111 protein-coding genes and 1 other RNA gene (1 of these 112 only partly in view) are annotated in these 110688 nt (G+C 69.6%); 55 read left to right on the top strand and 57 right to left on the bottom strand.

All coding sequences use genetic code 11. The features are described 5' to 3' along the window. A protein-coding gene (locus tag HNR01_RS13305) for an RBBP9/YdeN family alpha/beta hydrolase (RefSeq protein WP_153874649.1) crosses the window boundary here: on the top strand, positions 1–281 show its 3' portion. The gene continues 271 nt to the left of window position 1, outside the view; only the last 281 of its 552 coding nucleotides appear in the window; its start codon lies beyond the left edge, outside the window; its stop codon occupies positions 279–281. A 199-nt stretch (positions 282–480) separates the two neighbouring features. Further along, positions 481–867: a hypothetical protein gene (locus HNR01_RS13300; RefSeq protein WP_017485188.1), complete on the top strand. Its 387-nt coding sequence runs from the start codon at positions 481–483 to the stop codon at positions 865–867. A gap of 108 nt (positions 868–975) precedes the next feature. Here HNR01_RS13300 and HNR01_RS13295 read toward each other — a convergent pair whose 3' ends face one another. From HNR01_RS13295 to HNR01_RS13270, 6 genes are all read right to left on the bottom strand, one after another. Further along, positions 976–2004, bottom strand: a complete 1029-nt coding sequence (locus HNR01_RS13295) for a YcjF family protein (protein WP_183668032.1) — start codon at positions 2002–2004, stop codon at positions 976–978. Further along, a complete protein-coding gene (locus HNR01_RS13290) occupies positions 2001–3449 on the bottom strand; it encodes a YcjX family GTP-binding protein (protein ID WP_017485190.1) in 1449 nt (482 codons plus the stop codon). Before HNR01_RS13290 ends, HNR01_RS13295 begins: the two co-directional genes overlap by 4 nt. A 104-nt stretch (positions 3450–3553) precedes the next feature. Then, a complete protein-coding gene (parT, locus tag HNR01_RS13285) occupies positions 3554–4051 on the bottom strand; it encodes a type II toxin-antitoxin system Prs ADP-ribosylating toxin ParT (protein WP_183668031.1) in 498 nt (165 codons plus the stop codon). Then, on the bottom strand, positions 4048–4551 hold the full coding sequence (parS, locus tag HNR01_RS13280) for a type II toxin-antitoxin system Prs ADP-ribosylating antitoxin ParS (RefSeq protein ID WP_183668030.1): 504 nt from the start codon (positions 4549–4551) through the stop codon (positions 4048–4050). Before parS ends, parT begins: the two co-directional genes overlap by 4 nt. Positions 4552–4612: 61 nt before the next feature. Continuing rightward, complete coding sequence (locus tag HNR01_RS13275; protein ID WP_183668029.1) at positions 4613–7981, bottom strand: PAS domain-containing protein; 3369 nt, start codon at positions 7979–7981, stop codon at positions 4613–4615. Beyond that, a complete protein-coding gene (locus HNR01_RS13270; RefSeq protein ID WP_183668028.1) occupies positions 7978–9363 on the bottom strand; it encodes an O-antigen ligase family protein in 1386 nt (461 codons plus the stop codon). Before HNR01_RS13270 ends, HNR01_RS13275 begins: the two co-directional genes overlap by 4 nt. 182 nt (positions 9364–9545) lie before the next feature. Between HNR01_RS13270 and HNR01_RS13265 the strand changes: the two genes are divergently transcribed. Further along, positions 9546–9812: a hypothetical protein gene (locus HNR01_RS13265; RefSeq protein ID WP_183668027.1), complete on the top strand. Its 267-nt coding sequence runs from the start codon at positions 9546–9548 to the stop codon at positions 9810–9812. Between the two features lie 20 nt (positions 9813–9832). Then, positions 9833–10084 (top strand): hypothetical protein, encoded by a 252-nt coding sequence (locus HNR01_RS13260; RefSeq protein ID WP_183668026.1) that lies wholly within the window; start codon positions 9833–9835, stop codon positions 10082–10084. Between the two features lie 310 nt (positions 10085–10394). Here the strand turns inward: HNR01_RS13260 and HNR01_RS13255 are convergent, their stop codons facing one another. Genes HNR01_RS13255 through HNR01_RS13240 form a run of 4 tightly spaced genes read right to left on the bottom strand, consistent with a single transcriptional unit; the run spans position 10395 to position 12699 of the window. Further along, positions 10395–11384: a CobW family GTP-binding protein gene (locus HNR01_RS13255; protein WP_183668025.1), complete on the bottom strand. Its 990-nt coding sequence runs from the start codon at positions 11382–11384 to the stop codon at positions 10395–10397. A 7-nt stretch (positions 11385–11391) separates the two neighbouring features. Next, positions 11392–11802, bottom strand: coding sequence for a HepT-like ribonuclease domain-containing protein (locus tag HNR01_RS13250; protein WP_246417501.1), 411 nt, complete (start codon positions 11800–11802; stop codon positions 11392–11394). Next, a complete protein-coding gene (locus tag HNR01_RS13245; RefSeq protein WP_183668024.1) occupies positions 11802–12098 on the bottom strand; it encodes a nucleotidyltransferase family protein in 297 nt (98 codons plus the stop codon). Before HNR01_RS13245 ends, HNR01_RS13250 begins: the two co-directional genes overlap by 1 nt. A gap of 25 nt (positions 12099–12123) precedes the next feature. Continuing rightward, on the bottom strand, positions 12124–12699 hold the full coding sequence (locus tag HNR01_RS13240) for a TetR/AcrR family transcriptional regulator (protein WP_183668023.1): 576 nt from the start codon (positions 12697–12699) through the stop codon (positions 12124–12126). Between the two features lie 234 nt (positions 12700–12933). On the opposite strand from HNR01_RS13240, the gene HNR01_RS13235 reads away from it, so the two are divergent. From HNR01_RS13235 to HNR01_RS13205, 7 genes are all read left to right on the top strand, one after another. Further along, positions 12934–13866 carry a quinoprotein relay system zinc metallohydrolase 2 gene (locus HNR01_RS13235; RefSeq protein ID WP_183668146.1) on the top strand — a complete coding sequence of 311 codons (933 nt, stop codon included), beginning with the start codon at positions 12934–12936 and terminating at the stop codon, positions 13864–13866. Positions 13867–13906: 40 nt separating this feature from the next. After that, on the top strand, positions 13907–14722 hold the full coding sequence (locus HNR01_RS13230) for a quinoprotein dehydrogenase-associated SoxYZ-like carrier (RefSeq protein ID WP_026105628.1): 816 nt from the start codon (positions 13907–13909) through the stop codon (positions 14720–14722). 17 nt (positions 14723–14739) lie between these two features. After that, positions 14740–15327, top strand: a complete 588-nt coding sequence (locus HNR01_RS13225) for a rhodanese-like domain-containing protein (protein ID WP_183668144.1) — start codon at positions 14740–14742, stop codon at positions 15325–15327. 51 nt (positions 15328–15378) lie between these two features. Then, on the top strand, positions 15379–15786 hold the full coding sequence (locus HNR01_RS13220) for a thioredoxin family protein (RefSeq protein WP_017485202.1): 408 nt from the start codon (positions 15379–15381) through the stop codon (positions 15784–15786). Between the two features lie 409 nt (positions 15787–16195). Next, a complete protein-coding gene (gene panB, locus HNR01_RS13215) occupies positions 16196–17020 on the top strand; it encodes a 3-methyl-2-oxobutanoate hydroxymethyltransferase (protein ID WP_096484787.1) in 825 nt (274 codons plus the stop codon). Positions 17021–17172: 152 nt separating this feature from the next. After that, positions 17173–17340 (top strand): 50S ribosomal protein L33, encoded by a 168-nt coding sequence (rpmG, locus tag HNR01_RS13210; RefSeq protein ID WP_003602581.1) that lies wholly within the window; start codon positions 17173–17175, stop codon positions 17338–17340. A gap of 175 nt (positions 17341–17515) precedes the next feature. Beyond that, entirely contained in the window at positions 17516–17698 is a 183-nt protein-coding gene (locus HNR01_RS13205) for a hypothetical protein (RefSeq protein WP_183668022.1), read from the top strand. Positions 17699–17728: 30 nt separating this feature from the next. Here HNR01_RS13205 and HNR01_RS13200 read toward each other — a convergent pair whose 3' ends face one another. Continuing rightward, the gene (locus tag HNR01_RS13200) at positions 17729–18250 is read right to left on the bottom strand and encodes a hypothetical protein (RefSeq protein ID WP_183668021.1); all 522 of its coding nucleotides are present in this window, start codon (positions 18248–18250) and stop codon (positions 17729–17731) included. Between the two features lie 142 nt (positions 18251–18392). On the opposite strand from HNR01_RS13200, the gene HNR01_RS13195 reads away from it, so the two are divergent. Further along, positions 18393–19559 carry a PA0069 family radical SAM protein gene (locus HNR01_RS13195; protein WP_210313235.1) on the top strand — a complete coding sequence of 389 codons (1167 nt, stop codon included), beginning with the start codon at positions 18393–18395 and terminating at the stop codon, positions 19557–19559. Positions 19560–19604: 45 nt separating this feature from the next. Here HNR01_RS13195 and rnhB read toward each other — a convergent pair whose 3' ends face one another. The 3 genes from rnhB to HNR01_RS13180 form a co-directional block, all read right to left on the bottom strand. After that, entirely contained in the window at positions 19605–20255 is a 651-nt protein-coding gene (rnhB, locus tag HNR01_RS13190; RefSeq protein ID WP_153874642.1) for a ribonuclease HII, read from the bottom strand. Positions 20256–20342: 87 nt separating this feature from the next. Next, positions 20343–21419, bottom strand: coding sequence for a glycosyltransferase family 4 protein (locus tag HNR01_RS13185; RefSeq protein WP_183668020.1), 1077 nt, complete (start codon positions 21417–21419; stop codon positions 20343–20345). 55 nt (positions 21420–21474) lie between these two features. Further along, positions 21475–22287 carry a UDP-2,3-diacylglucosamine diphosphatase gene (locus HNR01_RS13180; RefSeq protein WP_183668019.1) on the bottom strand — a complete coding sequence of 271 codons (813 nt, stop codon included), beginning with the start codon at positions 22285–22287 and terminating at the stop codon, positions 21475–21477. A gap of 651 nt (positions 22288–22938) precedes the next feature. Here HNR01_RS13180 and HNR01_RS13175 point away from each other — a divergent pair. From HNR01_RS13175 to HNR01_RS13140, 8 genes are all read left to right on the top strand, one after another. Continuing rightward, a complete protein-coding gene (locus tag HNR01_RS13175) occupies positions 22939–24147 on the top strand; it encodes an aminotransferase class V-fold PLP-dependent enzyme (RefSeq protein ID WP_017485211.1) in 1209 nt (402 codons plus the stop codon). A 160-nt stretch (positions 24148–24307) separates the two neighbouring features. Continuing rightward, positions 24308–25252, top strand: a complete 945-nt coding sequence (locus tag HNR01_RS13170) for a D-2-hydroxyacid dehydrogenase (RefSeq protein ID WP_183668018.1) — start codon at positions 24308–24310, stop codon at positions 25250–25252. A 147-nt stretch (positions 25253–25399) separates the two neighbouring features. Further along, entirely contained in the window at positions 25400–26266 is an 867-nt protein-coding gene (locus tag HNR01_RS13165; protein WP_017485213.1) for an NADP-dependent methylenetetrahydromethanopterin/methylenetetrahydrofolate dehydrogenase, read from the top strand. 134 nt (positions 26267–26400) lie between these two features. Next, positions 26401–27027 carry a methenyltetrahydrofolate cyclohydrolase gene (fchA, locus tag HNR01_RS13160; RefSeq protein WP_183668017.1) on the top strand — a complete coding sequence of 209 codons (627 nt, stop codon included), beginning with the start codon at positions 26401–26403 and terminating at the stop codon, positions 27025–27027. 442 nt (positions 27028–27469) lie between these two features. Next, positions 27470–28642 carry a malate--CoA ligase subunit beta gene (locus tag HNR01_RS13155; protein ID WP_017485215.1) on the top strand — a complete coding sequence of 391 codons (1173 nt, stop codon included), beginning with the start codon at positions 27470–27472 and terminating at the stop codon, positions 28640–28642. A gap of 22 nt (positions 28643–28664) precedes the next feature. Continuing rightward, positions 28665–29555 (top strand): succinate--CoA ligase subunit alpha, encoded by an 891-nt coding sequence (gene sucD / locus HNR01_RS13150; protein WP_183668016.1) that lies wholly within the window; start codon positions 28665–28667, stop codon positions 29553–29555. A gap of 200 nt (positions 29556–29755) precedes the next feature. Then, a complete protein-coding gene (locus HNR01_RS13145; RefSeq protein WP_183668015.1) occupies positions 29756–32524 on the top strand; it encodes a phosphoenolpyruvate carboxylase in 2769 nt (922 codons plus the stop codon). Between the two features lie 135 nt (positions 32525–32659). Continuing rightward, positions 32660–33634 (top strand): HpcH/HpaI aldolase/citrate lyase family protein, encoded by a 975-nt coding sequence (locus HNR01_RS13140; RefSeq protein WP_017485218.1) that lies wholly within the window; start codon positions 32660–32662, stop codon positions 33632–33634. 66 nt (positions 33635–33700) lie between these two features. Here HNR01_RS13140 and HNR01_RS13135 read toward each other — a convergent pair whose 3' ends face one another. Then, complete coding sequence (locus HNR01_RS13135) at positions 33701–34264, bottom strand: DUF1003 domain-containing protein (protein WP_183668142.1); 564 nt, start codon at positions 34262–34264, stop codon at positions 33701–33703. A gap of 216 nt (positions 34265–34480) precedes the next feature. Here HNR01_RS13135 and HNR01_RS13130 point away from each other — a divergent pair, with 216 nt between their 5' ends. Then, the gene (locus tag HNR01_RS13130) at positions 34481–35356 is read left to right on the top strand and encodes a dienelactone hydrolase family protein (protein ID WP_153874634.1); all 876 of its coding nucleotides are present in this window, start codon (positions 34481–34483) and stop codon (positions 35354–35356) included. A 38-nt stretch (positions 35357–35394) separates the two neighbouring features. On the opposite strand, the gene HNR01_RS13125 is transcribed toward HNR01_RS13130, so the two are convergent. Beyond that, entirely contained in the window at positions 35395–35772 is a 378-nt protein-coding gene (locus tag HNR01_RS13125) for a 4a-hydroxytetrahydrobiopterin dehydratase (RefSeq protein ID WP_017485221.1), read from the bottom strand. A 223-nt stretch (positions 35773–35995) separates the two neighbouring features. Here HNR01_RS13125 and HNR01_RS13120 point away from each other — a divergent pair, with 223 nt between their 5' ends. The 6 genes from HNR01_RS13120 (at position 35996) to xoxJ (ending at position 42632) form a co-directional block, all read left to right on the top strand. Further along, positions 35996–36991 carry an ABC transporter substrate-binding protein gene (locus HNR01_RS13120; RefSeq protein ID WP_026105634.1) on the top strand — a complete coding sequence of 332 codons (996 nt, stop codon included), beginning with the start codon at positions 35996–35998 and terminating at the stop codon, positions 36989–36991. 39 nt (positions 36992–37030) lie between these two features. Continuing rightward, positions 37031–37765, top strand: coding sequence for an ABC transporter permease (locus HNR01_RS13115; RefSeq protein WP_017485223.1), 735 nt, complete (start codon positions 37031–37033; stop codon positions 37763–37765). Continuing rightward, a complete protein-coding gene (locus HNR01_RS13110; RefSeq protein ID WP_183668014.1) occupies positions 37746–38534 on the top strand; it encodes an ABC transporter ATP-binding protein in 789 nt (262 codons plus the stop codon). The genes HNR01_RS13115 and HNR01_RS13110 overlap by 20 nt, the downstream gene beginning before the upstream one ends. Before the next feature lie 692 nt (positions 38535–39226). Beyond that, positions 39227–41032 (top strand): lanthanide-dependent methanol dehydrogenase XoxF1, encoded by a 1806-nt coding sequence (xoxF1, locus tag HNR01_RS13105; protein ID WP_026105635.1) that lies wholly within the window; start codon positions 39227–39229, stop codon positions 41030–41032. A gap of 194 nt (positions 41033–41226) precedes the next feature. Beyond that, complete coding sequence (gene xoxG, locus HNR01_RS13100) at positions 41227–41778, top strand: methanol metabolism c-type cytochrome XoxG (RefSeq protein WP_198580284.1); 552 nt, start codon at positions 41227–41229, stop codon at positions 41776–41778. Next, positions 41778–42632: a rare earth element methanol dehydrogenase accessory protein XoxJ gene (xoxJ, locus tag HNR01_RS13095; RefSeq protein WP_183668012.1), complete on the top strand. Its 855-nt coding sequence runs from the start codon at positions 41778–41780 to the stop codon at positions 42630–42632. The genes xoxG and xoxJ overlap by 1 nt, the downstream gene beginning before the upstream one ends. Positions 42633–42692: 60 nt before the next feature. On the opposite strand, the gene folK is transcribed toward xoxJ, so the two are convergent. The 16 genes from folK to HNR01_RS13015 all read right to left on the bottom strand — a co-directional run bounded on the left by folK (position 42693) and on the right by HNR01_RS13015 (position 56556). Continuing rightward, on the bottom strand, positions 42693–43169 hold the full coding sequence (gene folK / locus HNR01_RS13090; RefSeq protein ID WP_183668011.1) for a 2-amino-4-hydroxy-6-hydroxymethyldihydropteridine diphosphokinase: 477 nt from the start codon (positions 43167–43169) through the stop codon (positions 42693–42695). Beyond that, positions 43166–43558 carry a dihydroneopterin aldolase gene (gene folB / locus HNR01_RS13085; RefSeq protein WP_183668010.1) on the bottom strand — a complete coding sequence of 131 codons (393 nt, stop codon included), beginning with the start codon at positions 43556–43558 and terminating at the stop codon, positions 43166–43168. The genes folK and folB overlap by 4 nt, the downstream gene beginning before the upstream one ends. After that, complete coding sequence (folP, locus tag HNR01_RS13080) at positions 43551–44417, bottom strand: dihydropteroate synthase (RefSeq protein WP_153874630.1); 867 nt, start codon at positions 44415–44417, stop codon at positions 43551–43553. Before folP ends, folB begins: the two co-directional genes overlap by 8 nt. Positions 44418–44514: 97 nt before the next feature. Then, a complete protein-coding gene (locus tag HNR01_RS13075) occupies positions 44515–44880 on the bottom strand; it encodes a hypothetical protein (RefSeq protein ID WP_183668009.1) in 366 nt (121 codons plus the stop codon). After that, entirely contained in the window at positions 44861–45583 is a 723-nt protein-coding gene (locus tag HNR01_RS13070; protein WP_183668008.1) for a hypothetical protein, read from the bottom strand. Before HNR01_RS13070 ends, HNR01_RS13075 begins: the two co-directional genes overlap by 20 nt. Continuing rightward, on the bottom strand, positions 45580–46734 hold the full coding sequence (gene pqqE, locus HNR01_RS13065) for a pyrroloquinoline quinone biosynthesis protein PqqE (protein ID WP_183668007.1): 1155 nt from the start codon (positions 46732–46734) through the stop codon (positions 45580–45582). Before pqqE ends, HNR01_RS13070 begins: the two co-directional genes overlap by 4 nt. Further along, on the bottom strand, positions 46731–47834 hold the full coding sequence (pqqC, locus tag HNR01_RS13060; RefSeq protein WP_017485233.1) for a pyrroloquinoline-quinone synthase PqqC: 1104 nt from the start codon (positions 47832–47834) through the stop codon (positions 46731–46733). The genes pqqE and pqqC overlap by 4 nt, the downstream gene beginning before the upstream one ends. A 177-nt stretch (positions 47835–48011) precedes the next feature. After that, entirely contained in the window at positions 48012–48911 is a 900-nt protein-coding gene (pqqB, locus tag HNR01_RS13055; protein ID WP_183668006.1) for a pyrroloquinoline quinone biosynthesis protein PqqB, read from the bottom strand. 47 nt (positions 48912–48958) lie between these two features. Next, positions 48959–49048 (bottom strand): pyrroloquinoline quinone precursor peptide PqqA, encoded by a 90-nt coding sequence (pqqA, locus tag HNR01_RS13050; protein WP_012317526.1) that lies wholly within the window; start codon positions 49046–49048, stop codon positions 48959–48961. A 235-nt stretch (positions 49049–49283) separates the two neighbouring features. Beyond that, positions 49284–49991 carry a response regulator transcription factor gene (locus HNR01_RS13045; RefSeq protein ID WP_017485235.1) on the bottom strand — a complete coding sequence of 236 codons (708 nt, stop codon included), beginning with the start codon at positions 49989–49991 and terminating at the stop codon, positions 49284–49286. Beyond that, positions 49988–51622 (bottom strand): sensor histidine kinase, encoded by a 1635-nt coding sequence (locus HNR01_RS13040; protein WP_183668005.1) that lies wholly within the window; start codon positions 51620–51622, stop codon positions 49988–49990. The genes HNR01_RS13045 and HNR01_RS13040 overlap by 4 nt, the downstream gene beginning before the upstream one ends. A 106-nt stretch (positions 51623–51728) precedes the next feature. Further along, a complete protein-coding gene (locus HNR01_RS13035) occupies positions 51729–51935 on the bottom strand; it encodes a hypothetical protein (protein ID WP_017485237.1) in 207 nt (68 codons plus the stop codon). Positions 51936–52083: 148 nt separating this feature from the next. Next, positions 52084–52881 carry a formylmethanofuran dehydrogenase subunit C gene (locus HNR01_RS13030; protein ID WP_183668004.1) on the bottom strand — a complete coding sequence of 266 codons (798 nt, stop codon included), beginning with the start codon at positions 52879–52881 and terminating at the stop codon, positions 52084–52086. Next, on the bottom strand, positions 52878–53813 hold the full coding sequence (gene fhcD / locus HNR01_RS13025; protein ID WP_017485239.1) for a formylmethanofuran--tetrahydromethanopterin N-formyltransferase: 936 nt from the start codon (positions 53811–53813) through the stop codon (positions 52878–52880). Before fhcD ends, HNR01_RS13030 begins: the two co-directional genes overlap by 4 nt. 26 nt (positions 53814–53839) lie before the next feature. Next, positions 53840–55486, bottom strand: coding sequence for a formylmethanofuran dehydrogenase subunit A (locus HNR01_RS13020; protein WP_183668003.1), 1647 nt, complete (start codon positions 55484–55486; stop codon positions 53840–53842). Beyond that, entirely contained in the window at positions 55480–56556 is a 1077-nt protein-coding gene (locus tag HNR01_RS13015) for a molybdopterin-binding domain-containing protein (protein WP_183668002.1), read from the bottom strand. The genes HNR01_RS13020 and HNR01_RS13015 overlap by 7 nt, the downstream gene beginning before the upstream one ends. Before the next feature lie 483 nt (positions 56557–57039). On the opposite strand from HNR01_RS13015, the gene HNR01_RS13010 reads away from it, so the two are divergent. The 7 genes from HNR01_RS13010 to fae all read left to right on the top strand — a co-directional run bounded on the left by HNR01_RS13010 (position 57040) and on the right by fae (position 63897). Further along, positions 57040–58041, top strand: coding sequence for a beta-ribofuranosylaminobenzene 5'-phosphate synthase family protein (locus tag HNR01_RS13010; RefSeq protein WP_183668001.1), 1002 nt, complete (start codon positions 57040–57042; stop codon positions 58039–58041). Positions 58042–58152: 111 nt separating this feature from the next. Further along, positions 58153–59046, top strand: a complete 894-nt coding sequence (gene mtdB / locus HNR01_RS13005; protein WP_153874622.1) for an NAD(P)-dependent methylenetetrahydromethanopterin dehydrogenase — start codon at positions 58153–58155, stop codon at positions 59044–59046. A gap of 125 nt (positions 59047–59171) precedes the next feature. Next, a complete protein-coding gene (locus HNR01_RS13000; protein ID WP_183668141.1) occupies positions 59172–60296 on the top strand; it encodes an ATP-grasp domain-containing protein in 1125 nt (374 codons plus the stop codon). Next, complete coding sequence (mch, locus tag HNR01_RS12995) at positions 60226–61197, top strand: methenyltetrahydromethanopterin cyclohydrolase (protein ID WP_017485245.1); 972 nt, start codon at positions 60226–60228, stop codon at positions 61195–61197. The genes HNR01_RS13000 and mch overlap by 71 nt, the downstream gene beginning before the upstream one ends. A gap of 177 nt (positions 61198–61374) precedes the next feature. Beyond that, the gene (locus tag HNR01_RS12990; RefSeq protein ID WP_183668000.1) at positions 61375–62289 is read left to right on the top strand and encodes an ATP-grasp domain-containing protein; all 915 of its coding nucleotides are present in this window, start codon (positions 61375–61377) and stop codon (positions 62287–62289) included. Then, on the top strand, positions 62286–63149 hold the full coding sequence (locus tag HNR01_RS12985; RefSeq protein ID WP_153874620.1) for a triphosphoribosyl-dephospho-CoA synthase: 864 nt from the start codon (positions 62286–62288) through the stop codon (positions 63147–63149). The genes HNR01_RS12990 and HNR01_RS12985 overlap by 4 nt, the downstream gene beginning before the upstream one ends. 235 nt (positions 63150–63384) lie before the next feature. Beyond that, a complete protein-coding gene (gene fae / locus HNR01_RS12980; protein ID WP_017485248.1) occupies positions 63385–63897 on the top strand; it encodes a 5,6,7,8-tetrahydromethanopterin hydro-lyase in 513 nt (170 codons plus the stop codon). A gap of 183 nt (positions 63898–64080) precedes the next feature. On the opposite strand, the gene HNR01_RS12975 is transcribed toward fae, so the two are convergent. Continuing rightward, a complete protein-coding gene (locus tag HNR01_RS12975; protein ID WP_183667999.1) occupies positions 64081–64800 on the bottom strand; it encodes a HisA/HisF-related TIM barrel protein in 720 nt (239 codons plus the stop codon). 3 nt (positions 64801–64803) lie between these two features. On the opposite strand from HNR01_RS12975, the gene HNR01_RS12970 reads away from it, so the two are divergent. Beyond that, positions 64804–65838: a hydantoinase/oxoprolinase family protein gene (locus tag HNR01_RS12970; RefSeq protein ID WP_183667998.1), complete on the top strand. Its 1035-nt coding sequence runs from the start codon at positions 64804–64806 to the stop codon at positions 65836–65838. Between the two features lie 52 nt (positions 65839–65890). Next, a complete protein-coding gene (locus HNR01_RS12965; RefSeq protein ID WP_183667997.1) occupies positions 65891–66091 on the top strand; it encodes a hypothetical protein in 201 nt (66 codons plus the stop codon). 5 nt (positions 66092–66096) lie between these two features. On the opposite strand, the gene HNR01_RS12960 is transcribed toward HNR01_RS12965, so the two are convergent. The 8 genes from HNR01_RS12960 to HNR01_RS12925 all read right to left on the bottom strand — a co-directional run bounded on the left by HNR01_RS12960 (position 66097) and on the right by HNR01_RS12925 (position 72448). Further along, a complete protein-coding gene (locus HNR01_RS12960; protein ID WP_210313229.1) occupies positions 66097–67209 on the bottom strand; it encodes a YncE family protein in 1113 nt (370 codons plus the stop codon). Between the two features lie 6 nt (positions 67210–67215). Then, the gene (locus HNR01_RS12955; RefSeq protein WP_183667996.1) at positions 67216–67746 is read right to left on the bottom strand and encodes an SRPBCC family protein; all 531 of its coding nucleotides are present in this window, start codon (positions 67744–67746) and stop codon (positions 67216–67218) included. 65 nt (positions 67747–67811) lie between these two features. Then, positions 67812–68345 (bottom strand): SRPBCC family protein, encoded by a 534-nt coding sequence (locus tag HNR01_RS12950; protein ID WP_183668139.1) that lies wholly within the window; start codon positions 68343–68345, stop codon positions 67812–67814. Between the two features lie 41 nt (positions 68346–68386). After that, positions 68387–68983, bottom strand: coding sequence for a DUF447 domain-containing protein (locus HNR01_RS12945; protein WP_183667995.1), 597 nt, complete (start codon positions 68981–68983; stop codon positions 68387–68389). Between the two features lie 2 nt (positions 68984–68985). After that, positions 68986–70560, bottom strand: a complete 1575-nt coding sequence (locus HNR01_RS12940; RefSeq protein ID WP_183667994.1) for a DUF6513 domain-containing protein — start codon at positions 70558–70560, stop codon at positions 68986–68988. Further along, entirely contained in the window at positions 70557–71162 is a 606-nt protein-coding gene (locus HNR01_RS12935) for an amino acid kinase family protein (protein ID WP_153874614.1), read from the bottom strand. The genes HNR01_RS12940 and HNR01_RS12935 overlap by 4 nt, the downstream gene beginning before the upstream one ends. 5 nt (positions 71163–71167) lie before the next feature. Further along, complete coding sequence (locus tag HNR01_RS12930; protein ID WP_183667993.1) at positions 71168–71881, bottom strand: (5-formylfuran-3-yl)methyl phosphate synthase; 714 nt, start codon at positions 71879–71881, stop codon at positions 71168–71170. Between the two features lie 45 nt (positions 71882–71926). Further along, positions 71927–72448, bottom strand: a complete 522-nt coding sequence (locus HNR01_RS12925) for a DUF3280 domain-containing protein (protein ID WP_017485259.1) — start codon at positions 72446–72448, stop codon at positions 71927–71929. 243 nt (positions 72449–72691) lie between these two features. On the opposite strand from HNR01_RS12925, the gene pedA1 reads away from it, so the two are divergent. The 10 genes from pedA1 (at position 72692) to HNR01_RS12875 (ending at position 82510) form a co-directional block, all read left to right on the top strand. Continuing rightward, positions 72692–73954 (top strand): lanthanide ABC transporter ABC transporter substrate-binding protein PedA1, encoded by a 1263-nt coding sequence (gene pedA1 / locus HNR01_RS12920; protein WP_183667992.1) that lies wholly within the window; start codon positions 72692–72694, stop codon positions 73952–73954. Positions 73955–74132: 178 nt separating this feature from the next. After that, positions 74133–75119: a YVTN family beta-propeller repeat protein gene (locus HNR01_RS12915; protein ID WP_183667991.1), complete on the top strand. Its 987-nt coding sequence runs from the start codon at positions 74133–74135 to the stop codon at positions 75117–75119. An 80-nt stretch (positions 75120–75199) separates the two neighbouring features. Further along, a complete protein-coding gene (locus HNR01_RS12910) occupies positions 75200–75634 on the top strand; it encodes a cupredoxin domain-containing protein (protein ID WP_153874611.1) in 435 nt (144 codons plus the stop codon). An 8-nt stretch (positions 75635–75642) separates the two neighbouring features. Then, positions 75643–75900, top strand: coding sequence for a hypothetical protein (locus HNR01_RS12905; RefSeq protein ID WP_246417500.1), 258 nt, complete (start codon positions 75643–75645; stop codon positions 75898–75900). Further along, positions 75897–76646: a lanthanide ABC transporter ATP-binding protein PedB/LutE gene (gene pedB / locus HNR01_RS12900; protein WP_153874609.1), complete on the top strand. Its 750-nt coding sequence runs from the start codon at positions 75897–75899 to the stop codon at positions 76644–76646. Before HNR01_RS12905 ends, pedB begins: the two co-directional genes overlap by 4 nt. A 10-nt stretch (positions 76647–76656) precedes the next feature. Next, complete coding sequence (gene pedC / locus HNR01_RS12895) at positions 76657–77538, top strand: lanthanide ABC transporter permease protein PedC (RefSeq protein WP_183667990.1); 882 nt, start codon at positions 76657–76659, stop codon at positions 77536–77538. Between the two features lie 10 nt (positions 77539–77548). Beyond that, positions 77549–78193 (top strand): hypothetical protein, encoded by a 645-nt coding sequence (locus HNR01_RS12890; RefSeq protein WP_183667989.1) that lies wholly within the window; start codon positions 77549–77551, stop codon positions 78191–78193. Positions 78194–78718: 525 nt separating this feature from the next. Continuing rightward, positions 78719–81232, top strand: a complete 2514-nt coding sequence (locus HNR01_RS12885; protein ID WP_017485267.1) for a TonB-dependent receptor — start codon at positions 78719–78721, stop codon at positions 81230–81232. Between the two features lie 319 nt (positions 81233–81551). Further along, positions 81552–81953 carry a lanmodulin LanM gene (gene lanM / locus HNR01_RS12880; protein WP_017485268.1) on the top strand — a complete coding sequence of 134 codons (402 nt, stop codon included), beginning with the start codon at positions 81552–81554 and terminating at the stop codon, positions 81951–81953. A 197-nt stretch (positions 81954–82150) separates the two neighbouring features. Continuing rightward, complete coding sequence (locus tag HNR01_RS12875; RefSeq protein ID WP_153874606.1) at positions 82151–82510, top strand: hypothetical protein; 360 nt, start codon at positions 82151–82153, stop codon at positions 82508–82510. A 90-nt stretch (positions 82511–82600) separates the two neighbouring features. On the opposite strand, the gene HNR01_RS12870 is transcribed toward HNR01_RS12875, so the two are convergent. From HNR01_RS12870 to HNR01_RS12860, 3 genes are all read right to left on the bottom strand, one after another. Next, complete coding sequence (locus tag HNR01_RS12870; protein WP_183667988.1) at positions 82601–84154, bottom strand: undecaprenyl-phosphate glucose phosphotransferase; 1554 nt, start codon at positions 84152–84154, stop codon at positions 82601–82603. Between the two features lie 130 nt (positions 84155–84284). After that, a complete protein-coding gene (locus HNR01_RS12865) occupies positions 84285–85535 on the bottom strand; it encodes a glycosyltransferase family 4 protein (protein ID WP_375373193.1) in 1251 nt (416 codons plus the stop codon). A 182-nt stretch (positions 85536–85717) separates the two neighbouring features. Beyond that, positions 85718–86296, bottom strand: coding sequence for a polysaccharide biosynthesis/export family protein (locus tag HNR01_RS12860; protein WP_183667987.1), 579 nt, complete (start codon positions 86294–86296; stop codon positions 85718–85720). A gap of 223 nt (positions 86297–86519) precedes the next feature. On the opposite strand from HNR01_RS12860, the gene HNR01_RS12855 reads away from it, so the two are divergent. Continuing rightward, positions 86520–88910, top strand: coding sequence for an exopolysaccharide transport family protein (locus HNR01_RS12855; protein WP_183667986.1), 2391 nt, complete (start codon positions 86520–86522; stop codon positions 88908–88910). 136 nt (positions 88911–89046) lie between these two features. Here the strand turns inward: HNR01_RS12855 and HNR01_RS27365 are convergent, their stop codons facing one another. The 4 genes from HNR01_RS27365 to ffs form a co-directional block, all read right to left on the bottom strand. After that, positions 89047–89184 (bottom strand): hypothetical protein, encoded by a 138-nt coding sequence (locus HNR01_RS27365; protein WP_210313227.1) that lies wholly within the window; start codon positions 89182–89184, stop codon positions 89047–89049. A gap of 493 nt (positions 89185–89677) precedes the next feature. Beyond that, positions 89678–90001: a YbaB/EbfC family nucleoid-associated protein gene (locus HNR01_RS12850; RefSeq protein ID WP_183667985.1), complete on the bottom strand. Its 324-nt coding sequence runs from the start codon at positions 89999–90001 to the stop codon at positions 89678–89680. Between the two features lie 103 nt (positions 90002–90104). Then, positions 90105–91979: a DNA polymerase III subunit gamma/tau gene (locus tag HNR01_RS12845; protein ID WP_183667984.1), complete on the bottom strand. Its 1875-nt coding sequence runs from the start codon at positions 91977–91979 to the stop codon at positions 90105–90107. 54 nt (positions 91980–92033) lie between these two features. Beyond that, an RNA gene (gene ffs / locus HNR01_RS12840) (signal recognition particle sRNA small type) lies at positions 92034–92130 on the bottom strand. Positions 92131–92234: 104 nt separating this feature from the next. Here ffs and HNR01_RS12835 point away from each other — a divergent pair. Further along, the gene (locus HNR01_RS12835; RefSeq protein WP_183667983.1) at positions 92235–92705 is read left to right on the top strand and encodes a DUF5991 domain-containing protein; all 471 of its coding nucleotides are present in this window, start codon (positions 92235–92237) and stop codon (positions 92703–92705) included. 33 nt (positions 92706–92738) lie between these two features. On the opposite strand, the gene HNR01_RS12830 is transcribed toward HNR01_RS12835, so the two are convergent. Continuing rightward, positions 92739–92999, bottom strand: coding sequence for a PepSY domain-containing protein (locus tag HNR01_RS12830; RefSeq protein ID WP_017485277.1), 261 nt, complete (start codon positions 92997–92999; stop codon positions 92739–92741). 178 nt (positions 93000–93177) lie between these two features. Here HNR01_RS12830 and HNR01_RS12825 point away from each other — a divergent pair, with 178 nt between their 5' ends. From HNR01_RS12825 to HNR01_RS12815, 3 genes are all read left to right on the top strand, one after another. Further along, positions 93178–94716 carry a YifB family Mg chelatase-like AAA ATPase gene (locus HNR01_RS12825; protein WP_183667982.1) on the top strand — a complete coding sequence of 513 codons (1539 nt, stop codon included), beginning with the start codon at positions 93178–93180 and terminating at the stop codon, positions 94714–94716. 116 nt (positions 94717–94832) lie between these two features. Continuing rightward, positions 94833–96026, top strand: a complete 1194-nt coding sequence (locus HNR01_RS12820; RefSeq protein WP_017485279.1) for an FIST N-terminal domain-containing protein — start codon at positions 94833–94835, stop codon at positions 96024–96026. Beyond that, on the top strand, positions 96023–97387 hold the full coding sequence (locus HNR01_RS12815) for an ATP-binding response regulator (protein WP_153874599.1): 1365 nt from the start codon (positions 96023–96025) through the stop codon (positions 97385–97387). Before HNR01_RS12820 ends, HNR01_RS12815 begins: the two co-directional genes overlap by 4 nt. A gap of 21 nt (positions 97388–97408) precedes the next feature. On the opposite strand, the gene HNR01_RS12810 is transcribed toward HNR01_RS12815, so the two are convergent. Continuing rightward, positions 97409–97735: a hypothetical protein gene (locus HNR01_RS12810; RefSeq protein WP_183667981.1), complete on the bottom strand. Its 327-nt coding sequence runs from the start codon at positions 97733–97735 to the stop codon at positions 97409–97411. A 177-nt stretch (positions 97736–97912) separates the two neighbouring features. After that, a complete protein-coding gene (locus HNR01_RS12805) occupies positions 97913–98587 on the bottom strand; it encodes a transglutaminase-like cysteine peptidase (RefSeq protein ID WP_183667980.1) in 675 nt (224 codons plus the stop codon). A gap of 254 nt (positions 98588–98841) precedes the next feature. Between HNR01_RS12805 and HNR01_RS12800 the strand changes: the two genes are divergently transcribed. Beyond that, positions 98842–99261, top strand: coding sequence for an acyl-CoA thioesterase (locus HNR01_RS12800; RefSeq protein WP_017485283.1), 420 nt, complete (start codon positions 98842–98844; stop codon positions 99259–99261). A 93-nt stretch (positions 99262–99354) separates the two neighbouring features. On the opposite strand, the gene HNR01_RS12795 is transcribed toward HNR01_RS12800, so the two are convergent. Next, a complete protein-coding gene (locus HNR01_RS12795) occupies positions 99355–100260 on the bottom strand; it encodes an alpha/beta hydrolase (protein WP_183667979.1) in 906 nt (301 codons plus the stop codon). 78 nt (positions 100261–100338) lie between these two features. After that, the gene (locus HNR01_RS12790) at positions 100339–101247 is read right to left on the bottom strand and encodes a lytic transglycosylase domain-containing protein (RefSeq protein WP_183667978.1); all 909 of its coding nucleotides are present in this window, start codon (positions 101245–101247) and stop codon (positions 100339–100341) included. Between the two features lie 235 nt (positions 101248–101482). Between HNR01_RS12790 and HNR01_RS12785 the strand changes: the two genes are divergently transcribed. The 3 genes from HNR01_RS12785 (at position 101483) to HNR01_RS12775 (ending at position 106786) form a co-directional block, all read left to right on the top strand. Then, positions 101483–103663: a molybdopterin-containing oxidoreductase family protein gene (locus HNR01_RS12785; RefSeq protein ID WP_183667977.1), complete on the top strand. Its 2181-nt coding sequence runs from the start codon at positions 101483–101485 to the stop codon at positions 103661–103663. 270 nt (positions 103664–103933) lie between these two features. Then, entirely contained in the window at positions 103934–105562 is a 1629-nt protein-coding gene (locus HNR01_RS12780; protein WP_153874596.1) for an ABC transporter ATP-binding protein, read from the top strand. Between the two features lie 3 nt (positions 105563–105565). After that, positions 105566–106786, top strand: coding sequence for a phosphopentomutase (locus HNR01_RS12775; RefSeq protein WP_183667976.1), 1221 nt, complete (start codon positions 105566–105568; stop codon positions 106784–106786). Between the two features lie 140 nt (positions 106787–106926). On the opposite strand, the gene ettA is transcribed toward HNR01_RS12775, so the two are convergent. From ettA to HNR01_RS12755, 4 genes are all read right to left on the bottom strand, one after another. Next, a complete protein-coding gene (gene ettA / locus HNR01_RS12770; protein WP_017485289.1) occupies positions 106927–108579 on the bottom strand; it encodes an energy-dependent translational throttle protein EttA in 1653 nt (550 codons plus the stop codon). A 221-nt stretch (positions 108580–108800) separates the two neighbouring features. Further along, entirely contained in the window at positions 108801–109076 is a 276-nt protein-coding gene (locus HNR01_RS12765; RefSeq protein WP_183667975.1) for a hypothetical protein, read from the bottom strand. A gap of 23 nt (positions 109077–109099) precedes the next feature. Beyond that, positions 109100–109969 carry a DNA/RNA non-specific endonuclease gene (locus HNR01_RS12760; protein WP_183667974.1) on the bottom strand — a complete coding sequence of 290 codons (870 nt, stop codon included), beginning with the start codon at positions 109967–109969 and terminating at the stop codon, positions 109100–109102. A 6-nt stretch (positions 109970–109975) separates the two neighbouring features. Beyond that, on the bottom strand, positions 109976–110230 hold the full coding sequence (locus HNR01_RS12755; protein ID WP_017485292.1) for a hypothetical protein: 255 nt from the start codon (positions 110228–110230) through the stop codon (positions 109976–109978). Between the last annotated feature and the right edge of the window lie 458 nt (positions 110231–110688).

Raw genomic sequence — 110688 nt, 5'->3', positions numbered from 1 at the left:
CCCTGCTTGTCGCCTTCCCCGACATCGAGGCGGGCGCCGACCTGCCCGAGAGCGTGCGCGCTTTCGCGCCGGTGCCGCGTGACCCGCTGCCCTTCCCCTCGTTGCTGGTGGCGAGCCGCACCGACCCGCATTGCCGCTACGAGCGGGCGGAGGATTACGCCTATGCCTGGGGCTCGGCGCTGGTGGATGCGGGCGAGGCCGGCCACATCAACGTCGCGAGCGGGCACGGGCCGTGGCCGGAGGGGCTGATGCGGCTGGCTGGATTCCTCGCGCCGCTGTGACCGGCGGACGCGATCGGGCGGCGGTGGAAGAGTGTATTTTATATCAGGAGCTTGGGCCGATTTCTATCGAATGTAGGAAAGTGCAGTCCTAAAAAGATTCTTTGATGCAGGATAAATCGGGAACTTAATTTTCCTTAATTGCTTTCCTCGGGCAGACCGGCCGGCACAGCCGATCGGACAAATTCGGAGGGACGCACACGTGACGCTCACGAAGACCATCGCCACCGCTACCGCTTTCGCCTTCATCGCCGGCTCCGCGCTCGCCGCTCCGTGCAACACCGGCAGCACCAACGCCAAGGCCCCGAGCGATTCGACCGCCGCGAACAGCAGCACCGGCAGCGGCGCCGACGCGGGTTCGAAGAACCTTGCCGGCGGCCAGCAGCCGGCCTCCCCGGGCACCGTGGGCGCGATGAACAATGTCGGCGCCGGCCAGGGCGTCGGCAACAAGCCGGGTTCGGACCAGACCTCTTCGGCCAAGAACACCGCCGGTGGCGACCAGCCGGCGGCTCCGGGCACGGTCGGCGCGATGAACGCCGCCGGTCACGACCAGAAGCTCGGCGACAAGAAGGGCGGCGACGACTGCTGATCGCTGCCCCCGAGCTGTCGAAGAACGAGAAGGCTCCCGCACCGACCGGTGCGGGAGCCTTCTTTTTCGGGCGCTGCGCCGGAAGCCGCGCGGCCTCGCGATGACGGGCTATTCCTTGTCGTCGCCGCTTCGAAAAAGCTGGCCGGCCACGTCGTTGACCGTGGGTGGCATGGCCCGGACGAAGGGAAGGGGCCGGCAGACGGCGAGCGCCGCGAGGCCGAAGCGCGCGGTCATCAGGCCGTTGAGCACACCCTCGCCGAGCTTGGCCGAAACGCGGGCCGCGAGCCCGAGGCCGAGTACCTGATGCAGCATGCCCTCGCCCACCGCCATGCCGCCGGTGACGGTGAGATGGGCGAGCGCCGCGCGGGCGAGCCGGAGGAAGCCGAGCAGGCCGGGCCGTCCGCCGTAGATCGCCGCGATCCGGCGCAGCAGCCGGGCGGCGGAAAACACCACGAAGGCAACATCGACGATCGCCCGCGGACTCAAGGCCGTCACCGCCGAGACCTGGCTCGCGGCCTGGGCGATCGCCGCCTTGGCCTGCCGGTCGAGGGGCGCCAGCAGCTCGCCCTCGGCCAGCGCCAGCCGGTCATCCACGTCGAGGATCGCGTCGCCCACCGCGTCGAGCCGGCGGAGGCCGCCGGCCAGTGCCGGCCGGTCGGCATAGAAGCCCCGCAACTCCTGCACCACGCCCTGCGCTGCGGTGTGGTCGCGGGTCGAGAGCGCCGTCAGCGCCCGCTCGCGCAAAGCCTCGATCTTGCGCTCGCGCCAGACCCCCAGCGCCTCGCGGGCGACGATGGCCGCGAGCGCGATCACGGCGATGAGCAGCAGCGCCAGCGCGACCCAGCCGAGCCAAGGCGCGGTGGCGAACAGGTCGGTGATCAGCCGCTCCACCGAGAGGCCGACTGCGATGGTGACGAGACCGCCGAGCGCGCTGAACAGGATCGACAGCCACGGCGCCCGGCGCTTGGGCGCCACGGGCACCGCCACGCCGTCGGCGGCGTCCACGATCTCGTAGGGTTCATCGACGAAGCGCACCTCCGGCCGCGGCGGGGGCGGAGCCTCGGCGGTGGCGGCCTCCGGCGCGGGGGCGTCGGCGGAGGGGATGCGGAAGGCGCGCGGGCGCTGCGGGTTGGTCACGTCAGCCGATCCCCGATCAGGAACTGCATGGCCCGGTCGAGCCGGATCTGCGGCAGGTGGCCCGGCCGCCCGAGCGCGTCGGGCTTGACCGGCGGCGGGCGGAAGCGCGGGAAGCGGAAGGAGCCGGGCGGGATCGCCCCGTCGAGCACCGCCTGCGGGTCGGCGGGCAGCTCTCCGGGAAACACCGCGGCCTCGGATACGCCGTCAAAGGTCTCGTCGCCGACATGCTCGCCCGCCTCCGGCGTGCCGGAGACGGCGCGCAGAACCTCGCCGCCATCATGCACCGTGGTCTCGCGAGTGGCGCGCACGGAGGCGAGCGCCACGGTGCCGACCCGCGCGCCCGCGGCCTCGGTCCGGCGCATCGCCCGCGACACGAGCAGGCGCAGCAGCGCGTCGAGCCGGTCGTGGCTCGACTGGTGGAGATGGTCGGCCTTGGTCGCGGCGAACATGATCCGGTCGGCCCGCGGTGCGAAGAAGCGTGAGAGCAGGCTGTTGCGCCCGATCCGGAAGGCGAGCAGCACCGCGTCGAGCGCTTCCTCCAGCTCGGCGAGCGCCGCCGGTCCGGAATCGACCGCCGAGAGCACGTCCACCAGCACGATCTGCCGATCGACTCGCTGGAAGTGCTCGCGGAAGAACGGCTCCACCACCTTGCTCTTGTAGGCCTCGAACCGCCGTTCCATCAGCGCGCCGAGGCTGCCGGGAACCTGACTCTCCTCCAGCCGGTCGAGGGGGGCGAAGGTCAGCATCGGCGAGCCGGCCAGATCCCCGGGCATCAGGAAGCGCCCCGGCGGCGTCGTGGCTACCGATTCCGCACCGGCGCGGAGCGCGGCGAGGTAGGCCTTGAAGGCGTTGGCGGCGCGCTCGGCCAGCACCTCGTCGAGGGGGGCAGCCGGGTCGAGGTCCCGCATCAGCGCGAGCCACGGCGCGGCGATCTCGGCGCGGCCGGTCCGGCGGGTGCCGGCGATGGTCGCGCGCGACCACGCCACGTAGCTCTGATCGACGAGCGCCAGATCGAGCAGCCACTCGCCGGGATAGTCCACCACGTCGAGCATCAGCGTCGCCGGGCCCGAGCGCCAGCCGCCCGAGCGCTCGTACTCGATCTCCAGGCGGAACTGGCTGATCCGGTCGGTCGAGCCCGGCCAGCGCCGGGCCTCGGTGAGCGCGGAAAAGTTCTCCTCGAAGGGAAAGCGCGGCACGTCGTCGTCGGGCTGGGGGACGAGCCGGGCCCGGCGCAGGCGCCCGGCCTGGGCCGGCTCGAAGGCGGGCAGGGCGTGGCCCTCGACGAGATGGTGGATCAGCGCGGTGGTGAACACCGTCTTGCCCGAGCGGGCCAGTCCGGTGACGCCGAGGCGCAGAGTCGGCTGGATCAGCAGATCGCTGGAGGCTTCCGCGAAGGCCTTGATCGCGGAACCCGCTTGCGCGGCGTAGTCGAAGAGGGGCGGCAAGGCGGGCTCTGGCGGCGGGCTTCTCGGGGAAGCGGGACGGCTGTCAGGTGGCGCGGCGGGGCGGGGATCTCAAGACGCGTCCGGTGCGGGCGGAGCGATGCCCCTCACGCGAAGGGAAGCCGGTCGCGGTCGAGGCGCGGGTCGTACAACCACTTGCGGACCTTTCGGGCCGTGATCCTGGCAGCATCGGGATGAGTGGGATTGATGAGGGCGTTGTGCTCCTCCGGCACGATGACGGAGGGGACCAGCAGGAGAGCCGACCGGTTGCCGTTCGCCCAGTCCGTGCCGAAGGTCAGGCTAACGAGGCCCGCCGGCTCGGCATCCCATCCCACGGGCAGCCTGTCCGGCGTCGCGACCTCGGCCGCCGCCCAGACGTCATCCGGCACCGCGATCTCGACGAGATATCGATTCAATGGCAGGCCGCCGGCATTGAGGTGGACGAAGGTTTCGAGGCAGGCGAGGGCGCGGTTGCCTGCCGCGTAGACCACGGCGACCCCGACGGCATTCCACCGGCCACCGGAGAGCTTGGCCCCAGTCCCCGACAGGTCGTCGGCGGTGTAGGTCCTGGCATCGGTGCCGATCCGCCAGAGGGATTGGCTCACGCATAGGCTCCGCTCTGGATCTGCGCCAGCGCGCGCGAAACCAGAGCCTGTCCTTCCATGGTGTCGAGGAGGTCGAGCGGTTTGCCGCCGCCCAGGGCCGGCAGGGGCTCGCGCAGCCAGCGCGACAGCCATGCCGGCGCATCGAAATCCTTTCCCTCTCCGGCTTCCTCGATCATCGCTTCGAGCTGTCCGACGAGCTTCGCCAGCCCGACGACCCGCTCACTGTCCTCGGCCGAAAGGACCTCGTTTCGTGCCGCCTTCTTATTGACCGTGGCCGTTTTCAGATTGAGGGCATCGAACATCACCTGCTGGTCGAGGCGCAGCGCGGTGATGAAGCCCTTGACCGACTTGGCCGGAACGCCGGCCTTGATGACCTCGATGCGGTCGAAGGGCGAGGCGCGGTAGAGGTCGAGATAGGCAAAGGGACGGGAAGCGGAACGGAGGCCAGCGGCCTGCGGCTTCCTGCGCTTGAACGGGAGATCTGCTCTCGTATCCGACATTGCTGCTCCTTCGAGCAACAACATAGCTCGTTCGAGCAAAGCCGCAAGGAGCCGGCCGGCCTTACGCAGCCCTCAGCGCCCGGATCGTCCCGAGCGTGTCCAGGCGCAGCGTCACGAGGCGCTGGATCAGGGCCGGAAGGTCGCCGCCGTCGCGGCAGGCCGCCTCGATCTCGCGGCACAGGTCGGACAGGGCAACGAAGCCGAGAGCGCCGGCCGCGGCGACCATGGCATGAGCGTCGTAGGCGAGTTGCTCCCGGTCGAAATCGGTCCGGTTCGGCTCGGCGCCCTCGGGAAGGAAGCGCAGTTCGAGATCCAGTTCGAGCAGGGAGAGGAGCGACAGCACGCGCTCGCGGCCCATCGTGTCCTGCACGGCGGCGAAGGCGGCGCGGTCGAGCACCGGCCCGCCGCGAGTCTCGGCCCGAACGACGGGCTCGGGACGAAACCCGCGCTTCCCGTCATCGTGCCGAGGAGGCTCGGCCGGCGCGGCGCCCGCGCGTTCCCGCTCCGCGCCGACGGCCCGCCAGCGCTCGATCACGGCGCTGAGCTGGGCGCGCTTGAAGGGTTTGCCGACATGGTCGTCCATGCCCGCCGCGATCAGCTCCTGCACCTGCCCGTCGAGGACGTTGGCCGTCATCGCCACGATCGGCAGGCGGGCGGCGGGGCCCGCCATGGCGCGGATCCGCCGCGTGGCCGTGAGGCCGTCCATCCCCGGCATCTGCACGTCCATCAGCACGACGGCGTAAGGGTCGGCGCCGGCCTGCGGGCCGTAGGCGGCCTCGACGGCCGCGAGCGCCGCGTGCCCGTCGCCCGCCACATCGACGCGGTAGCCCTGCGCTTCCAGCACGGCGCGGGCCAGCGTCTGGTTGATCGCCACGTCCTCCACGAGCAGGAGGCGGGCCGCCGGCGCGGCCTCCGGGCGGCGCGGGGCGGCGGCGGCCTCGGCGGCGGGCGGGGTGGCGGCGCGGGGGAGGGCGAGGCTGAACCAGAAGGTCGAGCCGATGCCCTCCCGGCTCTCGACCCCGATATCGCCCCCCATCATGGTGACGAGGCGGTGGCAGATCGCGAGGCCGAGGCCCGATCCGCCGAAGCGCCGGCTGATCGATCCGTCGACCTGACTGAACGGCTTGAACAGCCGGTGCCGCTGCGAGGGCGCGATGCCGATGCCGGTGTCGCGGATCTCGAAGCGCAGGGCTTCCGCGGGGCCGCCGTCGGGGCCGGAGACGGAACCTTCGTAGCGGACGGTGAGGGTGACGGAGCCGGCCGGCGTGAACTTGACCGCGTTGTTGAGCAGGTTGAACAGCACCTGCCGCAGGCGGTTCGCGTCGCCGATCACGCTCGCGGGCAGGTCGGGATCGATCCGCGCCCCGACGGTGAGCGCGCTCTTCAGGGCGCTGCCGCGCACGATCGCGACGGTGTCCTCGATCAGCTTGCCGAGGGCGAAGGGAATCGGGTCGAGTTCGAGTTGGCCGGCCTCGATCTTGGAGACGTCGAGGACGTCGTTGACGACGGTGAGAAGCGCCTCGCCCGAGACGCGGATCAGTTCCAGGCGGCGCCGATCCTCCGGCTCGCGGTCGGGCCGATCGAGCAGCAGGTCGGCATAACCGAGGATGCCGTTGAGCGGCGTGCGGATCTCGTGGCTCATGGCCGCGAGGAACTCGCTCTTGGCCGCGCTCGCCCGCTCGGCCTCCACGGTGGCGGCACGGGCCTCGGCAGTGGCCGCCCGCAGGGCCGCCTCGGCCGCCTTGCGCTCGGTGATGTCGAGATGCAGCCCGAGCATCCGGTAGGGGCGCCCGTCTCCGTCGTAGAGGGTGCGGCCTGAAGTATAGAGCCAGCGCCCGCCGACCCGGTACTCCGCCGTGAAGCGGGTCCGGGTATCGACGGCGTGATGGATCCGGTTCCAGGCCTCGACGACGTCGTCGGGATGGATGGTCGCGGTCCATTCCGTCGGCGACAGGGCGCGTGACTCGCCGGTTTCCGGCAGGCCGTAGAGGCGCACGCTCTCCGGCGACAGCACGGTGATGCCGGTGCGCAGGTTCCAGTCGAAGGTCCCGGCCTCCGCTCCCTCCAGGGCGATGCCGAGCAGGCGGCTCGTATCCTCCACGGCGAGCCGCGCGGAAACGATCTCGTCGATGTCGAGCGCGGTGCCGATCCACTCCGTTACCTCGGCCGGGTCGGCGGCGTTGCGGATCGGGGTGAGCGACAGCTTGTGCCAGCGGTAGGATCCGTCGCGTGCCTTGAGGCGCCACTGGCCGTCGTAACCCTCGCCGCTGGCCTGCGCCGCCTGCCACGCCGCCTCCATGGCCGCAGCGTCGTCGGGATGGTTGCGGGCGAGCCGCTGCAGCCGCGAGGCGCCGATCGGTCCGTAGTAATCCTCGAAGCGCGTGTTGACGTAGGTCGCTTCGCCGCTGGCCGGATCGATGGTCCAGACCAGCAGCGGAAGGGCATCCGCGAGGCCGCGGTAGCGCATCTCGCTGCGGCGCATCTCCGCCTGGATCCGCAGCCGGTCGGTCACGTCCATGAGGATGCCGAACAGCCCGATCGTCCGGCCCGCCTCGTCGGTCTTGCAGGTGCCCCGCACCATCACGTCGCGGACCGTTCCGTCCGGCCGCGCGAACCGCGCCTCGAACTCGAAATCGCGGCTGCCCGCGATCGCGGCGGCGATCACGGCCTCGACGCGGGCGCGATCGGCGGGATGGCACAATTGGGCGAGGCTGGGATGGTGGGTCACCGCCACCGCCGGGTCGAGGCCGGCGATGCGCAGGAGGCTCTCGGAGTAGATCGGGTGGCCGTTGATGAAATCGACGCGCCAATGGCCGACCTGGGCGATCTGCTCGGCCATGGTCAGGAGCGAGTTGGCGCTCGCCCGCCGCTCGATCTCCACGCCTTGGGCACGGATGGTGCTCTCGTGGATCTGGCGCAGCGCCCGCTCGCTGGCGAAGGCGAGGTTGTCGCGCCGCAGCCGCATCTGCGCCGCCACGATCTCGGCGAGGTCGTGCAGGGCCGCCTCGTCCTCCGGCGTGAAGTCGCGCGGCTGCGGATCGATCAGGCAGAGGGAACCGAGCCGCACGCCCGGCCGCAGGGTCAGCGGCGCGCCGGCATAGAACACGACGTGGGGCGGACCGGTGACGATCCCGAGGCCGGAAAACCGCGGGTCGCGGCGGGCGTCGGGCACGACGAGCATCGCATCCCGCTCGATCGTCCGGTTGCAGAAGGAGTCCTTGCGCGGCGTCTGCGCCGGCATGGTGCCCGCGCAGGCCTTCAGCCATTGCCGCTCGGCATCGACCAGGGAAATGTAGGCCGCGGCAACACCGAACAGGCGTTGCGCCGTCCGGCACACGGCGTCAAACTGCGCCTCCGGATCGCTGTCCAGGATGCGCAGCGCGTGCAGGGCTGCGAGACGCTCGGCCTCACTCGCCGATCCCGTGGTCACGACCCGACCTTCCCGAAAGACTCGTGTCCGCCACCGAGCATACCCTCACGCGGGCCGCCCGTCCCGGCCCGCGATGCGGCGCCCGGATGTCCTGCGATGCGCCGCGGGAAGGGGAGGGTCAAGCTCGGGTGCAGGGTGCGCAGACGGGCTGCCTCCAATGCCCAGACCATGCCGAGCATCATGTAGACGTGGCGCCACTTCTCGACGTCGATCTGCAGCGCCTGGAGGAAGAACATCAGCAGCGCGGGGAACACGATCTGCGCGTAGGCCCGATAGGGTGAGGGGCGCAGCATCAGCCGGAAGCCGACGAAGGCGGTGGCCGCCACCAGGGCGATGAAGGTGGCCCCGGCGAGCCAGCCGCCGTTGGCGAAGCTGCCGATGTAGGAATTGTGCGGCTCGAGGTTGAAGATCTGGCGCCAGCGCAGGGGGCCCAGGCCGAGCGGCTCCTCCAGCATCATCCCCATGCCGCGGATCTGGTTGCCGAAGCGGCCGGTCTCGCCCTCGTCGTAATCCTGCGTGACCGCGGCGCGGGTCCGGAAGGTTTCGGCGACGCTGTCGATCGAGAGGAGCCCCGCGAGCGCGACCGCGCCGAATCCGACGGTGACGAGGCCGAGGGTGACGATCCGCCGCCGCAGGGCGTGCGAGCGGCTCGTCGCGTAGAGCGCCCCGATCATCACCGCGACGGCGATCACGGTCCCGCCCCAGGATCCGCGGGAGAAGGACAGGAAGATGCCCGCCATCACGACGACGAGGCTGGTCAGGGACAGGAGCGGCCATCGGGTCGAGCCCGAGAGGAGGCCGTGGATCAGGTAGAGCGCACCGAGCGTCAGGAAGGAGCCGAACACGTTCGGATCCTGGAAGGTGCCCGAGGCCCGGCCGTACTTGTAGAACAGGTCCTCGATGCCGAGGAGCTGCAGGTAGCCGACGATGCCGAGGGCCGCCGAGAGCACGCAGCTCGCCGTATAGGCCTTGAGCGCGACCTCGATGCGCGCCCGCGTGTCGTCGGCATAGAGCATCGCGAAGAAGATGCAGGTCACCGTGAGGTAGGCGAGCTGCACCGTCCACGTCACCGAGAGCGGCTCGTTGAGGTAGGGCACCAGCGCGATGCCGATCGCCGCGAGGTAGACGAGGAGCAGGAGCACGAGGGGCACCGCCCCCCGGTGCAGGCGGATGCCGAGCGCCAGCCACAGCACGATCGTCGGGATCGCCACGAGGTCGTAGGGCGAGGCGTCCGAGAAGGCGAAGCAGGCAAAGAAGATGAACGCCGCGTGGAGGCCGGTCGCCAGCGCCTGGACCGCACGCAGGGCGGGGACGCGGCCCCAGGCGCCCGCGGCCCACCGCGAGGGCGCGGCGCCCGTCAGCGCGGCTGTCGTGAAGGACATCGGCGAACTCGAACTCTCGCGGGGCGCCGCGCACGCCACCTGCCCGAGCCGCTCGAGGCGGCATCGGGCCGGATTGCGGGCCCCTCAACCGGGCCCGATCGAACCACTGAAAGGTTGCGTTTTAACCAACGGCCCCGGGGTGGCGGACTCTGTTCGCTTCAGGAAGCGGAATGGGCCGGACGATGAGCTCGAAGTCGTTCGGTCGGGATCGGACGGAGTTCGACGTTCCGCTGCGATGGCTGGCGGATGCCGCCTCCGTTGCATCGTCCTGGTTTTCCGGCGCGATACTGATCGAACGGGATTGCCCGGACGCTGCGGCACGAGATCGAACATGCGGCTGTGGATTTAATCCGTTCTCGCGGGTGCGCCACGGCACGTCGCTCGGGGCAATGGCTTCCCATATTCAATTCATCGAAGACGAGCCAAGTTCGGTCAGCCGGACTTTCTAAGAAAAGAATTGGAGAAATGCATGAAGACTCGTATTGCCGCCGCCGTTGCCGCTGTTCTCCTTGGCGCCGCTCCCGTCACGTCCGCGCTGGCCTATAGCGAATTCTCCGCGCGCCCGGTTCCGATGGCGTCCGGCTGGAACGCGCCCCTCGGCGTCCACGACAGCCCGTTCTACGCGGCCTGCCCGATGAGCTCGGCCGCGGAAGGCAACGCCAACCAGCAGAACTTCCCGGTCAAGCAGTACGGCCAGACCACCGGCGGCTACCGCTGCTGAGGCTCCGCGCCCGATTCCGTCGGATCGGGCCCCGGTTCTCGGCGCTGAGATCGATGCGCCGCGGCTCGCCGAGAGGGTATCGGCGAGGAGGGCCATGATCGTCGGGCGCAGAGGGTGAGGGCGTTGGCTTGCGGGATGATCGGAACGCTCGGGCCGGCGACCGCCGCGGGCGGCACCGCGAGCCTTCTTCTCGACCCCTGACGCCGGGCTCCATCCGCCTGCAATCCAGCCCGGACATCGACGACGAGACAGGGCCGCCCGCGAGGGCGGCCCGTTTTCGTGTGCGCGCTCGCCCCGGGGCGCCGCTTTTTCAGACCTTGCAGGCGTAAAAACCTTCGCGGATCGCGTCGGGATCGAGGTTGCGGCCGATGAACACGACCCGGGAGACGCGCGGCTCGTCGGCGCCCCACTCCCCCTGGACGTCGCCGTCGAGGATCATGTGCACGCCCTGAAAGACGAAGCGCTTCGGCTCGTCGGGGAAGGCGACGATGCCCTTGCAGCGCAGGATGTCCGGTCCCTGAACCTGGGTCAGGTTCGAGATCCAGGGCATGAACTTCTCAGGGTCGACCGGGCCGTCGATCCGGGCCGAGACCGACTGCATCTGCTCGTCGTGGTGATGGTGGTGGCCTTCCTCCAGGAAGTCGGGCTCGACGTCGAGGATGCGCGAGAGGTCGAAGGCGTTGCGGTCGAGCACCTGATCGAGCGGGATCGCGCAGCGCTCGGTGCGGTGGACCTTGGCGTAGGGATTGATCGCGCGGATCTGGCCCTCGACCCGGTCGAGGTCTCCGGCGGAGACGAGGTCGGCCTTGTTGAGCAGGATCACGTCGGCGAACGCGATCTGGTTCTTGGCCTCCGGCGCATCGGCGAGCCGGTCGGTGAGCCACTTGGCGTCCGCCACGGTCACCACCGCGTCGAGGCGGGCGGCCTCACCGACATCCTGATCGACGAAGAAGGTCTGGGCGACCGGAGCGGGGTCGGCGAGCCCGGTGGTCTCGACGATGATCGCGTCGAACTTGCCGCGGCGCTTCACCAGCCCGTCCATGATGCGGATCAGGTCGCCGCGCACGGTGCAGCAGACGCAGCCGTTGTTCATCTCGAACACTTCCTCGTCCGCGCCGACCACGAGGTCGTTGTCGATGCCGATCTCGCCGAACTCGTTGACGATCACGGCGTAGCGCTTGCCGTGCTGTTCGGTGAGGATGCGGTTGAGCAGCGTCGTCTTGCCGGCCCCGAGATAGCCGGTGAGCACGGTGACCGGGATCTTCTGGGACGAGGCGGCGAGGGGGGAGGCGTCGGACATGGAGGGCCTAAGGCAGCGTGTTGCGGTGATCGAATGTCAGGCTGTCATATTGTATCATCCGGGTCGGATGGAAGGTCGCCGGCCTGCGCCCGAAGCACTTCGACGGCGATGCGTCGGCGCGGCAACGCGTCGACGATGACGTTCCAGAGGATCGGATTGGACAGACCGTGATACTCGTGCCGTAGGATTTTCCGATGGCGCGCACTTGGTGCCAGGGAATTTCAGGCCGTAACGCCTTGACGGCATCCGGGACGGCGCGGCTCGCTTCCGAGATGATTTCGATGCCCCGTTCCACGCCGTGTTTCAGGAGCCAATCGCTGCAGAAGGCCTCGAAGCTTCGTCCGGCGGTTGCCTGAGCAATCCCATCGACCGCGCCCAGCATGTCGTCCAGCGCGTGGCGGTAGTCGCGCCGGTTCATCAGAACACGCGGAGCGCCGAGGCTTCGATTCGGTTCCGCAACCGGGGGTGCAGGCCATCGCGAGTGGTAATATCGATCGCGGTCCCGAGCCGGTCTTCCAGCAGAAGCTTGATGCCGATGAGGTCGAAGGCGTTGAAGCGGCTGGCGGGTTCGTAATCGATGAAGAGATCGAGGTCGCTGTCGTGGCGTGCCTCGGCCCGCACTGTGGAGCCGAACAGGTAGAGCGATGTGGCACCCAAGGTGCGCACGGCCTCGGCGCTGTCTCGAAGGCGGTTGATGGCGTCCAATCTGTCCATGGGGCGCTCCCTGCGCCGCAGCTTATCAGGACTTCCGCGCCGGCCGCAGCCCCTCGCTCAAAGCTGTCAATGTCTGGCCGAACCCTTCCGGTCCGGCGAGGAAACGTTCCAACAGAAGCGCGCCCTCCAGCGCCGCCAGGATCATCCGGGCATGGGCCTGCGGGTCGAGGCCGGCGCGGACGCTGCCGTCGATCTGCCCCTCCTCGATCACTCCGGCGAGCCAGCCGATGTGCTTCTCGAAGAAGGCGGTGATGGCGCGGCGCAGAGCCTCGGGCAGGGTCTCCAGTTCGACGGCGAGCGCCGCGCACAGGCAGCCGAGCCCCTGCTCGACCCCACCGAGATAGAGCCGGCCATAGGCCTCGATCCGGGCGACGCCGTCACGGCTCGCGCCCGAGATCTCGTCGAGCGCCGCGTCGTAGCGCGCGTCGTAGGCCTCGATCAGCGCCTGGGCGAGCGCTTCCTTGGTGCGGAAGTGATGGTGGATGCTTGCCTTGCGGATGCCGACCGCCTCGGCGAGGTCGGCGTAGCTGAAGCCGGAATAGCCCCGGCCGCGTACCAGGATCTCGGCCTCGCTGAGGAGCGATGCGCGCGTGTCTCTCATTGTCCGTCCACCGTCCGTCCCGTGTGGCCCGTTTCGTCCTGGTCCGTCCCTTTCCGGCCGATCACGTGATCGCGACGGCACCGGCCGTTCGGTGAGGGTGGCACTTGACGGCCGAAAAATCTACCTACTAGATGGTTTGCACTATATCGATAAATACGGCGGAAGGAAGCGGTCGATGGCGGCACGGTCGTGCCAGGGTCTCGAACCGGGCGGAGGCGCAGCTTGAGTCGCTCCGTGAACGCCTCGGTCACGCGCCGCGCGGCCCTGTTCGGGGGCTTGTGCCTGTGCTGCCTGCCGCGTCCCGGCTTCGCAGCCGACGCGCTGTCGATGGACGAGGTCGCGCCGGGCGTCTTCATCCGGCGTGGCCCGGATGCCGAGGCGACCCCGGAGAACGCAGACGGCATCGCCAATATCGGCTTCATCGTTGGGCGTGACGGGGTGCTCGTCACCGAATCCGGCGGCAGCCTCGCCGACGGGCAGTGGCTCCGCCGCGAGATCACCCATCGCACCGACAAGCCGATCCGTTACGTGATGCTCACTCACGTGCATCCCGACCACGTCTTCGGCGCCGCCGCCTTCCGCGGCGACAACCCGACCTTCGTCGGCCATGCGGGTCTGCGCGGTGCGCTCGATGCGCGGGGCGCGTTCTACCGCCAGCGCCTCGCCGAGATCCTCGGCGCGGACAAGGCGGGCGAGGTCGTCTACCCGACGATGGAAGTGAAGGACGGCGCGGAGATCGACCTCGGCGATCGCACCCTGCGGCTCACCGCCCACGGCAGCGCACACACGACGTGCGACCTGTCGATGCTCGACACCGGCAGCGGGCTGCTGTTTCCCGCCGACCTTCTGTTCGTCGGCCGCATCCCCTCGCTCGACGGCAGCCTGCTCGGCTGGTTCAAGGAGATCGAGCGGCTGAAGGCGGTCGGCGCCACCGACGCCGTGCCCGGCCACGGCCCGACGCGGGTGGCCCTCGCGCCGACGATGGCCGACCTCGCGCGTTATCTCTCGGCGCTGCGCGACGAGACCCGCAAGGCGGTGGCCGGCGGCGTGCCGATCGATACCGCGGTGCGGACGGTGGCGCAGGGCGAGAAGGACAACTGGGCCCTGTTCGACACCTATAACGGCCGCAACGTCACCCAGGCCTACCAAGAACTCGAGTGGGAATGACCGCCGCACGCTTCGGGGGACTTCCGGGAAGGAGACGACCATGAAACGCCTGATGCTCGCCCTCAGTCTGACGCTCTCGGCCCTCGCGCTCGCGCCCGCTCCGGTCCGGGCCGGCGCCACCGATACCGACGAGGAGCGTGCCGCCCGCTGGTCCGAGATCAAGACTTCGATCTTCGGCGACCGGAAGGTCGAGGCCAGCGAGAGCGCCGTGACCATCGACGCCCCCGCCCGTGCCCTCGACGCCGCCCTGGTGCCGATCGGCCTGACGCTCGCCGACAAGGGCAGCGTGAAGGGCCTCTACTTCGTCATCGACGATAATCCCTCGCCCTACGCGGCGCACTTCACCTTCGGCCCGGCCGCCGACCCGGGCGAGATCAAGCTGCGGGTGCGGGTGAACAACTACACCAACGTTCACGCCGTGGTGGAGACCAAGGACGGGCGGCTTCTCGAATCCGCCAAGTTCGTGAAGGCCTCGGGCGGCTGCTCGGCGCCGATGGGCATGAGCGACGAGGAGGCGATGAAGGGCATGGGCGAGATGCGCCTGAAGTTCGCCGGCGAGCCTCAGGCCGGCAAGCCGGTCGAGGCGACGCTGATGATCCGGCACCCGAATTTCTCGGGCATGCAGATGAACCAGATCACCCGCGACTATACCCCCGCCCGCTACATCGAGAAGCTCGACGTGACCTCGGGCGACCAGCTGGTGTTCCACCTCGACGGCGACATCTCGATCGCCTCGAACCCGGTGATCAACTTCGCGATGCGGCCCGACATCCAGGGCCCGATCAAGGTCGTGGCCTCCGACAATCAGGGCGGACGCTGGGAGCACAGCTTCCCGCTTCCCTCCGCGAGCAACTGATGCCAAGGGACCAGACCATGCGGGTGATCGCCAGGGCCACCGCCCTCACGGCACTGGGTCTGCTGCTCGGCGCGGCCGGGCCGGCCGATTCGCCGGTCAACGTTCCCGAGCCGGACGGCCTCTATACCGGGCCGCCGCGGGGCTACACGCCGGCGACCCTGAAGGGTGCGACGGTCATCGACCGGGAGGGGCTCGAAAAGCTGCTGCCGGACAAGCCCGTCCTCATCGACGTGGTGCTCGCCGACCACCGGCCGGCGGGACTGCCGGCCGACCGGCCGTGGCTGCCGACGCACCGCTCGATTCCCGGCGCGGTCTGGATGCCGGGTGCGGGCGCTGCGCCCCTCGCCCCCGAGAAGGAGGAGGCCTTCCTCCGGCGGGTTGCCGAGCTGACCGGCGGCGACAGGGCCAAGCCGATCGTGACCTTCTGCCGGCCGGAATGCTGGGGGAGCTGGAATGCCGGCAAGCGGCTGGTCGCGGCCGGCTACAGCCGCGTCCACTGGTTCCCCCTCGGCGTCGAGGGCTGGCAGGACGACCACGACACCGCCGTCGTCAAACCCGACCGGGCCTGGGCCGAATCGGGCGAAGGCCGCGCGGCCGAGCGCTGAAGGGACCTGCGGCGTGCCGCGAGGGGACCAGGAGAGGGCGAGGATGAAGCGATGACGACCCGCCGCCACGGTCTCTTCCTCGCGGTCGCGCTCCTGTCCGCGCTCTTGTCCGGCGGCCTGCCGAAGGCCGGGTCCGCGGCCGAGCCCGTCGCCTTCGACGCCAAGGCATTCGAGGCGGCGCAGGACGAGGGGCGGCCGATCCTCGTGCAGATCTCGGCGCCCTGGTGTCCGATCTGCCGGACACAGAAGCCGATCGTGGCAGCCCTCTCGGCCGAGCCGCGCTTCAAGGCGCTCGCCGTCTTCACGCTCGACTTCGACACGCAGCGCGACCTCGTCCGCCGGTTCGGCGCGCAGATGCAGAGCACGCTCATCCTCTACAAGGGCCGGACCGAGATCGCCCGCTCGGTCGGCGAGACCCAGCCCGAATGGATCGAGCAACTCCTCGAAAAAGCGCTCTGACACATTGTTGCCATCATGCGGCCGAGCCGCCCCGCGCGTCTAAAATTCGAGCAATCTCAAGCCTCTGAACATCAGGCTGTGCCATTGACACCGGCCGAGATGTGGCGGAAAAACGGCAGGCCCGGAGGCGGCCCGAAGTCTAGGGAGGAAATGCCCGGAAATGGGCAGACAGGGCGACCGAAGTACCCTTCACCTCGATCGCCGGTTATTGCTTCCGGTGACCGCTGCGTGAGGGGCCGGAACGCCGGCGCAGGAGAAGGCAGGCCCCTCCGGGTAACACTTCTCTTCCGATCCCCTGGAACCGGCCCATATGCCCCCTGCGGGGCGGCGCGAACGGGCTTATAGAGGCGTTCCGCACGCCGTGCCCGGCCGGGCGCCGCGGGAAAGCCAGCCTTCCGGATCACGAGATATGTCGCAGGTCGTTCAAACCCGTCGTCTCCAGGCGGTCGATCTGATCAAGCGCAAGGCCGAGGGGCGCAAGATCATCGCGCTGACCGCCTACCACGCCCACACCGCCCGCATCGTCGACGCCTATTGCGACTTCGTGCTGGTGGGTGATTCCCTCGGCATGGTCATGCACGGGATGGAATCGACCCTGCCGGTGACCCTGGAGATGATGATTCTCCAGGCCCAGGCGGTGATGCGCGGAACCTCGCGCGCGCTCGTGGTGGTCGACATGCCGTTCGGCTCCTACGAGGCGAGCCGCGAACAGGCCTTCCTCAACGCCGCCCGCGTCCTGAAGGAGACGGGGGCCGGGGCGGTCAAGCTGGAGGGCGGCGCGCGCTTCGCCGAGACGGTCGCCTTCCTGACCGAGCGGGGCGTGCCGGTGATGGGCCATATCGGCCTCACCCCCCAATCGGTGAACACGATGGGCGGCTTCAAGGTGCAGGGGCACGGCGCCGGCGACGAGGATCGCCTCCGGGCCGATGCCCGCGCGATCAGCGATGCGGGCGCCTTCTCCATCGTCATGGAGGGCATCGTCGAGCCGGTGGCGCGGGCCATCGCCACCGATCCCGCGATCCGCGCGGCGACCATCGGCATCGGCGCCACGGCCGCCTGCGACGGGCAGATCCTCGTGCTCGAGGACATGCTGGGCCTGAGCGACCGGGTGCCGAGATTCGTCAAGAGCTTCGGCTCGCTGCGTGCCCATATCGAGGAGGCCGTGCGCGCCTACGCCGACGAGGTGCAGGCGGGTCGCTTCCCGGCCGACGGGCACACCTACCCGCCGCGGTGAGGGCTCCGATATGCCTGCGGCTTGACGAAGCGCGCCCCATCGGGCATTGACCGCGCCGGAATTCGGCCGGGGCTTCCCGGCCTTTTGCGTTTCGCCCGCGCTGGCGCGCCACCAGCGAATCGCCCCTCGACCCGCTTTAGGAGCGCCCAGCCATGGCCAAGGCCGTTACCGTCAAGATCCGCCTCGTCTCGACCGCCGATACGGGCTACTTCTACGTCACCAAGAAGAACTCCCGCACGCAGACCGAGAAGATGGTCATGAAGAAGTATGACCCGGTTGCGCGTAAGCACGTCGAGTTCAAGGAAGCCAAGATCAAGTAAGTCTTCCGCGTCCATCCCTGCACGGATGTGTCGAGGCCGCTCCGGGAACGGGGCGGCCTTTTGCGTTTGGGGCCCGGCGCGTCTGGAGCACACGGCACGCCCTTGCGGGATTTTGTCGCCCCGTCGAGGGGCCGGATTCATCCCCGAGCAAGCAAGATCGTGTAGAGCGAAAGATATGAACGCCTCTGCCTCGAATCTTGTTCCCGCCGGCATCGCGCTGACGATCGCTTCCGCAGCCATGGCCCTCGAGCGCGCGGGATACGCGCATTCGGCCGAGATGACCGTGGGGTCGGCGCTCGCCGCCGCCGCGGTGATGGTGCTGATGCGCTCCGCGCCCGCGTGGTTCCGGGTCGGCTGATTTCCCGCCCCGGGCTCGGGATTGCCGCTGTCAGCTGCGGTCGAGCCGGGCCGACAGCATCCGCACCTTGAGCCGGGGGGAGAACGGCAGGCCGGCCAGCAGCCGCTCCCGTCGCACCACGTCGCCCGGCCGAGGGCTGCGCGCGCCCACGACCCTCTCGCCCCGTGCGGCGATCCGGGCCGGCAAATCGGTATGCGGGCGACGCATCCGGCCGAGGAGCAGGTCCGGATGGGCCGTCCCGACGAAACGGTCGAGGCTTCGGATCCAACCTTCCGCCGGGATGTCGCCCGGCTCCAGGCACAGCAGCCACTCGCGCCGCGCGGCCCGCGCACCCGCGCTCCACGGATTGGCGCCCATCGGTCGCACCACCAGCGTGGCGCCGCTGCCCTCGGCCATCGTCTCCAGGGCGGAGCAGGAATCCGCCGTCACGATCACCGCATCGCCGACGAGTCCGGCCGCCACGCCGGCGACGAGTGCGCTCAGCGTGTCGGCGAGGCACTCGATCGCGACCGGGTCGGAGGATCGTGCCACGTGGATGAGGCCGGAGATCATGCCGCGCGAATAACCGATTTTACGCCCCCGCAAAGCCTTCGTTGCGCGGCCGTTCCCGTAGACGGCCCGGATTGCGTGTGAAAGCCGGTCCCTGCATGAAACTTGTGCATTCCAATCGGCTATGTTCCTGATATGTTCTGCAATGTGCGATCGGCAGAGCGGCTGGAACACGGTGGGCGTCGGGGTGGGTGACGGACGAAAGCCGCTGAGAGGCAGGCCGGACGGATTTCGACACGACGCGTCCCGGATCGCGCCCGAGGCACGGCGCGGGCGGGGGGCGACCGCCAACCCGGACGGGCGCTTCGAGGCGACCCAGCGCGAGACCTTCGACGACGGCTGGCCGGAGGAGGCGGAGCGCGCACGGCGCACCGAGGTGACGCCGGAGCGCGCCCGCCACATCATCACCCGCAACGCCTCGCCGGATATCTCGTTCGATCGCTCGATCAACCCGTACCGGGGCTGCGAGCACGGCTGCGTCTACTGCTTCGCCCGGCCGAACCACGGCTATGTCGGCCTCTCGCCGGGCCTCGATTTCGAGACGCGGTTGTTCTCCAAGCCCGATGCGGCCGCCTTACTCGAGCGCGAATTGTCGGCCCCTGGCTATCAGCCGCGGACCATCGCGCTGGGCACCGCGACCGATCCCTACCAGCCGATCGAGCGCAGCCACGGCATCACCCGCGCCGTGCTGGAGGTGCTGGCCCGCTTCCGTCACCCGGTCGGCATCGTCACCAAGTCGAACCTGATCCTGCGCGACTGCGGCCTCCTCTCGGACATGGCGGCGCAGGGTCTCGTGAAGGTGGCGATCTCGGTCACCACCCTCGATCCGGATCTGGCCCGGCGGATGGAGCCGCGCGCCCCGCATCCGCGCAAGCGCCTGGAGGCGGTCCGCACCCTGAGCGAGGCGGGCGTGCCGGTGATGGTGCTGACCGCCCCCGTCATCCCCTCGCTCAACGACCACGAGATCGAGGCGATCCTCGAAGCGGCCCGTGCGGCGGGCGCGCGGGAGGCCGGCTACGTGCTGCTGCGCCTGCCGCACGAACTCGACGAACTCGTCGGCGACTGGTTCAGCGAGCATTATCCGGGCCGCAAGGAGCACGTCTTCTCCCTGCTGAGCGGGGCGCGCGGCGGCAAGACCTACGACGCCGCCTTCGGCACCCGCATGATCGGCCAGGGTCCCTATGCCGACCTGATCCGCCGCCGCTTCGCCCTGGCCAAGCGGCGGCTCAGCTTTCCGGAGGAGCCGGTCCGCCAGACGACGGAGCTTTTCCGCGTGCCGCCGCGCGCAGGGGATCAACTGGCGCTGTTTTGAGGGCGGGGCTCGAGGGCTCCCGCGGCCACAGAGTCGGCGCCCGCGTCACGAGCCCGAAACGACACCCACGGTCTCGAATCGCCCCGTGAAGCTCACCCGGTGATGCGGGCTGCGCCCGCGCGCCGTCAGTCCGGCCAGGTGGGCGGCGGTGCCGTAGCCGGCGTTGCGCTCCCAGGCATAGGCCGGATGGCGCCGGGCGAGGCGCCGCATGATCTCGTCGCGAAGGGTCTTGGCGACGATCGAGGCGGCGGCGATCTGCGGCACGAGGCGGTCCCCCCCGATCACCGCGCGGCAGGACTGGCTCAGGCCGGGGATCGCGTCGCGCCCGTCCACCAGCACGGTCGCGTCGAGCCCGAGACCCGCGACCGCCCGGCGCATGGCGTCGAGGGTCGCGGCCCGCACGTTCACCCGATCCACCAGGGCCCGCGAGCCCGCCGCGAGCGAGACCCGCGCATGGGCCCGGATCAGCGGCGTCAGGGCCTCCCGCGCCGCCCGGTCGAGGCGCTTGCTGTCGTCGAGCCGGGCCAGGATCTCGGGCGGAAAGGCGAGGGGGTCGAACCAGACCGCCGCCACCATCACCGGACCGCACAGGGCGCCGCGCCCGACTTCGTCGCAGCCGATCACCGCCGGGTAGCGCGCGGCGAGGGCGGGATCGAACGGGCGCGGGGCTTTTTCGGATTTCGAGCGGGCGGGCATGGCGCCGACCCTCGCATCCCCGCGGCCGTCGGTCATCCCGGCGGGGGCGAAAATGGCGGGGACGCGCCCGGGCGTGGCGGAAAAGGATCAGCCGGGGCGGGGCAGCGCGGCGCCGCTCGCGCGGCGCGGGGAGCGTGGGGCCGGCCCCAGCGCGTGCGCGGTCGCGATGTTGTCGTAGAACTGGCGCGCGCTCTCGGCCCAGGTATAGCGCAGGGCCTCCGCCCGGCAGCGCTCCCGCGGGATCGTGAGCGCCGCGAGGGCGGCCCGGCGCAGGTCGGTGTCGAGGGCGCCCGCGCCGGTGCCGCCGATGACGTCGAGGGGGCCGGTGACGGGGAATGCCGCCACCGGCAGCCCGGAGGCCAGGGCTTCGAGCAGCACGATGCCGAAGGTGTCGGTCAGGCTCGGGAAGACGAAGGCGTCGGCGCTCGCATAGACCCGCGCCAGCGCCTCGCCGGTCAGCGCCCCGAGGAAATGCGCTCCGGGTGCCAGTGCCTGGAGCCGGGCCCGGTCCGGCCCGTCGCCGACCACCACCTTGGAGCCCGGCAGGTCGAGGGCGAGGAAGGCGGCGAGGTTCTTCTCCACCGCGAGCCGCCCGACCGAGAGGAAGATCGGGCGCGGCAGGCCGGGAAAGGGGTCCGCCGCGGCATCCGGGTCGCGGGGGCGGAACAGCTCGGTATCGACGCCCCGCGTCCAGCGCATCAGGCGGGTGAAGCCGCGGCCCGCCAGCTCGCGTTCGAGGGAGGGCGTGCTCACCATGGTGCCGCTCGCCGCCGCGTGGAAGCGGCGCAGCCAAGCATAGCTCCAGGCCTCGGGCACGGGCGCGCGGGCGGCGAGATATTCGGGGAAACGGGTGTGGTAGCTCGTGGTGAAGGGCTGGTTCAGCGACAGGCAGGCGGCGCGCACCGCGTGGCCGATCGGCCCCTCGGTCGCGATGTGGACGTGGCTCGGGGCGAGCCGCTTCCAGCGCGCGAGCACGCGCCCGCGGGTGACGAGGGAGAGCCGGATCTCGGAATAGCCCGGCATCGGCAGGGAGGCGAAGTCGGACGGCGTCAGCATCAGCGGCTCGACGCCGAGACCGGCGGCGGCCTCGGCCATGCGCTCGACGGAGCGGACCACGCCGTTGACCTGCGGGTGCCAGGCATCGGTGGCGAGCAGCAGCCTCATGCCGGCCTCAAGCTCCAATCCTCTTCCAACCCACACGGGGATCCGGTCGCTCGGCTCAGGCGACGGCGCGGCGGATCTCGGGTTCGAAGGCTTCCGCGGCGCGGCGCTCGCGCAGCATGGTCGGGTAGTGCAGCACCTCCATGCGGCCGTCGTAGTGCTCGACGATGCCGGTGCAGGATTCGACCCAGTCGCCGGTGTTGAGGTAGGTCAGCCCCTCGACCTCGCGGTGGGCCGCGTGGTGGATATGGCCGCAGATCACCCCGTCCGCCCCCTGGCGCCGAGCCTCGCTCGCCAGGAAGATCTCGAACTGGCCGATGAAGTTCACCGCGTTCTTCACCTTGAGCTTGGCCCAGGCCGAGAGCGACCAGTAGGCGAGCCCGAGGCGGCGGCGCACGCGGTTGACCACGGTGTTGACGGTGAGCGCCGTGGTGTAGGCCCAGTCGCCGAGATGCGCGAGCCATTTGGAGTGGCGCACCACCATGTCGAACTGGTCGCCGTGGATGACGAGGTAGCGCTTGCCGTCGGCGGCGACGTGGACCCGGCTGTCGGCGATTTCGATGCCGCCGAAGGTCGTGCCGATATAGTCGCGCAGGAACTCGTCGTGGTTGCCGGGCACGTAGACGACGTGGGCGCCTTTCCGCACCTTGCGCAGCAGCTTCTGCACCACGTCGTTGTGGGCCTGCGGCCAGTACCAGCCCGAGCGGAGCTGCCAGCCGTCGACGATGTCGCCGACGAGGTAGATCGTGTCGGCATCGACGTCGCGCAGGAAGTCGAGCAGCAGGGCCGCCTGGCAGCCCTTGGTGCCGAGATGCAGATCGGACAGAAACAGCGTCCGAACGCGGATGGTCGATTCCGGATCTTGGGACACGGGCGCCTCCGGCTTCTCACAACCGCATCGCGACGGAAGAGAGCCAAATCGCATTCCGATCTCAGTTTGATGACGGCTGCGTGCCGCGTCATGCCGCCCTGCGGCCGTTCGGATAGCCTTCCGCCGCCGCGTGCCCGGCTCGGTGCCGGGCCGATCGCAGACCCTGCCCGCAGCCTGTGCATGCGAAAATCTTTTTGTTTTTCAGTTCAGTTTTTTCCGTTTTCCATTCCCAGACAGGGCGGGCATAACGGCGGCCAAGGTCATCCGCCGCGCGTGCTTCGACGCGTGCGGGAAGCGCCCCTGAGCGGTGTGGGAATGGCCGGGACGGATGGGAGCGCTGGACAATCAGCAGGAGCGCGCTTGAATGCGGCGCTGGGCTGACGCATCGAGGGTTCGGTCCTCTGGAGGCGACCGGCGTGGCTGCACGCGCCGCGACGCGGGCGGCACGACGGCCGCTTTGCCGCTCCGGGACGATCAACGATCCGATATGGCAGTGAGAGCGCCCCGGCCCGCAGGCGGCTTTTTCGCGCGCGGCGGTGTGAGGGGGCGGAACGACGTTTCGCGGCGGGCTTGCGCCCGCCATCAGGATCGGGCGGGATCGCGGCCGTAACGGCCGGCCCGTCCAGAACGATGAAAATGGAGGAAACTTTCATGGCGGCAACGAGACGTCCGGGACGCAACCACCTGTTCGTTCCCGGCCCGACCAACATCCCGGACCGGGTGATGCGCGCCATGATGGTGCAGTCCGAGGATCACCGTTCGGTCGACTTCCCCTCCCTGACGAAGCCACTGTTCGAGGACACCAAGAAGGTGTTCGGCTCGACCGAGGGCACGATCTTCCTGTTCCCGGCCTCCGGCACCGGCATCTGGGAATCGGCGCTGACCAACACGCTCGCCCGCGGCGACAAGGTGCTGACCGCCCGCTACGGCCAGTTCAGCCATCTCTGGATCGACATGGCCCAGCGCCTCGGCCTGGACGTGATCGTCCAGGAGGAGGAGTGGGGCACCGGCGCCAAGGCCGACAAGATCGAGGAGGCCCTGCGCGCCGACAAGGATCATCAGATCAAGGCCGTCATGGTGGTCCATAACGAGACCGCGACCGGCGTGACCTCGAACATCGGCGCCGTGCGCAAGGCGATCGACGCCGCCGGCCACCCGGCCATGCTGTTCGTCGACGGCGTGTCCTCGATCGGCTCGCTGCCGTTCTACGCCGACGAGTGGAAGGTCGACTGCGCCATCGCCGGCTCCCAGAAGGGCCTGATGCTGCCCGCCGGCCTCGGCGTGATCTGCGTCAGCCAGAAGGCGCTCAAGGCGGCCGAGGGCCAGTCCGGCCGCAACGACCGGCTCGCCCGCGTCTACTTCGATTGGGAAGACCACAAGAAGCAGAACCCGGCCGGCTACTTCCCCTACACCCCGCCGCTGCCGCTGCTCTACGGCCTGCGCGAGGCGCTCGCCTGCCTGTTCGAGGAAGGCCTGGAGAACGTCTATCACCGCCACGCCGTGCTCGGCGAGGCGACCCGCCAGGCCGTCGCGGCCTGGGGCTTGAAGACCTGCGCCAAGTCGCCGGAGTGGAACTCCGACACCGTCACCGCCATCCTGGCGCCCGAGGGTGTGGACGCGGCCAAGATCATCAAGCACGCCTATGTGCGCTACAACCTCGCGCTCGGCGCCGGCCTGTCTCAGGTCGCGGGCAAGGTGTTCCGCATCGGCCATGTCGGTGACCTCAACGAGCTGTCCCTGCTCGGCGCCATCGCCGGCGCCGAGATGTCGCTCCTCGACAACGGCGTGAAGGTGACGCCGGGCTCGGGTGTGGCCGCGGCCTCCAGCTACCTGCGTGAGAACCCCCTCTCGAAGTCCTGATTTTGGTGAGCGGCGCCGGTTCCAACGGCGCCGCTTCCGCTCAATATAAGAACGGCGCCCCCTGCCACGGCCGGCTGGCCGTGGCAGGGGAAACGCGTCGAAGCAGGTGAGGAAACGGGGCCGGCGTTACGCCCGCCGGTCGATCCGGAAGGGGTCCAGAATGACAAAGAAAGTCGTCTTCCTCGATCGCGAGTCGCTCGACGCGACGGTGCGCGAATTCAACTTCCCGCACGAGTACAAGGAATACGAGTCGACCTGGACGCCGGAAGAGATCGTGGAGCGCCTGCAGGGCGCCGAGATCGCGATCATCAACAAGGTGCCGATGCGCGCCGACACGCTGAAGCAGCTTCCCGACCTGAAGCTGATCGCGGTGGCCGCCACGGGCACGGACGTCGTCGACAAGGCCGCGGCCAAGGCCCAGGGCATCACGACCGTCAATATCCGCAACTACGCCTTCAACACCGTGCCCGAGCACGTGGTCGGCCTGATGTTCGCCCTGCGCCGGGCGATCGTGCCCTACGCCAATTCCGTGCGCCGGGGTGATTGGAACAAGTCGAAGCAGTTCTGCTACTTCGACTATCCGATCTACGACATCGCCGGCTCGACGCTCGGCATCATCGGCTACGGGGCGCTCGGCAAGTCGATCGCCAAGCGGGCCGAGGCGCTGGGCATGAAGGTGCTGGCCTACGACGTGTTCCCGCAGGACGGCCTCGTGGATCTCGAGACGATCCTGACCCAGTCCGACGTCATCACGCTGCACGTGCCGCTCACCCCCGACACCAAGAACATGATCGGGGCCGAGCAGCTCAAGAAGATGAAGAAGTCGGCGATCCTCATCAACACGGCTCGCGGCGGGCTCGTGGACGAGGCGGCGCTACTCCAGGCGCTCAAGGACGGCACGATCGGCGGCGCCGGCTTCGACGTGGTCGCCCAGGAGCCCCCGAAGGACGGCAACATCCTGTGCGAGGCCGACCTGCCGAACCTGATCGTCACCCCGCACGTCGCCTGGGCAAGCAAGGAGGCGATGCAGATCCTCGCCGACCAGCTCGTGGACAACGTTGAGGCCTTCGTCGCGGGCAAGCCGCAGAACGTCGTCGAAGCGTAAGGCGCGCCGGCCTCGGAACGGGGCCGCGTCACGAAAAGAATCTAAGGGGCGAGGACGACCGGGGCTGCACGGCCCCGGGCTGATCCTCCATGCAGAGGCGCCGCGTGATCCGTCACCGCGGTCCATGACCAACCGGCCAGAGGAACCATGTCCAAGAAGCTGCTCTTCCAGTTCGACACCGATCCCACGCCGAGCGTGTTCGACGTCGTCGTCGGCTACGACGGCGGTGCCGACCACATCACCGGCTATGGCAACGTCACGCCCGAGAACGTCGGCGCCTATGTCGACGGCACGATCTACACCCGCGGCGGCAAGGAGAAGCAGTCGACGGCGATCTTCGTCGGCGGCGGCGACATGGCGGCCGGCGAGCGGGTGTTCGCGGCAGTGAAGAAGCGCTTCTTCGGCCCGTTCCGCGTGTCCTGCATGCTGGATTCGAACGGCTCCAACACCACCGCCGCGGCGGGCGTGGCGCTCGTCGTCAAGGCGGCGGGCGGCTCGGTCAAGGGCAAGAAGGCCGTGGTGCTCGCGGGCACCGGCCCGGTCGGCATGCGCTCGGCGGCGCTGCTCGCCGGCGAGGGCGCCGAGGTCGTGCTGTGCGGGCGCAAGCTCGACAAGGCGCAGGCCGCGGCCGATTCCGTGAACAAGCGCTTCAAGGTGAACGTCACCGCCGCCGAGACCCCGGACGACGCCTCGCGCTCGGAGGTGATCAAGGGCGCCCACCTCATCTTCACCGCCGGCGCGATCGGCCTCGAATTGCTGCCGCAGGCGGCTTGGCAGAACGAGTCCTCGGTCGAGATCGTGGCCGACTACAACGCCCAGCCGCCGCTCGGCATCGGCGGCATTGAGGCGACCGACAAGGGCAAGGAGTATGGCGGAAAGCGCGCCTTCGGCGCGCTCGGCATCGGCGGCCTGAAGCTCAAGCTGCACCGCGCCTGCATCGCCAAGCTGTTCGAGTCGAGCGAGGGCGTCTTCGACGCCGAGGAGATCTACAAGCTCGCCAAGGAAATGGCCTGACGCCTAACGGCCCAGAGCATCGTCCCGAACGGTGGTTGCCGGCTTTCGGGACGATGCAAGAACAAGGATTTGGGGCGGCGCCGGCCTTCGGCGCCGCCTCGGTGAATCAACAAGAACCGACAGGGGAGGGACCCATGGCCGCGAACGAGACGATCGAAACATTCCTCGACGGTCTGGCGAGCTCGGCGCCCACCCCCGGCGGCGGCGGGGCCGCGGCGATCTCCGGTGCCATGGGCGCGGCGCTGGTCTCGATGGTCTGCAACTTGACCATCGGCAAGAAGAAGTACGTCGAGGTTGAGGCCGACCTGAAGCAGGTGCTGGAGAAGTCGGAAGGCCTGCGCCGGACGCTGACCGGCATGATCGCCGACGACGTCGAGGCGTTCGATGCGGTGATGGGCGCCTACGGGCTGCCGAAGAACACCGACGAGGAGAAGGCCGCCCGCGCCGCCAAGATCCAGGAGGCGCTGAAGACCGCCACCGACGTCCCGCTCGCCTGCTGCCGCGTCTGCCGCGAGGTGATCGATCTCGCCGAGATCGTCGCCGAGAAGGGCAATCTCAACGTGATTTCGGACGCGGGCGTCGCGGTGCTCTCGGCCTATGCCGGCCTGCGCTCGGCGGCGCTCAACGTCTACGTCAACGCCAAGGGCCTGGACGACCGCGCCTTCGCCGAGGAGCGGCTGAAGGAGCTGGAATCCCTGCTCGGCGAGGCGGGCGCGATCAACGAGCGCGTCTACGAGGTCGTGAAGGCCAAGGTGAACTGAGGCCGGGGCGGATCGCGCCTCTGCCGCCATCGCGAGCGAACGCGAAGCAATCCAGGGGAGCGACGTGCCTGGGGCGCCAAGGCACTGGATCGCTTCGCCTCCGCCTCGCCAGGGCGGGGCAAACGACGTCCAACCCCGACCCTCATCCTGAGGTGCCGCGAAGCGGCCCCGAAGGATGCTGCGGATCTCGGGCGATCCCCGAGGATCCTTCGAAGCGGACGCCGCGCGCCGGCACATCGGGATGAGGGCGAGAGCGGGGCGCATCGCCGTGATCCGTGCCTTCGTCGCACGATCCGCAGTTTAGAAGCCCGCTAAGTCTCTGCCGGGCAAGCAAACTAAAGTCCTAAACAAGAAAAAATTGAGAGCCGACCCGCTTCCCGGAAAGTAATTTTTCCGCGAAGGTTGGCCCAACAAAAACGACGGAAACGCGAAGGAGGTCTCGATGGACGTTCACGAGTACCAAGCCAAGGAGCTGCTCGCGAGCTTCGGGGTCGCCGTCCCGAAGGGCGCCGTGGCCTTCAGCCCGGATCAGGCGGTCTATGCCGCGACCGAGCTCGGCGGCTCGTTCTGGGCGGTGAAGGCTCAGATCCATGCCGGCGCCCGCGGCAAGGCGGGCGGGATCAAGCTCTGCCGCACCTACAACGAAGTGCGCGACGCGGCCCGCGACCTGCTGGGAAAACGCCTCGTCACCCTCCAGACCGGGCCTGAGGGCAAGCCGGTCCAGCGCGTCTACGTCGAGACCGCCGACCCGTTCGAGCGCGAGCTCTATCTCGGCTACGTCCTCGACCGGAAGGCCGAGCGCGTGCGCGTCATCGCCTCCCAGCGCGGCGGCATGGATATCGAGGAGATCGCCGCCAAGGAGCCCGAGGCGCTGATCCAGGTCGTGGTCGAGCCCGCGGTCGGCCTGCAGCAGTTCCAGGCCCGCGAGATCGCATTCCAGCTCGGCCTCAACATCAAGCAGGTCTCCGCCGCGGTGAAGACCATCATGAACGCCTACCGGGCGTTCCGCGACTGCGACGGCACCATGCTGGAGATCAACCCGCTCGTCGTCACCAAGGACGACCGGGTGCTGGCGCTCGACGCCAAGATGTCCTTCGACGACAACGCCCTGTTCCGCCGCCGCAACATCGCGGACATGCACGACCCGTCCCAGGGCGATCCCCGCGAGGCCCAGGCCGCCGAGCACAATCTCAGCTATATCGGCCTCGACGGCGAGATCGGCTGCATCGTCAACGGCGCGGGTCTGGCCATGGCGACCATGGACATGATCAAGCACGCGGGCGGCGAGCCGGCGAATTTCTTGGATGTGGGTGGTGGTGCCAGCCCAGACCGGGTTGCGACGGCCTTCCGTCTCGTCCTGTCCGACCGCAACGTGAAGGCGATCCTCGTCAACATCTTCGCCGGCATCAACCGCTGCGACTGGGTCGCCGAGGGCGTGGTGAAGGCCGCGCGCGAGGTGAAGATCGACGTACCCCTGGTGGTGCGTCTCGCCGGCACGAATGTCGAGGAGGGCCAAAAAATCCTCGCCGAGAGCGGGCTCGACCTCATCACCGCCGACACCCTCACGGAAGCCGCGCGCAAGGCCGTCGAAGCCTGCCACGGCGCCAAGCACTGACGAACGGGGGAGGAATCACGCCATGAGCATTCTCATCGACGAGAAGACCCCGATCCTCGTCCAGGGCATCACCGGCGACAAGGGCACCTTCCACGCCAAGGAAATGATCGCCTACGGCTCCAACGTCGTCGGCGGCGTCACCCCGGGCAAGGGCGGCAAGACCCATTGCGGCGTGCCGGTGTTCAACACCGTCAAGGAGGCGGTCGCCGCCACCGGCGCCACCACCTCGATCACCTTCGTGGCGCCCCCCTTCGCGGCGGACGCGATCATGGAGGCGGCCGATGCCGGCCTCAAGCTCGTCTGCTCCATCACCGACGGCATCCCCGCCCAGGACATGATGCGGGTGAAGCGCTACCTGCGGCGCTACCCGAAAGAGAAGCGCACGATGGTGGTCGGCCCGAACTGCGCCGGCATCATCTCGCCGGGCAAGTCGATGCTCGGCATCATGCCCGGCCACATCTACCTGCCGGGCAAGGTCGGCGTGATCTCCCGCTCCGGCACGCTGGGCTACGAGGCCGCCGCCCAGATGAAGGAACTCGGCATCGGCATCTCGACCTCCGTCGGCATCGGCGGCGATCCGATCAACGGTTCCTCGTTCCTCGACCGCCTCGCCCTGTTCGAGCAGGACCCGGAGACCGAGGCCGTGCTGATGATCGGCGAGATCGGCGGCCCGCAGGAGGCCGAGGCCTCGGCCTGGATCAAGGAGAACTTTTCGAAGCCCGTGATCGGGTTCGTGGCCGGACTGACTGCGCCGAAGGGCCGCCGCATGGGGCATGCCGGCGCGATCATCTCGGCGACCGGCGACAGCGCCGCCGAGAAGGCCGAGATCATGAAGTCCTACGGCCTGACCGTCGCGCCCGATCCGGGCTCCTTCGGCCGGACCGTGGCCGACGTGCTCGCCCGCGCGGCGTAATCGCGCTGTCCCCCTCTTCCGAGCGGGGAGGGGGCTTCGGGGTGGTGCGAGCGGTACCGCCTCACCTGACTTGAACGATCTGCCCCTCCTCGCTTCGGCCTCGCGTTCGGGAGGAGGGGGCTTTGTGGATCGGAGTGATCCACCGTCCCGCAGGCCTGCCCACGGGAGTCCGAAAAGAGAACCTCGCCAGGGGGGATCCCATGACCAAGACGCTGCACGCCCGGCCGTCAGCCGCGACCGACTCGACCTTCGCGCCGCCGGTCATCACCGGCACGGCGACCGAGGACGCCCTCGATATCCTGTTCCACGCCTTGCTCGACGTGGCGCGCCGCCACGATCCCGAGCTGGAGGACGTGCTGCACGGGCGCGCCGACATCTCCTCCTTCACGCCGGAAATGCTGGCCCGCGCGCTGCAGGTGCAGGGCATCTGGTTCCAGCTCGTCTCGATCGCGGAGCAGAACGCGGCCATGCGCCGCCGCCGCCATGTCGAGCGCGACCAGGGCCGCGAGGCGCTGAACGGATCCTTCGCCAAGGTTCTGGCGGAAGCCTCCGCCCGGGGCATCGGTCCGCAGCAGATCCACACCCTGCTGAAGGATCTGCGCATCCGCCCGACGATCACCGCCCACCCCACCGAGGGCAAGCGGGTGACGGTGCTGGAGAAGCTGCGCCGGATCTACCTCGTGCTGCGCGAGCTGGAGCTGCCGCGCTGGACCGAGCGCGAGCGCAACGGCCTGATGAACGAGCTGCGCGACCAGATCGAACTGATCTGGATGACCGGCGAGCTGCATCTGGAGAAGGCCACCGTCGAGCGCGAGGTCGCCTGGGGCCTGCACTTCTTCGACGAGACCCTGTTCGAGATGCTGCCCGAGGTGATGGTCTCCCTCGAGGAGAGCCTCGCCCAATACTATCCCGACGAGACCTTCGAGGTGCCGCCCTTCTTCCAGTTCGGAAGCTGGATCGGCGGCGACCGGGACGGCAATCCCTACGTCACCGCCAGCGTCACCCGCGAGACGTTGCAGCGCAATGCGCTGGCGAGCCTGCGGCGCTACCGCGACGGCATCACCCATCTCGGCCGGGTGCTCTCGATCACCGAGCGCTCGCTGCCGGTGCCGGAGGCGTTCCGCCAGGAACTCGCCCACATGCTCGCCGAGTCCGGTGACGGGCGCGCCATCGCCAACCGCAACCCGGGCGAGGCCTACCGCCAGTTCCTCTCCTGCGTGCTGCGCAAGCTCGAAGCCACCATCGCCCGCAACAAGGGCGCCCGCTCGGTCGGCCCCGATTATCCGAGCGCGGACGGGCTCATCAACGACCTGCGCACCCTCGAGAAGGGGCTCGCCGACGCCAAGTGCGGGGCGCTCGCCACCGACATCGTGCGGCCGGTGCGGCGGATGGTGGAGATCTTCCGCTTCTCCACCGTGCGGCTGGATCTCCGCGAGAACTCGACCCGCACCACCAAGACGCTGCACGCCCTGTGGAAGCTGCGCAACGGCGACCGCGAGCCGCCGGCGCTCGATGCACCCGCCTGGAAGGAGTGGCTGCTCACCGAACTCGCCCGGCCGCGGACGCCGGAGACCTCGTTCGAGGATTTCGCCGACCGGCTGCCCGACGACGCCCGCGAGACGCTCGCCACCTTCGCCCTGGTCGGCGAGATGCGCGACACCCTCGACCGCGAGGCGTTCGGCGCCTTCATCCTGTCGATGACGCGCTCGACCGTGGACGTGCTCGGCGCCTACCTGCTGGCCAAGGAAGCCGGCATCTTCCTCGACGCCACCGGCACCGAGATTTGCCCGCTGCCGATCGTGCCGCTGTTCGAGACCATCGACGACCTGCGCGCCGCGCCGACCATCATGAAGGAGCTGCTCGGCATCCCCGTGGTGCGCCGCTCCACCCGCTGGCAGGGCGGGGTGCAGGAAGTGATGATCGGCTATTCCGATTCCAACAAGGACGGCGGCTTCATCGCCTCGAACTGGGAGCTGTACAAGGCGCAGGTGCGGCTGACGACGCTCGGCAACCATCTCGGCGTGCCGATCGCCTTCTTCCATGGCCGCGGCGGCTCGGTGAGCCGCGGCGGCGTGCCGACCCATCGCGGCATCGCGGCGCAGCCGCCGGGCTCGATCCAGGGCCGCTTCCGCATCACCGAGCAGGGCGAGGTCGTCTCGTTCAAATACGCCAACCGCGGCACGGCGGCCTACCAGATGGAGCTGCTGGCGGCCTCGGTCTTCGAGCACGCCCTGCTCTCGGAAGGGAACGGCAACGGCTCGCGCGCCGAACTCGACGACGCGCTGGAGGCGCTCTCGGGCGCCTCGCGGGCGGCCTATGTCAACCTGCTCCAGGCGGACGGCCTCGTCGATTACTTCCAGGCGGCGAGCCCGCTCGACGAGATCGCCCTGCTCAATATCGGCTCGCGGCCCGCACGCCGCTTCGGCGCCAAGTCGCTCTCGGATCTGCGGGCGATCCCCTGGGTGTTCGCGTGGTCGCAGAACCGCCACGTCATCACCGGCTGGTACGGCGTCGGCTCGGGGCTGAAGAGCTTCATCGACGTGCGCGGGCAACAGGGCGAAGCCCTGCTCAAGCGCATGTTCCGGGATTGCCGGGTGTTCCGCCTCGTCCTCGACGAGGTCGAGAAGACGCTGATGATGGTCGATCTGGAGATCGCCCGCGACTATGCCGGCCTCGTCGAGGACGAGGGCATCCGCGCGCGCATCTTCGGCATGATCGAGCAGGAATACGCGCTGACCCGCGAGATGGTGCTGCGGGTCTCCGGCGACGGCGAACTCGCCCAGCGCTTCCCGCAATTCAGCGAGCGCCTGCGCGGCCGGCTGCCGACCATCAACCAGGTCAGCCGCGAGCAGGTCGAGCTGCTGCGCCGCTACCGCAGCGAAACCGACGAGGACAAGCGCGAGGCGGTGAAGTCCGCCCTGCTGCTCTCGATCAACTGCATCGCCGTCGGCTTCGGCGCGACTGGATAATGCATACAATCTCGACGACGTGTCTCGGACCCGGCTGGACGGCCGGGCCGGGCGCGCGAGATAGAAGCGCGGCACGCAATCTGTGAAAGTGACCGCGCGCAGGACAAGACGGTCTCAAAGAACGGAGGACTCCCGATGAGCTTCACCCTGATCCAGCAGGCCACACCCCGCCTGCACCGCTCGGAACTCGCGGTTCCCGGCTCCAACCCGACCTTCATGGAGAAGTCGGCCGCCTCGAACGCCGACGTGATCTTCCTCGACCTCGAGGACGCGGTCGCGCCCGACGACAAGGAGAAGGCCCGCACCAACATCATCCAGGCCCTGAACGACCTGGATTGGGGCAACAAGACCATGATGATCCGCATCAACGGTCTCGACACCCACTACATGTACCGCGACGTCGTCGATATCGTGGAGGCCTGTCCGCGCCTCGACATGATCCTGATCCCCAAGGTCGGCGTGCCGGCCGACGTCTACGCCATCGACGTGCTGGTGACGCAGATCGAGCAGGCCAAGAAGCGCGAGAAGAAGATCGGCTTCGAGGTGCTGATCGAGACCGCGCTCGGCATGGCCAATGTCGAGGCGATCGCCACCTCCTCCAAGCGCCTTGAGGCGATGTCCTTCGGCGTGGCCGACTACGCCGCCTCGACGCGGGCCCGCTCCACCGTGATCGGCGGCGTGAATCCCGATTACTCGGTGCTCACCGACAAGGACGAGGCCGGCAACCGCCAGACCCATTGGCAGGACCCGTGGCTGTTCGCCCAGAACCGCATGCTGGTCGCCTGCCGCGCCTATGGGCTCCGGCCGATCGACGGTCCGTTCGGCGACTTCTCCGATCCGGACGGCTACAAGTCGGCGGCCCGCCGCTGCGCCGCGCTCGGCTTCGAGGGCAAGTGGGCGATCCACCCCTCGCAGATCGATCTGGCCAACGAGGTCTTCACCCCCTCCGAGGCCGAGGTCACCAAGGCCCGCCGCATCCTCGAGGCCATGGAAGAGGCCGCCAAGGCCGGCCGCGGCGCCGTCTCCCTCGACGGCCGCCTCATCGACATCGCCTCGATCCGGATGGCCGAGGCGCTGATCCAGAAGGCCGACGCGATGGGCGGGAAGTAAGCTTCCTCGCAAGCTGACGGGAGAGAGGCCGGGTTCGCCCGGCCTTTCTTTTTGGCGAGCCTGACCTCAGGCGCGGCCGTTCCGCTCGATCTCGTCGAGGACGGCATCGGGCGCCACATCCTGGCTGAGTTCGCCGACCTCGGGATCCGCCGGCGTCTCGATCCCCATCCGCTCCGTGATGGCCGATACCATCGTGACGAGCTTCGTCACCTCGTGCTCGGCCAGAAGGCTGATGTGAAGATCGAGATCGGCCCGCTTGTCGGCCGCCTCCGCCATGCGGTTCTGGCTGATCAGCACGAAGGTCGAGAGGAAGATCGCCTCGACGGAGGCCGAGGTGCCGAGGATCACGAAGGATGCGTCCCATTTCGGCAGGACCGGCAGCAGTCCCGTATTCACCAGGGTCCAGAAGCCGAACAGCACGACGTGCAGCGCAACGAACGTCATGCTGCCCGTGAACCGCGTGATCGCCTCCGCCACGCGATCCCGCAGGGAGGCGTCGTGCTCCGCCGCGTTCCGGCGTTCCTGCAGAGCCCGGATGTTGCGCAGAAGCGCGGGGGCCAGTCCGCCGGGTTGAGGAGGAGAGAAGGTTGCGCGCGCGGCGGAGCCGCTCCGCTCGTCTCGGACTGTCATCATCACAAGTCTCGGAAGGGGCCTGAGGGCGCAACCGGCGAGGACCCGGGCCTGATCCCGCACGGATGCGAAGTCGCCGGGGTTTCGGCTCGGGAGTGGATGTGGTGGGCACCGCCGCGGCGGAAGCGAACACGCGACCATCGCCGTCGGCGGATGCGCCCCTACTTCTGCCGCCGGGCTCCGGCCCGCTCGATGGTTTCACTCTTTGAGGCGCGCATGACCGCTTTCGACGCCGACCTTCGAAGCCTCGCGGCTCAGACGACCCTCTCGCGCCGCACCGTAATCGCCACGAGCCTCGCCAGCGGCTTCGCCCTCGCGGTGCAGCCGGTCGCGGCCCAGACCACCATCGCCACGGACACCGACGGGCTGACGGCCGGCGAGGTGAGGATCCCGACGCCGGACGGCGAGATCCCGGCCTACCGGGCGATGCCGGCCGAGGGCGGGCCCTTCCCGACGGTGCTGGTCATCCAGGAGATCTTCGGCGTGCACGAGCACATCAAGGATGTGTGCCGCCGCTTGGCCAAGCTCGGCACCTTCGCCCTGGCGCCCGAACTCTACGCCCGGCAGGGCGATGTCTCGAAGTTGGCGAACATCCAGCAGATCGTCAGCGAGGTCGTCTCCAAGGTGCCCGACGCGCAGGTGATGAGCGACCTCGACGCGGCGGTCGCCTTCGCCAAGGGGACGGGCAAGGCCGACACGGCCCGGCTCGGCATCACCGGCTTCTGCTGGGGCGGGCGCATCACTTGGCTCTACGCCGCGCACAATCCGAACGTGAAGGCGGGCGTCGCCTGGTACGGGCGCCTCGTCGGCGACGCCTCGGACCTGATGCCGAAGCATCCGGTCGACGTCGCCGCCGATCTCAAGGCGCCGGTGCTCGGCCTCTACGGCGGTGCCGATCAGGGCATCCCCGTCGCCACGATCGACCGGATGAAGGAGGCCTGCCGGGAGGCGGCCAAGACCTGCGCGTTCGTCGTCTATCCGGACGCGCCGCACGCCTTCCACGCCGATTACCGCCCGAGCTACCGCGCCGAGCCGGCGCAGGACGGATGGAAGCGGCTGCAGGAGTGGTTCCGTCAGCACGGCGTCGCCTGAGGCCGGGCTCGTGCGCCCCGGCCTGATCGGCGAACCGGCTACTTGTCGTACTTGATGTAGGCGAAGCGGGGATCGCTCGGCGTCCCCTCCAGGGCGCCGCCCTCGGTGCCGGGCTGCCAGGACACCACCTCCTCGATCTTCCGGGCGAGGGCGAAGTCCTTCTCGGTGATGCCCTTGGCGGCATGGTTCATGAGCCGCACCTCGACCCAGGCGTAGGAGGCGGTCAGGTCCGGGTGGTGCCACGCGGCCTCGGCCAGATGGCCGACCGTGTTGATCACCATCAGCGTGCTCTTCCAGGAGGCGGTCTTGTAGGTCCGGCGGATCCAGCCGTCCTCGAGCCGCCATGCCGGAAGCTCCTCCTTGAGCCGCCGCTCGACCGTCGCGTCGTCGAGGACGCCCTCGCGTGCCTGTGCCATCGTCACCTCCCTTGGAACCGGCGAACCTTGGAACCGGCGAAAACCTGCGTCCGGACGGGCGGCGGCGCAAGCCGGATCGGGAGCGTTCGGGCCCGCATGTCGCAGAGGAAACGCCGGGGCCGGCTGTGGACGGGGCGGAGCCGAGTCCCTATTAAAAAATTCAACAGAAACTTCCGCTTCCGAAGAGGCGGGACGGTCTGATCGATAATTCATGAGGACGCCCATGCTGTCACGGCGCGGAATGCTCGCGACGGCGGCCCTGTCGCTCGCGGCGGCGCTGCCGACGGTTCGCCGCGCGCGGGCGGCGGGCGAGACATTCCGGCTCGGCGTGCTGCCCTTCGGCACCGCCTCCTGGGAGGCCGCGGTGATCAAGGCGCGCGGCTTCGATACGGCCAACGGCTTCACCCTCGACATCGTCAAGCTCGCCGGCAACGACGCCGCCCGCATCGCCTTCCTCGGCGGTCAGGTGGACGCGATCGTCGGCGACCTGATCTTCGCCGCCCGGCTCGGCAACGAGGGACGCGGCGTGCGCTTCTCGCCCTACTCGACCACCGAGGGCGCGCTGATGGTGCCGGCCGGAAGTCCGATCACCGACCTGAAGGCGCTCTCGGGCAAGCGGCTCGGGGTGGCCGGCGGGGCGCTCGACAAGAACTGGATCCTGCTCAAGGCGCAGGCGCGCGAGATGGCGGGACTCGAACTCGACACCGCCGCGCAGATCGCCTACGGCGCGCCGCCGCTGCTGGCGCAGAAGCTGGAGAGCGGCGAGCTCGACGCGGCCCTGCTCTACTGGCAGTTCTGCGCGCGTCTCGAGGCCAAGGGCTTCAAGCGGCTGATCTCGGCCGACGACGTGATGCGGGCCTTCGGCGCCAAGGGGGCGGTCTCGCTGATCGGCTATCTCTACGAGGGCCAGACCGTGGCCGACCGGGGCGAGGTGGTGCGCGGGTTCGCCCGGGCCTCGGCCGCCGCCAAGGACGCGCTGGCGAACGAGCCGGCCCTGTGGGAGACGGTCCGCCCGCTCATGGCGGCGGAGGACGACGCCACCTTCTCGACCCTCAAGCGCGACTTCCTCGCCGGCATTCCGCGCCGGCCGATCGCCGCCGAGCGCGCGGACGGCGAGCGCATCTACGCCGCCCTGGACCGGTTCGGGGGGCCGCAGCTCCTCGGTGCCGGCAAGACGCTGCCGCCGGACCTCTATCTCGACGCCGCGGGCAATGGCTGACGATGCCGCGATGACGGCTTCGGTCCGCTGACGCTTCGCATGGCCCTGCTCGCGCGCCTCCTCTCCCTCGCTGTCCTGCTCGCCCTCTGGCAGGGCGTCTCGGTCTACGCCGACATACGGACCCTGCCGGCCCCGAGCGCGGTGCTCGCCTTCGTCCTGCGCGAGGCGGAAACGGGCAGTCTCCTCTTCAATGTCGGCGTCACCCTCGCCCGCGTCGCGGTCTCCTTCGTGATCGCCATGAGCCTCGGCGTGCTGCTCGGCATCGCCCTGGGGCGCTCGCGCCTTGCCGACCGGCTGCTCGACACGCCCCTCCTCGTGATCCTCAACACGCCGGCCCTCGTCATCACGGTGCTGGCCTATGTCTGGCTCGGGCTCACCGAGACCGCCGCCATCGTCGCGGTGGCGCTCAACAAGTTGCCCAATGTCGCGGTCATCATGCGCGAGGGCGCGCGCGGCCTCGATCCCGGCCTGGAGGAGATGGCCACGACCTACCGTTTCGACCGGCGCACCTGGATCGCCCACGTGCTGCTGCCGCAGCTCCAGCCCTTCATGGTGGCGGCGGCGCGCTCCGGCATCTCGCTCGCCTGGAAGATCGTGCTGGTGGTCGAGCTGCTCGGGCGCCCGAACGGGGTGGGTTTTGCCATCAACTACTACTTCACCCTCTTCGACGTCACCGCGGTGATCGGCTACAGCCTCGTCTTCATGAGCGTGATGCTCGCCATCGACGCCCTCCTGCTCCAGCCCCTCGACGCCCATGTCCGCCGCTGGCGCTGAGACCGGTCCCGCGGCGATCGGCGCCGAGCCCGCGCCGCTTCTGACGGTGCGTGTGGAGCGCAAGGTCTATCGCAGGCCCGGCCGCCGGGCGCGCACCGAGGCCGTCGAGGCGGTGCGCGGCCTCGCCTTCGAGCTGCATGCCGGCGAGATCACCTGCCTGATCGGACCTTCCGGCGCGGGCAAGACCACGACCCTGCGCATCCTGCTCGGCCTCGACCGCGATTTCGAGGGCAGCGTCAGCCCGGAACCGTCCCGGGCCGGGATCGCGATGGTGTTCCAGGATCCGCGGCTGCTGCCCTGGCGCACGATCGAGCAGAATGTCCGTCTCGGTCTGCCCCGTGCGCGCCGGGGGCGCGACCTCGACGATCTGTTCGAATCGCTCGGGCTCACCTCCTGGCGCGCGCACTATCCCGGCGCGCTATCGCTCGGGATGCAGCGCCGCGTGGCGCTGGCGCGGGCTTTGGCGTTGGAGCCGCGAATCCTCGTTCTCGACGAGCCCTTCGTCTCCCTCGACGACGCGGCGGCCGCGTCCCTGCGCGCACTGGTAGTCGGGGCAGTCGGCCGGACCGGTACGAGCGTCCTGATGGTCACGCACAACGTCGCCGAGGCCATCGAGATCGCGGACCGGCTCCTGCTGGTCTCGCCCCGGCCCGCCCACCTCCTGGCGAACATTCCCCTCGAGCGGTTACGCGCCGAGCGCGACCGGGCTTGGGCCGATACAACCCGTCGGAGCCTGGCCGCCCGCTTCCCCGCCATCGTTGCCCTGTGAAGCGCCGTCGCCGGCGGTCGATGCGGCCGCGGGCGGACGATGCGAGGCGACTCGCGCGAGGCCGATTGCCGATTCTTCCCGGGCATCGCCGCTGTCTCTTAAGGATAAGCGGAACGCTTCGATGCAAAATTTTCCCGTGGCCGGAGCGCCTGTCGGAGCCGTCCGCGCTGTCCGCCCGCACCGGTTCGGGCCGTGTCCGGTTTTGCGCTGCGGCAGCAAGTATCAGAGCGAAACCGAGCGATGGCAGGAATTAAAGTGCTATTTCTGCATGCGTGATGGGAAAATTTGGCCGGCCCATGCAGGCGGCGCATTCCGCCAGATGTTTGGGACCAATGACCCGCCAAAGAAAAAGCGAGATGTGTGCGCTGCATATTAAATGGTGCATTGCAAAAACAGCGTTTTATCAGAAAAATTCCATGATAAAGGCTGTGTCAGCTGCGACATTCCACGCGCGAAATCGAGTTGACGCCGCCGGAAATTTTCTTAGAGTTCGTTCAAGCTTCGGTTTGAGGGGGCCGCTCGGGGATGCGGAACCAGCCGTGTAAGTTGCCGGGAATGCAGGATTATCCTGCTCCCATGGCAACGATCGCGAGCTGCCGGAGCGAATACGATCCCTGTCGCAAACAGCAGGTCAATCCAGGGCAGGCAGCGGGCTGCTGTCCGCCGGCCGATAAGACCTGTCGGAGGAATCCATGAGAGCGGTACATCTTCTCGCCCTCGGTGCGGGTCTCGCTGCTGCGAGCCCGGCCCTGGCCAACGAAAGCGTCATGAAGGGCATCGCCAACCCGGCGGAGCAGGTTCTTCAGACCGTCGACTACGCCAACACCCGCTATTCCAAGCTCGACCAGATCAACGCCAACAACGTCAAGAACCTCCAGGTTGCCTGGACCTTCTCGACCGGCGTTCTGCGCGGCCACGAGGGCTCCCCGCTCGTCGTCGGCAACATCATGTACGTCCACACGCCCTTCCCGAACATCGTCTACGCGCTGGACCTCGACCAGGGCGCCAAGATCGTGTGGAAGTACGAGCCCAAGCAGGATCCGTCCGTGATCCCGGTGATGTGCTGTGACACGGTCAACCGTGGTCTGGCCTACGCCGACGGCGCCATCCTCCTGCACCAGGCCGACACCACGCTCGTGTCGCTCGACGCCAAGACCGGCAAGGTCAACTGGTCGGTCAAGAACGGCGACCCGTCCAAGGGTGAGACCAACACCGCCACCGTTCTCCCGGTGAAGGACAAGGTCATCGTCGGCATCTCCGGCGGCGAGTTCGGCGTGAACTGCCACGTCACCGCCTACGACCTGAAGTCGGGCAAGAAGGTGTGGCGCGGCCACTCCCAGGGCCCCGACGCCGACATGATCATGGACCCCGAGAAGACCACCTCGCTCGGCAAGCCGGTCGGCAAGGACTCCTCGCTGAAGACCTGGGAAGGCGATCAGTGGAAGACCGGCGGCGGCTGCACCTGGGGCTGGTTCTCCTACGATCCCAAGCTCGACCTCTTCTACTACGGCTCGGGCAACCCCTCGACCTGGAACCCGAAGCAGCGTCCGGGCGACAACAAGTGGTCCATGACGATCTGGGCGCGTAACCCGGACACCGGCATGGCCAAGTGGGTCTACCAGATGACCCCGCACGACGAGTGGGACTACGACGGCATCAACGAGATGATCCTCACGGATCAGAAGATCGACGGCAAGGAGCGCCCGCTCCTGACGCACTTCGACCGTAACGGCTTCGGCTACACGCTCGATCGCGCCACCGGCGAACTGCTCGTCGCCGAGAAGTACGATCCGGTCGTGAACTGGGCCACCAAGGTCGACATGGACAAGGGTTCCAAGACCTACGGCCGTCCGCTGGTCGTGTCGAAGTACTCGACCGAGCAGAACGGCGAGGACGTGAACTCGAAGGGCATCTGCCCGGCGGCGCTCGGTTCGAAGGACCAGCAGCCGGCGGCCTTCTCGCCCAAGACCAACCTGTTCTACGTGCCGACCAACCACGTCTGCATGGACTACGAGCCGTTCCGGGTGACCTACACCCCGGGCCAGCCCTATGTCGGTGCGACCCTCTCGATGTACCCGGCCCCCGGCTCGCACGGCGGCATGGGTAACTTCATCGCCTGGGACGGCGTGAACGGTAAGATCAAGTGGTCGAACCCCGAGCAGTTCTCGGCCTGGGGCGGCGCGCTGGCCACGGCCGGTGACGTGGTCTTCTACGGCACCCTCGAGGGCTACCTGAAGGCGGTCGACTCGAAGTCGGGTAAGGAACTCTACAAGTTCAAGACCCCGTCGGGCATCATCGGCAACGTGATGACCTACGAGCACAAGGGCAAGCAGTACGTGGGCGTCCTGTCGGGCGTCGGCGGCTGGGCCGGCATCGGCCTCGCGGCCGGCCTGACCGACCCGAACGCCGGTCTCGGCGCGGTGGGCGGCTACGCGGCCCTGTCGAGCTACACCAACCTCGGTGGTCAGCTGACGGTCTTCGCTCTGCCGAACAACTAAGTCGTCGCTTGCGACACTGAGCCTAAGGATGCCGGCGCGGGAAATCGCGCCGGCATCTTTATGATTTTATGATTATGCTGTAGGGCCTGCTGGTAGCCGCACGATCTACGTTGCGGTGCAACATGATGGTCTCGGGAGAAACGTCGTTGTCTTCGATAAAAAGAACCGCTGTTCTTGGTCTCGTCGGTGCGGCCCTGCTCGGAGCGGTTCCGACCGCGACCGCCGTCTTCGCACAGGACGCCAAGCCGGAACTCGCCAACAAGCTCGATCCGAACGCCAAGGAGATTGACGAGCCCGTGCTCAAGGCCGCCACGGCGGTGAAGGAAGAGGATGGCAAGTACCTCGACAAGGACGGCCACCCGACCTTCCACATCACCAACGACGGCAAGAAGGTCGATTGGTACACCTATTCCGGGTACCGCCGGTACCACGCCGAGTGCCACGTCTGCCACGGTCCGGACGGCATGGGTTCGACCTACGCTCCCGTCCTCAAGGACTCGCTGAAGCGTCTCTCCTACGAAGAGTTCTACGGCATCCTCGCCGGTGGACGTCAGAACCACACGGCGGGCAACGAGAGCGTCATGCCGGCCTTCGGCGACAACAAGAACGTCATGTGCTACGCCAACGACCTCTACGTGTACCTGCGCGCCCGCGCCGCCGGTGCCTGGGGCCGCGCCCGTCCGGGTGAGAAGGAAGAGAAGCCCGAGAGCGCCAAGACGGCCGAGAAGGAGTGCCTCGGCGGCTGATGACCCGCTCGAGCCCTCTCGTTTCGATCGCGGTCGCCGCGCTCCTGCTCTCCGCAGGGGCGCGGCCCGTCCAGGCGCAGCACCTGCCGGATCTGGTCACGCAGGATGTCCTGCGCGTCTGCAGCGATCCCGGCAACATGCCCTTCTCCGCGCGCAAGGGCGACGGCTTCGAGAACAAGATCGCGCAGATCGTCGCTGACGAGCTGAAGGTGAAGCTGCGCTACTACTGGCTCACCCAGGGACCCGGCTTCGTCCGCAACACCCTCGGGACCGGTCTATGCGACCTGATCATCGGCACATCGGGCGGCGAAGTCGTCCAGCCGACCAATCCCTATTACCGTTCGGCCTATGTCCTCGTGGCCCGCAAGGGCGAGCTGCCGGACATCAAGGCCCTCGACGACCCGCGGCTGAAGGATCGGCAGATCGGCATCATCGCTGGCACGCCCCCTTCCAACCGCTTGAGTGAGCTCAAGCTCGTCGGCGAGCGGATCCACGCCTACGCGCCTTACGCTTTCGGAGCCGAGCGCAAGCACCAGACGGTGGCGGCGGAAGTGATCGCCGATCTCGCCGAGAAGAAGATCGACGTGGCGATCCTCTGGGGCCCGGCCGCGGGCTGGCTGGCCAAGCAGAGCGGCGTAGCGATGGATGTGGTGCCGCTCCTCAACGAGTCGGCGCGGCCGCCCCTGACCTTCCGCGTCTCGATGGGCGTGCGCCAGAACGAGAACGACTGGAAGCGCAGCATCAACACCGTCCTGCGCAAACGCAAGGCCGATATCGAGAAGGTCTTGAGGGAATACGACGTGCCGCTGCTCGCCGAGGAGGAGAACAGGCCTCTCGGTCCGGCGGAGGAGTGATCCCGGACTTCACTGCCGAAGACCAGCCATCGAAGGCCCGAACCGCGGTTCGGGCCTCTTTCATTCGATCCGCTCGATCCCCGTCGCGTCGAGCTTGGCCAGGGCCTGCGCCACCGTCTCGCCGCCGATGACGAGGTCGGGTGCGATCTCGGCGAGCGGCACCAGCACGAAGGCGCGTTCGCGCACGAAACGGTGCGGCAGCACGAGGCGCTCGTCGGACACCTGCGCTCCCTCGTAGGCGAGCACGTCGATGTCGATCACCCGCGGTCCCCAGCGTCGCTCGCGGACACGCCCGAGCGCCGCCTCGACCGACAGGCAGACTTCCAGCAGCCCGTGCGGCGTCAGATCGGTGTCGATGGCCACCGCCGCGTTGAGGAACCAGTCCTGGTCGGTGTCGCCCCAGGGCGGGGTCCGGTAATCGCCGGAGCGCGCCGCGACCCGGATGCCGGGCGTCGCCACGAGGTGCTCGACGGCCTCGGCCAGTCTCGCGGTCTTGTCGCCGATATTGCTGCCGAGCCCGAGATAGGCGCGCGTCATCTCTTCTCCGTCGGCGAGATCCGGTCCGCGCGGCCGCGCACGATCTCGATGGCCGCGTAGTCGAGCACGGCCGGGATCGGCGCGCTCGGCTTGTCGATCCGCACCGCGATCGTTTCGATGCGGGGGAAGCGGGCGAGGCAGGTCCCGGCGATCGCCTCGGCCAAGGCTTCGATCAGGGAGAAGCGCCGGTTGGTGGCGATGTCGAGGGCGATCTCGGCCAGATCGGCGTAGCTCACGGTGGCGGCGACGTCGTCGCTGCGCCCGGCCTGCGACAGGTCGAGGCGGCATTCGAGCGAGATGTAGAAGCGCTGGCCGAGCCGCTCCTCCTCCGGCAGCACGCCGTGACGGGCGAAGACCGCGAGGCGGTGGACGAGGATGCGATCAGTCATGAACGGCCCCGGCGGCCGGATCCGGACGCATCACGGCGTCGAGCACCCGCAGGGCCTCCACATGCGGCGCCACATCGTGGACGCGCACGATGTCGGCGCCGAGCGAGCCGGCGAGCACGTGCGCGGCGAGCGAGCCGACGAGGCGGTCGCGCGGCGCCGTCTCCCGGTCGTGCAGGCGCCCGAGCAGGCTCTTGCGCGAGACGCCGACGAGGAGGGGGAAGCCGAGCGCCCGGATCTCGGGGAGCCGGCGCAGGGCCTCGAGATGCTGCGCCCAGCTCTTGCCGAAACCGATGCCGGGATCGAGCACGATGTCGCCGTCCGGGATACCGGCGCGGCGGGCGATGTCGAGCGAGCGCTCGAAGAAGCGCAGCATGTCGGCGACGATGTCGAGCGCGCCGTCGATCGTCTCGCGATTGTGCATGACGATGACGGGGGCGCCGTGCTCGGCGGCGACCCGGGCGATGTCCGGCTCGCGCTGCAGGCCCCAGACGTCGTTGACGATGGTGGCACCCGCCTTCAGCGCGGCGTCGGCCGTGGAGGCCTTGTAGGTGTCGATCGAGATCGGGCGCGACAGGCCGGGCGCCACCGCCTCGATCACGGGCAGGACGCGAGCCTGCTCCTCTGCGGCCGGCACCGGCGTGTGGCCGGGCCGGGTCGACTCGCCGCCGATATCGAGGATGTCGGCGCCGGCCTGCGTCAGCGCCGTGGCCTGCGCCCGCGCCGCCTCGACGCCCTCGAAGCGGCCGCCGTCCGAGAACGAGTCCGGCGTGACGTTGAGGATGCCCATCACCAGCGTGCGCCGGCCGAGCTCGGGCAGCAGGGTTTGCAGGCGCGTCGGCGGGGAGGCGGAGGGCGGCATCGGGTGTCGTCGGTTCGTCGGGGACAGGCCTGCCGGCCTAGCCCCTCGCATTCCGTTTAGCCAGATCCCTCGCGCCCTTTCGCGGAGCTGCGGTCGCTCAGGAGGCCCCGCGATAGCAGCGGATCTCCGCCTCGGCCTGGGCCCGGCGCAGGTCGGCGACCTTGTCGTCGAACATCTTGGTCGACTTGAACGCGGTGGTGCGCTGGCCGATGCCCTGGCGCATCGAGAGGATGGTGCTCGCCTGCACGTACTTGTCGTAGGGCAGGATCGAGGCGAGGGCGTCGAGGGAGCAGGAGCACTTCTCCAGCGCCTCGCGGGTCTGGCCGTTGGCGGCCATGCAGCCGAACACGTAATCGGCCCGCGCATCGGTCGGATAATCGTTCTCGTCGGCGCGCGCGGGCGCGGCGACGAGGGCCGCCGCCAGCGCCGCGGCGAGCGCGACCTCAGGAGTCCTTCTGGTCATAATCGAGCCTCTCTTCGAGGAGTTCGCCGCCGTCGGGCTTCAGCGTCCGCGCCTCGAGGGAGACGATCTCGCCCGGGACCTCCGGCGCGACGATGAAGGTGTAGGTGGTGGTGTCGAAGCCGCGCATCCGCTCGGTCTGCGCGTCCCCTTCGAAAGGCTTCATCTCGACGCGCCAGCCCTCGACCTTGCGGCCCTTGAAATCGACCTGGACCGGGGTGACCGTCGCCTTCTCGCGCAGGCCCTTGCGGATCGCGTTCTTGATGTAGCGCGGATTGGCCTCGAGCAGGCCGGCGAGACCCTTCAGATGGTTCTCCAGGAACAGGCTCAAGACGGGATTGCCAGCCATGTCCGTGAACGGACCCGCCGGGACGCGGTTGCCGCCGGAGAACATCTGCACGCGGATGTCGCGGCTCTCGGCGCTCTTGCCGGGTTCGATCGTGAGCTTGATCGCGTCGTTGAGCGGCGGGCCGTAGGGACCTTTCACGATCCCGCTGCGGCGCAGGTAGTCGTAGGACAGCGTGCTGCCGGGCGTCGTGTTCTTCATCTGCGGCTGCTCGAAGAGCAGGGCGCCGGCATTCGGCGCTTTGGCCGTGTCCTTGGTCGCCGCCGCATTGTCCGAGGCCGCCCAGGCGAAGGGCGTGGTCGCGAGAAGCGTCGTCGAGAGAGCCGCCGCGAGGGTGGCTGCCAGGATAGTCCGTCTCAAAGGGGTGCCTTTTCGCTCAGGGGGTTTTGCACATTCGTCCCGATGCTGCGGTATATATAATCGGGTGGGTTCTCGGCAGCCTCTTCCTTGGCAAGATCCCGCATTTTCGCGTGAAGCGGCGAGAGCGAGCAGGCCGGATCGGTGTTGGCGGCATCGCCGGTGAGCGCCAGCGCCTGGCAGCGGCAGCCGCCCCAATCCTTCTCGCGCCGGTCGCAGGAGCGGCAGGGCTCCTTCATCCACGACGTGCCGCGATAGGCGGCGAAGGCGGGCGACTTCGTCCAGATGTCGCCGAGCGAGTGGTCGCCGACATACCAGAATTCGAGGCCGGGAATCGTCTCGGCGGCGTGGCAGGGCAGCACCTTGCCCTGCGGCGTCACGTTCATCAGTTTGCGGCCCCAGCCGCCGGCGCAGGCCTTCGGGTACTTGGCGTAGTAGTCCGGCACCACGAGGTCGATGACGAGCTGACCCTTGAGGCGCTCGCGGGCGGCCTCGACGATGCGGATCGACTCGTCGACCTGGGCCTTGTCCGGCATCAGGGCGGCGCGGTTGACGTAGGCCCAGCCGTAATACTGGGTGTGGGCCACCTCGAGCCGCTTGGCGCCGAGCTTGACCGCGAGATCGATGAAGCCCGGCACCTCGTGGATGTTGCCGCGGTGGATCACCGAATTCAGCGTCAGCGGCAGGCCGAGTTCGGTGACGCGGGCGGCGAACTGCATTTTCTGAGGTTGCGCGTTCTTGAGGCCGCCGATCTTCTCGGCGCTCTGCGCGTCGACGCCCTGCACCGAGAGCTGCACGTGGTCGAGCCCGGCATCGTAGAGAGCGTCGAGCTTGGCCAGCGCACCGCCGACGCCGGAGGTGATCAGGTTCGAGTAGAGGCCGAGTTCGGCGCATTTGGCCGTGATCTCGACGATGTCGTTGCGGGCGGTCGGCTCACCGCCCGAGAGGTGGACGTGCAGCACGCCGAGCCCCGCCGCCTCCGTCAGCACCCGCAGCCAGGTCTGTGTGTCGAGCTCGGCCGAGCGCCGGTCGAGCTCCAGCGGATTCGAGCAGTAGGGACAGCGCAGCGGGCAGCGGTGGGTCAGCTCGGCGAGCAGACCCACGGGCGCCGGAATCACGTCCGCGGGAGAGGGGGCGGGGGTCGGTGCATTCATCGCTCCAGAACCCTTTTCTGTGCGAGACCGGCCAGCATCGGGAGGATGTCGGCCTCGATGACGGCCGGGTCGGCATCGTAGGTCTGGCCCAGGGTGTGGGCGATCTGCGAGACCGTGTTCTGGCCGTCGACGAGCTTGAGGACCGCGACGGCGTTGTCGTCGAGATCGAAGGTGCGCTCGGGCGCGAGCAGCACGTGCTTGTTGCGGACCTCGTCGAAGCGCAGGCGCACGCCGCGGGGCAGGCGCGGCACGTCGCTGCCCGAGAAGGCCGCGGGCTGGGCCGTCGGTGTCGCGGCGGGGCCAGGCTCGGCGGGGGCGTTCTCGGTGACGAGGCCCTCGCCCGGCTGCCACGCATCCGGCGGCACCATGCCGGGGGAGACGTAGGCGAAGTAGAGCGCATCGAGCTGCGTCCAGAGCACGTTGCACTTGAAGGTCAACGCGTCCATGGCCGCCCGCTGCATCTCGGGCGTGGTGGCGTGCCGCTTGACGTAGTCGAGGGCGAAATCGGCGTCGCGCGGGGCCTGGGTCAGCCGCTTGTCGAAATAGGCCAGCGTCTCCTTGGTGATGAAGTCGTAGTTCTTCAGCATCCCGGCGACGCGCTCGGAGATGATCGTCGGCGAGAACATCTCGGTGAGCGAGGAGGCGATCGCCTCGAGCAGGCTCCGCTCGGAAACGAAGTGGACGTAGGCATCGACCGAGAAGCGGGTCGCCGACAGGATGCCCTGGGTGGAGAGCACGTAGTCGCGCGCGAAGCCGACGCCCTCGGCGAGCTTGAGCCAGCGCTCGATGCCGCCGTCGCCCTCATGGTCGCCGTCGTGGTCGACGATCCGCTGGCGCCAGATCCGGCGCAGCTGCGCATCCGGCAGGCGGGCCAGCAGCGCGGCGTCCTTCACCGGGATCATCGCTTGGTAATAGTAGCGGTTGAGCGCCCAGGCGCGAACCTGATCCTTCGAGAGCTTGCCGTCGTGCAGCAGCCGGTGGAAGGGGTGGAGGTTGTGGTAGCGCCGGGCGCCGATATCGCGCAGCGCCGCCTCGAGCTCCTCGTGGCTCAGCAGGCGCTGGCCGGCTTCCGGGACGGGCGGCGGGAATTGGGCGGTCATGGCGTTCGGTCTCCCCGGCTTCGAGTCGCGTTTCCGATGAGGCTCGTTCGAGCTTTTCTAAATGGACCCCCGCACCGGCCTGGGCAGGGCGAACACCGCGCGATTGTATCGTGCAAAACATATTCAGCCCGGCACTAAATTTCCAGGCCGGACCCTTCGCGCGGTTCCCGTGTCCGATCAGAGATCGAGGGTCAGGCCGTCATGGGCCACGGTCCAACCGCGCGCCTCGACACCGGCGCGCTCGGGCGAGTCCTCGACTAGGATCGGGTTGGTGTTGTTGATATGGATCAAAACCCGCCGGCCGATCTCGACATCGGCGAAGGAGGCGATGGAGCCGGTCTCGCCGTTGATCTGGATATGGCCCATGCGCCAGCCGGTCTTGGTGCCGACGCCGGCGCGGATCATGTCGTCGTCCTCCAGCACCGTGCCGTCGAACAGGAGCGCGTCCGCACCCGTTACGCGGGCCTTCAACTCCTCGGTCACCCGGGCGCAGCCGGGGATGTAGGCGAGGCGCTTGCCCCCGGCCTCGATCATCGTGCCGACGGTGGTCTCGGTCTCGGCCCCGATCTCCATCGAGGCGTCCTCGAGCCAGAGCGGCACCTTGCCGGGCACGGAGAACAGCGTCACCGAGAGGCCGGGCACCGGCTCGAAGGTCTCGTCGAGAGCGATCGTCCGGCGCTTCACGACGTCTGCGGCCATCACGTCGAAGACGCGATTGTCGGAGACGGAGGCCAGGATGCCGGGCGTGGCGTAGAGCGTGAAGGGCTGGCCCTCGCGCAGGGTCAGCAGGCCCGCGACGTGATCGACGTCGCCGTTGGTCAGCAGCACCGCGTGGATCGGCGAGTGGCGCAGACCCTCCCGCGGATGCATCTGCGGATTGGCCTGGATCTGCTGGCGGATGTCGGGGGAGGCGTTGAGCAGGAGCCAGCGTTCCCCGTCCGGGGAGACCGCGATGCTCGACTGCGTGCGTGGTTTGACCCGGGGATCACCGGCCCAGGCCAGGGAACAGATGGAGCAGCGGCAGTTCCACTGGGGAACGCCGCCGCCCGCCGCCGAGCCCAGGATCACGACATGCATGGTGAGAACCCGCTGATGCCCGCAACCCCGACCCGGCTCAGATCACCTTAGTTGAAGGTGTCGATCTCGGCCGACTCGTAGCTCGTGACTTCCATGCCGACGCAGATCTCGGAAACGATGGGGGCGGCCCACTTCATGGTGTCTCTCCTCGACTTTATGGAACGCCCGAACCCCCCGATCCCGCTTGATTAAGAGGATCGTAAGATACTGGCGACGCACTCGTTTTCGCACGCCGGAGGTATATCGCCAATTCCGGTCGCGCCTGCAAGAGCCAGCTTGCCGTTTCTTCCCAAGTTCGAGCCAAGTTCGCGTGAGCCGGACGGTCAGACTTTCGGCGGAAGCCGGGTTGCCGGAGCGAAAAGCCGCGGGATGTCAGTGGCGGAAATCCTGGCCCCGCAGGTCGAGCATGAAGCCCTTGCCGCGCACCGTGACGATGACCGGCCCGCCCAGCCGCACGAAGTCCGAGAGCTTCGAGCGCAGGTAGCCGACATAGACGTCGACCACGTTCAGGGAGAGGCCGCCCTGGCCGGCCCAGAGGCGGTCGAAGATCTCGCCGCGGGAGATCGGCCGGTTCACCTCCTGCATCAGCAGGGCGAGCAGCTCCGCCTCCCGCGGGGTGAGGCGGGCCGAGGCCTCGCCGAAACTGACCTGGCGGATGTTGACGTCGAGCGTCAGACGGCCGGCGGTGAAGACGGTGCGCGGCGTATCGGCCTCGCGGCGGCGCAGCAGGTGGACCTGGAGCCGGGCCAGCAGCTCGTCGAACACGAACGGCTTGACGATGTAGTCGTCGGCGCCGAGCGCGAGGCCCTCGGCCCGGTCGCGCACCTCGTCGCGGGCGCTCAGGAAAAGGATCGCGCCAGGATAGCCGCCCTCGCGCAAGGATCGGCAGACGTCGTGGCCGGAGCCGTCGGGCAGGGTGATGTCGAGCACCACCGCCTCCGGCGCGTCGTCGCGGGCGGCGCTGAGCGCGTCCTCGACCCGGCCGGCGACGCCGACGGAGAATCCTTCCGCTTCCAGGCCGCGAGCCAGGATGCCGCGGATGTCGATATCGTCCTCAACGATCAATACGCGCGTCGTCATGCGGCGCCGATCCTCTCGTGTCCTGCCCCGGTCTGCTCCGATCCGACGCCTTCGTCGAGCGCGGGCAGGTCGAGGACCACCCGCGCGCCGCCATGCTCGGACTTGCCGAGACCGATCACGCCATCATGGCGTTCAACGACCCATCGCGCCAGAGCCAAGCCGATGCCGAAGCCCGCCTCGCCGGACCGGGCTTCGCGGCGGAAGCGCTCGAACAGGCCGTCGGCGTCCTCGGGAAAGCCGGGACCGTCGTCGTCGATCGTGATGCGGGCCCGATGCCCCTGGGCGGTCTCCCGCCCGCTCAGACCGACGGTGATGCGGCTCAGCCCGGTGGCGTGGCGCAGGGCGTTGTCGATCAGGCTCTCGACGACCTGGCGCAGCCATTCCGGATCGGCGCTGATCTCGATGTCGCGGTCGCCGGGCTCCAGCACGAGCTCGACCCGGCGTCGGGCGGCCTCGGAGCCGGCGCTGTCGACGGCATCGCCGAGCACCGCCACCGCGCTCACGCTGCGCCGGTCGAGTTCGATCTGTCCCGATTCCGAGCGGGCGACGCGCAGGAGATCCTCCACTCGCCGCTTGAGGCGCTGGGCGCGCTTGCGGATGGTGGCGAAGACGGGCCCGTGATCGACGGGCCGCCCGGCGGCGCGCTCGGCCGTCCGCTGGGCGAGATCGCACTCGCCGAGAATCACGGTGAGCGGCGTGCGCAGTTCGTGGCTGACATCCGCGAAGAAGCGGCGCCGGGAGCGGTCCACCATCTCCAGCCGGGCGTTGGCCGCGCGCAGGTCGGCGGTGCGGGCCTCCACCGTGTCCTCCAGGGCGGCGCGGTCGGCGGCGAGCCGTCCCTCGCGGCGGGCGAGCCGGGCGGCCATGCGATTGAAGTTCGCCACGAGAAGCCCGAGTTCGTCGCGGGTCTCGACCGAGAGCCGCGTGTCGAGCGCGCCGCTGCCGACGGCGCCGGCCGCCCGGCGGATCTCCTCGATCCGCGCCAGGGTCGGCCGGGTGACCGAGCGGTAGAGAACCCCGACGAAGGCGAGCGCCAGCACCGCTGCCGCGAGGGCGGCGGCGGTCAGCCGGTGCGACAGGGTCGCGGCGGCCTCCGAACCCGCATTCATGCTGCGCCGCTCGGCCTCGACCAGCAGCGAGAGCGGCGGCCCGGTCATCGCACCGAAGGCGTTGAGGGCGCCCTGCATCGAGGTCTTGCGCCGATCGGGATCGCTCTCCCGCCGTACCAGCGTGACCTGCCGATCGAGCATCGCCCGGGCCGCGCGCACATTGGCGAGCGGCCGGGTCCGCGCGACGTACTGGATCCGGTCCTCGAGGTTGGTACTGGTCGCCATGCCGGCGCCGAGGGCGTCGTCGACCCGGTTGAGCGCCTCGTCGACCCGGTCGCGGGTCACCGACAGGGCCTCGGGCGGCGCGTCCGGGTTGCCGATGCTCTCGATGGCGGCGAATCCGTACTGCGCCAGCCGCCCGGAGAGTTCGGCGAGAAGCTCCAACCGGTGCTGGGCGGCGAGCGTGCGGTCGATGACGTTCTCGGTCAGCCGGATCGACCACAGCACGCCCGCCGCCGCCAGCAGCGCGAGCAGCGCCGTGCCGCCGAGCAGCAGGGCGAACCGGACTTTCAGCGAACGCATGGTCTCCCTCTCCGCCGCGGCGGCGGCCGGACCATGTCACCGCCGGGGCGGGGCCTCAAGTCGGCTCGCATTGCCGGCTTGTCCCGGCCGGCGTGTCCCGGTCGGCCTACAGGTCGTTCGGCAGGCTGCCCTTGGGCGCGCAGCGCCAGCTCTTGACGTGATAATCCGGATGCTCCTCCTGCCACGCCGCCAGCGTGCTCTGCGAATTGCGCAGGCACAGAAACGGGTTCGGACTGTCGTAGGTCAGGTTGATCCGCTCGTCGTGGCACTTCGCCGGCTGGGCGATCAGGCAGACGGACAGGAGCAGGAACATGCGCGCGGCCTCGGATCGGAGGAGGGCGCGGGCGGCACGACCGGATCGGTGCCCCGCGCCTCGGTCCGAGGCAAGGTGGGAGAATCCGGCAGGCCGGCAAGTCATTTTTCTGCGACTTGCCGACGGCGTTCGGAAAAATCGTGCCGGATCAGGCCGGCACGAACAGTTCGCCCTTGCCGAGCGTCGCGAGGTCGCCCGAGTAGCGCCGCAGCGTGCCGCCGAGCAGGTCGGCCTGGGCCGCGCCGAGGCGCTTGAGGCTCTGGGCGAGCAGACGGACGAAGACGAGGTCCGGCGTGCCGGTCTCGACGAAAGTCGGCAGCAGCGCGCCGTGGCCTCCGGCGATCAGGGTGCCGCGGCGCATGCCGTAGCCCGGATGGTCGCCGAGCGCACCGGACACGACGATGGTGCCGGCGATCATGCGCGAGCCGGCGTGGGCGCCGGCCGAGCCCGCCAGGATCATACCCTTGCGCATGCGGTCGCCGAGACTGTCGCCGGCCGCGCCCTTGATGATCAGCGTCGCGCCGTCGAGCCCGGCCTTAGCGGCGTAGACCGCGCCGCCCGCATGGTCGCCGGCATCGCCCTCGACGGTGATGGTGCCGCCGGTGGCGCCGGTGGCGGCATAGGGGCCGGCCGAGCCCGTCACGGTGAGCGTGCCCGCCGCCATGCCTTCGCCGAGGCGCTGGCCGACATCGCCCTCGACGCGGATCGACCCCTGCGAGAGCGCCGCGCCCACCCGGTCGAGCCGGGACGAGCCGCCCTCGATCACGAGGCTGTCGGAGCCGTCGAGCTTGATCTCGAACGCGTCGCCGAGGGTCAGGCCGCGGCGGCTGGTGCCGATGGCGAGCCGGCCCGCCTCGGCCTCGGACAAGCCGCTCAGGGCGAGCGGGGTGATGTTGAGAAGGTCGACCCGCTCCGGCAGATCACCGCGCAGTCTCAGCGTGCTCATGCCGCGGGTTTCTCCAACAGGTCGCGCAGGTGGTAGTGGTGCCGGCCGAGATTGCCGCCGTAATTGCCGGCGGTGACCGCCACCAGGCCGTACTTCGCGCCGATCTCGGTGGCGGCGTGCAGCGCCGCGCGCATCGACTCGGCGACGGCTTGCGACGTCAGCGCGTCGATCACGATCTCCAGCACCACGCCGCATTCGGGCGGCAGCGCCGAGCCGGCCCGGCCTTTCAGCGTCGGGCAGTAAGCGTCGTTGGTGGAGGCCATCATGCCCTTGGTGCGGCCGCCGACCTTCGAGCCGGAGCGGACGATGCCTCCGGGAAAGGGCAGGATCGCGCCGGGGATCGCCTTGGCCGCCTCGACGGCGATCTCGGCGACGATCAGCGTGTCGGCGTGCTTGCGGCCGAGGAACAGCAGGTTGCCGCCGCCGACCGCGCCGTCGACCGCCCGGGTCGAATCCTCGCACAGGAACTCGCCGTCCATGACCGGGATGCGCCAGTAGCGGCGCATCTTGCCCTGCGCGTCCGGCAGGCGCTTGGCGACGGCGAAGCCGTCACCGAAGTAACGGATCGCGCCGCCGAGCTTGATCTTGGTCGGTCCCTCGACGCCGGCGTAGCAGGCCGTGCCGGGGCAGGTGAGGATGCACTGGCCGACCCGCTTGAGCAGCTGATCCTTCAGCCCGTTCGGCTCGAAGCCGAACAGCAGGATGCGCACGCCGGGGCGTCCGTCCGGCGTCTCGTCGGGCGACAGCTCGGCGTCGATGCCGGCCTCGGCGCCGCAGCCGATCACCGAGGTGGCGAAGCCCGTCATCACCGTCGCCGCGATCATCGCCCATTTCGGCGTGTCGTTGGTGACGATGATCGCGGTGCCCGCGACGTCGAAGGCTTCGGCGAAGGTGTCCTCGACCTTGATGCCGTTGAGGATGAGGTCGCTCATCGATTTCGTCCCATCACCCTCGCCCATCACGCCCGACAGGCCACGTCTTCGAACGTCCCGGTATTCTCCGGGAACGCGGCGTCCGGCACCGCGAAGGTGTCGAGTCCGGCGCCGAAGCGGTCCTGCAGGTAGCTCTCGGCACGCTTCTCCATGCCGGCATCGGCCTCGACATCGAGCGACAGCGTCTTGCCCGAGAACCACGCGACGACCTCGCCGTCCTCGACGATCGGCTGGCCGTCCTTGAGCACCAGCTTGGCGCGGGAGAACATCGCCGTGCGGTCCCGCTCGTCGCGGTAGATCGCGACGTCGGCCTTGGCGCCCTCGCGCAGGTGGCCGCGATCGGTCAGGCCCAGAAGCTTGGCCGGGCCGGAGCGGGTGAGCTGGGCGATCTCGCTGAATGTGTACTCGCGCTCGATCTTCGGCAGCCCGGAGCGCTCGCCGACGACCGCCGGCAGCGACGCGATCTCCTTCGCCCGCTCCTCGGCATCCATCAGCAGGTGGATGATGCGCGGATACTCGGTGAAGACGCCGCCATTGGGGTGGTCGGTCGTCAGGATGGTGCGCTCGGGATTGGACGAGAGCAGCATCAGCTCCAGGCCGATCGCCCATTGCAGCGACGAGACCGGGCCCCGCGGCCGGTAGAGGAACGGCACCACGCCGCCGCCCTCGGCATCGCCCGCCGAGAGCACCCACTTCTTCGGCTTGGCCCCTTTCCGGCCGCCGAACTGGCGCAGGATGTCCAGCGAGATCGTCACCGTCTGGCCGAACACCACCTGACCCACGTCGTAGGTCGCGTTGGGGTGAGCCTCCATCGCCGCGTTGATCCGCTCGGCCGCCGAGCGGAAGCCGCCCGTCATCGGGTTCTCGGGATCGACCACGCCGTAGGCGTAGAACTGGGCGTGGGCGAAGTGGATGCGCCGCCCCTCCGCCGCTTCCAGCGTCGCGACGAGCGAGTCGTCGGCGCCGGGGAGCCCCAGATTGTTGCAGTGGACGTGCAGCGGGTGCGGCACGCCGATCTCCTCGACCGCGTCGAGCAGCGCCGACATGATCTTGCGGGTCGAGAGGCCGTAGCAGGGGATCTCGTCGTCGAGACTGAGCTTCAGCACGCCGTCCTTGAAGGCGGAGGCGCCGCCCGCATTGATGCACTTGACGCCCAAGCCTCGCGAATGGGCCAGCGTCTGCTGCACGAGATCGCGCACGGCTTGGCGGCCCTCGCCGTCGCGCAGGAGCTGGAGCAGGTGGTCGTCGTTGCCGAGCACGGCGAGGCCGCCGCGGTCGAGCAGCGGGATGTCGGCGAGTTCGAGATGGGTGGCGAGCGCGTTCGAGGGCGGCAGCGCCGGCTCGACGGCGGTGGTGTAGCCCATCCGCGCGTAGTTGGCGCCGATCCAGCTGCCCGAGCCGCCGTCATGGGCGAAGGGATGGCCGTTGGGCGCGGATTCGCTGACGTAGAGGTCGGGCAGGAGCAGGCGGCTCATCACCACGTTGCCGCCGGCGATGTGCGAGTGGACCTCGACGCCGCCGGCCATCACCACGCAGCCGGTGGCGTCGATGGTGCGGTCGGGTTTGCGCTCGGAGGGGGCGACGACGCGACCGTCCTCGATCCAGACGTCGCCGACGGCATCGCGCCCGGCCGTGGGATCGATCACCCGTCCGCCGTGGATGCGGGTCAGCATGAGACACCCTTCTCGATGAGGCGGTCGCGGATGCGGGCGAGCACGCCGGCGGCGGTCTGCGCGTCCGTGGCGGCCTTCGGTTCCGTGTACGCGATGACGCCGCGCCGCTCGTTCCACAGCGCGCCGCCGACGCTCTGGCCGGGCACGCCCACGGTGATGACGATCTCCGCCGTCTCGCCCGCAGCCTCGGGCGAGCCCTCGCCGACGATGGCCACCGTCGGCAGGCGGCCGAGCCAGTCCGGGCGTGGGGCCGGGAGGGAGGCGAGCCACAGGGCGGCATCCGCCTCTCCGGAGGCGATCTGGCGGGCGCTGTCGAAGCGCCAGGGATCGTGTTCCGGCTGATACCGGCCGAAGCCGACGCGGGGCGCCTGACCGGTGGTCCAGGCGGAGAGCTGTACGGCGGCGCGGCCCTGGAACGGATCGGCCAGCGCGAGCGCGAAGAATCGGGTGGACTCGTTGAGATCGCGGATCAGGCCCTGGAGCATCTCCACGCCGCGTTCGCCGACCTCCTCCGGGTCGTAGACGACGACGCCGTACTGGGCGGCGAACAGGCGGCGGGCGAGATCGGCGTAGGCCGCCTCACCGGCCAGATGGCCCTTGGCGAAGGCGCGCAGATGTCCGAGCGAGACGGCGAGTCCGCCGGCCTCCGCCGCGTAGGCGACGTGGCGCGTCGCGCCGTTCTGCGGGCCGCCGAGGGAGAGCAGGCTGCGCTCGGCCCCGGCGGCGCGTCCGCGGCTCGGCGTTGCGGCGGCGATCTCGGGGATCAGGTCGCCGTCCCAGGGACGGTTGCCGAGGATGAGCACCACGTCCGCCCGGCCGACCGTCTCGGCGCGCGTCGTGGTCATGGCGCCGCCGACGCTCAATGCGCCGAGTTCGGCGTAGAGGCTCGGACCGGAGACGGGATCGAGCGAGGCGCCGAGCGTCTCGGCCAGCCTATAGGCGGCGCGCAACGCGGAGACTTCGGCGCTCAGCCCCGCCAGCACCGGCACGCGCGATGCGGCCAGCAGGTCGACAGCGGCTTCGACCGCCGCGTCCACATCCGCCGCGCCTCCCTTCACCCAGGCTGCCATGCTTCCTCACCGTCGTTTCTTCGGGCATCCCCGCGTCGAGGCGGGGCGAAAGACGGTCATGTCCGAAGGGTGTCGGAACGATACCCCTGGTGGAGCCTCGGGCGTCTCGAAATCCCGGCTCGGGTTCGACGACGGCGGCTCGGACCGGCTCCGCGAAAGGGAGCGGGAGGGTTTTGCCTTCCCGAGCCGGAGCCTGCAAGCCCCCGGCGAAGTTTGGCCTAAGGATTTCGTTCATCGGCCGGTTTGCGGTGCCTCGGCAAACGGCGGCGCCCGCCGCATCGGCTCGCGGCCGGAAGCGACCTTTCTCTGGAAGGACGGTCTCTCCGTGCCGCCTCGCCTCAGCCTTCGTTCGAACCTCTCACGTCGCCGTCAGTTGCGCTGGGCGAGGTTGTCGCGGGCGCCGCAGCATGGGAGAAGCCGCCCGCATCACCGGGCGCGTGTGCGCCGGCCGGGACGGCAGCTTTTGCGGGAGGGAATGAGACCGTGGCCGAGGTCCCGGACCAGACGGGTGAGATCGCGAGCGTCTCCCGCGCAAACTGCAGTGCCGTCAACGCGGTGCGGGTCCGCGCGCCCGCGCGCCTTCATTTCGGCTTCCTCGATCTCAATGGCGGCCTCGGGCGCCGCTTCGGCAGCATCGGGCTCGCCCTCGACGCGCCGGCGGTGCAGCTCCTGGCCCGCCCCGCGAAGCGCGTCTCCGCCACCGGCCCGGAGGCCGAGCGGGTGCGCGCCAACCTGCTCGCGGCGGCCTCCTATCTCGACGTGCCGGAGATGGTGGCCATCGAGGTCGAGGAAGCGATCCCGCCCCATGCCGGCTTCGGTTCGGGCACGCAGGTCGCGCTGGCGGTCGCCGCCGCGGTGGCGCGCCTGAACGGCCGCCCGTTCGCGCCGGCCGACTTCGCCGACGTGCTCGATCGCGGCAACCGTTCCGGCGTCGGGCTCGCCGCCTTCACCGAGGGCGGCCTGATCGTCGATGGCGGGCGCGACGGATCCGGCGCGCCGCCGCCGGTCATCGCCCGGCTGCCCTACCCGGAAGACTGGCGGGTTGTGCTGATCCTCGATGAAGCCATGACGGGGGTGCATGGCTCCCGTGAGACGGAAGCGTTCCGCGACCTGCCGCCCTTCGATGCGGGCGAAGCCGCCGAGATCTGCCGGATCGTGCTGATGCAGGTCCTGCCGGCCGCCGCGACCGCCGAGCCCGACGGCTTCGGCGCCGGCATCACCGCGATCCAGAAGCGGATCGGCGACCATTTCGCTCCCCATCAGGGCGGGCGCTTCGCAAGCCCCGCAGTGGCCGAGGCGCTCGCCGCCGTCGCGGCCGCGGGCGTGCCCGGCTACGGCCAGAGTTCCTGGGGGCCCACCGGCTTCGCGCTGATGCCCTCGCAGAGGGAGGCGGAGGCGCTGGTGGCGCGGCTGGCACGACCGGGCCGCCTGCGCTTCGTCATCGCTCGCGGGCGCAATGTCGGCGCCTCGATTGCCGAAGTTTAGAGCTTTTTCTTTTTCCCGGTTCAAAGAAACCTGCGCTTGACCGGCGCCGGTCGTTCCGGTTTTGCACCTGAAGCGCTCTGCCAAGGGCGCGGTCACGAGAGGACGAAGACCATGGCCCGCTCGATCCTGCACATGCTGACGCCGCTCAAACACATGAGCCCGTTCGACGTGAACATGGCGATCGATGCCGGCTTCGAGACGCTGATCCCTTATACCGGCGTCGATCTGACCGACGTCGTCTCGTTGACCCAAGATTCGATCTTCTCCCGCGCGCCGCAGGACGGCGTGCGCACCGGCATCTTCATCGGCGGCAAGAATGCCGAATTGGCCCTCGACATGATGGACCGGGCGAAGAAGGCCTTCGTTCCGCCCTTCGCCAACCATGTCTTCGCCGACCCGGCCGGCTCCTTCACCACCGGCGCGGCGATGGTCGCCGAGGTGAACCGGGCGCTGAAGGCGCGGTTCTCGACCGACCTCAAGGGCAAGCGCATCGTCATCTTCGGCGGCGCGGGCGTGGTCGCCTACGTCGCCGCGGTGATCGGCGCCCTGGAGGGCGCGCAGACCGTGCTCGTCGGCCATGACGGCGAGGAGCGCGTCTCGAAGATCGCCTTCACCATGAAGTGGCGCTTCGGCATCGAGGTCGGCGCCGTCGACGGCACGGCGCCCGAGGCGCGGCGCGCGGCCATCACGGATGCCGACGTGATCCTCTCGGCGGGTCCTGCCGGCGTCTCGATCCTGACGGCGGAGGATCTCGAATCCGCGCCCAGGCTCCTGGTGGCCTCCGACGTCAACGCGGTGCCCCCCGCCGGCATCGCCGGCATCGACGTCAACGCCGTCGATGTTCCGCTGCCCACGGGCAAGGGCGTCGGCATCGGCGCGCTCGCGGTCGGCAACGTGAAGTACCAGACCCAGTGCCGCCTGTTCCGCAAGATGCTGGAGGCGCAGGAGCCGCTCTGCCTCGACTTCCGCGACGCCTACCAACTCGCCGTCGAGATCGCCGGCTGAGCGCGGCACCGAGCCTGTTGGCGAGCCCTCCGTCGCGTCGCCGCGAGGGCGGCGCGATCCTGATCGCCGCGCAGTCCGGACGGGCGCTGGCGCAAGCCGCCCGCCGGGCGGCTCTGCGGCCGTTCGTGCTCGACCTGTTCGGCGACGAGGACACCCTGGCGCTGGCCGAGCGTCACCGTCCGCTGCCCGGCCGCTTCGGCGCAGGCACCCGCGACCGGGCCGGCGTGCTGGCGGGGCTCGACGCCCTGTCGAACCAGGCGGGGGGCGCCCTCGGGATCGTGCTCGGCAGCGGCTTCGAGGGTGCGCCGGATCTCATCGCCGAGATCGCCGCCCGCCACCGCCTGCTCGGCGCGGGCGCGGAAACGGTCGCCGCGCTGAAGGATCCGTTCCGCTTCGCCGCCCTGTGCCAGCGCCTCGCCATCCCGCACCCGGTGATCAGCGCCGGCCCGGTCGCGAAGCGCGAGGGCTGGCTCCTGAAGCGGGCCGGGGGCTGCGGCGGCTCGCATATCCGTCGGAGCGCCGTTGGCGCCGTCCCGCCCGGCCACTACCTCCAGGCCCGGATGCCGGGCCGCGCCTTCGCCCTGAACTTCCTGTCCGATGGACGCCGCATTGCACCCCTGGCGCTGACCGAGCAGTGGCAGGCGCCCTCCCCGCTGCGGCCGTTCCGCTATGCCGGTGCGCTCGCCCGGGGGCGGGACGAGGCAGGGCCGGTCCCGGCGGCCGTCGCTGCGGAGATCGCGGAGGCGGCTGCGCGGCTCGCCCGCGCCGCCGGCCTCACCGGTCTGGCCAGCGCCGATTGCCTCGTCGACGGTGAGCGCTGGTGGCTGCTCGAGATCAACCCGCGCCCCGGCGCCACCCTCGACGTGCTCGACCATCGTCCGACGCCGCTGCTGATCCAGCATATCGAGGCGGCCCTCGGGCGAATGCCTGCGATCGAGGCCGCTCCGATAGATGCGACAGGCGCCGAGATCTGTTACGCGGCCCGGACCTGCGCGGCGGTGCCGCCGCTCGACTGGTCCGATCACCTGCGTGACCGGCCCCGGGCCGGCAGCCACGTGGCGCGCGACGCACCGCTCTGCACGGTGACGGCCTCCGGGCCGGACGCCGCGGCGGTGAAACGAGAATTGCGGACGCGGGCCGAGCGGGTCCGCGCACTGCTGGAGGAAACGGAGAACAGTCATGAGTTCCAACACGACCGCGCCGAGTCTCAACGCCCTGGCGGGGCCGCTGGTCGAGAGCCTCGTCGCTGACGCGGCCAAGCTCCGCCTCATCGTCGCCCAGGAGAACGGCGCGCGCACCGTCGATGCCGGCGCCAACGCCCGCGGCTCGATCGAGGCCGGGCGGCGCATCGCCGAGATCTGCCTCGGCGGCCTCGGCACCGTGACTATCGCTCCGACGGGCCCGATCGCCTCCTGGCCCTACACGGTGGTCGTCCACTCCGCCGACCCGGTGCTGGCCTGCCTCGGCTCGCAATATGCCGGCTGGAGCCTCGCCGACGAGGAGGGCGATTCCGGCTTCTTCGCCCTCGGCTCGGGCCCCGGCCGCGCCGTCGCCGTGGTCGAGGAGCTCTACAAGGAGCTCGGCTACCGCGACAACGCGACGGCGACCGCCCTGGTGCTCGAGGCCGCCGGCGCGCCGCCGGCCTCCGTCGTCAACAAGGTCGCTTCCGCCACCGGCATCGCGCCGGAGAACGTGACCTTCATCTACGCCCCGACTCAGAGCCTCGCCGGTGCGACCCAGGTCGTCGCCCGCGTGCTGGAGGTGGCCCTGCACAAGGCCCACACCGTCGGCTTCGACCTGCACAAGATCCTCGACGGGATCGGCTCGGCCCCGCTCTCGCCGCAGCATCCGGACTTCATCCAGGCGATGGGCCGCACCAACGACGCCATCATCTACGGCGGCCGGGTGCAGCTCTTCGTCGATGCCGACGACGCGGACGCCAAGCAGCTCGCCGAGCAGATTCCCTCCACCACCTCGGCCGATCACGGCGCGCCCTTCGCCGAGATCTTCTCGCGGGTGAACGGCGATTTCTACAAGATCGACGGCGCCCTGTTCTCGCCGGCCGAGGCGATCGTGACGTCCGTCAAGACCGGCAAGACGTTCCGCGGTGGGCGGCTGGAGCCGCAGCTCGTGGACGCCTCGTTCGCGTAAAGGCGCCACGAAAACCCTCCCCCCTCCGCGGGGGGAGGGGCCCCTGCGTCAGCAGGGGGCTGGAGAGGGCAGCGGCGCTTCCGGATAGAGCTGGTTGGGCCGGCCCCTCGCCCGCCTGCTCCGCAGGCCCCCTTTCCCGCACAGGGGAGAGGGTTGAGAAAAACGGAACAAGAGCGAATGCGCATCGGGCTCGCGGCCGATAACGGCAATTGGCACAAGGCGCGGCTGCGGGAGGCCTTGCGCGGCTTCGGCGTCGAGCCGGTGCTGTTCTCGCTCGCCGACGTCGCCGTGGTGACGGGGGGCGGCGAACCGCTGCGGGTGCCCGGCTTCGAGGACGGTTTGCCGGACGGCGTCCTGCTGCGCACGATCGCCGGCGGCACGTTCGAGGCCACCACGATGCGCCTCGGCGTCCTCCACGCGCTCGTCGCCTCCGGCGTCACGGTCTGGAATAGCCCCGCCGCCATCGAGCGCTCGGTCGACAAGGCGGCGACCTCCCTCCTGATCGCCCGCGCCGGTCTGCCCACTCCCGACACCTTCGTCGTCTCGAAGCGGGAGGCGGCGGCCGAGATCGTCGCCCGGGAGGCGCGGCCGGGCAAGCCGATCGTGCTGAAACCCCTGTTCGGCTCGCAGGGCGAGGGGCTGATGCTCCTCGAAACTCCCGACGACCTGCCGGCCGAGGCCGCGGTCAGCGGCGTCTACTACCTCCAGCGCTACGTGCCCCGCGCCGACGGGCTCTGGCGCGACTACCGCGTCTTCGTCTGCGAGGGCCGGGCGATCGCCGGGATGATCCGCGAGGGCGACGGCTGGATCACCAACGTCCACCGTGGCGGCCGGCCCTTCGCCTGGGAGGTGCCGGCCCGCGCCGCCGAACTCGCGGAGGCGGCGGCGGCGGCGGTCGGCGTGGACTATACCGGAATCGACCTCGTCGAGGACGGCGAGGGCGGCTTTCTGGTGCTGGAGGTCAACTCCATGCCCGCATGGTCCGGGCTGCAGCAGGTGACCGAGATCGATATCGCCGGGGCGGTTGCCCGCGGCTTCCTCAACGCGGTGCGCGCGGCGCGGCCGCCGCGCCTGGTCTCGGCGCTCGGATGAGCGCGGTGCCGCGGGACGGTCTGCCGGCGGCGACGGTGGCCGACCTGTATCGGGCCGCCTGCCTCGCCGAACTCGATGCGCTGAAGCCCGGCAACGTTCACGGCTACGCCCCCGGCCACCGCATGGTGACCACCGATTTCGTCACCAGTGCCGACGTGTCGGCGCCCTTCTTGGCCGAACCGGGCGCGCGCGTGGGCCACCGGGTGCGCGGCGGGGTCGAGGCCACCATCGCCGCCGTCGGCCAGAACACCAATCTCGGCATCCTGCTCCTCTGCGCGCCGCTCGCCTGCGCCGCGGAGCGGCCCGGTCCCCTGGCCGAGGCCCTGAACGCCGTTCTGGCGACGTTCGACGCATCCGATTCCAGCGACGTGTTCGCGGCGATCCGCCGGGCCAATCCCGGCGGCCTCGGCCGGGCCGAGCGCCACGATGTCGGCGCCGAGGGGCCGGTCCCGCCGCTGCGCGCGGCGATGGCCGAGGCCGCCCCGCGGGACCGCATCGCCCGTGCCTATACCGACGGGTTCGGCGACCTGTTCGCCATCGGTTTGTCTGCACTGAGAGAGGCCCGAAGGCAGGGCCTCGCGCCGCCCTGGACCACCACGGCCGTCCACCTCGCCTATCTCACGGAAGTGCCCGACAGCCACATCGCCCGCAAGCACGGTCCCGAGCGAGCCGAGGCGGTGCGCGCGGCGGCGCGGGCGCGGCTCGCGGGAATCGACCTCGCCGCGGCTCCGGTCGAGGCGCTTCTCGCCTATGACCGCGAATTGAAGGAGGCCGGCCTCAATCCCGGAACGAGTGCCGACTTCACCGTCGCGACGCTGTTCCTGGACGCGTTGCTGTCGGCCCGCGGCGAGGCCGCCTGAACCCCGTGTGGCGGAGCGAAAGAATCTTCGCGCGTCAAGGCCCCCGCGGTTTCAAAAAATCCCCGATTTCAGCGCCTTGCGCGGGTTGTTCGGCGCCGGACCCCGCTGTAGGGTCCGCGCCGCTGTCCGGGCTAACCGGCTCGGCCCCCTGCCGGGCGCCGCGAACAAGGATGGCTTCCGGCCCCGCCTTCTCTCAGGGTGGGCCTTTTTGTAGGAATCCAGGGAGAGACCCCGAATGGCAAAGATCACCAAGGTTCAGGTCGGCGAAGCGCTCGTCGGCGACGGCAACGAGGTCGCCCACATCGACCTCATCATCGGACCGCGCGGTTCGCCGGCCGAGACCGCCTTCTGCAACGGCCTCGTGAACAACAAGCACGGCTTCACCAGCCTGCTCGCGGTCATCGCGCCGAACCTGCCGTGCAAGCCGAACACCCTGATGTTCAACAAGGTCACCATCAACGACGCCCGTCAGGCCGTCCAGATGTTCGGCCCGGCCCAGCACGGCGTCGCCAAGGCGGTGCAGGATGCGGTTGCCGAAGGCATCATCCCGGCCGATGAGGCCGACGACCTGTACATCCTGGTCGGCGTGTTCATCCACTGGGAAGCGGCCGACGACGCCAAGATCCAGAAGTACAACTACGAGGCCACCAAGCTCTCGATCCAGCGCGCCGTCAACGGCGAGCCGAAGGCCTCGGTCGTCACCGAGCAGCGCAACTCGGCGCAGCACCCCTTCGCCGCCAACGCTTAGATCGGGGACAGTCCTGGGCAGAGCGAGCCTCCGCCCGCACCGCGGGGTCTGCTCCAGCGACTGGCTTCGATCTTCCTTGGACGTTGATGGATTGGGACGGCTTCGGCCGTCCCTTTCTTTTTGGGCGAAGGCTCCGATCCGTCTGCGCCTCATGAGGACGGCGCATCGCGAGACCCCGGGCGCTCAGCCCGAACCGGAAAGGGTCCGGCTCAACCGCCCGTCATGGATCGCCGAGGCCACGAGCGCCCCCGCGGCGCCGGCCCGCGCGAGATCCTCGACATCCTGCGGTCCCCGCACGCCGCCGGCCGCGTAGATCCGCCGCCCCTGTCCGAGCGCGATGGCCCGTGAAATCCCGGAAAGATCGGGGCCGGTGCCGGCGCCGACCCGCGCCAGCGTCATCACGATCACGTCCTCGGGCCAGATCCGTGCATCGTCGTGCAGGGCGTCCGGCCCGAGCCGCTCCGTGCCCCGGCTGTCGAGGGAGAGCACGGCGCGGTCTCCGAGAGCGCGCACGAGCCCGGCATCGTGCTGGCTCTCGCTGCCGATCACCGGACGGCCGAGACCGAGCCGGCCGAAGCGCTCGGTCCCCGGAAGATCGGAGAAGCCCGCATCGACCCACAGCGTCACGCCGGGACAGGCGCAAGCCACCGCCTCAAGACTGGCGCGGTCGGGCTCGGCGCCCTCCATGATCGCGTCGAGATCGGCGAGGTAGAGGCGATCGCCGCCGACGGCGTCCAGGAGGCCGCGGGCGATGTCGGCGGGGGCCGAGCCTCTGGCCAAGGGGGTGTCGATCGGGGCATAGGCGTCCCGCTCGCCCGCGCGGGCGCGCACCACCTGGCCCCGGCGCAGGTCGATCACCGGGATCAGCCGGAACGGCGAACCCCTTTCAGAACCGTGAGACATCGCGTGAACCGGACAATGAGCAGGGTCATCGGGTGGGATCTGGGCGGGGTGCATGTCAAGGCGGCGCTCGTCGAGGACGGGCGCGTGGTCGAGGCGGTGCAGGCGCCCTGCCGGCTCTGGCGCGGCGTCCCCGCCCTCGACGAGACCTTCTCGCACTTGCCGGAATGGGTGCGGGGCGAGGCCGCGCATGCCGTCACCATGACGGGTGAACTGACCGATTGCTTCGCCGATCGCGCGGACGGGGTGCATCAGCTCTCCGCCTGGGCCGCGGCGACCCTGACGGGTCATGTGCGGATCTACGCCGGTCGCGCCGGCTTCCTGCCCGTCGAGGTCGCCCGGGCGCACGCGGCCGACATCGCCTCGGCCAACTGGCACGCCACCGCCGCCCTGATCGGCCGGCATGTTGGCCACGCGCTGCTGGTCGATATCGGCTCGACCACCGCCGATCTGATCCCGATCGTGAGCGGAACGCCCGCCGCTCAGGGCTACAGCGACGCGGAACGGCTGGAGACGGGCGAGCTCGTCTATACCGGCGTGGTGCGCACGCCGCTCCTCGCCTTCGCCACCCACGCCCCCTGGCGCGGCCGGCTCACGCGGCTGATGGCCGAGACCTTCGCCAGCACCGCCGACATCTACCGACTCACCGGCGACCTGCCCGAGGGGGCCGATCAGCAATACAGCGCCGACCTCAAGGGCAAGTCGACGCCCGAGACCGAGACCCGGCTCGCCCGGATGGTCGGCCGCGACCGGGGGGAGGGGAGCGCGGAGGAGTGGCGGGCGCTGGCGGCGTGGTTCGCCGAGGCGCAGCTGCGCCCCCTGCACGATGCCGCCGCAATCCTGCTGTCGCGCTCCGACCTGCCCGAGGACGCGCCGCTCGTCGTCTGCGGCGCCGGCCGCTTCCTGGCCGAGCGGTTGGCCGCGCGGCTGGGGCGCCGCTCGGTGCCTCTGACCGAGACCATCGCCGGATCTCTGGGCGGCGGGAATGCCGCCTGGGTCTCGACCTGCGGGCCGGCGGTGGCCGTCGGTCTGATCGCGTGAGGAACCGGGCCGGTCCCGTGCGTTGACGGCAAGACGTCACAAGGAGAAGCGAATGACCGCAGGAAACAAGCTCGCCCGCATCCTGGCCACCCGTACCGGCGACGCGATCGAGCTGGCCTTCGTCACCGAGGACGGCCGCACCACGCGGGTGCTCGCGAGCGACGATCAGATCGACCGCCTCGTGGACGAGCTGGAAGACATTTTGAACTCGCCTGCGGAAGGCGGCACGGGCGAGCCGCCGGCGGCGGCCTGAAGCCGCTATCGCAGGAAATCCCCGAAGGCCCGCGGGCCGTCGCCGGTCTCGACCGTGCCGGTGACGGTGAGGCTCGAGGGATCGATCAGGCTCAGGGCGTTGTCGCCCCAGTTGGCGACGACGATCGTCTTTCCATCCCGCGTGGCGGCGATGCCCTCGGGGTGGTCGCCGACATCGATCGCGGCGAGCGTCTTGAGGGTCGCGGGGTCGAACACCGTCACGGTGTTGGAATACTGGTCGGTCACGAACCCTTTGCCGGCGGCGAGCGCGATGACATAGGGCCGCTGGCCGGTGGCGACGCGGCCGGTCTCGCGGCCGCTGCCGACGTCGATGGCCGAGACGTCGTTCGAGACGACGTTGGCGGTGTAGGCGGTGGTCCCGTCGGCCGAGAGGGTCAGGCCGAACGGGTGCTGGCCGACCGCGACCCGCCGCGTCTCCCGGCGGCTTCCCACGTCGATGATCGAGACCGAGTCGGATTCGCGGTTGGCGACCAGCAGCGTGGCGCCGTCCGGCGTCACGGCGATGCCGGAGGGTGACTGGCCGGTGGCGATCTCGCCCTCGAGGCTCAGGCCCTCCGCCGTCGGACGAAGCACGAAGACCCGCGTCCCGTACCAGTCGGCGACGTAGACCTCGCCGGATTTCGGGTTGACGCCGATGCCGAGCGGACCGCCGGGCAGGTCGAGGCTCGCGCGCACCCGGCGCGCGTCGAGATCGATCACCGACACGCCGTGACCCTCGGGGCGGGTGACGTAGGCGGTCTTCCGGTCCGGCGAGAGGGCGATGCCGGCCGGTGCGCCCGGCACGGGAATCGACTGCAGGATCTTCTTGGAGGCGAGGTCCACGATCTCGACGGCGTTGCCGAGCTGCGCGGTGACCAGGGCTTCCTGCGCGATGGCGGGAGGGCCTGCGGCCAGGAGGCTGGCGGCGACGAGAAGAAGCCTCCCTCCTGCGCGGGGGAGGGTGCCTCGCGGATGCGAGGCGGGGGAGGGGGCGACGTTTCCGGAAAGGTCGCTCCCCTCACCCGGCCCGCTGCGCAGGCCACTCTCTCCCGCTGAGGGGAGAGGGGAGAGCCGGTGCCTCCACCGGAGCGTGCTGCGGATGGCGGCTCTCCCCTGCATCGAACCTTACGAGCCCTTCTCGGCCTTGGCCTTCACGTTCTCCAGGCTCGCCTTGTAGAGGCCGGACACGGCCTTCTTGGCGGCCTCGTCGTTCAGCTCGGGCGGCGGATCGTTGTTCATGTAGCCGCGGTAGAACGCGCCGCGCCACGTCAGCTTGGTCTTGGCGCCGTCACCCTCGACCTCGACCGTCGACGAATAGTCGTTCACCGGCAGGGTCTTCACGTCGACCTTGTTGATCCGGTACATGTAGGTCTTCTTCTCGGCGTCGTACTTGGCGAGCTCTTCCTCGACCGTCGCGCCGCCCTTCAGGGTCAGCGTGCGGGTCGCCTTGACCTCGTTGCCGCCCTTGCCCTCGGTCTTCTCGACGACCGGAATCCAGCTGCCGTCCTGGAAATTGCCGACGATCGCCCAGACCTTGTCGGCGGGGGCGTTGATCTCGATCGACTCCGAGACCTTCTGCCGCGTGGGACCGTGCGCCTGCACGGCAAACGTCACCGTGGCGAGCGCCGCCACGGCGGCGAGCGTCCTGAACTTCATGCGTTTTCTCCTCCCATCGAAGCGGCCGGGCATGGCCGCTTCACCCTTCGTCCGAGCGACTTGTGTCAGGAGCCGCTCTTCTCAAGCCGGGCCTTGAGGTTCTCAAGGCTGGCATGAACCCAGGCCCGCACGCGCTTCTCCGAATTCTCGTCGTTGAGTTCGGGCGGCGGGTCGTTGTTCGGATGGCCCCGGTAGAACGCGGCCCGCCACTCGACCCGCGCATGCCCGCCCTCGGGCTGCACCGAGATCGTGGCCGAGTAATCCTTGGCCGGCAGGTCGGTCACCTCGCTCTCGAGGATGTAGTAGGCGAAGCTCCTCCGTTCGGGATCGAGCTTGCGGGTTTCCTCGACGATGGCGTGGCCGTTCGTCAGCGTCAGGCGGAAGACCGGCTTGTCGGCGCTCCCCTGCCGTTCGCCGCGGCTCACGTTCTCGATCCAGCCGGCATCGGCCGGGTTGCCGACCACCGCCCAGACCTTCTCGGGGGAGGCGTCGATGATGACGCTCTCGACGATCTTGCGCCGTGTCGGCGCGTGCTGGGCCTGCGCCGCGACGGTGGTGACGGCGAGGGCCGCGGCGGCGAGCAGTGCGATCCGCTTCAAACCGGGAATCTCCTTGGCGGTGTCGGGAAGCCGTCGGCCGCTCACAGGGGGCGGCTCGTTCCGTCGAGGACGCGGCCGGCCCGCCCGAGGGCGTTCGCGACCTTGTCCTCGATCCAGTCCCAGGCCTCGCGCTCGGCGGGGCCGGCGGTCTTGGCGATCGCTATGGCATGATAGGCCAGCTCCGTCAGGACCTTTTCCGGCGCCAGCATGTGGAGCCGCGTGGACAGGATCGCCGCCTCGATCACCGCGCCCTGCGCCCGGTTGTAGCCGATGAACGGCACGTGGCTGACCGCATGCACCATCCGCCCGCGATAGCGCGGGCGCTGCGGGTCGTCCTCGACCGCCGCCACCTCGAACTCGGCATGGCCGAAGCATTCGGCGAGGCGTTTGCCGGGGATCCGGTCGCAATCGGTCACCGGCCAGTCGCGCCGTCCGGTGACGATGCCGGCGATCACCCGCACGTCACTCGGGGCCGAGGCCGTGAAGTACGGACGCTCCGCGAGGTTCTCGATCGTGGGGGAGGGCCGGAAGGGGGCGAGCACGAAATTCTCGCCCTCGCGGATCAGACCGAACGGCACGAGATGCATCGCGCCGGTCGCCGACAGGGTGGTGACGACGGTTTCCAGGATCAGCGGCATGATCAGTTCCGCTCCTCGTCCGGGACCAGCCGGCCGCAGACGATGCGGCCGCTCTTCGGCTCGGCGAGCCTGTCGGGCTCGGCCCCCGAGCCGGTTCCCGTCCCGGTCTCGGGCGGAGCCGCACCCTGCTCCGGCCCGGCCGTGGCGGCCCGCTCGGCGGCGGGCGCCTCGGGGCCGCTGTGCCGGGTATGGGCGGCCCTCGTCGGCCCGGCCGCCTTGAAGGCGGTGGTGTCCTCCTGGGTCCGGTCGGCGGCGCAGCCCCAGTCGAGGGGCTCGTCCTGCACGTAGCGCTTGCCGAGGCGGAACGCGGTCTCGGCCTTGGTCAGCTCGCCGCCGAGATAGAAGGCGTGGGCGCCGTCGCTCTCCACGCTCAGTTCGGGGAAGAAGGCCATCGCGTCGGTGCCGGTGGTGTGACGGTCGCGGTTGTAGACGTGGATGCCGTCCTCGGCGACGGCGATGCGGTAGTTGGGATCGCGCACCTCCGCGGCCAGCGCGGCAATTTCATCGGGGGTCTGCACGAACGGGCGCTTGTCGTGAAGCGCCAGAAGGTCGCGGCCGTAGCCCTTGGGCAGGGCGGCGTCCTCGCGCGCGGCGTACATCACCCGGCGGGCGGCATCGTGCTCCTCCACCGTGCGGCGGGTGTGGTTCGAGACCTGCACGATCAGCACGTTGCGGATGGCGAGTTCCGAGCACATGCCGACGAGGAGCGCGGTGACGCCGAGGCTGTCGGCCTCGGTGAGTTCGGTGAGGTTGCCGGTGCCCATCATCATCTCGATGTTTGGCCAGCGCGCCCGGATCTCGCGGTAGCGGACGATCGAGTCGACGAAGCCGAAATGGATCGGCTCGAGGATCGGGTCGGCCATGTAGGGCCGGCCGGCCCGCTCCATTCGCTCGATGGCCCGGTCGAGGGAGGGCAGGTCGTCGGGCCGCATCGGCACGAGGATCGGCACCGCGTCGGTCTCGAAGGCGAGGTCGAGCGTCTCCTCGTTGAGGCTCAGCAGGTAGTCGGCTCCGGCCCGCGCCCCGCGGGTCAGCTCGTCGAGGGAGAAGGAATCGACGCTCACCTTGAGCCCCGCGCCTTTCAGAGCGCGCACGCTGTCCTCGAGATGCGGGAAGGCCGTGTCGGGCAAGCCGCCGAGATCGATCACGTCGGCGCCGCGGCGGGCGAGGTCGAGGCCCTTGGCCAGGATCTGCTCGGGCGTCATCTTCGAGGCGTCGACGATCTCGGAGAAGATCCGCAGGTCGTGGCGCGACAGGTCGACCTTGCGCCCGGTGAGGCCGAGGTAAGCCGGCAAATCGACGATTTCGTCCGGGCCCCGCTCGACCGGCAGTCCGAAATGGTCCGCCAGGGCCTCCGGGTTGGCGCGGCAGCGGCCGGGCAGGACGATCCGGGTCGCACCCTCGGGCATGGTCACCCGGCGCTTGATGATCTCCTCCGTCATCAGCGCGGCGACCTTCACCCCGGCATCGGCGATGCTCCAGGTGAAGCGCTCGGCCGGAAGGGTGGCGGCGACCTTTTCGAGACGCGCGTGGGCCAGCTTGCCGGTGATGAAGACGAGGTGTTCGGGCGCGCTCATGCGGCGTGCCTCTCGCGATGAGATTCGGGGCCGCGGATCGCGATCTCGCCGGGGAAGGCGGCGGCGAAGCGCGGGAAGGCGGCATCGACGAGGCCGGCCTGGGCCAGCGCCGCCGGGTCGAGCCGGGCCGGGATGTTTGCCGACTTCACGAGGATGCAGCGGTCCGCGCCGACCACCCGCGCGAGCCAGAGCGCGAGGCTGTCGGAGGTCACCTCCCAGCTCTCGGCGATGTCGGGATGGCCGGCCTTCAGCGCAACCGGGTCCCAGATCACGGAGCGGCCCTGCGCGAGCGTGTCGGCCACGAATTCCAGGCTCGCGGCGACGGCGAGCCGCGGCTCGAGCGCGGAAAACACCTCCGCCATGCGGCCCATGGCATCGAGGGCGAGACGGTGGGCGAGCGCGTCGTCGAAGCCGATCCGGCTCTGGGCCGTCCGCACCGCGTCGGCGAAGGGGCCGCCGCCCGGTACGACGGCGACGGGGGCGCCGTCCGCGCAGTCGGCCAGGACGGCGCGAAGCCGGACGCGGTCGGCGACGAGGCTGCCGCCGATCTTGATGACGGTGTTCCCCGCGGAGGAGGCAGGGGCATCCGTGGTGCGCGCCATCCGCGTCACGCCGCGTCGGCCCGTGCGTCGTTCTGGATCGCCGTCACCGCCCGCGCGACCCGCGCCCCGTCGAGGGCTTGGCGCCGGTCGCCGTTCCGGCACAGACCGCCGCGGAAGCCGAGATAATCGGGGCGCAGCGGCGCCAGTACCGGAATGTCGGCGAGGCCGAGCGAGCCGGCCAGCCCGCTCATCAGACCGTGCGTGCGGCACGCGGCCAGGAAGGCGGCCAGTTGCGGCGTGGTCTGGAGGGAGGGAAGCGCAGTCCCGGACTTGCCGCGGGTGTCGATCATCGCCCCGACGAAGCCCGCCGCGGCCAAGCGCGCGGGGAACGAGGCCCCGCTCACGCCGTCCTCGGCGAACAGCACGCCGATCACCCGGCCCGGCGCCTGCGCGGCGGCCTCCGACAGAGCCGCATCGTCCGCGGCTCCCACCGCGATCTTGATGAACTCCACCCCGGTCGCGGCCATCGCCGCGACGGCGGCGGCGATCGCCGTTCCCGTGCCGTCGCCGGCCACCGCGCTGGTGACCGCCCGCCCGTCAAGCCCAGCGACGATGGCGCGAACAGTTTCGGTCGAGAGCGCGCCGAGTGCCCCTCGCTCGGGATCCTTGGCGTCGATCAGGTCTGCCCCGGCCCGGAGCGCCGTCAGCGCCTCGTCGGGCCCGCGCACGCTGACGAGCAGGCGGGGACGCGTGGAAAAAGTCGGTTCAAGGTCGGACACGGGGAACGTTCTTGCTCAGCCTTGCGCGCCCGCACAAGCCCCGCCTCAGGAACGGCCGGGCAGCGGCTCGGCCAGCAGGCGGTTCTTCACGATCCAGCGCGCGGCGTGGGACCAATCGTCGTCGGTGTTGGCTCTTATCACGACCTGGCCCTGGCGCACGACCTTACCGGACTCGGCCTCCGCGATGGTGACGACGAGGCTGAACAACTGGTTGGCGCCCTTGTCGGCGAAGGTGGTCACGGCGAGGTCCGCCCCGAGCGCCTTGGCGATCGGCGCGGTGCAGCCGTTGCACTTGTAGAGCGGGCTCTCCTTGCGGATTTCCTCGGCCTGCGGACCGAGATCGACGCTCTCGATCCCGCCCTTCTCGGCAAGCTGCTTGCGAAGCACGTCGGTGACGAGGTCGAGCCGCTTCTGATCGGCCGGCAGCGGCTTGCGGCCATAGGCCAGCGTCGGATCGTTCACTTCCGCCGGGAAGATCGCCGCCTTGCGCGCATTGTCCTGCGCGGAAGCCGTGCCGCTCACGGCGGACAGGAAAACGAGGGCGGGCAGGAGGGCGCGAAGTCGCATGGGAACGGGGCCTGGGTCGGGCGCGATGCCGCGCGAACGGACTCTAACTTGGTGTCCCGGACGATTTGGCAACGGCCGGCGCATCTCTCCCCGCAATCCGTCGCCCGGCTTGGAAGCGATGTTGGCCGCCTCGGCCGGATCTTCGGGGGCGCCGCGCGGCCACGTCGGAAGGTCGTAATCTTATGAAAATCTTATGCTTCCATCGTTGAGACGGGTGGCAAGATGTTGCTAGCGTGCCGGGCAATGCGATCGTCCACCCCGCTCCTCCTCGCCGCCGGCCTCGCGACCAGCTTGGCCGTGATCCCGATCATTCCCCTGCAGGCCCAGGAGCCGAAGGCCGCCACCGGCGAGCCGCCGCCGGGCTCGCCGGCCGCCGGTGTGACCGCGCCGGTTCCCGGCTCCGAGACGCAGATCGCCGTGCTCTACCGCCCGGTGCCGGCGCCCTCGTCCTACGACGCGGAGGCCGATCCCGAGGATCTCGGCATCGCCGGCGGGCGCATGGCGGTGAAGGACAACAACACCACCGGCCGCTTCACCAAGCAGACCTTCGCCCTCGACGAGGTCGCCCTCGACGGCGAGCGCGATCCGGTTCAGGCCGCCAAGGATCTCTCGGCCAAGGGCGTCAGATTCTTCGTCCTGGCCCTACCCGCCGCCGAGGTGCTGGCGGTGGCCGACGCGTTGAAGGAGACCGGCGCCGTCGTCCTCAACGCCGGCGCACCCGACGACCGGTTGCGCGGGGCCGATTGCCGCGCCAACCTGTTCCACGTCCTGCCGAGCCGCGCCATGCAGACGGACGCGCTGGCGCAGTACCTGACGCTGATGCGCTGGCGGAAGATCTTCCTGATCGTCGGCCCGACCGAGCGCGACAAGGCCTATGCGGAGGCGCTTCGGAACTCCGCCCGCAAGTTCGGCCTTAAGATCACCGCGGAGAAGCCCTGGACCTTCGGGCCCCTGGCCAAGGCCCGCGGCGATACGCCGACCCGGGCCGAGGCGATGGTGTTCACCCGCGGGCTCGACTACGACATGGCCGTCGTCGCCGACGAGGAGGGCGATTGGGGCGATTATGTCCCCTACCGCACCGTCGATCCGCGTCCCGTCGGCGGCACGCAGGGGCTGATCGCCGCCACGTGGCATCCGACCCTGGAGACCTGGGGCGCGGCCCAGGCGCAGAACCGCTTCCGGCGCCTGGCAGGCCGCCTGATGCGCCCGCTCGACTATCAGGTCTGGGCCGCCGTTCGCACGGTCGGCGAGGCGGCGACGCAGACCCGCAGCACCGATGCGGGCAAGATCGCCGCCCATCTCGTCACGCCCGAATTCTCCCTGCCGGCCTACAAGGGCGTCTCACTGACCTACCGGCCCTGGGACCACCAGCTGCGCCAGCCGATCATCGTGGTGCAGCCCAAGGCGATGGTCTCGGTGGCGCCCGAGCAGGGCTTCATCCACCAGCGTACGCCGCTCGACACGCTGGGCGCCGACGAGCCGGAGACCGCGTGCAAATTCCGGTGACCGCCCGCGCGGGCCGGTCCGACGCCGGAGGGGAGACGATGCGGCAATCGACCGCCCGGCAAGCCGCCCCCCTTCGCCCTTTTTTGTTTTGAGCGGTGTGGCCGTCAGCGCCATGTCGCTGCAACCGATTCCAACGCGGGCGCGCAGAGACGCGCCGAAGACGACAGGGAGGACGCCGATGGTCGCTCGTTTGAGGGCGGGGCTGAGTTGCGCGGTGCTGGCAGGCGCTTGGTTCGGCGCGGTCGGGACGGCGCAGGCCTTCACCGCCTACGTCACCAACGAGAAGGCCAACACCGTCTCGGTGATCGACACCGAAACCATGGCCGTGACCGGGACCTGGAAGGTCGGGCGGCGCCCGCGCGGCGTGACGCTCTCCAAGGACGACAAGGAGCTGTTCGTCTGCGCCAGCGACGACGACCGCATCGACGTGCTCGACACCACCACCGGCAAGGTGGTCCGCTCGCTGCGCTCAGGCCCCGATCCGGAGCAGTTCATCCTCGATCAGAGCGGCAACCCGCTCTACGTCGCCAACGAGGACGACAGCCAAGTCACCATCATCGACATCGAGAAGAACAAGGTGCTGGCCGAGATCCCGGTCGGCGTCGAGCCGGAGGGGATGGGGCTGTCGCCGGACGGCAAGGTTCTCGTGAACACCTCCGAGACCACCAACATGGCCCACTTCATCGACACCAAGACCTTCGAGGTGATCGACAACGTGCTGGTCGATGCCCGGCCCCGCTTCGCCGAATTCTCCTCGGACGGGAAGTTTCTCTGGGTCTCGGCCGAGGTCGGCGGCACGGTCTCGGTGATCGACGTCGCCACCCGCAAGGTCATCAAGAAGATCAGCTTCAAGATCCCGAGCGTCACCGACGAGCAGATCCAGCCGGTCGGCGTGCGCCTGACCAGGGACGGCTCGAAGGCCTTCGTCGCCCTCGGCCCGGCCAACCGCGTCGCGGTGGTCGATGCCAGGACCTACGAGGTGCAGAAGTACCTGCCCGTGGGCCAGCGCGTCTGGCAGCTCGCCTTCACCCCCGACGAGAAGCAGCTCTACACCACCAACGGCACCTCCAACGACGTGTCGGTGATCGACGTGGAAGGGCTGAAGGTGGTCAAGAGCATCCCCGTCGGGCTGCTGCCCTGGGGCGTGGCGATCTCGAAGAAATAAGTTCAGTTTGCCGGCTAATGCATCGTCTCCGGGGCGGCTTTCGGGACGGTGCGGGACCGCGAACGATCGGAGGAAACGACATGAGATGGACCACGCGCCTCGGCCTCGCCGCCGCGGCCCTGATGCTCGCCGGTGCTCCGGCGGGCGCCCTCGACCTCACCAAGAAGCGGCAGAACCTGCCCGACCTCGTCCTCGGCAACGAGGAGGGCAACGACTTCGTGGTCGAGAACAAGGACATCGAGCTGGAGGCCGGCAAAGCCTATCGGCTGCGGATCGTCGCCAAGGGGCGGCAGGAATACAAGTTCTACGCGCCGGAGTTCTTCCGCTACATCTGGTTCAACCAGATCGTGATCGAGCACAAGGAGATCCACGGCGGCGGTCCGCCCGATCACCTCGAATTCGACGATCCCGGCGAGATCGCCATCGAGTTCGTCGCCATCAAGCCCGGAGCCTACAAGTGGTACGCGCAGGGGCTTGAGGAGAAGGGCATGGCCGGCACGATTACGGTGAAGTGAGCTTGATCATGCGCATCGCTCTCATGTTTTCGGGAGGCGTCCTCCTCGCGGCCAGCCTTCTCGCCACCCCGGCGCTGGCCGACGACAAGTCCGCCTGCGCCGAGGGCATCGCTTCGGTGAAGGCTCAGGCGGAGAAACTCGCGCCCGACGCCGTTCCGCAAAAGCTCAAGCGCGCACTGAAGATCGCCGAGCGCGAGCAGGGCGAGGGCGAGTTCGACGAGTGCCTGGAAGCGCTCGACGATGCCCGGCGGGCGCTGCCGAGATGAGCGCGGCCCTCGAAGTTGCCGGCGTCAGCCACCGCTTCGGCCAGCGCGCCGCCTTGTCGGACGTCTCGCTGACGGTGGAGCGCGGGCACTTCATGGCGCTGCTCGGCCCCAACGGCGCCGGCAAGACCACGCTCTTCTCGGTGATCACCCGGCTCTACAACCATCAGGAGGGCCGGGTCTCGATCCTCGGCCATCCCCTCGACCGGGAGCCCTCGCGGGCGCTCGCCGCCCTCGGTGTGGTGTTCCAGGCGCGCACCCTCGACACCGATCTCACCGTCGCCCAGAACCTGCATTACCACGCCAGCCTGCACGGCATCGGCCGGGCGGCGGCGCGGGCCCGCATCGAGACGCTGCTCGCCCGCGTCGGCCTCGCCGAGCGGCGCGACGACAAGATCCGCACCCTCTCCGGCGGCCAGTCGCGGCGCATCGAGATTGCCCGCTCGCTGATCCACGAGCCGCGCCTGCTGCTCCTCGACGAGCCCACCGTCGGCCTCGATCTCGAATCGCGCGCCGACATCGTCGCCATCGTCCGCGCCCTGGTGCGCGAGGAGGGCCTGTCGGTGTTGTGGGCGACCCACATCTTCGAGGAGATCGCCCCCGAGGACGACGCGGTCGTGCTCCACAGAGGGCGCATCGTCGCCCGCGGCCGGGCCGGGGAGATCGGCGGACCCGGCGAGACGCTGGAGGCCGCCTTCCGCCGCCTCGTGGCCGAGCCCGACAAGCGCGCCGTGAAGTCCGCCGCATGAGTGTCCTGACATGAGCGCGTCCTCGAACCCCGCCGCGGCGAGCCCGGCGAAACCCGTGCCCCATGCGGGCCGCCTCGACGCGGTCGGCTATCTCATCGCGCTGGGCGGCATCGTGCGCCGCGAGCTGCTGCGCTTCTTCCACCAGAAGGAGCGCTTCTTCTCGGCGATGGTGCGTCCGCTGGTCTGGCTGTTCATCTTCGCCGCCGGCTTCCGAAACACCCTCGGCACCTCGATCACGCCGCCCTACGAGACCTACGTGCTCTACGAGGTCTACGTGGTTCCGGGGCTGGCGGTGATGATCCAGCTCTTCAACGGCATGCAATCCTCGCTCTCGATGGTCTACGACCGCGAGGTCGGCTCGATGAAGGTGCTGCTGACCTCGCCCTATCCGCGCTGGACGCTGCTGCTCGCCAAGCTGATCGCGGGGGTGAGCGTCTCGATCGTGCAGGCCTACGCCTTCCTCGCCATCGCGTGGTTCTGGGAGACCGGCATTCCGCCGGTCGGCTACCTCGCCGCGCTGCCGGCCTTCCTGGCCTCGGGGCTGATGCTCGGGGCGATCGGCCTGTTCCTGTCCTCGCTGGTGCGGCAGCTCGAGAACTTCGCGAGCGTCATGAATTTCGTGATCTTCCCGATGTTCTTTGCCTCTTCTGCCCTATATCCGCTCTGGCAGGTCCGGGCATCGAGCGAGTGGCTCTATCTCGTCTGCCAGGCCAACCCGTTCACCCACGCGGTCGAGCTGGTGCGTTTCGCCCTCTACGGGCGCTTCGAGCCGGTCGCCTGCGCCGTCGTGGTCGGCACCGGCCTCCTGTTCTTTACCCTCGCCGTGATCGCCTACGATCCGGGCCGCGGCATCATGGCCCGGCGCGGCGGACCGGCCGGCGAGGCCGCCTGAGAGACCTCCCATGATCCTTCGTCGTGCGACCCTCGGCTCCGTCCGTGCCCCGCTCTGTCTCGCTCTCGCCCTTGCGGCGGCACCGGCCCTGGCGCAGCCCAAGGCCGATCCGGACTGGCCCTGCGCCCAGCGCAAGGTGACGACCTTGGGCTACGGCTCGTTCTGGACGGGGCCCGACCTCGCCGAGGCCGGGGAGTGGGGCAACGACCGGGAAGCGGCCCAGCTCGCCCGCAAGCTCGCCTCCCGCCGCACGGAACTGCGCGAGGTCGACACCCTGCTCGACGAATTCACGGAGAAGCTCGATCCGGCCGAGAAATCGAAGCGCCTCACCCGCGTCTTCGCCGGCGTGTTCGAGATCATCAACGGTGAGCGCAGCACCGTCATGAACGGCATCACCCGCTACGCGCAAGGGCAGCGCCGGCTCGCCGAGCGCATCCGCGACGAGGCGGACAAGGTGAGCGAACTCAAGGACAGCCCGGATTCCGATCCCACCAAGGTCGCCTCGAAAGAGGTCGCGAATCTGGAAAGCCAGTTCAATTGGGACCGGCGCATTTTCGACGAGCGGAACCAGTCGGTCTCCTATGTCTGCGAGGTGCCGACGCTTCTGGAGCAGCGCCTCGGCGAGCTCGCCCGCCGCATTCAATCCCGCGTCTGAAGCGGGCCGGATCGGGTCTTCGGACACCGGCCGCGGTCGCTGTCCGCCGCAGGCCCCGTTGCGGCCGGATCGCGTCACGCTCCTCGCCGAGCCGCCCTCGCTGCGATGCTCGATCCCGTCTGCGCGCGGCGCGTGAGCCGAAGCCGCTCGCCCGGAAGGATCCGCCGGTTCGGGCATGACGGATCGGGCATGACGGATCGTGCGGACACGTCCGGAACGGCCGCCGGTTTCGAATCGCCCATTTTTCCCGCGACCGATCGGATGAAAGCATTCGTTGGAACGTGTCCTGATCGTATTGCCGAAACATCCCGGGTCCGACAGGACAATGATCCATAAGACCTTGTTGTGATTGGAGAAATATGTTGCTGTAACAGCACGCGCCCGCAGGAAGGTTGAGCGCTTCCCTATAAACGGCCTGAAAGAAGCCCCCGGCCGATTGTGACGCTTCCACGTCTCCAGCAACAGTCGGCAACGGTCCCTCCGGGGGCCGAACAAGCACGAATGAAAAAGGGCTGGGGAATGACAATGCGGGTGCTGCGAGGCAGCCTCATCGCATCGGTTGCGCTGCTTCCGGGGCAGGTGATGGCGCAAGGCGCAGGCGGCGGGCAGGCTGTCACGCTGGAGGAGATCAGCGTCGTCTCGAACACGCCGGTCGCGGCTTCGCGCCGGATCGTGGCGACGCCGACCGCGTCGGGTCTGCGTGAGACCGTCGTGCTCGACGGCATCGACCGTAACAAGCTGCCGCAGAACACGAGCGTGCTGACGGCGGCCGACGTCTCGCGGGTCGGCTTTCCGAGCACGGTTCGGGCGCTCGACGAGCGTATCGGCTCGATCAGCATCAACAACGCCCAGGGCAACCCCTTCCAGCCGACGATCACCTATCGCGGCTTCGAGGCCTCGCCGCTCGGCGGCTCGCCGCAGGGCGTCGCGGTCTACCTGAACGGCGCCCGCTTCAATACCTCGTTCGGCGACACGGTGCAGTGGGATCTGATCCCCGACATCGCCGTCGACCGGATCGAACTCGAAGGGTCCAACCCGGCCTTCGGCCTCAACGCGCTGGGCGGCGCGCTCGCGGTGTCGCTCAAGAACGGCTTCACCTACCAAGGCACCGAGATCAACGCGCTGGGCGGCTCGTTCGGCCGCGGCGCGATCGCCTTCCAGCACGGTCAGCGCATCGACAATATCGGCCTCTACGTCGCCGGCACCAAGCTCGGCGAGGAGGGCTGGCGGCGCCATTCGCCGTCCCGCCTCAACCAGATCTACGCCGACCTCGGCGTGCAGGCCGAGCGGGGTGAGTTCCACTTCAACGTGATCGGTGCCAGCAACAGCCTGACCGGCAACGGCACCGCCCCGGTCGAACTGCTGAAGGCCGACCGCAGCGACGTCTTCACCTATCCCGACCAGACCAAGAACGACTTCCTGCGCTTCCAGCTTTCCGGCACCTACGACGTCACGCCGACGATCAGCGTGCAGGGCAACGCCTATTACGGCCTGTTCCGGCAGCGCACCGCCAACGGCGACGCGGCCGACGTCGAGAACTGCGAGGACGATGAGCGCTTCGTCTGCGCCGAGGGCGCGGACGACAACCAGTTCTTCCTGCGCGACCGCACCGGCAACCCGGTCCGGGCCGACCGGCTGCGCACCTTCAATTTCGGAGCGGTCAACCCGATCTTCGCCGACCGCTTCGACGAGGGCGGCCCCTACGCCTTCCTCAACCAGACCCGTACCGACACCGACAATTTCGGCGCCACCGTCCAGACCGTGGTGCGCGAGCCGCTGTTCGGCCTGCCGAACCGCTTCGTCCTCGGCGGCTCCTATGACGGCGGCCGGACGCGCTTCACGGCGGACAACTCGATCGGCGGCCTCACCTTCGATCGCGGCTTCTCGCCCCCCGGCATCGTCGTTTCCAGCGATGACGGCATCATCACCCCGGTCTCCGTGCGCTCCTCGAACGATTACGGCGGCATCTACTTCACCAACAACACCGACCTGACCGACCGGCTGACGCTGACGCTGCAGGGCCGGTTCAACATGGCCAAAATCATCCTGCGCGATCAGATCGGCACCGCGCTCAACGGCGACCACTACTACCAGCGCTTCAACCCCGGCGTCGGCGCGACCTACAAGATCATCCCCGACTACCTCGTCGCCTACGGCGGCTACACCGAGGCCAACCGCGCCCCGACCCCGGCGGAACTCTCCTGCGCCGATCCCCTGGCGCCCTGCTCGCTCACCAACTTCTTCGTCGGCGATCCGCCGCTGAAGCAGGTCGTGGCGCGCACGGTCGAGGCGGGTGTCCGCGGCCGCATCCCGCAGCCCGACGATGTCTTCGGCGGCATCCTGTCGTGGAAGGCCGGCTTCTTCTCGACCCGCAACGACGACGACATCCTGTTCGTGCCGGCCCCCGACACGATCGGCCGCGCCTATTTCCGCAACGTCGGCTCGACCAAGCGCCAGGGCGTCGAGGCGAGCCTGTTCTACAACGCGCCGCGCTGGAACGCCTTCGTCGATTACGCCTTTGTCGACGCGACCTTCGAGTCGCCGGTCGAACTCGCGGCCCCCGGCAACCCGTTCAACAGCGCCGGCGGCGACGAGAGCGGCGTCGTGCTTGTGCGTCCGGGCAACCGCCTGCCCGGCGTCGCGCCGCACCAGCTCAAGGTCGGCGTGCAGTACCAGGTCACGCCGGAATGGCGGATCGGCGCGCTCGCCCGCTTCGCCACCGGCAAGTTCCTCGTCGGCGACCCGACCAACCAGAACAAGACGACGGGCGACTACGCGGTGTTCGGCTTCAACACCAGCTACCGCATCGCGCCCAACATCGAGCTCTACGGCTTCGTCGAGAACGCGTTCAACGCCAAGTACGCCACCTTCGGCACCTTCTCGCCGGTGGACGAGGTTCCGATCGTCCGGGTGCCCAACGCCACCTCGAACCGCAGCCTCGCGCCCGGCGCGCCGGTGGCGGCCTTCGGCGGCCTGCGCATCCTGTTCGAGCCGCCGCCGCCGGCTCCGGTGGTGGAGCCGCTGGTCCGTAAGGGCTGAGCAGGTCTTCGGCTCAGCAGGTCTTGGCTGAGCAGGTGTTCCGGAACGGTTTTTCGATCCGGAAAGTCTCGCAAGGGTTGCAAGCGGCGCGGTTCTCCGGAACCGCGCCGTTTCTATATCCACCCACAGGGCAAGGCTTTCAGAGGCAGCCCGACGCGCTGTTTCAGCTCCGCCTATTGCCAAATCATCCCGGGCAAGTTACGCAATCCAAGCGAGGCCGAGCGACCGCCTTGCCGCGCATGAGCGGTCGCGCCTGGCTCTGCGATTTTGCCGTCCGCCCGGTTCCAGCCGGGCCACTTCGATCAGGAGTTTGCCCTCAATGGCGTTCCGCCTCTCCTCTGCCGTTCTGCTCGCCGCCCTCGTCGCGGTCCCGGCCTATGCCGCACCCACGACCACGACGAAGGTCGACATCGCCGCCTTCGATCCGGACAAGGACGGCACCGTCGATCTCAAGGAGGCCCTGGCCGCCGGTTCGGCCGCCTTCGACAAGCTCGATCCCGATAAGGACGGCACCCTCGACGCCAAGGAGCTCAAGGGCCGCGTCAGCGAGGCCGACCTCAAGAAGCTCGATCCCGACAACGATGGCACCCTCGACAAGAAGGAATACCTCGCCGCCGTCGAGGCTCAGTTCAAGGCTGCCGACCCGGACAACGACGGCACCATCGATGCCAAGGAACTGGCGAGCCCGGCCGGCTCGGCTCTGGTCAACCTGATCCGCTAAGTCTTCCGACCTGTCGGAATACAAGGGAGGGTGCGGATCGCGGGATCCGCACCCTTTCGCATGTCCGGAAGGCTCCCGGCGGTCTTGGGCGAAGCGTCGCAGAGCGGAACCGCGGGCGGGTCTGGCGGGCTTTCTCGGCCGAAGCGCCGGTCACAGGACCGGTTCGCGAAAGACCGCTTCGGAGGAGCCCGAACCCCATGCGCACAGCCTTCAGCCTGCCCATCGCCCTGGCCGCCCTCGTCGCGGCAGGCCCCGCCCTGGCGGTGTCCTGCAAGGACGACATCGCCGCGGTGGAGCGGCGGCTCAACAGCGCCGGTGCGGAGCAGGTGACCGGCAAGGAGCCGCCGGGCGGTCCTACCTCATCCGGCTCGGCCAAGGCCCTCGACAAGCCCCCGGCCGGCGCCCCGTCCGACCCGGCGACCAAGCCCACCAAGGCCGGCGTCGAGGAGGCGCGCACCCTGCTCGCCAAGGCCAAGGAACAGGACAAGGCCGGCCAGGAAACCGCCTGCCAGGACACCATGACCAAGGTGAAGGAGAAGGCGGGCGCGCTGCCGTAATCCGGCACGCGACGTTGCGCTGATACGAGAAGGCCCGGGACCGCGCTCTGGCGGACCCGGGCCTCACCCCGTTCGAAGTCCCGAAGATCCTCAATACGCGTTGTCGGTCTTGAAGAGCGCGAGCGGCGTGGTGAGCAGGATCTTGAGGTCGAACAGGATCGACCAATTCTCGATGTAATGCAGATCGTGCTCGACGCGGCGCTGGAGCTTCTCGCTCGTGTCGGTCTCGCCGCGCCAGCCATTGATCTGCGCCCAGCCGGTGATGCCGGGCTTTACCTTGTGGCGGGCGAAGTAGCCGTCCACCACCTGATCGTAGAGGGTGTTCGCCGCCTTGGCCTGGATCGCGTGGGGGCGGGGGCCGACCAGGGAGAGGTCGCCGCGGATCACGTTGAAGAGTTGCGGCAGCTCGTCCAGCGAGGTCTTGCGGATGAAGCGGCCGACCGGCGTTACCCGCGCATCCGTCTTGGTGACGAGCCGGGTCGCTCCCGCATCGCAGAGATCGACATACATCGAGCGGAACTTGAAGATCTCGATCAGCTCGTTGTTGAAGCCGTAGCGCTTCTGCCGGAACAGCACCGGACCGGGGGAGGTGAACTTCACCGCGAGGGCGACGGCCAGCATCACTGGCGAGAGCCCGATCAGCAGCAGGAGGCCGACCAGACGGTCGAACACGCCTTTCAGGATGACGTCCCAGTCGGCGAGCGGCTTGTCGAAGACGTCGAGCAGCGGCACGTCGCCGAGATAGGAATAGGCTCGCGGCCTCAGGCGCAGCTTGGTCGCGTGCGCCGACAGGCGGATATCGACCGGCAGGACCGAGAGTTTGGCGAGCATCTGCAGGATGCGCGTCTCGGCCGAGATCGGCAGCGTGAACACCACGAGGTCGACAGGGGCATGCCGGGCGTAGGTGACGAGATCGCTCACATTGCCGAGCTTGGGATGCCCGGCGACCTCGGTGCCGGAGCGGTCGTCGGCCCGGTCATCGAAGATGCCGATGATGCGTATGCCGGTATCGCCGCCGGCATTCAGGGCCTGAATCAGCTCCTCGGCGGCCGGTCCGCCGCCGACGATCGCAGTGCGGCGATCGAACCGGCCTGCGGCCATCTGCGCCCGCACGAAGCCCGCCAGGGCAACGCGACCGGCGAGCAGAACCCCCAGGCCCGCCATATAGTAGCTGAGCAGCCAGATCCGGGAATAGTGGTCGGCGATCTTGCCGAGCACCATCGCCGCGGCGACCATCAGGAAGGCCACGGACCAACCGGTGGCGAGTTTCACGGCCGTCCTCGACAGGTCGCGGAAGGCGCCGATCCGGTAGCTGCCGGAGGCCTGGAACAGCGCGAGGGCGGCCACCGTGACCGCCAGGACAGCGGTGACGTAGCGCGGTGCCAGGGGCACGACACCGCGAAGGAGCGCCTGATGCAATCCCAGGCCGAGGAGCACCAAGCCGCAGAACTCGGCTAGGCGGACGCAGCCCGCCAGCACTATCGGCGAGAGCCACGAGCCCCGCGGCCGCTCGGCGGGGGGCTGGGCTTGAGACCCGTTGCCGGACTCGCCGGTCATGTCGAGCGCGAGCGGCGACGGGACGGAGGTCAGGGAGTCATTCCGCTCGGCAACTTTGAGCAGATCCCGGACGTCGATGGCACTCATCGAAATGTTCCACGTGAAAACGTCGAGCCTCTCCGGCATTGGAGTGTGCCGGATAGATCTTCACGGAAGCCTAAGATCCGGCAGGCCGGGCTGGCCCGGGTTGGGACAGGCGGCGCAGGCGCTTTCAGGATCACGTCGCGGCCGAGGCCGCCGCGACCCGCTTCGCGCGGAACGCGGCGGCGTAGCCGCACAGGACATCGGTCGCCATGCGGTTCATGGAGAAGCGGGTGCGCAGCGAATCGCTGAGGGCGCGGGCGCGTCCTTCGCGGAGCGCGGGCTCCTCGTCGAGGATACGAACGATGGCCTGCCCCAGCGCCTCGCAATCCCCCGGCGGGACCAAGCTGCCGGAGAGGGCACCGAAGATCTCGGGGATGCCGCCGACATTGGTCGCCACCAGCGGCTGGGCGGCTGCGGCCGCCTCCAGAACGACGTAGGGCAGCGACTCGGCGAGCGAGGGTACGACCATGACCCGACCACGACCGAGAACGGGGCGGATCGCCTGGGGCGGCTCGAAGGCGATGGCGTCGCGCAGGCCCAGATTCTCGGCCATGGCGGCGAGGCTCTCCGTATCCGGACCCGAGCCCACCATCAGGAGGCGCAGGTTGCGGCCCTGGCCGCGGATCCGCGCGAGCGCCCGCAGCAGAACCGGCAGGCCCTTGGCCTCGCGCAGCTCGCCGACATAGACGAGGTCGAACGGGTCCTCGGACGTCCCAACGGGCAGGAATTCGGCCTCGCCGATGCCGTTGTGAACGATCCGCTCGAGGCGCGGCGAGCCACCGGCATAGGCGGCGTGGCGCGAGGCGACGTACTCGCTCTCGAACAGGAAGAGGTCGGTCGCACGCGCCATCACCCGCTCGGCGGCCATGTAGACGCGGTGCAGCGGCGTGCCCGGCCGGTAGTTGTAGCTTCCGCCATGCGGCGTGTAGGCGCGGATCACGCCGCGACCGGCTCGGCCCAGCGGTGCCAATCGAGCGAAGACGCCGCCCTTGGCGCCGTGTCCGTGCAGAACATCGGCCCCGACGGCGAGAGCCTGTTTCCGCACGGCCCGCAAAGCCGCGAGGTCGCTCGCATGGGGGTTGCGGCGCATGGGAATCCGCGTGACGCCGAGCGCGAGGTGCGGGGCGAGTTCCGCCAGCGTCCGCGCGGCCCGTTCTCCGCCGGTCGAGGCATCGCAAACGAGGCCGACGGCGTGTCCGGCCTCGGCCTGGAGGCGGGTGAGATCGACGACGTGGCGAAACAGGCCGCCGACCGGTGCCCGGAACACGTGGAGGATCCGGTGGCGCTCAGCCGCGCCGCCGCGGGTCCGCAGATCGACGACCGGGCTCGCCGCACGGTTCTGCGCGGCAAGGGCCGTGAGGGAAGGGGCGATGGGAGCGGTCACGTCCGTCGATCTCCGCGCGGGTGTCCCGATGCGGGAGGCCCATGCGGCGCAAGATCGTCGTGGCGCCGTCAGCGTGCGGTTAAGAGGCGCGCGAGATCAGCTCGCAAAGGGGCGCTGACCTGCGCTTGCAGGTCTGTTTTGCCGATCGCGGTTAGGAGTTGGTGAACGCTGCGGCCATTGGCTCAGAAGAAGCGCTCCTTGATGACGATCGTGTCGCCGGGCCGCACCGGATAGGACATCGGCACGATGCCGTTGATGAGTCCAGCATGCCCCTCGCGGGTCAGCACCGCATAGTCGCGCGCCGCCCGCGGCCCGAAGCCGGCCGCGATGGCAACCGCGGTCTCGACCGTCATGCCGTTCACGTAGGGATATTGGCCGGAGGTCGTGACCTCGCCGAGGATGTAGAAGGGACGGTAGGCATCGACCTCCACGGTCACGTGCGGCTCGCGCACATAGCCTGACGCGAGCCTCGCCTCGATCAGACGGGCGGCCTGCGCCGTGGTCTGTCCGCCGACCTGGACGACGCCGATCAGGGGCATCGCGATGCGCCCGCCGCCATCGACGGCGTAGATGTTGGAGAGGTTGTCCTGCCCGAAGACGATGACCCGCAACTTGTCGCCCGCCGCAAGGGGGTAGCGGGCGCCGATAGAGCCGGTCCCGGTGGCGTCGAGATCGACGGTCCGGAAATCCGGGCGCAGGCAGCCGCCGAGCGCGAGAACGGACGGAAGAGCCAGAAGGAATGCGCGCCGATGCATCGCCATCGCCGTTGTGGAGAACCTCGGCTGGTTTTTAAGGCGGTATAGTTAACGAATGCTGATCCGGCCGAGGACATGCGCGGAATGCTGTCTTCGGTAAGGTGCATTGTCCCGGATGCTGGCGCGGGGCGGATTGCCGTCTTAACGCCGCGTCAACCTTAACGTCGCCTATTGGCTCACAACGGGCGGTTCCTCCCGATTCCGCGCTCTGCCTTCGTAAAGACTGCCCATGCCGCGCCTCAGGCTGTCGACCGATCCGTCACTTCCACCGTCCGGAGGCCCCGGCGGCCCGGGCGACGGTTTGGCGGTGGGGCAGATCGCGGGGGTCCTGCGCCGCTCCTGGGCCTGGATCGCCGTGCCAACGCTGGTGGCCGCACTCGGGGCCGGCGTGTTCGTGCAGCTGGTGACCCCGCGCTATACCGGCGAAGCCAAGGTTCTGCTGGAGAGCCGCGATCCCGCCTTCACCCGCACCGCCGCGGAGCGGACGGATCAGCCCCAGCCGATCGATGAGCAGGCCGTGGCGAGCCAAGTGCAGGTGGCGATGTCGCGCGACCTCGCCCGCGAGGCGATCCGCAGCCTGAAGCTCGTCGGCAACCCGGAATTCGATCCGGAGGCCGAGGGGACCTCGGCGGTCCGGCGCACGCTGATGATGCTCGGGCTGGTCTCGGCGCCGATGGAGCGGCCGTCCGAAGACCGCATCCTCGACACCTATCTCGACCACCTGCTGGTCTATCCGGTCGGCAAGTCGCGCATCCTCGCCGTCGAGTTCCGCTCGCGCGATCCCGAGCTGGCGGCGCGGGGCGCCAACACGGTGGCCGACCTCTACCTCGCCTCTCTGGAGGCGGCCTCGGTCGACACCGCGCGCTACGCCTCGACCTGGCTCGGCAACAACATCGCGACGCTGCGCGCCCGCGTGGCCGAGGCCGAGGCGAAGGTCGAGGCCTTCCGGGCCAAGCACGGCCTGATCGGCACCGGCAGCAGCGCCGCCGCGCAGCCGCTCTCGTCTCAGCAGCTGTCCGAACTGTCGAGCCAGCTCTCGCAGGCCCGCACGATCCAGGCGGACCTGACCGCCCGCGCCAAGCTCCTGAAGGACATGATCAAGGAGGGCCGCGCCTTCGAGATCCCGGATGTGGCCAACAACGAGCTGATCCGGCGCACGGTCGAGAGCCGCATGGCGATGCGTGCGCAGCTCGCCCTCGAATCGCGCACGCTGCTGCCGGCCCATCCCCGCATCAAGGAGCTGACCGCCCAGGTCCAGGATCTCGAGAACCAGATCAAGGCCGCCGCCGAGCGGGTGGTGCGGACCCTCGAGAACGACGCCAAGATCGCGGGGGCTCGGGTCGAATCCCTGCGCGCGGCGGTCGAGGGGCAGCAGGACGTGGTCGCCAAGGGCAACAGCAGCGAGGTCGAGTTGCGCGCCCTCGAGCGCGAGGCCAAGTCCCAGCGCGAGCAGCTCGAATCCTATCTCGCCCGCTACCGCGAGGCGGCGGCGCGCGACGCCGAGAACGCGAGCCCGGCCAATGCCCGCGTGGTGTCCCGCGCGGTCGTGCCCGACCTGCCGTCCTTCCCCAAGAAGATCCCGATCATCGCCTTCGCGACGGTGCTCGCCCTCCTGCTGGCGAGCGCGGCGGTCGTCGGCCGCCATCTCCTCGTCGCGCCGCCCGAACCGGACGGGGGCCGCACCGGGGACGAGGGCGAGCCGGTCCGCGCCGCCGCGCCGGACGATCGTGGGCGCGACTTCTACCCCGAGCCCGAGCCGCCGTCCCGACGCCGTCCCGCCTTCGAGCCGGTCTATGGCGGCGCGTATCCAGCCTCCGCGACCGAGCGTTTCGCTCCGGCGCTCGCCTTCGCCAATTCCCTGAGGGCGACGGCGACGGTGCAGCACCCGGTCTTCGCCAGCACGGCACCAATCGGGGCGGAGAATCCGTCCCGGAGAGCTGGCGCGAAAGCGGGCACGAGCGGGCTCACCGTCCCGGCGAAATCCTCGGCCTCCTCGACCGATCTGAACGAATTGATTGCCCGGCTGGAGGGCGGCGCGGTCGGGCTGCGGCCCAAGGGGCAGCCGAAGGGCGGCTGCGTGCTCGTGGTCGAATTTCCCCGCGCGGGCGGCAAGCCGGGCCTCGCCTCGGAACTCGCCCGCGTGCTCGGTCCTCTGCGTCAGACGCTGCTGGTCGACGTCAATGGCGGCCTCTCCGAACCATCCGAGCCGGGGCTGACCGACCTCGTGGCCGGCGAAGCCGACTTCCTCGACGTGATCCAGCCGGTGCGCGGATCGCGCCTGCACGCGGTCAAGCGCGGAGTGACTCCGCTCGACGTTCTGGTGGAGGAGCCGCAAGGCCTCGCCATCGGCCTCAATGCCCTTTCACAGAGCTACGACTGGGTCCTCTGCCGCCTGGAGGCGGACGCCGCATGGGATGCGGTCGAGCTGATTCCCGCAGTCGGTCCCTGCATGGACGCGATCGTCATCGCCTCGGATGCGGCGGCGGACGATCCCGCCCTCGTCCAGCTCTATCGCCTCGCCAAGGACACGGGCGTGCGGCAGGTGGTCGTCGCGAGCCATCGCGAGGATTCAGCGATGCAACCCAGGCTTGAGGCCACGCCCCTGCGTCTCTCTGCCTGAACCGTCGGCCACCCTTCGGAGCGATGCACCCGCCGACGGCCACGGCCCTATGAAAGTCGACGTCGATCTACGGGCCGGAAGAAGCGGAGGTGATGCGGCCCTGGGGCGAGGCCCGCTCCCGCCTTTCCGAAGGGGATCAGCCTGACGTGGAGGGGCCTTCCTCGTCCGCGGCCGTCATCGCCGTAGCCATGCGCAGGGCCCAGAGGTTCGCGCCCAGAAAAGTCGCGAGCAGAGCGCAGGCGGTGATGAGGGTTGCCGACAGCAGACTTGGCACGGCATCTCTCCGGTCGCGGCGGTGGTTCCGCCGGCTCTGATCGGAAAGAGACCGGCGGAACCGCCGAGCCTCGCTAAGGGGGGCCGCGTTCGACCCGGCCCATGAATCTTGTCCCCTCGTCCAAATCGTTGCCTTAACAAAATTTACAGTTGTGGGCGAGGAAAGCGGTGGTGGTCACATTTTCGGTATCGACTTCTTCCGAAGGTGGTGCTCTGCAACCCGGCTACGTCCTTGATTTCTTGGAGGATTCATCGCGTAGAAGCGGGCACCCCAACGGTCACGACGTTTTGTGCGACAGGACGACGCAGGGAGCGTCGAATGAAATATTCGCCAGGGGTTCATTGCCGGCTTAACGATATTCGCAAGGTTCTACCCCCGACCGGGCCCGGTCCGCCGCTCAATGCGTTGGCAGCCGAGCGTGTAGGTTGCCTCGAAACTCCCGACGACCTTCAATCTATGGCCTGAGGAGCCGCGGGAGTCTCACTGAGAAGGCTCAGAACGGTAGTTTCATGCCGGGCGGAAGCGGCAGGCCTTTGGTCAACTCCGCCATCTTTTCCTGGGCTGTCGTCTCGGCCTTGCCGCGGGCATCGTTGCAGGCGGCGACGAGGAGATCCTCCAGGATCTCCCGCTCGTCGGCGACCATCAGGCTCGGGTCGATCGAGACGCCGAGCACCTGACCCTTGGCCGTCATCCGAACGCTCACGGCGCCGCCGCCGGAGGCCCCCGACACCTCGACCGAGTCGAGTTCCGATTGGAGCGAGGCCATCTTCTCCTGCATGGCCTGGGCCTGCTTCATGATGCCCATGAGGTCGCGCATGGTGGGTCTGCTCCGGTTTCAATCGGGAAAGAAGGTCGCTTTCCGCACTTAGGCGCGAGGCCCCGCGCCCGCTAGGGGCGGCGCAGGGCGCGGCTGCACGCCCTCAGGCGTCGTCGTCCTCGTCCGCCTCCTCGGGCGGCGGGGCGGCCGGCCCGGCGCCGTCCGCCGCGGCCTCGGCGGCATCGCCCTCCGGCGCCTTGTCGCGGACATCGACGATCTGCGCGCCGGGGAAGCGCGACAGCACCTCCCGCACGAGCGGGTGCGCGGCGGCGTTCTGGTGGCGGGTCTGCTCGGCCGCGCGGGAGTTCTCGGCCAGCGTCGGCGCACCCTCTTCCTTGGAGAGGGCGACGAGCCAGCGCCGCCCTGTCCAGGCATCCAGGGCGCGGGCGAGATCGGTCGGAAGGCTCTGCCGTCCACCGGGGGCGAGGCGGAACTCGATCCGCCCTTCCTCGAAGCGCACGAGATGCACGTCGCGCTCCAGCGCCACCTTCAGGGCGATGTCGCGGGCGGCCTCGGCCTGCGCGACGACGTCCTCGAAACGCCCGAGCCGCGGGCCGGCGGGAGCCGCCGGGGCCGGGCGTGGCGCGGCCTCCGTCGCGGCGGACGTGACGGGGACGGCAGCCAGCGCCGGACGGGGCGACGGCTGCGGCGCGGGCTGCATCATCTGCAGGGCCGCCGAGCCGTGCGAGGCCGTGCCGCCGCCATCGCGCCCGAGGCTCGGGCGAGGGGCACCACCGTCGGAGGCGGCGACATCGGCGCGGAGCTGCCGCAGCGCTTCGTCGGGGGTCGGCAGGTCGGCGGCGTAGGCGAGCCGCACGATCGCCATCTCCGCCGCCGCGAGCGGCCGGGGCGCCGCCTGCACCTCGGGCAGCGCCTTGAGCAGGATCTGCCACGCCCGCGACAAGGCCCGCACCGGCAGCCGCCCGGCGAACTGGGCGCCGCGCACCCGCTCCGCCTCGCTCAAGGTGGGATCGGCCTCGGCACCCGGCACCAGCTTGAGGCGGGTGACGAGATGGGTGAAGCCGGCAAGATCCGACAGCACCACCGCCGGGTCGGCGCCGGCATCGTATTGCGCGCGGATCTCGGCGAAGGCGGCGGGCACGTCGCCGCGCATCGCCGCTTCGAACAGATCGACAATGCGCGAGCGGTCGGCGAGGCCCAGCATGTCGCGCACGCCCGCGGCCGTCACCGCGCCCGCGCCGTGGGCGATCGCCTGATCGAGCAGCGAGAGCGCGTCGCGCACCGAGCCTTCCGCCGCGCGGGTGACGGCAGCCAGGGCCTCGTCCTCGGCCTCGACGCCTTCCGCGGCGCAGATCTTCTTCAGGTGGGCGGAGAGCACGTCGGCCTCGACCCGGCGCAGGTCGAAGCGCTGGCAGCGCGACAGGATCGTCACCGGAACCTTGCGGATCTCGGTGGTCGCGAACACGAACTTGGCGTGGGGCGGCGGCTCCTCCAGCGTCTTCAGGAAGGCGTTGAACGCCTTCTCCGAGAGCATGTGGACCTCGTCGACGATGTAGACCTTGTAGCGGGCCGAGACCGGCGCGTAGCGGATGCCGTCGATGATGCCGCGCACGTCGTCGATGCCGGTATGCGAGGCAGCATCCATCTCCAGCACGTCCATGTGCCGGGATTCCATGATCGCCTGACAGTGCACCCCGAGTTCCGGCATCGACACGGTGGGGCCGCTATCGGACCCAGCGGTGCGCAGGTAATTGAGGCCGCGGGCGAGGATGCGGGCGGTGGTGGTCTTGCCGACGCCGCGCACGCCCGTGAGCATCCAGGCCTGCGGAATGCGGTTGGCCGAGAACGCATTGGCCAATGTGCGCACCATGGCGCCCTGGCCGATCAGATCGTCGAAGGTCTGGGGGCGGTACTTGCGCGCCAGCACCCGGTAGGGCGTCGCGGCCGGGGCGGACGCCGCGGCGGGCATGCCGGGCAGGCCCGGCTCGTCGGGGAACGTGCCGTGCGTCTCGTCCATGCCGCCGTTCGGACTTTTTGGGGAAGGCTGGCCGCCCGGCCCGCGGGCGGCGAAGGTGGGAGGCTGGACAAAGACCCGCTCGGTCTCGTTAGGGCTGCTTCCTTCCGGACCTGACCCGGTTGGCGAGTGAAACGTCCCTCGCCAACCTCCCGCGCCGTATATGACGGCCCGCGCGGCGGGATGCAAGCGGGACACAAGCAGGTTGCCTCGTTCCACCCGCCCGGCCATGCTTCCTCCGAAGATAAGGGAGGGGCCATGCGGACGATCCCGCTGCGTTTTGCCGTCCTCGCGCTGCTCGCGGGCTCATCGACCGCCGCCCCGGCGCAGGAGCCGGCTCAGGAGGGCGCGCCCAAGGATTGGCAGGGCCGCTACCGCTACGAGCACGCCGCCGGGCGGACGGCCGGAGGCACGGGCATCGTCGTGACCTACGACCTCGTGCTGCTGCCCCCGGATGTCCGCGACGGTTGCGTCCTCACCGTGCGGGGGTTCCAAAGCGACGAGACGATTCGCTGCCGGACCCGCCGTGAAGCACAGGGCCTCGCGGTGACCTTCGACCGCTACGGCAAGGGCGGCACGGTCAACAAGTACGGTGTCGCGGTCTACAAGCCGGGCCAGCCGCTGTTCACCCTGGTGAAGGAAACCAAGCTGGCGACCCGCTGGAAGGGCCTCAGGCCGGACGGCGAGGGCGTGGCCGAGAGCGGTCCGTACTTCACCAGGGTCAAGTAGCTCCGGGGCCACGGGTGCCCCGGAGCCACGGCCTCACTCGGCCTTGCGCTTCACGATCTCCATCGTCTTCGGATCGAGCTTGAGATCGAACTGCTTGCCGTTGGCGTCGATGGCGTCGTCCACCTCGATCATGCCGTCGTCGAGCTCGATCTCCTTCCACTTGGTGAAGCCCTCCTTCTTCAGGATGTCCTCGACCTTCGTCTGCTGCTCGGGCGGCAGCTTCTGGTCGGCGAGCGCCGGGCCGGCGAGCAGGGCGAGGCCGAGCGCGGCGGCGGCGAGCGGGCGGACGAACATGAACGGCTCCTTGGGCAGATTGGTACCCGGCGAACGATCTATGGCACCGGTTGTTCCTGTCACTGCTCCGGATGAACAAAGTGCGGGATCCGGCGGCCCTTAAGGCCGCGCTTGTCGTTGCCAGCACGCGAAGTGGCGCCTAGTCTGCAACCTCTGGGTTCGGAGCTTGCCAGAGACCATGGTCACGCGCGTCGCCACCGTCGCCTTCGAGGGGATCGAGGCGCGCGCCGTCGACGTACAGGTGCAGATCGCTCCCGGCGCGGTCGCCTTCACCCTCGTCGGCCTGCCCGACAAGGCGGTGGCGGAATCGCGCGAGCGGGTGCGCTCGGCGCTGATCGCATCGGGTCTAGCCCTGCCGGCCAAGCGCATCACCTGCAACCTCGCCCCGGCCGACCTGCCCAAGGAAGGCTCGCACTACGACCTGCCGATCGCGCTCGCGGTGATGGGCGCCATCGGCGCGCTCCCGGCGGACGCACTCGGCGGCTACTGCGTCCTCGGCGAGCTGGCGCTGGACGGCTCGATCACGGCGGTGGCCGGCGTGCTGCCCGCGGCGATGGCGGCGAACGGCCGGGGGCTCGGCCTGATCTGTCCCGCCGCGACCGGGCCGGAGGCGGCCTGGGCGGCGGGCGACATGGACGTGCTCGCGCCCCGCTCGCTGATCCAGCTCGCCAACCACTTCAAGGGCAGCCAAGTGATGGCCCGGCCGCTTCCCGCGGTGGCCGCGCCCGCCGGCCCGATGCCGGACCTGCGCGACATCAAGGGCCAGGAGGGCGCCAAGCGCGCCCTGGAGATCGCGGCGGCGGGCGGCCACAACCTGTTGATGAACGGCCCGCCCGGCGCCGGCAAGTCGATGCTGGCCGCCCGCCTTCCCTCGATCCTGCCGCCGCTGGGACCGCGCGAACTGCTCGAAGTCTCGATGATCCAGTCGGTCGCGGGCGAGTTGAAGGGCGGCGCGCTCTCGAACCGGCGCCCGTTCCGCCAGCCGCACCATTCCGCCTCCATGGCCGCACTCGTCGGCGGCGGCCTCAACGCCCGGCCCGGCGAGGCCTCGCTCGCCCATGGCGGGGTGCTGTTCCTCGACGAGCTGCCCGAGTTCACGCCCCAGGTGCTCGACTCCCTGCGCCAGCCGATGGAGACCGGCGAGATCATGATCGCGCGGGCCAACCACCGTGTCACCTATCCGGCCCGCTTCCAGCTCGTGGCGGCGATGAATCCGTGCCGCTGCGGCATGGCCCTGGAGCCGGGCTACGCCTGCCGCCGGGGACCGAACGAGCGCTGCGTCGCCCAGTACGGCGCCCGGATCTCCGGGCCGCTGCTCGACCGGATCGACCTGCGCATCGAGGTCGCGGCGGTGACCGCCGCCGACCTGATCCTGCCGCTGCCCGCTGAAGGGTCGGCCGAGGCCGCCGCCCGGGTTGCCGCTGCCCGCGGGCTCCAGAGCGCGCGCTACAGCGCCCTCGGCCTGCCGGCCGCCACGACCAACGCCACCTGCCCGGCCACCGTGATCGAGGCCGCCGCCGCGCCCGACGCCGAGGGTGCGGCGCTGATCCGCCACGCGGCGGAGACCATGCGGCTGTCCGCCCGCGGCTTCCACCGCACCCTGCGCGTCGCCCGGACCCTGGCCGACCTCGACGGCGAGGCGCAAGTGCGGCGGCTGCATCTGGCCGAGGCGCTGTCCTACCGGGCGCGCGGCGAGCCGCCGGCGGCCGCGGCCTGATCGGCAGCCGCGAACACCCACCCATTGCCACGCCACTTCGCCGGGCACATAGTCGTGCACAATATGTCAGGGGCGGCCGGCCTGCCGGAACAGACCCCGTGCGAGGGAGTGAGGCGGTGGCGTACGGCACGCAGATGCGGCGGCATCTGTGCGGAATCCAGACGGCCTGGACGGATGCGGACGACGCCACGGGCGCGGTCGCGGCCGTGGCGGAGGCTCTCGACCGGGCGGCGATCGGCCACCTCATCGTGTTCTTCTCGCCGGTCTACGAGGCCGAGCCGCTCACGGCGGCGCTCGCCGCGCAGTTTCCCGGCGTCGGGCTCACCGGCTGCTCGACCTCCGGCGGAATCAGCCCGGCGGGCTCGATCGATCGCGGCCTCGTCGCCATCGCCTTTCCCCGGCAGGGCTTCCGCATCGTCTCGGGCCTGCTCACCGACATCGCCCGGCTCGACGTGGAGGGGGCGGCCGCGACCGTCCGGTCCTTGCGCCGGACCCTCGATGCGGGGCGGCCGGACGGCGGCGGCCACCGCTTCGCCCTGTCCCTGATCGACTCGCTCGCCAATGCCGAGGAGACCGTGGTCTCGGCCGCGGCCTGGGCCCTCGACGGCATCCCGCTGATCGGCGGCTCGGCCGGCGACGATCTCGCCTTCCGCAGCACGGTGCTGATGCACGAGGGCCGGCTCTGCCGCGACGCGGCGGTAATCTTGCTGGTCGAGACCGATTTCCCGATCCGCATCTTCAAGAGCGACAATTTCGAGCCGACGAACCGCAAGTTCGTGGTGACTGCGGCCTGCGAGGAGGAGCGACGCGTCACCGAACTCAACGCCGAGCCCGCGGCGCGCGAATACGCGATGGCGGTCGGGCTGGATCCGGAAAACCTCTCGACGATGTCGTTTGCCTCCTATCCGCTCGCGGTGAAGATCGGCGGTGAGTATTACTGCCGCTCGATCAGCCGGGTGGAGCCGGACGGCTCGTTGACCTTCTTCTGCGCCATCGGCGAGGGGGTGGTGCTGACGCTGGCCCAGCCGCGCGACATCGTCGAGGCGACCCGGGCCGAGCTGGAAAGCCTCGACGCGTCGCTCGGCGGACTCGACCTCGTGATCGGCTTCGACTGCGTGTTCCGCCGTCTCGATGCCCAGAGCCGGCAGGTGCATCACCGCATCGCCGAGCTGTACCGGCGCTACGGCGTGGTCGGCTTCGAGACCTACGGCGAGCAGTACCGCTCGATGCACCTCAACCAGACCTTCACGGGCATCGCCATCGGCCGGGCCGAGGGGCCGGAAGGTCGGGGCGCGAAGACAGCGCGATGAACCGCCCGACCCTCTGGGCGGAGCCGCAGAGCGAGCCGCAGACCATCGAGTCCCTGACGCATCGTGTGGCCAAGCTCGAGCGCATCAATGCGGCGCTGATGGCCCATGTCGAGCGCACCATGGACCAGCAGGGCGGCGCCTACTCGCTGTTCCAGACCGCGATCATGCTGGAGGGCCGCGTCCGCGCCCGCACCGAGGAACTGACCGGGCTGATGCGCAGCCTGGAGCGCTCGAACGAGGCGATGCAGGCGGCGAAAGAAGAGGCCGAGACCGCCAACCGCTCGAAGACGCGCTTCCTCGCCGCCGCGAGCCACGATCTGCTCCAGCCCCTCAACGCCGCCCGCCTCTCGCTCTCGGCGCTGACCGACCTCGCGCCGGGACCGGAGGCGAAAGCGGTCGCCCGGCAGGTGGAGCGCGGGCTGGAGACGATCGAGGATCTGATCAAGGCGCTCATCGACATCTCGAAGCTCGATGCCGGCATCGTCCGCCCCGTGGTCAAGCCGGTGCGTCTCGCCGATCTCGTCGCCGGGATCGAAGCGAGCTTCCGGCCCTTCGCCGAGCGCAAGGAGCTGCGCCTGGTCACCCGCTGCGCCGACCTTGTGGTGGAGACCGACGGGATCCTGCTCCAGCGCATCCTGCAGAACCTCGTCTCCAACGCGATCCGCTACACCGAGAGCGGCGGCGTGCTGATCGCGGCACGGCGGCGGGGCAAGCTCTGCCGAATCGACGTGGTCGATACCGGCTGCGGCATCCCCGAGAGCGAGCGGGCGCTCGTCTTCGAGGAGTTCTTCCGCGGCGGGCGCGAGGGCGACGACGGCGGTGTCGGCCTCGGGCTCGGCCTGTCGATCGTGCAGCGCATGGCCTCGACGCTGGACCACGCCATCGAACTGCATTCCCGCACCGGCCACGGCACGCGCCTGAGCCTGACCCTGCCGCTGGCCGCGCAGCGCCCGGACGCGCGTGTGACGCTGGCGCCGCTGGCGACCGCGCTGACGGGCGCCCGTGTGCTGGCGATCGAGAACGACGCCTCGACCGCGGAGGCGCTGCAGCGGCTCCTGCGCAGCTGGGATGCCGAGGTTCAGGTGTTTCGCGATCTTGCCGGTGTCGTCGCCGCGCTTGGGAGCGGGCTGGCGCGGCCGGACGTGATGGTGATCGACTACCACCTCGACAACGGCGCCTGCGGCCTCGACGTGGTGGATTACCTGCGGCGCAACCGGGGCTGGGTGACGCCGGTGATCCTCACGACCGCCGACCACGGCGCCGACATCGCCGCCCGCGCCCAGGCCACGGGGGCCGAACTCGTCCACAAGCCGATCAAGCCGGCGCAGCTGCGCTCGCTGCTGGCCTACATGCTGGCGTGATCGGCGTGAGGGGCCGAGCGGTCAGAGCGCGCTGAGGCGCCGCTCGCCCATCAGCCGGTCGCGGGCGCGGGCGACGAGGGCAGGGCGGATGCGGGCGACATCGTCGCCGTCGAGGAACGGCGAGCCGGCCAGGGCGCCGAGATAGGCCTCTTCCCGGTCCCGGCAGGTGGTGACCGCCTTGGTCGCGGCGAAGCTCCGGCTCGTGGTGCGGACCTGCTCCGCGAACGCCTCGTCGAGGCAGGTCTGCCACGCGGCATGGCGCAGGCCTTCCGGGCTCTCCTCCGCCCGCACGGGAGCCGTAGCGAGGAGGGCGAGGGCGGGAAGGCTGGCAAGGAGGACGCGACGCATGGGACGAGCAGACCCTGGGACGGCGAACCTGAGGCACGGACGGGGTTTTCCGGAACACGGCGCGCCCGCGGAAACCTCTCGTCAACCTTGGCTGCCGGCCCGTTAAAGCCTGCTAACGCGCGAGGTGCGGATCCGGTCCCATTTCGGGACCGGGAAAAGTTTCGCCAAGCGTTCCGTTCAGCGGTTGGCCGCCGTGAGCGGCGAGGCGTCGCGGCCGAGCGCCATCCAGCCCACCGCCTCCTGGCTTTCGCGCTTGACGAAGGTGTAGCCGGTCTGGGTCCAGGGCAGCACCGCGTTGGTCTTGTTGTCGAGGATCAGGTCGCCGCGGCTGGTGATGAGAGTGAGAACGGCGTGGCCCTCGCCCTTCTCGTCGATCACCACCGTCATCCGCATCGCCCGGCGCGGCAGTCCGGCCTCGACCAGCAGCCGGCGCTTGAGGAGCTGGAAATCCTCGCAATCGCCGCGGCCGTCCTCGGCGAGGTCCCAGCGGTCGGCGGCGCGCCAGTGCTCCTGATCGGTCACCGCCTCCACCGCCCGGTTGATCCGGCGGTTGACCGCGTTGATCGTCTGCCACAGCGCCGGCGTCAGGGTGATGCTGGCCGGCTCGGTGCGATCGACCGCGCACTCGCCCGGATAGCGCTCGCAGAACTCGGCCCAGGCGGCGATCGGCCGGGCCGGGCCGGTGGTGGTCGCCGACAGGCTCATCGCCGGCAGCGCGGCGGTCGGCTGCGCCGCCGCCTGCGGGGCCGGCGCCGCGAGGAAGGCCCCGGCCAGGGCGAGGCCCGCCATCAGGCGGGTCGCGAAAGAGCGGGCGGGCCGAACGACACAGAGCTTGGAGAACGCGATACGCATGGCCCTGACCGAGCAGTTAAGCTTCCGTTAATGAAGCTCTCACAGCCGCCCGCCGGCCGCAATCGCCGGGTTAAAAATCGGTTAACGCGATCCGTCGCATTTGAACGACCCGGGCCGGGACGCTTGGTTCGGCCGCACGGGTCGGCGGGAGACAGGTCCGCCGCGCCGTCACCGGACGCGGTGGCCCGGCCGGCACGGCACCTGCTACGCTCGGGGCCGACCCCACGATCTGCGGCGATCCACACAGCCTTCCGATGACGAGCGAACTGCCCTCCACCGAGCCCGCGCAGCCCACCGATCGCGGGCCGCCGGTGATCCGAACGGTGGCGATGCCGACCGACACGAACCCGGCCGGCGACATCTTCGGCGGCTGGCTGATGGCGCATATGGACATGGCCGCAGGCAATGTCGCCGCGCGGCGGGCACGGGGGCGCTGCGCCACGATCTCGGCGGAGGCGATGACCTTCCACCGCCCTGTCTTCGTCGGCGACGAGGTGAGCTTCTATGCCTGGATCGTGAAGACCGGCCGCACCTCGATGGGCATTCAGGTCGAGGTCTGGCGCCGGGAGCGCGAGGGCGAGGCCACGATGAAGGTGACGGAGGGGTTCTTCACCTTCGTCGCCATCGGGCCGGACCGGCGGCCGCGCCCGATCCCGGAGGAACGGGCGGTCTGACCGACGGGCTCGTTTCTTGTTTTGTGCATCGTCTTTTCCCGAAAGCCGGCGGCCACCTTCCGGGACGATGCTGGAGCGAGCGCGGGTCGGGCCTCAATGCATCGTCAGCGTGGTGAGCCGGCGGGCACCCGCGTGCTGGTGGAGGAAGGCGCTCATCTCGGCGAGCACCGGCGCCTTGCGGCGGAAGCTGACGGAGAGCGCGAGCAGCGTGTCGGAATGGTCGAGCCCCTCGTAGATCCGCTCCTGCACCGGCACCCGGGCGGTGCGCAGGCGCGCGGCGAGGCTCGCCGTGTTGCGGGGCTTTACCACCGTGTCCTTGTCGCCGGTGGCGAGGAAGGTCGGCGGCGAGTGCGCGCCCGCGAAGGAGACGGGCTGCGTCGCCTCCGGATCGGGCGCCTGTCCGAACACCTCGATCGAGGTCTTCTGGTCGAAGGGCAGGAAGTCGTAGGGGCCCGACAGGCCGGCCACCGCCCGCACCGCCCGCGGATCGACCCCGGCCTGGCGCAGGTATTCCGGGTCGAGCCCGAGCATCGCCGCGTTGTAGGCCCCCGCCGAATGGCCGGCGAGCACGATCCGGTTCGGGTCGCCCCCCTGCGCGGCGATGTTGTCGCGCACCCAGGCGATGGCCGCGGCCCCGTCCTTGAGAAAGTCGGGGAAGCGCGATTGCGGGTAGAGCCGGTAGTCCGGCAGCACGGTCACGAAGCCCTGTGCGGCGAAGGCCTGGGCGGTGAAAGCGTAGTCGTCCTTGCTGCCGCTGCTCCACGAGCCGCCGTAGAAGAACACCAGCACCGGGGCCCGCTCCACCGGCACGGTCGGCACGAACACGTCGAGGCGCTGGCGCGGATCCGTGCCGTAGGCCGCGTCGCGGACCGCGAGGCGCCCGCCCTTATCCCGCGGCCCCAGCGCGTCGAATAGCGCCAGCGGCGAGCAGCCGCTCAGGCCCAGGGCGGTGAGCCCGAGGCAGACCAGGGAGACGAGGGAGACGAATGCCTTGATCATGTGACTCGTGATTGACGCGGCGGTCGCGGCGGTTTCATGGCCGAGCGGTGGCGACGTTGGGAGTTATGTCCTCGGGATTCATGTCCTCAGGACGATGCAGGCGCCGCCGACGCCGCGGATCTTCTGGCACAGGCCGTCGGCCGCGCCGCGGCTCTCCGCCGGGATGCGCACGCGGTAGAAGGTGCGGGTGCCGCGGAAGCGCAGGCGCGTGCCGATGATCATCGGACGAACCTCGCCGATCACGCTGGTGTAGCGCGTGCGCGCCCGCTGGAAGCTCGCCAGCGCCAGGGACTTGGAGAAGTTGCCGGCGAGCTGCACGCCCCAGGGCGCGGCCGGGCCGCCCTCGACCGAGAGGGCGAAGCGGTCCCCGCGCGACGGGATGCGCAGGGCCGCGGTGACCTGAAGGCAGGTTTGCGTCTCCGCCTCCGGCGGGGGCGGCTTGTCCTCGGGTTTCGCCTCGGACGTCTTCGGATCGGACCCTTCCAGCATCTCGACGCCGGCATTCGGCCGCCAGTCTTCCGCCGGCCGGCCGGTGATGCCGATGACGTAGGCCCGCGTCTCCGCCGGCAGGCCGCCGCTGCCGGCGAGCCAGGCCGAGACCCGCCCCGGTCCGCCGTTATAGGCCGCCGCGGCGAGCCCGAGATTGCCGAACTGCCGCTTCAGATCGGCCAGGAAATGCGCCGCGTGCGGGATCGCCTGCTCGGGGTCGAACGGATCCGTGAGGCCGCGCTCCCGTGCCGTGCCCGGCATGAACTGCGCCACGCCCTGCGCGCCGGCCGGGCTCACCACGCCGACGCGGAACGAGCTCTCGCGCCAGATCAGCCGGGTCAGGAACGGGACCGGCAGCTGTCGCGCCTTGGCGGAATCCTCGATCAGCCGGCACAAAGCCTGCTCCACCGTCTCGCTCTCGGGCGAGGGAGCCGCACGAGACGGGCCGGCGCAGGCGACGAGAACAGCCGGCAGCAGGGTGAAAGCGAGGCGGTGCACAGCGCCTGATCTAGGGCGCCGTCCCGCGAAGGGGATGCGTGAGGGAAGGATTGCGAGCGCACCTGACGCAATCCGCCGGCTGCCCGGCATCATCGTGCAAGCATTGGCCCCGCGCGGGAGGGTTGTAGTTGAGGGCGCTTCTTAGAATCGCACTATTTTTCTCATGCCCCGCGCGTTAGGCTCAACCCTTGCAAGGAGCCGGACACCAAGATCCGGCCGCATGAGGAGGAATACCATGCTCGAAGAGCGCATCTCGGAGATCGATGCCGAGGCGGCCGCCAAGACGGCGTCCGAGGCCGTCACCCGGCTCGGTGCCTGCCCGCACGACTGCCCCGACACCTGCTCGATGATCTACACCGTCGAGAGCGGGCGGCTCACCGACGTGCGCGGCAACCCCGACCACCCGATGACCCGCGGCGCGCTCTGCGGCAAGCTCAAGGATTTCGACCGGCACCACTACAATCCCGACCGTATCCTCTACCCGATGCGCCGCGCCGGCCCGAAGGGCAGCGGCCAGTTCGAGCGGATCACCTGGGACGAGGCTTTGTCCGAGATCCATCGCCGGTTCAGCACGATCATCGAGACCCACGGAGCGGAGGCGATCCTTCCCTACAATTACCTCGGCAACGAGGGCGTGGTGCAGGGGCTCACCGTGGGTGACGCCTTCTTCAACCGCCTCGGGGCGACGGTGGCCGAGAAGACCTTTTGCGGCTCGGGCTCCTGCACGGCGTGGCTGCTGACCGTCGGCCCGACCAACGGCACCGACCCGATGAGCTTCGAGCAGTCGAAGCTGATCGTGATCTGGGGCTGCAACTCGGTCTCGACCAACCTGCACCACTGGCACGTGGTGAAGGAGGCGCAGCGCAACGGTGCGAAGGTGGTGGTGATCGACCCCTACCGCTCGCGCACCGCCGCACAGGCCGATTGGCACCTGATGCCGAAGCCCGGCACCGACGGTGCGCTCGCCATGGCGATGATCCACGTGATCATCGCCGAAGGGCTGACCGACGACGACTACATCGCCCGCCACACCGTCGGCTTCGAGCCGCTGAAGGAGCGGGCCCAGGCCTTCACGCCGGAATACGCCGCCGAGATCTGCGGCATCCCGGCCGAGGACATCCGGCACCTCGCGCGGGAATACGCCACCACCCCCAACGCGGCCCTTCGGCCGGGCGTGGCGGTGGAGCGCAGCGCCGGCGGCGCCCAGGCGCTCCGCGCGATCTTCTCGCTGCCCGCCCTGACGGGATCTTGGAAGGATCCCGGCGGCGGCATCTACCAGATGCCGCTGTGGGAGTTCCCGGTGCACTGGGACCGGGTCTGCCGGCCCGACCTGATCCCGGAGGGCACGCGGGTCATCAACGTGCTCAAGCTCGGCGAGGTGCTGACCGGCGAGGCGGGAATCGATCCCGGCATCCACGCCCTGATGGTCTACAACGCCAACCCGGTCTCGAACTCGACCGAGACCGCCAAGATCAAGCGCGGGCTCGCCCGCGAGGACCTGTTCACGGTCGTCAGCGAGCACTTCGTTACCGATACGGCCCGCTACGCCGACATCCTGCTCCCCGCCACCATGGCGGCCGAGCACGACGACATGATGTTCTCCTGGGGTCACTTCTTCTTCACCCTGAACCAGAAGGCGATCGAGCCGCCGGGCGAGACGGTCTCGAATGCCGAGCTGTTCCGGCGGCTGGCCAAGACCTTCGGCTTCACCGAGCCGCAATTCTCCATGAGCGAGGCCGAGCTGATGGAGTGGTATCTCGACTGGGAGAGCCCGAAGCTCGGCGGCATCTCCATGGATCATTTCCGCCAGCACGGCTGGTATCGCCTCAACGTCGGCGATCCGGCCACCCGCACGCCGCACGCGGAGGGCAATTTCCCGACACCGTCGGGCAAGTGCGAGTTCTACTCGGAAGCCGCGGTCACCGGCGGCAATTTCGTCGCCCCGCCCTTCCGGCAGATGTACGAACAGTTCCAGGGCGGCGAGCCCCTCGACCCGCTGCCGGGCTACGTGCCGGCCAACGAACGCCCTGAGACCAATCCGGGGCAGGCCGAGCGCTATCCGCTCAACATCGTCTCGCCGAAGAGCCACGGCTTCCTCAACTCACAATACGCCAACGAGGCGCACAAGATCCGGGCGCAGGGCGAGCAGACGATCCTGATCAATCCGGCCGACGCGACGAGCCGCGAGATCACGGAAGGGGCGCTGGTGCGGGTGTTCAACGACCGCGGCGCCTTCCACGGCCAGGCGCGGGTGACCGACGAGGTGCCGCCGGGCCTCGTGATCGCCTCGCTCGGCTACTGGCACTCGCTCAACCGCGACGGGGCGGTGAACGTGATCAGCGCCTCGACCTATGGCGGCATGGGCCACTCGCCGACCTTCAGCGACAACCTCGTGCAGGTCGGGCTGGCGCAGTGATCTACATCGACCCTCCCCCCTCTGCGGGGGAGGGTGCCTGCGGAGCAGGCGGGAGAGGGGCAGCGACGGTGCCGTTCTCAGTTGGCCTCGGTCCAGTGGAAGCGGCGCTCCCCTCACCCGCCCCCCTTCGGGGGCCCCTCTCCCGCAGAGGGGAGAGGGATGTGCCGCACCCGGAGGACGATTCGCGTGTGAGAGCCCGCGCGCTATAACCCCTCCGCTCGCCTGCCCGACACGGGCGCATCGCGGGCCGATTTTCATCGCCGGGGTTCGATGTCCGATACGCTGCTGACCGTCGAGGATCTCTCGGTCGCCTTCCGGAACGGTGAGCGCGAGACGCTGGCGGTGGACCGCGTCAGCTTCGCGATCGAGCGGGGCGAGACCCTGGCGCTCGTGGGCGAATCCGGCTCCGGCAAGTCGGTGACCGCGCTCTCGATCCTGCGCCTCCTCGACGGCGCCGCGCACCACCCGGGCGGAAAGATCCTGTTCAAGGGGCGCGACCTGCTCACCCTGCCAGAGCGCGAGCTGCGCGCGGTGCGCGGTGCGGACATCACCATGGTGTTCCAGGAGCCGATGACCTCGCTCAATCCGCTCCACACCATCCAGCGCCAGATCGGCGAGGTGCTGGAGATCCACCGCGGCCTGAAGGGCAAGGCCGCGCGGAAACGAATCCTCGAACTCTTGGATCTCGTCGGCATCCGCGACGCCGAACGGCGGCTCGGGGCCTATCCGCACGAATTGTCCGGCGGCCAGCGCCAGCGGGTGATGATCGCCATGGCGCTCGCCTGCGAACCCGACCTGCTGGTGGCCGACGAGCCGACCACCGCCCTCGACGTCACCGTGCAGGCGCAGATCTTGGCTCTGCTCGCCGACCTGCAGAAGCGGCTCGGCATGGCGATGCTGTTCATCACCCACGATCTCGGCATCGTCCGCCGCATCGCCAACAGGGTCTGCGTGATGCTCGCCGGCCGGGTGGTCGAGGCCGGCCCGGTGGCGCAGGTGTTCACCCGGCCGCAGCACGAATACACCCGGCGGCTCCTCGCCTCCGAGCCCACCGGACGGGCGAATCCGGTGCCCGATCACGCCGAGGATCTGGTCGAGGCCGGTCCGCTCAAGGTGTGGTTTCCCCTGAAAGAAGGCTTGCTCCGGCGTACCGTCGGCCACGTCAAGGCGGTCGATGGTGTGCGGCTCAAGGTGCGGGCCGGCGAGACCGTCGGCGTCGTCGGCGAATCCGGTTCGGGCAAGACCACGCTCGGCCTCGCCCTGCTGCGGCTCACCGAATCCGAGGGGCCGATCGTCTTCCTCGGGCAGCGGATCGAGGAGCGCGGTCCCTCTCAGATGCGACCCCTGCGCAAGGACATGCAGGTGGTCTTCCAGGACCCCTACGGCTCGCTCTCGCCGCGCATGTCGGTGGCCGACATCGTTTCCGAGGGCCTCGCCGTGCAGGGGCTGGTGCGGGGAAGCGCCGAGCGGCGCGCCCTGGTGGCGAAGGCGTTGGCCGATGTCGGCCTCGATCCGGCGGCGATGGACCGCTACCCGCACGAATTCTCCGGCGGCCAGCGCCAGCGCATCGCCATCGCCCGCGCCATCGTGCTCAAGCCCCGCTTCGTCGTCCTCGACGAGCCGACCTCGGCGCTCGACCGCTCGGTGCAGGCGCAGATCGTGACGCTGCTGCGCGATCTGCAGCGGGAGCGCGGGCTGGCCTATCTCTTCATCAGCCACGACCTCAAGGTGGTCCGGGCGCTGTCGAACTACGTCATGGTGATGCAGCACGGCCAGGTGGTCGAGGAGGGACCGGCCGAGGCGATCTTCGCCGCGCCCAGGACCGAGTACACGCGCACGCTGTTCGCGGCCGCCTTCGAGATGGACGCCGCGACCACCGCCGAGATCGAGCCGGTCTGACGCATGGCCCGCGCGCTTCTCATCGTCCTCGATTCCGTCGGCATCGGCGGCGCTCCGGACGCGGACCGCTACGGCGATGCCGGCGCCGACACGGTCGGCCATATCGCGGAGGCCTGCGCCGCCGGGCGCGGCGACCGGCCCGGCTTGCGCGCCGGTCCCTTACGCCTGCCGAACCTCGCGGCCCTCGGCCTCGGCCTCGCCTGCGGGGGCGCGACCGGCCGGGTGCCGCCGGGCCTCGCTCCGGCGGTCGAGCCGCGGGCCCTGTGGGGCCACGCCGTCGAGACCGCGGCGGGCAAGGACACGCCGTCGGGCCATTGGGAGATCGCCGGCCTGCCGGTGCGGGAGCCCTGGGGCCATTTTCCCGACACCCGCCCCGCCTTCCCGGCCGAGCTGACCACGGCGCTGATCGCGCGGGCGGGCCTGCCCGGCATTCTCGGCGACCGCCACGCCTCAGGCACCGCGATCATCGACGCGTTCGGGGCCGAGCATGTCCGGACGGGCAAGCCGATCTGCTACACCTCGGCCGACAGCGTGTTCCAGATCGCTGCCCACGAGACGGCGTTCGGGCTGGAGCGGCTCTACGAGACCTGCCGGATCGCGCGCGCGCTCTGCGACCCCTACCGGGTCGGCCGGGTGATCGCCCGGCCGTTCGTCGGCAGCGAGGCGGAGGGCTTCCACCGCACCAGCCGCCGCAAGGATTTTTCGGTGGCGCCGCCCGCCGACACCCTGCTCGACGGGCTGGAGGCGGCCGGCCGCGCGGTGGTGAGCGTCGGTAAGATCGGCGACATCTTCGCCCACCGCGCCACCGGCCGCGAGATCAAGCCCGCCGGCAACGCCGCCTGCCTCGACGTGGCGCTGGAGGCCTTCTCGGCCTTACCCGAGGGCGGGCTGGTCTTCCTCAACCTCGTGGATTTCGACACCGAGCACGGCCATCGCCGCGACGTGCCGGGCTATGCCGCCGAGCTGGAAGCCTTCGACGCCCGTGTGCCTGAGATCCATGCCGTCCTGAAGCCCGGCGATCTCTGCGTGATTACCGCCGATCACGGCAACGACCCGACCTGGACCGGCACCGAGCACACCCGCGAGCAGGTGCCGGTGCTGGCCTTCGGGCCCGGACTGGCACCGGGCTCGATCGGCCGACGCGACACCTTCGCGGATATCGGCGCCTCGGTCGCGGCGCATCTCGGCCTGCCGCCGCTCGGGGCGGGCGGGGCGTGGTGGTGATGCGTTCTCTTTCCCGCGGTTCTCTGTAGGCGCGCCGTCATCGCGTGCGCGAAGCGATCCAGCGGCGCGACCGATCCGGAGAGGGCCGCGCGGGCTGGATTGCTGCCGAAGCCTTCTCCCCGTCCGGGGGAGAAGGGGAGCTACCGCGAAAACTTCTTGTACTTCAGCTTCTTCGGGATGAGCGAGTCGGTGCCGAGGCGACGCTTCTTGTCGGCCTCATAGTCCGAGAAGTTGCCCTCGAACCACTCGACATGGCTGTCGCCCTCGAAGGCGAGGATGTGGGTCGCGATGCGGTTCAGGAACCAGCGGTCGTGGCTGATGATCACCGCGCAGCCCGCGTAATCCTCCAGACCCTCCTCGAGCGCCCGCAGGGTCTCCATGTCGAGGTCGTTGGTCGGCTCGTCGAGGAGCAGGACGTTGCCGCCCTTGCGCAGGGTCGCGGCGAGGTGGACGCGGTTGCGCTCACCGCCCGAGAGCGTGCCGACCTTCTTCTGCTGGTCGCCGCCCTTGAAGGCGAAGGCCGCGCAATAGGCGCGGGAATTGATCTCGCGCTTGTTGAAGTAGAGGATGTCGTTGCCGCCCGAGATCTCCTGCCAGACCGTCGCGTTCGGATCGAGCGCGTCGCGGGACTGGTCGACGTAGCCGAGATGCACGCTCTCGCCGATCTGGATCTCGCCGCCATCCGGCTTCTCGCTGCCGGTGATCATCTTGAACAGGGTGGTCTTGCCGGCGCCGTTGGGACCGATCACGCCGACGATGCCGCCCGGCGGCAGCTTGAACGAGAGATCCTCGATCAGCAGCCGGTCGCCGTAGGCCTTGTTCAGATGCTTGAATTCGATGACATTCTGGCCGAGCCGCTCGGTGATCGGGATGACGATCTGCGCGGTCGCATCGACCTTCTGCTGCTGCTTGGCGACCAGCTCCTCGTAGCGGGTGATACGCGCCTTGGACTTGCTCTGGCGGGCCTTGGGCGAGGCCGAGATCCACTCCGTCTCGCGGGCGATGGCGCGCTGGCGGGCCATGTCCTCGCGGCCCTCCTGCTCCAGGCGCTTCTGCTTCTGCACCAGCCAGGACGAGTAGTTGCCTTCGTAGGGAATGCCCTTGCCGCGATCGAGCTCGAGGATCCAGCTCGTCACGTTGTCGAGGAAGTAGCGGTCGTGGGTCACGATCAGGATCGCGCCCGGATACTGGCGCAGATGCCCTTCGAGCCAGTTCACCGTCTCGGCGTCGAGGTGGTTGGTCGGCTCGTCGAGGAGGAGCAGTTCCGGCTCCCACAGCAGCAGCTTGCACAGGGCGACGCGGCGGCGCTCGCCGCCCGAGAGGGTCGCCACCGGCTGCTCGTCGCTCGGGCAGCCGAGCGCTTCCATCGCCTGATCGACCTTGGAATCGAGCTCCCAGAGGTTCTGCGCCTCGATCTGGTCCTGGAGGGCGGTCATCTCGTCCGCCGTCTCCTCGGAATAGTTCATGGCGAGTTCGTTGTAGCGGTCGAGCAGCGCCTGCTTCTCGGCCACGCCCTCCATCACGTTCTCGCGCACCGACTTGTTCGGATCGAGCTGCGGCTCCTGCGGCAGGTAGCCGACGCGCGCTCCCTGAGCGACGAAGCCCTCGCCGGTCCAGTCCTTGTCGATGCCGGCCATGATCTTGAGCAGCGTCGACTTGCCGGCACCGTTGATGCCGAGCACGCCGATCTTGGCGTCGGGGTAGAAGGACAGGTTGACGTTATCGAGGACCTTCTTGCCCCCGACATAGGTCTTGGTCAGACCCCGCATGTGGTAGATGAATTCGCGGGCCATGTGCGTTCGTCCTGCGTGAAGCGTGGATACCGGTCGAGCCGGCGGTCGCGGATGCGTGGCCTCGCGCGCGAGGCTGGCTCGGCCGAGCCATGCCGCGCGGGGCGCCGTCCGCTCGCGGGTGAAGAATTTCGTGTTCGAGTAACAGGGCCGCCGGGCAGGGGCAAGGCGAACCGCCAGGCGCTGTCCGGATGGCGGGCTCCGCCAGGGCGGGGAAAAGAGGCTCAGGCGAAGGGATTGCGCACCGGCTCGGCCGTCTCCGGCTCATCGGGGAGAGAATCGGGCAGGTGTTCCCCCTCAAGGGTGGCGACCACCGCCTCGAGCAGGGTCTTCAGGGCTCTGGCCCGCCTCAGGCCTTCCCGGTCGCGGGTGAGATCGAGGCTGCCGTGCAGGGCGATGCGGCGGGTGCCGTTCTCGATCGAGAGGCCGGCGAAGGTCTGGACGCCCGCATCCTCCGCGAAGGGGCGGAAGGGGAGGGCATCGGCTTTGCGGCGCGGCATCGGGGCCTCCTCGGGTCGAGCGCTCAGAAGATCGCGCGCATCAGCTCGCGCCAGAGCCGCCGCAGGATATCGGCGGCCAGTTGCTTCAGGAAATCGGCGAAGGATTCCTGGCGGGAGAATTCCTGCGGCTCAGGCAGGGCCATGGTCCTGGCCTTGGCCGCCTCGGGCAGCGCCGGGAACACGTCGAGCCCGGCGGTGTCGCGCAGGGCCGCGAGCGAGACCGCGCGCCACTCCGCACCCGCCTTGTTCGGCGCGAGATAGGCCCCAGCCTCGCCGGTGCGCGGATCGTAGATCGCCTTGAACAGCTGCGTCGGCACCAGCACCCGCCCCTTGATCGCGCCGACCGAGCGGCCCTCGAAGATCGGGCCGGTCACGACGAAGATCTCGCCGCGCTCGGTGGCGAGCCGGCGCACGCTCTCCTCGATCGCCGCCCACAGGCCGCGGTTCAGCGCCCGGTTCTGGGGCACGATGTTGGCGAGGCTGAAGGATTCGGCTTGCGCCGGCGCGCTCGGCATGTCGCCGGCCGGGGCGAGATGGCCGCGGTCGTAGCCGCTTCGGACGTAGTCGGCGAGGCTGGCGCGGTCCTCCTCGGGCAGACGGTCCTCGTCGTGGAAGGCATCGGCGCGCTCGACCCGGCGCGCGGCGGACACGCTGCGGCGCGTCAGGCGCTCGGCGGCGTAGAGCGGCGTGCGCGACACCCCCGAATGAAGCACCGCGAAGGCCTCGAAGCAGAGCGGGACCGCCCGATCGGCGAGTTTCGGATTGGTGAGGGCCGGCGCCCGGCCGTCGGCGAACAGCGTGGGGCAGGCGGGGGTGTCCTTCAGGGCCTGGGACGCCCCGGCATGGGAGACGAAGAGAAGCAGGAGGGCGGAAAGTGCGGGGCGCAGCGCCATCGCCGGTCAGTAGCAGACCCGCACACGCCGGGGGCCGGACGGCGTCTCGCGCCAGCGGAAGCCGCAGGGGCGCCCGAGCGGGTCGATCAGCGGACGGATGTCCCGGTCCGGCGGCCCCGGCGGGCGGCGGCAGCGGGCATCGTCGGGGCAGCGCACGATGCCGGGGCGGACTCGGCCGGCATCGGCCGCCGACGCCGCGCTGCCGGCCGTCAGGACGAGCGCCAGCGCGGCCGTGACCGGTCTGATTGCGGCGAAAGGCATCGGGCGGCAGCCTCGGGAAGAGCGGGCTAGGGGAGAGTGAAGGGGAGCGAAGAGCGGGCGAGATGTTGATCAACGCACCCTTCATCCATAATTGAGGGCGCGTCACGCGTGAAATCGTCGGGCAGCCTTAACTCTGAAGGCAGACGAAACGGCCGAATCCTCTGAAAGGCGCGCCGCTGTTGCACCGAGATCATGGTATCCCGTGATCGGTTTGCGCTAGAATGACCGTTCATACGTCCCGGGGCGAGCGGTTTCCGGGTGCGGGCGAGATCCAGACGGCGGGCCGCGTTCGAGGATTCGGGCGTGCGGCCCTGCAGGAGCCGCCCTGCTGACGGGAACGCATTGAGAGACGGGTGAAGGCATTGGCACTAGCGGACACGACGATCCTCGAGGGTCTTGAGACGCCGGATCGTCTCCGGCTTCTGCCGGAGAGCGAGCTGCAGAAGGTGGCCGACGCG

It is taken from the genome of Methylorubrum rhodesianum (genome assembly GCF_014199985.1).
Taxonomy (GTDB): Bacteria; Pseudomonadota; Alphaproteobacteria; order Rhizobiales; family Beijerinckiaceae; genus Methylobacterium; species Methylobacterium rhodesianum.
Note: the sequence above shows the minus strand (reverse complement) of the source record. Positions and strands in the feature narration are given on the sequence as shown.

Excerpts from the sequence above, each read along its gene's own strand:
- HNR01_RS13240 (WP_183668023.1), bottom strand. The coding sequence starts at position 12,699 with ATGAGAGACACGCGCGCATCGCTCCTCAGCGAGGCCGAGATCCTGGTA.
- HNR01_RS12825 (WP_183667982.1), top strand. The coding sequence starts at position 93,178 with ATGGTCACGCGCGTCGCCACCGTCGCCTTCGAGGGGATCGAGGCGCGC.
- fae (WP_017485248.1), top strand. The coding sequence starts at position 63,385 with ATGGCAAAGATCACCAAGGTTCAGGTCGGCGAAGCGCTCGTCGGCGAC.
- mch (WP_017485245.1), top strand. The coding sequence starts at position 60,226 with ATGAGTTCCAACACGACCGCGCCGAGTCTCAACGCCCTGGCGGGGCCG.
- HNR01_RS12775 (WP_183667976.1), top strand. The coding sequence starts at position 105,566 with ATGGCCCGCGCGCTTCTCATCGTCCTCGATTCCGTCGGCATCGGCGGC.
- HNR01_RS12905 (WP_246417500.1), top strand. The coding sequence starts at position 75,643 with ATGCGCATCGCTCTCATGTTTTCGGGAGGCGTCCTCCTCGCGGCCAGC.
- HNR01_RS13140 (WP_017485218.1), top strand. The coding sequence starts at position 32,660 with ATGAGCTTCACCCTGATCCAGCAGGCCACACCCCGCCTGCACCGCTCG.
- HNR01_RS12940 (WP_183667994.1), bottom strand. The coding sequence starts at position 70,560 with ATGAGCGCGCCCGAACACCTCGTCTTCATCACCGGCAAGCTGGCCCAC.
- HNR01_RS13250 (WP_246417501.1), bottom strand. The coding sequence starts at position 11,802 with ATGAACCGGCGCGACTACCGCCACGCGCTGGACGACATGCTGGGCGCG.
- HNR01_RS13200 (WP_183668021.1), bottom strand. The coding sequence starts at position 18,250 with ATGATCTCCGGCCTCATCCACGTGGCACGATCCTCCGACCCGGTCGCG.
- pqqB (WP_183668006.1), bottom strand. The coding sequence starts at position 48,911 with ATGCATGTCGTGATCCTGGGCTCGGCGGCGGGCGGCGGCGTTCCCCAG.
- HNR01_RS13230 (WP_026105628.1), top strand. The coding sequence starts at position 13,907 with ATGAAACGCCTGATGCTCGCCCTCAGTCTGACGCTCTCGGCCCTCGCG.
- HNR01_RS13185 (WP_183668020.1), bottom strand. The coding sequence starts at position 21,419 with ATGAGGCTGCTGCTCGCCACCGATGCCTGGCACCCGCAGGTCAACGGC.
- HNR01_RS12955 (WP_183667996.1), bottom strand. The coding sequence starts at position 67,746 with ATGAAGTTCAGGACGCTCGCCGCCGTGGCGGCGCTCGCCACGGTGACG.
- HNR01_RS13130 (WP_153874634.1), top strand. The coding sequence starts at position 34,481 with ATGACCGCTTTCGACGCCGACCTTCGAAGCCTCGCGGCTCAGACGACC.
- pedA1 (WP_183667992.1), top strand. The coding sequence starts at position 72,692 with ATGCGATCGTCCACCCCGCTCCTCCTCGCCGCCGGCCTCGCGACCAGC.
- HNR01_RS12835 (WP_183667983.1), top strand. The coding sequence starts at position 92,235 with ATGCGGACGATCCCGCTGCGTTTTGCCGTCCTCGCGCTGCTCGCGGGC.
- pqqC (WP_017485233.1), bottom strand. The coding sequence starts at position 47,834 with ATGACCGCCCAATTCCCGCCGCCCGTCCCGGAAGCCGGCCAGCGCCTG.
- HNR01_RS12870 (WP_183667988.1), bottom strand. The coding sequence starts at position 84,154 with ATGAGTGCCATCGACGTCCGGGATCTGCTCAAAGTTGCCGAGCGGAAT.
- rnhB (WP_153874642.1), bottom strand. The coding sequence starts at position 20,255 with ATGCCCGCCCGCTCGAAATCCGAAAAAGCCCCGCGCCCGTTCGATCCC.
- HNR01_RS13110 (WP_183668014.1), top strand. The coding sequence starts at position 37,746 with ATGTCCGCCGCTGGCGCTGAGACCGGTCCCGCGGCGATCGGCGCCGAG.
- mtdB (WP_153874622.1), top strand. The coding sequence starts at position 58,153 with ATGGCCCGCTCGATCCTGCACATGCTGACGCCGCTCAAACACATGAGC.
- rpmG (WP_003602581.1), top strand. The coding sequence starts at position 17,173 with ATGGCCAAGGCCGTTACCGTCAAGATCCGCCTCGTCTCGACCGCCGAT.
- HNR01_RS12910 (WP_153874611.1), top strand. The coding sequence starts at position 75,200 with ATGAGATGGACCACGCGCCTCGGCCTCGCCGCCGCGGCCCTGATGCTC.
- HNR01_RS13205 (WP_183668022.1), top strand. The coding sequence starts at position 17,516 with ATGAACGCCTCTGCCTCGAATCTTGTTCCCGCCGGCATCGCGCTGACG.
- HNR01_RS12785 (WP_183667977.1), top strand. The coding sequence starts at position 101,483 with ATGCTCGAAGAGCGCATCTCGGAGATCGATGCCGAGGCGGCCGCCAAG.
- HNR01_RS13165 (WP_017485213.1), top strand. The coding sequence starts at position 25,400 with ATGTCCAAGAAGCTGCTCTTCCAGTTCGACACCGATCCCACGCCGAGC.
- HNR01_RS12780 (WP_153874596.1), top strand. The coding sequence starts at position 103,934 with ATGTCCGATACGCTGCTGACCGTCGAGGATCTCTCGGTCGCCTTCCGG.
- folB (WP_183668010.1), bottom strand. The coding sequence starts at position 43,558 with ATGACTGATCGCATCCTCGTCCACCGCCTCGCGGTCTTCGCCCGTCAC.
- HNR01_RS12975 (WP_183667999.1), bottom strand. The coding sequence starts at position 64,800 with ATGTCTCACGGTTCTGAAAGGGGTTCGCCGTTCCGGCTGATCCCGGTG.
- HNR01_RS13265 (WP_183668027.1), top strand. The coding sequence starts at position 9,546 with ATGAGCTCGAAGTCGTTCGGTCGGGATCGGACGGAGTTCGACGTTCCG.
- pedB (WP_153874609.1), top strand. The coding sequence starts at position 75,897 with ATGAGCGCGGCCCTCGAAGTTGCCGGCGTCAGCCACCGCTTCGGCCAG.
- HNR01_RS12755 (WP_017485292.1), bottom strand. The coding sequence starts at position 110,230 with ATGCCTTTCGCCGCAATCAGACCGGTCACGGCCGCGCTGGCGCTCGTC.
- HNR01_RS12990 (WP_183668000.1), top strand. The coding sequence starts at position 61,375 with ATGCGCATCGGGCTCGCGGCCGATAACGGCAATTGGCACAAGGCGCGG.
- HNR01_RS13245 (WP_183668024.1), bottom strand. The coding sequence starts at position 12,098 with ATGGACAGATTGGACGCCATCAACCGCCTTCGAGACAGCGCCGAGGCC.
- pqqE (WP_183668007.1), bottom strand. The coding sequence starts at position 46,734 with ATGAATGCACCGACCCCCGCCCCCTCTCCCGCGGACGTGATTCCGGCG.
- HNR01_RS13225 (WP_183668144.1), top strand. The coding sequence starts at position 14,740 with ATGCGGGTGATCGCCAGGGCCACCGCCCTCACGGCACTGGGTCTGCTG.
- HNR01_RS12850 (WP_183667985.1), bottom strand. The coding sequence starts at position 90,001 with ATGCGCGACCTCATGGGCATCATGAAGCAGGCCCAGGCCATGCAGGAG.
- HNR01_RS13155 (WP_017485215.1), top strand. The coding sequence starts at position 27,470 with ATGGACGTTCACGAGTACCAAGCCAAGGAGCTGCTCGCGAGCTTCGGG.
- HNR01_RS13255 (WP_183668025.1), bottom strand. The coding sequence starts at position 11,384 with ATGTCCGACGCCTCCCCCCTCGCCGCCTCGTCCCAGAAGATCCCGGTC.
- HNR01_RS13175 (WP_017485211.1), top strand. The coding sequence starts at position 22,939 with ATGGCGGCAACGAGACGTCCGGGACGCAACCACCTGTTCGTTCCCGGC.
- xoxJ (WP_183668012.1), top strand. The coding sequence starts at position 41,778 with ATGACCCGCTCGAGCCCTCTCGTTTCGATCGCGGTCGCCGCGCTCCTG.
- HNR01_RS13135 (WP_183668142.1), bottom strand. The coding sequence starts at position 34,264 with ATGACAGTCCGAGACGAGCGGAGCGGCTCCGCCGCGCGCGCAACCTTC.
- HNR01_RS12925 (WP_017485259.1), bottom strand. The coding sequence starts at position 72,448 with ATGCGACTTCGCGCCCTCCTGCCCGCCCTCGTTTTCCTGTCCGCCGTG.
- HNR01_RS12765 (WP_183667975.1), bottom strand. The coding sequence starts at position 109,076 with ATGCCGCGCCGCAAAGCCGATGCCCTCCCCTTCCGCCCCTTCGCGGAG.
- HNR01_RS12830 (WP_017485277.1), bottom strand. The coding sequence starts at position 92,999 with ATGTTCGTCCGCCCGCTCGCCGCCGCCGCGCTCGGCCTCGCCCTGCTC.
- HNR01_RS12805 (WP_183667980.1), bottom strand. The coding sequence starts at position 98,587 with ATGCGTATCGCGTTCTCCAAGCTCTGTGTCGTTCGGCCCGCCCGCTCT.
- HNR01_RS12890 (WP_183667989.1), top strand. The coding sequence starts at position 77,549 with ATGATCCTTCGTCGTGCGACCCTCGGCTCCGTCCGTGCCCCGCTCTGT.
- HNR01_RS13040 (WP_183668005.1), bottom strand. The coding sequence starts at position 51,622 with ATGCGTTCGCTGAAAGTCCGGTTCGCCCTGCTGCTCGGCGGCACGGCG.
- lanM (WP_017485268.1), top strand. The coding sequence starts at position 81,552 with ATGGCGTTCCGCCTCTCCTCTGCCGTTCTGCTCGCCGCCCTCGTCGCG.
- HNR01_RS12860 (WP_183667987.1), bottom strand. The coding sequence starts at position 86,296 with ATGGCGATGCATCGGCGCGCATTCCTTCTGGCTCTTCCGTCCGTTCTC.
- panB (WP_096484787.1), top strand. The coding sequence starts at position 16,196 with ATGTCGCAGGTCGTTCAAACCCGTCGTCTCCAGGCGGTCGATCTGATC.
- HNR01_RS12915 (WP_183667991.1), top strand. The coding sequence starts at position 74,133 with ATGGTCGCTCGTTTGAGGGCGGGGCTGAGTTGCGCGGTGCTGGCAGGC.
- HNR01_RS13035 (WP_017485237.1), bottom strand. The coding sequence starts at position 51,935 with ATGTTCCTGCTCCTGTCCGTCTGCCTGATCGCCCAGCCGGCGAAGTGC.
- HNR01_RS13260 (WP_183668026.1), top strand. The coding sequence starts at position 9,833 with ATGAAGACTCGTATTGCCGCCGCCGTTGCCGCTGTTCTCCTTGGCGCC.
- fhcD (WP_017485239.1), bottom strand. The coding sequence starts at position 53,813 with ATGAGCGACCTCATCCTCAACGGCATCAAGGTCGAGGACACCTTCGCC.
- HNR01_RS13115 (WP_017485223.1), top strand. The coding sequence starts at position 37,031 with ATGGCCCTGCTCGCGCGCCTCCTCTCCCTCGCTGTCCTGCTCGCCCTC.
- HNR01_RS13270 (WP_183668028.1), bottom strand. The coding sequence starts at position 9,363 with ATGTCCTTCACGACAGCCGCGCTGACGGGCGCCGCGCCCTCGCGGTGG.
- HNR01_RS12875 (WP_153874606.1), top strand. The coding sequence starts at position 82,151 with ATGCGCACAGCCTTCAGCCTGCCCATCGCCCTGGCCGCCCTCGTCGCG.
- HNR01_RS12800 (WP_017485283.1), top strand. The coding sequence starts at position 98,842 with ATGACGAGCGAACTGCCCTCCACCGAGCCCGCGCAGCCCACCGATCGC.
- HNR01_RS13030 (WP_183668004.1), bottom strand. The coding sequence starts at position 52,881 with ATGAGCACGCTGAGACTGCGCGGTGATCTGCCGGAGCGGGTCGACCTT.
- HNR01_RS12855 (WP_183667986.1), top strand. The coding sequence starts at position 86,520 with ATGCCGCGCCTCAGGCTGTCGACCGATCCGTCACTTCCACCGTCCGGA.
- HNR01_RS12960 (WP_210313229.1), bottom strand. The coding sequence starts at position 67,209 with ATGCAGGGGAGAGCCGCCATCCGCAGCACGCTCCGGTGGAGGCACCGG.
- HNR01_RS12815 (WP_153874599.1), top strand. The coding sequence starts at position 96,023 with ATGAACCGCCCGACCCTCTGGGCGGAGCCGCAGAGCGAGCCGCAGACC.
- HNR01_RS13015 (WP_183668002.1), bottom strand. The coding sequence starts at position 56,556 with ATGGCAGCCTGGGTGAAGGGAGGCGCGGCGGATGTGGACGCGGCGGTC.
- HNR01_RS12985 (WP_153874620.1), top strand. The coding sequence starts at position 62,286 with ATGAGCGCGGTGCCGCGGGACGGTCTGCCGGCGGCGACGGTGGCCGAC.
- HNR01_RS13075 (WP_183668009.1), bottom strand. The coding sequence starts at position 44,880 with ATGACCAGAAGGACTCCTGAGGTCGCGCTCGCCGCGGCGCTGGCGGCG.
- HNR01_RS13145 (WP_183668015.1), top strand. The coding sequence starts at position 29,756 with ATGACCAAGACGCTGCACGCCCGGCCGTCAGCCGCGACCGACTCGACC.
- HNR01_RS13220 (WP_017485202.1), top strand. The coding sequence starts at position 15,379 with ATGACGACCCGCCGCCACGGTCTCTTCCTCGCGGTCGCGCTCCTGTCC.
- folK (WP_183668011.1), bottom strand. The coding sequence starts at position 43,169 with ATGACGCGCGCCTATCTCGGGCTCGGCAGCAATATCGGCGACAAGACC.
- fchA (WP_183668017.1), top strand. The coding sequence starts at position 26,401 with ATGGCCGCGAACGAGACGATCGAAACATTCCTCGACGGTCTGGCGAGC.
- HNR01_RS13125 (WP_017485221.1), bottom strand. The coding sequence starts at position 35,772 with ATGGCACAGGCACGCGAGGGCGTCCTCGACGACGCGACGGTCGAGCGG.
- xoxF1 (WP_026105635.1), top strand. The coding sequence starts at position 39,227 with ATGAGAGCGGTACATCTTCTCGCCCTCGGTGCGGGTCTCGCTGCTGCG.
- HNR01_RS12945 (WP_183667995.1), bottom strand. The coding sequence starts at position 68,983 with ATGCCGCTGATCCTGGAAACCGTCGTCACCACCCTGTCGGCGACCGGC.
- HNR01_RS13195 (WP_210313235.1), top strand. The coding sequence starts at position 18,393 with ATGTGCGATCGGCAGAGCGGCTGGAACACGGTGGGCGTCGGGGTGGGT.
- pedC (WP_183667990.1), top strand. The coding sequence starts at position 76,657 with ATGAGCGCGTCCTCGAACCCCGCCGCGGCGAGCCCGGCGAAACCCGTG.
- HNR01_RS12795 (WP_183667979.1), bottom strand. The coding sequence starts at position 100,260 with ATGATCAAGGCATTCGTCTCCCTCGTCTCCCTGGTCTGCCTCGGGCTC.
- ettA (WP_017485289.1), bottom strand. The coding sequence starts at position 108,579 with ATGGCCCGCGAATTCATCTACCACATGCGGGGTCTGACCAAGACCTAT.
- HNR01_RS12935 (WP_153874614.1), bottom strand. The coding sequence starts at position 71,162 with ATGGCGCGCACCACGGATGCCCCTGCCTCCTCCGCGGGGAACACCGTC.
- HNR01_RS12845 (WP_183667984.1), bottom strand. The coding sequence starts at position 91,979 with ATGGACGAGACGCACGGCACGTTCCCCGACGAGCCGGGCCTGCCCGGC.
- folP (WP_153874630.1), bottom strand. The coding sequence starts at position 44,417 with ATGCCGCCCTCCGCCTCCCCGCCGACGCGCCTGCAAACCCTGCTGCCC.
- HNR01_RS12760 (WP_183667974.1), bottom strand. The coding sequence starts at position 109,969 with ATGGCGCTGCGCCCCGCACTTTCCGCCCTCCTGCTTCTCTTCGTCTCC.
- pqqA (WP_012317526.1), bottom strand. The coding sequence starts at position 49,048 with ATGAAGTGGGCCGCCCCCATCGTTTCCGAGATCTGCGTCGGCATGGAA.
- HNR01_RS13020 (WP_183668003.1), bottom strand. The coding sequence starts at position 55,486 with ATGCTGACCCGCATCCACGGCGGACGGGTGATCGATCCCACGGCCGGG.
- parS (WP_183668030.1), bottom strand. The coding sequence starts at position 4,551 with ATGTCGGATACGAGAGCAGATCTCCCGTTCAAGCGCAGGAAGCCGCAG.
- HNR01_RS12810 (WP_183667981.1), bottom strand. The coding sequence starts at position 97,735 with ATGCGTCGCGTCCTCCTTGCCAGCCTTCCCGCCCTCGCCCTCCTCGCT.
- HNR01_RS13120 (WP_026105634.1), top strand. The coding sequence starts at position 35,996 with ATGCTGTCACGGCGCGGAATGCTCGCGACGGCGGCCCTGTCGCTCGCG.
- HNR01_RS12885 (WP_017485267.1), top strand. The coding sequence starts at position 78,719 with ATGCGGGTGCTGCGAGGCAGCCTCATCGCATCGGTTGCGCTGCTTCCG.
- sucD (WP_183668016.1), top strand. The coding sequence starts at position 28,665 with ATGAGCATTCTCATCGACGAGAAGACCCCGATCCTCGTCCAGGGCATC.
- HNR01_RS13170 (WP_183668018.1), top strand. The coding sequence starts at position 24,308 with ATGACAAAGAAAGTCGTCTTCCTCGATCGCGAGTCGCTCGACGCGACG.
- HNR01_RS12965 (WP_183667997.1), top strand. The coding sequence starts at position 65,891 with ATGACCGCAGGAAACAAGCTCGCCCGCATCCTGGCCACCCGTACCGGC.
- HNR01_RS13045 (WP_017485235.1), bottom strand. The coding sequence starts at position 49,991 with ATGACGACGCGCGTATTGATCGTTGAGGACGATATCGACATCCGCGGC.